The sequence below is a fragment of the Amycolatopsis samaneae genome (assembly GCF_039541975.1).
GTDB classification, from domain to species: domain Bacteria; phylum Actinomycetota; class Actinomycetes; order Mycobacteriales; family Pseudonocardiaceae; genus Amycolatopsis; species Amycolatopsis samaneae.
Genome location: NZ_BAABHG010000014.1, coordinates 1 through 113,397, shown reverse-complemented (window position 1 = coordinate 113,397; position 113,397 = coordinate 1). Strand labels below are relative to the sequence as shown.

At 71.1% G+C, this 113,397-nt stretch carries 107 protein-coding genes, 1 pseudogene and 1 riboswitch (1 of these 109 only partly in view); of the genes and pseudogenes, 64 read left to right on the top strand and 44 right to left on the bottom strand.

What is annotated here, in order from left to right:
• Nucleotides 1-311: the 5' portion of a CaiB/BaiF CoA transferase family protein gene (locus tag ABD987_RS32410; protein ID WP_345402791.1), read on the bottom strand. Its footprint begins 883 nt before the window's first position; the window shows 311 of its 1,194 coding nt (coding positions 1-311); the start codon lies at nucleotides 309-311; its stop codon lies off the left edge, out of view.
• A 115-nt stretch (nucleotides 312-426) separates the two neighbouring features.
• Between ABD987_RS32410 and ABD987_RS32405 the strand changes: the two genes are divergently transcribed.
• A complete protein-coding gene (locus tag ABD987_RS32405) occupies nucleotides 427-1,329 on the top strand; it encodes a LysR family transcriptional regulator (RefSeq protein ID WP_345402788.1) in 903 nt (300 codons plus the stop codon).
• 52 nt (nucleotides 1,330-1,381) lie between these two features.
• On the opposite strand, the gene ABD987_RS32400 is transcribed toward ABD987_RS32405, so the two are convergent.
• From ABD987_RS32400 to ABD987_RS32355, 10 genes are all read right to left on the bottom strand, one after another.
• Nucleotides 1,382-2,533, bottom strand: coding sequence for a hypothetical protein (locus tag ABD987_RS32400; RefSeq protein ID WP_345402785.1), 1,152 nt, complete (start codon nucleotides 2,531-2,533; stop codon nucleotides 1,382-1,384).
• Between the two features lie 164 nt (nucleotides 2,534-2,697).
• The gene (locus ABD987_RS32395; RefSeq protein ID WP_345402782.1) at nucleotides 2,698-3,750 is read right to left on the bottom strand and encodes a hypothetical protein; all 1,053 of its coding nucleotides are present in this window, start codon (nucleotides 3,748-3,750) and stop codon (nucleotides 2,698-2,700) included.
• Nucleotides 3,751-3,809: 59 nt separating this feature from the next.
• Complete coding sequence (locus ABD987_RS32390; RefSeq protein ID WP_345402779.1) at nucleotides 3,810-4,652, bottom strand: DUF3592 domain-containing protein; 843 nt, start codon at nucleotides 4,650-4,652, stop codon at nucleotides 3,810-3,812.
• A 9-nt stretch (nucleotides 4,653-4,661) separates the two neighbouring features.
• Nucleotides 4,662-5,189 (bottom strand): hypothetical protein, encoded by a 528-nt coding sequence (locus tag ABD987_RS32385; protein WP_345402776.1) that lies wholly within the window; start codon nucleotides 5,187-5,189, stop codon nucleotides 4,662-4,664.
• A 57-nt stretch (nucleotides 5,190-5,246) separates the two neighbouring features.
• Nucleotides 5,247-8,285 carry a hypothetical protein gene (locus tag ABD987_RS32380; RefSeq protein ID WP_345402773.1) on the bottom strand — a complete coding sequence of 1,013 codons (3,039 nt, stop codon included), beginning with the start codon at nucleotides 8,283-8,285 and terminating at the stop codon, nucleotides 5,247-5,249.
• A 1-nt stretch (nucleotide 8,286) separates the two neighbouring features.
• Complete coding sequence (locus tag ABD987_RS32375; RefSeq protein WP_345402770.1) at nucleotides 8,287-9,345, bottom strand: hypothetical protein; 1,059 nt, start codon at nucleotides 9,343-9,345, stop codon at nucleotides 8,287-8,289.
• Nucleotides 9,342-10,667, bottom strand: a complete 1,326-nt coding sequence (locus ABD987_RS32370; RefSeq protein ID WP_345402768.1) for a hypothetical protein — start codon at nucleotides 10,665-10,667, stop codon at nucleotides 9,342-9,344. Before ABD987_RS32370 ends, ABD987_RS32375 begins: the two co-directional genes overlap by 4 nt.
• Nucleotides 10,668-10,745: 78 nt before the next feature.
• Nucleotides 10,746-11,540 (bottom strand): NYN domain-containing protein, encoded by a 795-nt coding sequence (locus ABD987_RS32365; protein ID WP_345402766.1) that lies wholly within the window; start codon nucleotides 11,538-11,540, stop codon nucleotides 10,746-10,748.
• 148 nt (nucleotides 11,541-11,688) lie between these two features.
• A complete protein-coding gene (locus ABD987_RS32360; protein ID WP_345402763.1) occupies nucleotides 11,689-12,558 on the bottom strand; it encodes an alpha/beta fold hydrolase in 870 nt (289 codons plus the stop codon).
• The gene (locus ABD987_RS32355) at nucleotides 12,555-13,193 is read right to left on the bottom strand and encodes a TetR/AcrR family transcriptional regulator (RefSeq protein WP_345402760.1); all 639 of its coding nucleotides are present in this window, start codon (nucleotides 13,191-13,193) and stop codon (nucleotides 12,555-12,557) included. The genes ABD987_RS32360 and ABD987_RS32355 overlap by 4 nt, the downstream gene beginning before the upstream one ends.
• Before the next feature lie 352 nt (nucleotides 13,194-13,545).
• Here ABD987_RS32355 and ABD987_RS32350 point away from each other — a divergent pair, with 352 nt between their 5' ends.
• The 13 genes from ABD987_RS32350 to ABD987_RS32290 all read left to right on the top strand — a co-directional run bounded on the left by ABD987_RS32350 (nucleotide 13,546) and on the right by ABD987_RS32290 (nucleotide 30,386).
• Nucleotides 13,546-14,940, top strand: a complete 1,395-nt coding sequence (locus ABD987_RS32350) for an alanine racemase (protein ID WP_345402756.1) — start codon at nucleotides 13,546-13,548, stop codon at nucleotides 14,938-14,940.
• A gap of 29 nt (nucleotides 14,941-14,969) precedes the next feature.
• Complete coding sequence (locus ABD987_RS32345) at nucleotides 14,970-15,947, top strand: ornithine cyclodeaminase (RefSeq protein WP_345402753.1); 978 nt, start codon at nucleotides 14,970-14,972, stop codon at nucleotides 15,945-15,947.
• 22 nt (nucleotides 15,948-15,969) lie between these two features.
• Nucleotides 15,970-17,106: a histidinol-phosphate transaminase gene (hisC, locus tag ABD987_RS32340; RefSeq protein WP_345402750.1), complete on the top strand. Its 1,137-nt coding sequence runs from the start codon at nucleotides 15,970-15,972 to the stop codon at nucleotides 17,104-17,106.
• The gene (locus ABD987_RS32335) at nucleotides 17,103-18,173 is read left to right on the top strand and encodes a PLP-dependent cysteine synthase family protein (protein WP_345402747.1); all 1,071 of its coding nucleotides are present in this window, start codon (nucleotides 17,103-17,105) and stop codon (nucleotides 18,171-18,173) included. Before hisC ends, ABD987_RS32335 begins: the two co-directional genes overlap by 4 nt.
• Before the next feature lie 83 nt (nucleotides 18,174-18,256).
• The gene (locus ABD987_RS32330; RefSeq protein WP_345402744.1) at nucleotides 18,257-19,993 is read left to right on the top strand and encodes an ABC transporter ATP-binding protein; all 1,737 of its coding nucleotides are present in this window, start codon (nucleotides 18,257-18,259) and stop codon (nucleotides 19,991-19,993) included.
• On the top strand, nucleotides 19,990-21,810 hold the full coding sequence (locus ABD987_RS32325) for an ABC transporter ATP-binding protein (RefSeq protein WP_345402741.1): 1,821 nt from the start codon (nucleotides 19,990-19,992) through the stop codon (nucleotides 21,808-21,810). The genes ABD987_RS32330 and ABD987_RS32325 overlap by 4 nt, the downstream gene beginning before the upstream one ends.
• 73 nt (nucleotides 21,811-21,883) lie before the next feature.
• The gene (locus ABD987_RS32320; protein ID WP_345402738.1) at nucleotides 21,884-22,906 is read left to right on the top strand and encodes an ABC transporter substrate-binding protein; all 1,023 of its coding nucleotides are present in this window, start codon (nucleotides 21,884-21,886) and stop codon (nucleotides 22,904-22,906) included.
• Between the two features lie 19 nt (nucleotides 22,907-22,925).
• Nucleotides 22,926-24,017, top strand: a complete 1,092-nt coding sequence (locus tag ABD987_RS32315) for a FecCD family ABC transporter permease (RefSeq protein ID WP_345402735.1) — start codon at nucleotides 22,926-22,928, stop codon at nucleotides 24,015-24,017.
• The gene (locus tag ABD987_RS32310; RefSeq protein WP_345402732.1) at nucleotides 24,017-24,829 is read left to right on the top strand and encodes an ABC transporter ATP-binding protein; all 813 of its coding nucleotides are present in this window, start codon (nucleotides 24,017-24,019) and stop codon (nucleotides 24,827-24,829) included. The genes ABD987_RS32315 and ABD987_RS32310 overlap by 1 nt, the downstream gene beginning before the upstream one ends.
• A 572-nt stretch (nucleotides 24,830-25,401) precedes the next feature.
• Entirely contained in the window at nucleotides 25,402-26,934 is a 1,533-nt protein-coding gene (locus ABD987_RS32305) for a sugar transferase (protein WP_345402729.1), read from the top strand.
• Nucleotides 26,935-27,093: 159 nt separating this feature from the next.
• Nucleotides 27,094-27,708 (top strand): malonic semialdehyde reductase, encoded by a 615-nt coding sequence (locus ABD987_RS32300; RefSeq protein ID WP_345402726.1) that lies wholly within the window; start codon nucleotides 27,094-27,096, stop codon nucleotides 27,706-27,708.
• 117 nt (nucleotides 27,709-27,825) lie between these two features.
• Entirely contained in the window at nucleotides 27,826-29,853 is a 2,028-nt protein-coding gene (gene thrS, locus ABD987_RS32295) for a threonine--tRNA ligase (protein ID WP_345402723.1), read from the top strand.
• Nucleotides 29,850-30,386, top strand: a complete 537-nt coding sequence (locus ABD987_RS32290) for an HIT family protein (protein WP_345402720.1) — start codon at nucleotides 29,850-29,852, stop codon at nucleotides 30,384-30,386. Before thrS ends, ABD987_RS32290 begins: the two co-directional genes overlap by 4 nt.
• 122 nt (nucleotides 30,387-30,508) lie before the next feature.
• Here ABD987_RS32290 and ABD987_RS32285 read toward each other — a convergent pair whose 3' ends face one another.
• Entirely contained in the window at nucleotides 30,509-31,057 is a 549-nt protein-coding gene (locus ABD987_RS32285; RefSeq protein ID WP_345402717.1) for a YceI family protein, read from the bottom strand.
• A gap of 102 nt (nucleotides 31,058-31,159) precedes the next feature.
• Here ABD987_RS32285 and ABD987_RS32280 point away from each other — a divergent pair, with 102 nt between their 5' ends.
• The 6 genes from ABD987_RS32280 (at nucleotide 31,160) to ABD987_RS32255 (ending at nucleotide 35,619) form a co-directional block, all read left to right on the top strand.
• Nucleotides 31,160-31,690 carry a MarR family winged helix-turn-helix transcriptional regulator gene (locus tag ABD987_RS32280; protein ID WP_345402714.1) on the top strand — a complete coding sequence of 177 codons (531 nt, stop codon included), beginning with the start codon at nucleotides 31,160-31,162 and terminating at the stop codon, nucleotides 31,688-31,690.
• A 99-nt stretch (nucleotides 31,691-31,789) separates the two neighbouring features.
• Nucleotides 31,790-32,416 carry a phosphatidylinositol phosphate synthase gene (gene pgsA / locus ABD987_RS32275; protein ID WP_345402711.1) on the top strand — a complete coding sequence of 209 codons (627 nt, stop codon included), beginning with the start codon at nucleotides 31,790-31,792 and terminating at the stop codon, nucleotides 32,414-32,416.
• Nucleotides 32,413-33,321 (top strand): phosphatidylinositol mannoside acyltransferase, encoded by a 909-nt coding sequence (locus ABD987_RS32270; RefSeq protein WP_345402708.1) that lies wholly within the window; start codon nucleotides 32,413-32,415, stop codon nucleotides 33,319-33,321. The genes pgsA and ABD987_RS32270 overlap by 4 nt, the downstream gene beginning before the upstream one ends.
• A 25-nt stretch (nucleotides 33,322-33,346) precedes the next feature.
• Complete coding sequence (locus ABD987_RS32265; RefSeq protein WP_345403274.1) at nucleotides 33,347-34,492, top strand: glycosyltransferase family 4 protein; 1,146 nt, start codon at nucleotides 33,347-33,349, stop codon at nucleotides 34,490-34,492.
• A complete protein-coding gene (locus tag ABD987_RS32260; protein ID WP_345402705.1) occupies nucleotides 34,489-34,971 on the top strand; it encodes an NUDIX hydrolase in 483 nt (160 codons plus the stop codon). Before ABD987_RS32265 ends, ABD987_RS32260 begins: the two co-directional genes overlap by 4 nt.
• Before the next feature lie 135 nt (nucleotides 34,972-35,106).
• Nucleotides 35,107-35,619 (top strand): XdhC family protein, encoded by a 513-nt coding sequence (locus ABD987_RS32255; RefSeq protein ID WP_345402702.1) that lies wholly within the window; start codon nucleotides 35,107-35,109, stop codon nucleotides 35,617-35,619.
• Between the two features lie 7 nt (nucleotides 35,620-35,626).
• Here the strand turns inward: ABD987_RS32255 and ABD987_RS32250 are convergent, their stop codons facing one another.
• Nucleotides 35,627-37,735: an elongation factor G-like protein EF-G2 gene (locus ABD987_RS32250; RefSeq protein WP_345402699.1), complete on the bottom strand. Its 2,109-nt coding sequence runs from the start codon at nucleotides 37,733-37,735 to the stop codon at nucleotides 35,627-35,629.
• Nucleotides 37,736-37,962: 227 nt separating this feature from the next.
• Between ABD987_RS32250 and ABD987_RS32245 the strand changes: the two genes are divergently transcribed.
• Both ABD987_RS32245 and pdxS read left to right on the top strand, forming a co-directional pair.
• A complete protein-coding gene (locus tag ABD987_RS32245; RefSeq protein WP_345402696.1) occupies nucleotides 37,963-39,363 on the top strand; it encodes an FAD-binding oxidoreductase in 1,401 nt (466 codons plus the stop codon).
• Nucleotides 39,364-39,466: 103 nt separating this feature from the next.
• Entirely contained in the window at nucleotides 39,467-40,393 is a 927-nt protein-coding gene (pdxS, locus tag ABD987_RS32240; protein WP_345402693.1) for a pyridoxal 5'-phosphate synthase lyase subunit PdxS, read from the top strand.
• 75 nt (nucleotides 40,394-40,468) lie between these two features.
• Here pdxS and ABD987_RS32235 read toward each other — a convergent pair whose 3' ends face one another.
• Entirely contained in the window at nucleotides 40,469-42,682 is a 2,214-nt protein-coding gene (locus tag ABD987_RS32235) for a penicillin acylase family protein (protein WP_345402690.1), read from the bottom strand.
• Between the two features lie 49 nt (nucleotides 42,683-42,731).
• Entirely contained in the window at nucleotides 42,732-43,304 is a 573-nt protein-coding gene (locus tag ABD987_RS32230) for a helix-turn-helix domain-containing protein (protein ID WP_345402687.1), read from the bottom strand.
• 70 nt (nucleotides 43,305-43,374) lie between these two features.
• Here ABD987_RS32230 and ABD987_RS32225 point away from each other — a divergent pair, with 70 nt between their 5' ends.
• The 14 genes from ABD987_RS32225 to ABD987_RS32160 all read left to right on the top strand — a co-directional run bounded on the left by ABD987_RS32225 (nucleotide 43,375) and on the right by ABD987_RS32160 (nucleotide 56,795).
• The gene (locus ABD987_RS32225; protein WP_345402684.1) at nucleotides 43,375-44,082 is read left to right on the top strand and encodes an AzlC family ABC transporter permease; all 708 of its coding nucleotides are present in this window, start codon (nucleotides 43,375-43,377) and stop codon (nucleotides 44,080-44,082) included.
• Nucleotides 44,082-44,402, top strand: a complete 321-nt coding sequence (locus tag ABD987_RS32220; protein WP_345402682.1) for an AzlD domain-containing protein — start codon at nucleotides 44,082-44,084, stop codon at nucleotides 44,400-44,402. Before ABD987_RS32225 ends, ABD987_RS32220 begins: the two co-directional genes overlap by 1 nt.
• Before the next feature lie 63 nt (nucleotides 44,403-44,465).
• Complete coding sequence (gene pdxT / locus ABD987_RS32215; protein WP_345402680.1) at nucleotides 44,466-45,086, top strand: pyridoxal 5'-phosphate synthase glutaminase subunit PdxT; 621 nt, start codon at nucleotides 44,466-44,468, stop codon at nucleotides 45,084-45,086.
• A gap of 58 nt (nucleotides 45,087-45,144) precedes the next feature.
• Nucleotides 45,145-45,900: a YebC/PmpR family DNA-binding transcriptional regulator gene (locus ABD987_RS32210; RefSeq protein WP_345402677.1), complete on the top strand. Its 756-nt coding sequence runs from the start codon at nucleotides 45,145-45,147 to the stop codon at nucleotides 45,898-45,900.
• 168 nt (nucleotides 45,901-46,068) lie between these two features.
• Nucleotides 46,069-46,590 (top strand): DUF4262 domain-containing protein, encoded by a 522-nt coding sequence (locus ABD987_RS32205; RefSeq protein WP_345402674.1) that lies wholly within the window; start codon nucleotides 46,069-46,071, stop codon nucleotides 46,588-46,590.
• A 193-nt stretch (nucleotides 46,591-46,783) separates the two neighbouring features.
• Complete coding sequence (gene ruvC, locus ABD987_RS32200) at nucleotides 46,784-47,377, top strand: crossover junction endodeoxyribonuclease RuvC (RefSeq protein WP_345402671.1); 594 nt, start codon at nucleotides 46,784-46,786, stop codon at nucleotides 47,375-47,377.
• On the top strand, nucleotides 47,374-47,970 hold the full coding sequence (gene ruvA / locus ABD987_RS32195) for a Holliday junction branch migration protein RuvA (protein ID WP_345402668.1): 597 nt from the start codon (nucleotides 47,374-47,376) through the stop codon (nucleotides 47,968-47,970). The genes ruvC and ruvA overlap by 4 nt, the downstream gene beginning before the upstream one ends.
• A 6-nt stretch (nucleotides 47,971-47,976) precedes the next feature.
• Entirely contained in the window at nucleotides 47,977-49,053 is a 1,077-nt protein-coding gene (gene ruvB / locus ABD987_RS32190) for a Holliday junction branch migration DNA helicase RuvB (protein WP_345402665.1), read from the top strand.
• Nucleotides 49,054-49,186: 133 nt separating this feature from the next.
• Complete coding sequence (yajC, locus tag ABD987_RS32185) at nucleotides 49,187-49,597, top strand: preprotein translocase subunit YajC (RefSeq protein ID WP_345402662.1); 411 nt, start codon at nucleotides 49,187-49,189, stop codon at nucleotides 49,595-49,597.
• Between the two features lie 193 nt (nucleotides 49,598-49,790).
• Nucleotides 49,791-51,566: a protein translocase subunit SecD gene (gene secD, locus ABD987_RS32180; RefSeq protein ID WP_345402659.1), complete on the top strand. Its 1,776-nt coding sequence runs from the start codon at nucleotides 49,791-49,793 to the stop codon at nucleotides 51,564-51,566.
• A 1-nt stretch (nucleotide 51,567) separates the two neighbouring features.
• A complete protein-coding gene (gene secF, locus ABD987_RS32175) occupies nucleotides 51,568-52,809 on the top strand; it encodes a protein translocase subunit SecF (protein ID WP_345402656.1) in 1,242 nt (413 codons plus the stop codon).
• Nucleotides 52,810-52,823: 14 nt separating this feature from the next.
• Complete coding sequence (locus ABD987_RS32170; RefSeq protein WP_345402653.1) at nucleotides 52,824-53,342, top strand: adenine phosphoribosyltransferase; 519 nt, start codon at nucleotides 52,824-52,826, stop codon at nucleotides 53,340-53,342.
• Between the two features lie 201 nt (nucleotides 53,343-53,543).
• Complete coding sequence (locus ABD987_RS32165) at nucleotides 53,544-55,949, top strand: RelA/SpoT family protein (protein WP_345402650.1); 2,406 nt, start codon at nucleotides 53,544-53,546, stop codon at nucleotides 55,947-55,949.
• A gap of 66 nt (nucleotides 55,950-56,015) precedes the next feature.
• A complete protein-coding gene (locus ABD987_RS32160) occupies nucleotides 56,016-56,795 on the top strand; it encodes an enoyl-CoA hydratase-related protein (protein WP_345402647.1) in 780 nt (259 codons plus the stop codon).
• A 4-nt stretch (nucleotides 56,796-56,799) separates the two neighbouring features.
• Here the strand turns inward: ABD987_RS32160 and ABD987_RS32155 are convergent, their stop codons facing one another.
• Nucleotides 56,800-57,456, bottom strand: coding sequence for a hypothetical protein (locus tag ABD987_RS32155; protein ID WP_345402644.1), 657 nt, complete (start codon nucleotides 57,454-57,456; stop codon nucleotides 56,800-56,802).
• Nucleotides 57,457-57,601: 145 nt separating this feature from the next.
• Complete coding sequence (locus tag ABD987_RS32150; protein WP_345402641.1) at nucleotides 57,602-58,483, bottom strand: peptidylprolyl isomerase; 882 nt, start codon at nucleotides 58,481-58,483, stop codon at nucleotides 57,602-57,604.
• 189 nt (nucleotides 58,484-58,672) lie between these two features.
• On the opposite strand from ABD987_RS32150, the gene ABD987_RS32145 reads away from it, so the two are divergent.
• Nucleotides 58,673-59,263 carry an MBL fold metallo-hydrolase gene (locus ABD987_RS32145; RefSeq protein ID WP_345402638.1) on the top strand — a complete coding sequence of 197 codons (591 nt, stop codon included), beginning with the start codon at nucleotides 58,673-58,675 and terminating at the stop codon, nucleotides 59,261-59,263.
• Entirely contained in the window at nucleotides 59,260-59,928 is a 669-nt protein-coding gene (locus tag ABD987_RS32140; RefSeq protein WP_345402635.1) for a hypothetical protein, read from the top strand. The genes ABD987_RS32145 and ABD987_RS32140 overlap by 4 nt, the downstream gene beginning before the upstream one ends.
• On the opposite strand, the gene ABD987_RS32135 is transcribed toward ABD987_RS32140, so the two are convergent.
• A complete protein-coding gene (locus tag ABD987_RS32135; RefSeq protein ID WP_345402632.1) occupies nucleotides 59,900-61,522 on the bottom strand; it encodes a YibE/F family protein in 1,623 nt (540 codons plus the stop codon). The two genes, ABD987_RS32140 and ABD987_RS32135, sit on opposite strands and share 29 nt — an antisense overlap.
• 43 nt (nucleotides 61,523-61,565) lie before the next feature.
• Nucleotides 61,566-62,543 carry a GlxA family transcriptional regulator gene (locus ABD987_RS32130; protein ID WP_345402629.1) on the bottom strand — a complete coding sequence of 326 codons (978 nt, stop codon included), beginning with the start codon at nucleotides 62,541-62,543 and terminating at the stop codon, nucleotides 61,566-61,568.
• Nucleotides 62,544-62,642: 99 nt separating this feature from the next.
• On the opposite strand from ABD987_RS32130, the gene ABD987_RS32125 reads away from it, so the two are divergent.
• The 6 genes from ABD987_RS32125 to ABD987_RS32100 all read left to right on the top strand — a co-directional run bounded on the left by ABD987_RS32125 (nucleotide 62,643) and on the right by ABD987_RS32100 (nucleotide 69,415).
• On the top strand, nucleotides 62,643-63,347 hold the full coding sequence (locus ABD987_RS32125) for a DJ-1/PfpI family protein (RefSeq protein WP_345402626.1): 705 nt from the start codon (nucleotides 62,643-62,645) through the stop codon (nucleotides 63,345-63,347).
• Nucleotides 63,348-63,643: 296 nt separating this feature from the next.
• Nucleotides 63,644-66,526 (top strand): AfsR/SARP family transcriptional regulator, encoded by a 2,883-nt coding sequence (locus tag ABD987_RS32120; protein ID WP_345402624.1) that lies wholly within the window; start codon nucleotides 63,644-63,646, stop codon nucleotides 66,524-66,526.
• A gap of 99 nt (nucleotides 66,527-66,625) precedes the next feature.
• Nucleotides 66,626-67,114, top strand: a complete 489-nt coding sequence (locus tag ABD987_RS32115) for a hypothetical protein (RefSeq protein ID WP_345402621.1) — start codon at nucleotides 66,626-66,628, stop codon at nucleotides 67,112-67,114.
• Nucleotides 67,115-67,225: 111 nt separating this feature from the next.
• Entirely contained in the window at nucleotides 67,226-68,170 is a 945-nt protein-coding gene (gene ligD / locus ABD987_RS32110; protein ID WP_345403271.1) for a non-homologous end-joining DNA ligase, read from the top strand.
• Complete coding sequence (gene ligD, locus ABD987_RS32105; protein WP_345402618.1) at nucleotides 68,167-69,051, top strand: non-homologous end-joining DNA ligase; 885 nt, start codon at nucleotides 68,167-68,169, stop codon at nucleotides 69,049-69,051. Before ligD (ABD987_RS32110) ends, ligD (ABD987_RS32105) begins: the two co-directional genes overlap by 4 nt.
• 64 nt (nucleotides 69,052-69,115) lie before the next feature.
• The gene (locus tag ABD987_RS32100; RefSeq protein WP_345402615.1) at nucleotides 69,116-69,415 is read left to right on the top strand and encodes a hypothetical protein; all 300 of its coding nucleotides are present in this window, start codon (nucleotides 69,116-69,118) and stop codon (nucleotides 69,413-69,415) included.
• A 23-nt stretch (nucleotides 69,416-69,438) separates the two neighbouring features.
• Here ABD987_RS32100 and ABD987_RS32095 read toward each other — a convergent pair whose 3' ends face one another.
• From ABD987_RS32095 to ABD987_RS32080, 4 genes are all read right to left on the bottom strand, one after another.
• The gene (locus ABD987_RS32095; protein ID WP_345402612.1) at nucleotides 69,439-70,893 is read right to left on the bottom strand and encodes a DNA polymerase ligase N-terminal domain-containing protein; all 1,455 of its coding nucleotides are present in this window, start codon (nucleotides 70,891-70,893) and stop codon (nucleotides 69,439-69,441) included.
• A gap of 147 nt (nucleotides 70,894-71,040) precedes the next feature.
• Entirely contained in the window at nucleotides 71,041-73,056 is a 2,016-nt protein-coding gene (locus ABD987_RS32090; protein WP_345402609.1) for an ABC transporter ATP-binding protein, read from the bottom strand.
• The gene (locus ABD987_RS32085) at nucleotides 73,053-74,786 is read right to left on the bottom strand and encodes an ABC transporter ATP-binding protein (RefSeq protein ID WP_345402606.1); all 1,734 of its coding nucleotides are present in this window, start codon (nucleotides 74,784-74,786) and stop codon (nucleotides 73,053-73,055) included. Before ABD987_RS32085 ends, ABD987_RS32090 begins: the two co-directional genes overlap by 4 nt.
• Before the next feature lie 46 nt (nucleotides 74,787-74,832).
• Complete coding sequence (locus ABD987_RS32080) at nucleotides 74,833-75,498, bottom strand: TetR/AcrR family transcriptional regulator (RefSeq protein WP_345402603.1); 666 nt, start codon at nucleotides 75,496-75,498, stop codon at nucleotides 74,833-74,835.
• A gap of 203 nt (nucleotides 75,499-75,701) precedes the next feature.
• Here ABD987_RS32080 and ku point away from each other — a divergent pair, with 203 nt between their 5' ends.
• The 4 genes and pseudogenes from ku to ABD987_RS32060 form a co-directional block, all read left to right on the top strand.
• Nucleotides 75,702-76,601, top strand: a complete 900-nt coding sequence (gene ku / locus ABD987_RS32075) for a non-homologous end joining protein Ku (protein ID WP_345402600.1) — start codon at nucleotides 75,702-75,704, stop codon at nucleotides 76,599-76,601.
• Between the two features lie 227 nt (nucleotides 76,602-76,828).
• The gene (locus ABD987_RS32070; RefSeq protein WP_345403268.1) at nucleotides 76,829-77,071 is read left to right on the top strand and encodes a hypothetical protein; all 243 of its coding nucleotides are present in this window, start codon (nucleotides 76,829-76,831) and stop codon (nucleotides 77,069-77,071) included.
• Between the two features lie 298 nt (nucleotides 77,072-77,369).
• Nucleotides 77,370-77,711, top strand: a complete 342-nt coding sequence (gene cmtR / locus ABD987_RS32065) for a Cd(II)/Pb(II)-sensing metalloregulatory transcriptional regulator CmtR (protein WP_345402597.1) — start codon at nucleotides 77,370-77,372, stop codon at nucleotides 77,709-77,711.
• Nucleotides 77,711-77,974 (top strand): annotated as a pseudogene (locus ABD987_RS32060) (cobalt transporter); the annotation flags it as partial. The gene cmtR and the pseudogene ABD987_RS32060, both read left to right, overlap by 1 nt.
• Nucleotides 77,975-78,096: 122 nt before the next feature.
• On the opposite strand, the gene ahcY reads toward ABD987_RS32060, so the two are convergent.
• The 3 genes from ahcY to ABD987_RS32045 form a co-directional block, all read right to left on the bottom strand.
• Nucleotides 78,097-79,557 carry an adenosylhomocysteinase gene (gene ahcY, locus ABD987_RS32055; RefSeq protein ID WP_345402594.1) on the bottom strand — a complete coding sequence of 487 codons (1,461 nt, stop codon included), beginning with the start codon at nucleotides 79,555-79,557 and terminating at the stop codon, nucleotides 78,097-78,099.
• A 130-nt stretch (nucleotides 79,558-79,687) separates the two neighbouring features.
• Nucleotides 79,688-79,766: riboswitch (S-adenosyl-L-homocysteine riboswitch) on the bottom strand.
• Between the two features lie 30 nt (nucleotides 79,767-79,796).
• Nucleotides 79,797-80,546 carry a BPL-N domain-containing protein gene (locus tag ABD987_RS32050; RefSeq protein WP_345402590.1) on the bottom strand — a complete coding sequence of 250 codons (750 nt, stop codon included), beginning with the start codon at nucleotides 80,544-80,546 and terminating at the stop codon, nucleotides 79,797-79,799.
• A 92-nt stretch (nucleotides 80,547-80,638) separates the two neighbouring features.
• Nucleotides 80,639-81,535, bottom strand: coding sequence for an AurF N-oxygenase family protein (locus ABD987_RS32045; protein WP_345402587.1), 897 nt, complete (start codon nucleotides 81,533-81,535; stop codon nucleotides 80,639-80,641).
• An 84-nt stretch (nucleotides 81,536-81,619) separates the two neighbouring features.
• On the opposite strand from ABD987_RS32045, the gene ABD987_RS32040 reads away from it, so the two are divergent.
• A complete protein-coding gene (locus tag ABD987_RS32040) occupies nucleotides 81,620-82,339 on the top strand; it encodes a TetR/AcrR family transcriptional regulator (protein ID WP_345402584.1) in 720 nt (239 codons plus the stop codon).
• On the opposite strand, the gene ABD987_RS32035 is transcribed toward ABD987_RS32040, so the two are convergent.
• Entirely contained in the window at nucleotides 82,336-82,977 is a 642-nt protein-coding gene (locus ABD987_RS32035; RefSeq protein WP_345402581.1) for a TetR/AcrR family transcriptional regulator C-terminal domain-containing protein, read from the bottom strand. The two genes, ABD987_RS32040 and ABD987_RS32035, sit on opposite strands and share 4 nt — an antisense overlap.
• 67 nt (nucleotides 82,978-83,044) lie before the next feature.
• Between ABD987_RS32035 and ABD987_RS32030 the strand changes: the two genes are divergently transcribed.
• Nucleotides 83,045-84,019 carry a PDR/VanB family oxidoreductase gene (locus ABD987_RS32030; protein ID WP_345402578.1) on the top strand — a complete coding sequence of 325 codons (975 nt, stop codon included), beginning with the start codon at nucleotides 83,045-83,047 and terminating at the stop codon, nucleotides 84,017-84,019.
• 28 nt (nucleotides 84,020-84,047) lie between these two features.
• Nucleotides 84,048-84,734 carry an MSMEG_1061 family FMN-dependent PPOX-type flavoprotein gene (locus tag ABD987_RS32025; RefSeq protein WP_345402575.1) on the top strand — a complete coding sequence of 229 codons (687 nt, stop codon included), beginning with the start codon at nucleotides 84,048-84,050 and terminating at the stop codon, nucleotides 84,732-84,734.
• Between the two features lie 32 nt (nucleotides 84,735-84,766).
• Here the strand turns inward: ABD987_RS32025 and ABD987_RS32020 are convergent, their stop codons facing one another.
• Both ABD987_RS32020 and ABD987_RS32015 read right to left on the bottom strand, forming a co-directional pair.
• Nucleotides 84,767-85,804, bottom strand: coding sequence for a DNA polymerase IV (locus tag ABD987_RS32020; RefSeq protein ID WP_345402572.1), 1,038 nt, complete (start codon nucleotides 85,802-85,804; stop codon nucleotides 84,767-84,769).
• Nucleotides 85,805-85,851: 47 nt separating this feature from the next.
• Entirely contained in the window at nucleotides 85,852-86,112 is a 261-nt protein-coding gene (locus ABD987_RS32015) for a DUF3040 domain-containing protein (RefSeq protein ID WP_345402569.1), read from the bottom strand.
• A 175-nt stretch (nucleotides 86,113-86,287) separates the two neighbouring features.
• On the opposite strand from ABD987_RS32015, the gene ABD987_RS32010 reads away from it, so the two are divergent.
• On the top strand, nucleotides 86,288-86,962 hold the full coding sequence (locus tag ABD987_RS32010) for a DNA alkylation repair protein (RefSeq protein ID WP_345402566.1): 675 nt from the start codon (nucleotides 86,288-86,290) through the stop codon (nucleotides 86,960-86,962).
• A gap of 251 nt (nucleotides 86,963-87,213) precedes the next feature.
• Nucleotides 87,214-88,281 carry a uroporphyrinogen decarboxylase/cobalamine-independent methonine synthase family protein gene (locus ABD987_RS32005; RefSeq protein WP_345402563.1) on the top strand — a complete coding sequence of 356 codons (1,068 nt, stop codon included), beginning with the start codon at nucleotides 87,214-87,216 and terminating at the stop codon, nucleotides 88,279-88,281.
• Nucleotides 88,282-88,292: 11 nt separating this feature from the next.
• On the opposite strand, the gene ABD987_RS32000 is transcribed toward ABD987_RS32005, so the two are convergent.
• A complete protein-coding gene (locus ABD987_RS32000) occupies nucleotides 88,293-88,772 on the bottom strand; it encodes a MarR family winged helix-turn-helix transcriptional regulator (protein ID WP_345402560.1) in 480 nt (159 codons plus the stop codon).
• 54 nt (nucleotides 88,773-88,826) lie between these two features.
• Here ABD987_RS32000 and ABD987_RS31995 point away from each other — a divergent pair, with 54 nt between their 5' ends.
• On the top strand, nucleotides 88,827-89,447 hold the full coding sequence (locus ABD987_RS31995) for a GTP cyclohydrolase II (RefSeq protein ID WP_345402557.1): 621 nt from the start codon (nucleotides 88,827-88,829) through the stop codon (nucleotides 89,445-89,447).
• Nucleotide 89,448: 1 nt separating this feature from the next.
• Here the strand turns inward: ABD987_RS31995 and ABD987_RS31990 are convergent, their stop codons facing one another.
• Nucleotides 89,449-89,979, bottom strand: coding sequence for a MarR family winged helix-turn-helix transcriptional regulator (locus ABD987_RS31990; protein WP_345402554.1), 531 nt, complete (start codon nucleotides 89,977-89,979; stop codon nucleotides 89,449-89,451).
• A gap of 264 nt (nucleotides 89,980-90,243) precedes the next feature.
• Between ABD987_RS31990 and ABD987_RS31985 the strand changes: the two genes are divergently transcribed.
• The 6 genes from ABD987_RS31985 (at nucleotide 90,244) to ABD987_RS31960 (ending at nucleotide 97,358) form a co-directional block, all read left to right on the top strand.
• The gene (locus tag ABD987_RS31985) at nucleotides 90,244-91,206 is read left to right on the top strand and encodes an MBL fold metallo-hydrolase (RefSeq protein ID WP_345402551.1); all 963 of its coding nucleotides are present in this window, start codon (nucleotides 90,244-90,246) and stop codon (nucleotides 91,204-91,206) included.
• Between the two features lie 4 nt (nucleotides 91,207-91,210).
• Nucleotides 91,211-92,797 (top strand): FAD-dependent monooxygenase, encoded by a 1,587-nt coding sequence (locus tag ABD987_RS31980; RefSeq protein WP_345402548.1) that lies wholly within the window; start codon nucleotides 91,211-91,213, stop codon nucleotides 92,795-92,797.
• Nucleotides 92,798-92,910: 113 nt separating this feature from the next.
• Nucleotides 92,911-95,172 carry a xanthine dehydrogenase family protein molybdopterin-binding subunit gene (locus tag ABD987_RS31975; RefSeq protein ID WP_345402545.1) on the top strand — a complete coding sequence of 754 codons (2,262 nt, stop codon included), beginning with the start codon at nucleotides 92,911-92,913 and terminating at the stop codon, nucleotides 95,170-95,172.
• On the top strand, nucleotides 95,169-95,639 hold the full coding sequence (locus tag ABD987_RS31970; RefSeq protein ID WP_345402542.1) for a (2Fe-2S)-binding protein: 471 nt from the start codon (nucleotides 95,169-95,171) through the stop codon (nucleotides 95,637-95,639). Before ABD987_RS31975 ends, ABD987_RS31970 begins: the two co-directional genes overlap by 4 nt.
• Complete coding sequence (locus ABD987_RS31965) at nucleotides 95,636-96,451, top strand: FAD binding domain-containing protein (protein WP_345402539.1); 816 nt, start codon at nucleotides 95,636-95,638, stop codon at nucleotides 96,449-96,451. The genes ABD987_RS31970 and ABD987_RS31965 overlap by 4 nt, the downstream gene beginning before the upstream one ends.
• 214 nt (nucleotides 96,452-96,665) lie before the next feature.
• Nucleotides 96,666-97,358, top strand: coding sequence for a flavin reductase family protein (locus tag ABD987_RS31960; RefSeq protein ID WP_345402536.1), 693 nt, complete (start codon nucleotides 96,666-96,668; stop codon nucleotides 97,356-97,358).
• Here the strand turns inward: ABD987_RS31960 and ABD987_RS31955 are convergent.
• Nucleotides 97,355-98,287: a serine hydrolase gene (locus ABD987_RS31955; protein ID WP_345402533.1), complete on the bottom strand. Its 933-nt coding sequence runs from the start codon at nucleotides 98,285-98,287 to the stop codon at nucleotides 97,355-97,357. The genes ABD987_RS31960 and ABD987_RS31955 overlap by 4 nt on opposite strands.
• A gap of 178 nt (nucleotides 98,288-98,465) precedes the next feature.
• On the opposite strand from ABD987_RS31955, the gene ABD987_RS31950 reads away from it, so the two are divergent.
• Nucleotides 98,466-99,011 (top strand): GNAT family N-acetyltransferase, encoded by a 546-nt coding sequence (locus ABD987_RS31950; RefSeq protein ID WP_345402530.1) that lies wholly within the window; start codon nucleotides 98,466-98,468, stop codon nucleotides 99,009-99,011.
• Between the two features lie 99 nt (nucleotides 99,012-99,110).
• Nucleotides 99,111-100,394 carry an MFS transporter gene (locus tag ABD987_RS31945; RefSeq protein ID WP_345402527.1) on the top strand — a complete coding sequence of 428 codons (1,284 nt, stop codon included), beginning with the start codon at nucleotides 99,111-99,113 and terminating at the stop codon, nucleotides 100,392-100,394.
• Here the strand turns inward: ABD987_RS31945 and ABD987_RS31940 are convergent.
• Both ABD987_RS31940 and ABD987_RS31935 read right to left on the bottom strand, forming a co-directional pair.
• Nucleotides 100,381-101,592 (bottom strand): SGNH/GDSL hydrolase family protein, encoded by a 1,212-nt coding sequence (locus ABD987_RS31940; protein ID WP_345402524.1) that lies wholly within the window; start codon nucleotides 101,590-101,592, stop codon nucleotides 100,381-100,383. The genes ABD987_RS31945 and ABD987_RS31940 overlap by 14 nt on opposite strands.
• A gap of 320 nt (nucleotides 101,593-101,912) precedes the next feature.
• Complete coding sequence (locus ABD987_RS31935) at nucleotides 101,913-102,137, bottom strand: hypothetical protein (protein ID WP_345402521.1); 225 nt, start codon at nucleotides 102,135-102,137, stop codon at nucleotides 101,913-101,915.
• Nucleotides 102,138-102,335: 198 nt separating this feature from the next.
• Here ABD987_RS31935 and ABD987_RS31930 point away from each other — a divergent pair, with 198 nt between their 5' ends.
• Nucleotides 102,336-102,524, top strand: a complete 189-nt coding sequence (locus tag ABD987_RS31930) for a hypothetical protein (RefSeq protein ID WP_345402518.1) — start codon at nucleotides 102,336-102,338, stop codon at nucleotides 102,522-102,524.
• Between the two features lie 21 nt (nucleotides 102,525-102,545).
• Here ABD987_RS31930 and ABD987_RS31925 read toward each other — a convergent pair whose 3' ends face one another.
• From ABD987_RS31925 to ABD987_RS31880, 10 genes are all read right to left on the bottom strand, one after another.
• Nucleotides 102,546-103,640: an aminotransferase class V-fold PLP-dependent enzyme gene (locus ABD987_RS31925; RefSeq protein ID WP_345402515.1), complete on the bottom strand. Its 1,095-nt coding sequence runs from the start codon at nucleotides 103,638-103,640 to the stop codon at nucleotides 102,546-102,548.
• Nucleotides 103,641-103,716: 76 nt separating this feature from the next.
• Entirely contained in the window at nucleotides 103,717-104,577 is an 861-nt protein-coding gene (locus ABD987_RS31920) for an acetylxylan esterase (RefSeq protein ID WP_345402512.1), read from the bottom strand.
• A complete protein-coding gene (locus ABD987_RS31915) occupies nucleotides 104,574-105,527 on the bottom strand; it encodes an acetylxylan esterase (protein ID WP_345402509.1) in 954 nt (317 codons plus the stop codon). Before ABD987_RS31915 ends, ABD987_RS31920 begins: the two co-directional genes overlap by 4 nt.
• Before the next feature lie 4 nt (nucleotides 105,528-105,531).
• Nucleotides 105,532-106,623: an ABC transporter ATP-binding protein gene (locus ABD987_RS31910; RefSeq protein ID WP_345402506.1), complete on the bottom strand. Its 1,092-nt coding sequence runs from the start codon at nucleotides 106,621-106,623 to the stop codon at nucleotides 105,532-105,534.
• A 4-nt stretch (nucleotides 106,624-106,627) separates the two neighbouring features.
• On the bottom strand, nucleotides 106,628-107,512 hold the full coding sequence (locus ABD987_RS31905) for a carbohydrate ABC transporter permease (RefSeq protein WP_345402504.1): 885 nt from the start codon (nucleotides 107,510-107,512) through the stop codon (nucleotides 106,628-106,630).
• A complete protein-coding gene (locus ABD987_RS31900; RefSeq protein WP_345402501.1) occupies nucleotides 107,509-108,396 on the bottom strand; it encodes a carbohydrate ABC transporter permease in 888 nt (295 codons plus the stop codon). Before ABD987_RS31900 ends, ABD987_RS31905 begins: the two co-directional genes overlap by 4 nt.
• A gap of 8 nt (nucleotides 108,397-108,404) precedes the next feature.
• Nucleotides 108,405-109,703 (bottom strand): extracellular solute-binding protein, encoded by a 1,299-nt coding sequence (locus ABD987_RS31895; RefSeq protein ID WP_345402498.1) that lies wholly within the window; start codon nucleotides 109,701-109,703, stop codon nucleotides 108,405-108,407.
• A 106-nt stretch (nucleotides 109,704-109,809) separates the two neighbouring features.
• The gene (locus ABD987_RS31890; RefSeq protein WP_345402495.1) at nucleotides 109,810-111,132 is read right to left on the bottom strand and encodes a helix-turn-helix domain-containing protein; all 1,323 of its coding nucleotides are present in this window, start codon (nucleotides 111,130-111,132) and stop codon (nucleotides 109,810-109,812) included.
• Nucleotides 111,133-111,221: 89 nt separating this feature from the next.
• Nucleotides 111,222-111,605 carry a VOC family protein gene (locus tag ABD987_RS31885; protein WP_345402492.1) on the bottom strand — a complete coding sequence of 128 codons (384 nt, stop codon included), beginning with the start codon at nucleotides 111,603-111,605 and terminating at the stop codon, nucleotides 111,222-111,224.
• A 24-nt stretch (nucleotides 111,606-111,629) separates the two neighbouring features.
• A complete protein-coding gene (locus ABD987_RS31880) occupies nucleotides 111,630-111,986 on the bottom strand; it encodes a hypothetical protein (protein WP_345402490.1) in 357 nt (118 codons plus the stop codon).
• Between the two features lie 210 nt (nucleotides 111,987-112,196).
• Here ABD987_RS31880 and ABD987_RS31875 point away from each other — a divergent pair, with 210 nt between their 5' ends.
• Nucleotides 112,197-113,363, top strand: a complete 1,167-nt coding sequence (locus ABD987_RS31875) for an HNH endonuclease signature motif containing protein (RefSeq protein ID WP_345402487.1) — start codon at nucleotides 112,197-112,199, stop codon at nucleotides 113,361-113,363.
• The last annotated feature ends 34 nt before the right edge of the window (nucleotides 113,364-113,397 follow it).

The following is a 113,397-nucleotide window of genomic DNA, read 5'->3' as shown; positions in this document are numbered from 1 at the left end:
TGCGGGCGGATGTTGGTGATCAGTACGTCGGCGCCACGCAGCAGGGCCACCAGCGCGTCCCGTCCGTGCGGTGTCTTGAGGTCGAGGCAGACGCTGCGCTTGTTGCGGTTGAGGTTCAGCGCGAGGCCGCCCATCCCGGGATGACGACGCGGGGGGTACTGCCGCGTCATGTCGCCCTGCGGCGGCTCCACCTTGATCACGTCGGCGCCCAGATCACCGAGCTGCTGCGCGGCGTACGGCGCCATGATCACGCTCGCCAGCTCGATCACCCGCACGCCGGCCAAGGGACCCGGCCCGTGTTGTTCTCGCATCCTGTGTCTCCCCGGAACTCGTGTTCGTCCGTCCCTTCCAGGAAAGCTCCCAGGATTGATATCGTCCAATATCAATCTGTCGGCTCATTAATATGCATGAACGTATAGTGGCCGGGTGGACTTCACGCAGCGCATGTTGGAGCAGTTCGTCGTACTGGCCGAGGAAAAGCACTTCGGGCGGGCCGCGCGGCGGCTGTCGATGAGCCAGCCGCCGCTGAGCCAGGCGATCCAGCGGCTGGAGCGCGGGCTCGGTGTCGCGTTGCTGGAGCGGGGCACCCGCAGTGTGCGGCTCACCCCGGCGGGCGTGGCCTTCGCGCGCGACGCCGAGCAACTGCTCGACCTGCACGCCGCGGCCGCCGAACGTGCCCGGCGTACCGCGGCGGGGCTGGCGGGCGATCTGCGCGTCGGGTTCATCAACAGCCTCGGCTACGAGTACCTGCCGTCGCTCCTGCGCCGGATCGCCGAAGACATCCCGGGGTTACGCGCGCACCTGCGCCAGCAGTCCTCGGCCGTACTGGCCGGCCAGGTCCGTGGCCGGGCACTGGACCTGGCGTTCGTCCGCGCACCGCTCGAGAACACCGACGGGCTGCGGGTCCACCACGTCCTCACGGAGCGGCTGATGGCGGCGCTGCCTCGGGAACACCCGCTCGCGGAGCGGGCCACCGTCGCGCTGGGCGAGCTGGCCGAGCACCCCTTCGCCGGGGTGAGCCCCGGGGCGTTGCCCGGGCTGGCCGAGCAGGTCCGGCTCGCCTGCGACGAGGCGGGCTTCGTGCCGCGTTTCCACGGCTGTTCCGACGATCTGCTCGGTCTGCTCAGCTATGTGGCGTCAGGCGTGTGTGTCTGCCTCGTACCCGCGCAACTGCGCCGGCACACGATGCCGGGCATCCGGTTCGTCCCGCTGGGGGACCGATCGCGTTACCTGGAAACCACCATCGTCGCGATCCACCGGGCCGAGGAGGCCGACGCGGCGGTGCGCGGTGTGCTGGAGCTCGTCACGCGACGGCAGGCCGCGGAGTAGCCGGATCCTCGCCACCGTCCGCGTCGTCCTTTTCGCCCGGCAAGGTGGGCCGCTACGGGCGATGGGTGGGGCCGATCAGGAACGGGTGGCCGTGGTCGTCGATCACGGTGGTTCCCCGGCGGCCCTGGTAGGTCCAGTCCAGTTCGAGCCGCCATTCGATGTCGTGCCGCTCGGCGTGGGGCTCGACGATGAACAGGGCTGGGTCGAGGGGCGCGACGGTGAACGGGAAGTCGGTTACCCGCTTGGTCCGGAACAGGGTGCCGAGTCGTCGAATCATCGGCGGATCGCTGGGTTTCGGATGCTCCACCGGTCGCAGGCGAGGCGGTTCCTCCTCCAGCTGGGCGCGAAAGGCATGGGCGCCCAGGCCGCCCAGAACCCAGCCGACGGATCGGGTCCGCTCCGGGACCCGGCGCGAGAGCACAACGGGTCTGAGCCGGGTCAGCACCACCGCGCGGGCACCGGTCGCCTCGACCAGTACCTGGACCTTGGCTTCGCCGCTGAACGGGATCTGCCGGGGATGGTGATCGCCCACCACCGCGAACGTCTTGCCGACCGCCTCGATCGTGACGACGACGGGAGCCTCCCCCGGCCCGGGTTCCCGCGGTGTGGTGGACACATGGACTTCCCCGTGGATGGTTTCGGCCTGGATCACGGGCCCGTTGACCGTGCCGGACACGTCCTTGCCCACTGTCCACGCGGACCGCCTGACGAGACCGAGCTCGTCGAGCCGCCGCGCCAGGTGTTCGGCGTCGGGCCCGGCGAGCCGGGCGGCGCTCCCCATCGCCGTCAGCTGCCGTACCGCGAGAGCGAACAGGTTCCACAGCATGTCGGGCAGCTCGCCCTGAAAGACCAGTCGGTAGAAGCGAAGTGACTCGGCAGGTCCCACCTGCGTCTTGATCAACGTCCGAAGAGCGGGCTCGGACGAGGACGGGGTGAGCCGGTGTCGCGGTGGCACTCCGCTCAGCAGTGACCGGAGCCGCCCGTGCACGTCCTCCCCGTGCATCGGGATGAGCGCGGTCGGGAACGCCGCCTCCCGCAACAGCCCCGGTAGCGATCTGACCAGCGCGTCGCGCAGCAGGTCCAGATCGTCGGGACCCCGCACCAGCCGGACATCCGCATGGGCCAGGACCTCGGCCAACCAGTCCGCCAGGTGCGCGGCGAACGCGCGGTCGGCCTCGGGAGTAACGCCCTGTCCGGATCCCATTCGCGGCATTCTGCCAAAGTCAGCGCTCCGACGACGCCTGTATTCGCCCGCGGTGCCCACGCGGCCGGGAACGGGGCTACCAGTCGTTCCCGCGGGAGCGGTTCCCGCCGTTGCCGAACCCGCACCCGCCGAGCCCCGGTCGCCCGGACCGGTCCGCGAGCCGGTCACCCGCCGTCCGCGGCGAGGGAGGCGCTGCCCTGGGGGCCGGTCACGGTGACGCGGACGGCGAGCGTGGTGGGGAGCTGGACGATCGTGACCTGCCAGGTCGGCGGTGTGCCGACCTGGAGGGTGCTCAGCGCTTTCCTGACCAGGCCGGGAATGTCGTCGACACGCAGGGCGCGCAGATCGAACCGCGGGACCTGGGCACCGGTGGGAGCGAAGACGACCGTCAGCCGGCGTTCCTGGACGACGGCGGTGAGTGTCTGCGAAACGTCGGTGTTCGTGGCCAGCGAATCGATGGCATGGCGCAGCTCGCCCGCGTCGAGCAAGGATCGCCCTTGACCGACATCGATCGTCGCGGAGCCGGAGGAGGTCACCGTGGTGGAGGACGACGAGGTGGGCGGCTCCGGCGGCCGGGTGCCGGTTTCCGGGGCGAACAGCTGGGCGCGGAAGAGCACGGCGACGGTGGCCGCGCCGAGCAGCAGCCCGAGAACGGTGAGGACACCGGACGCGCAGCCCTCCGGCGGCTTTCGCACCATGGTGGATTCGGGAGCCGGCTCGATGACCGCTTCGGCCACCCGGCGCCGCCATTCCGGCGCCGGGTGGGACACGATCCGGGCCCGCCACGGCCGGTCCGGCGGGTAGTCGACCACCAGGACGTCGCCCTTCTGGTAGCTCGGGAGATCGACCAGGTTCACGTGGTGGGTCACCCGTACGCGGTATGCCGGTGCCCCGTCCGGTGCCACCGTGAGGACGAATTCGACGGGGAGATCGCCCGTTTCGGTGCCGCCCGCGCGCAGGCTTTCGACTTTCGCGAGCGCCACCAGGGGAACGATCGCCGCCTCACGGGCGCGCCGCGGCCTACCGCCGACGAAGCGGAGAAGGCCGTAGGCCGGCGGAAGTCCCAGCCCGGCCAGCACCAGGGGGACGCTTTCGATGAGGACACCGACGACGAGCGCGCTCAGTGACACTCCGATGACGCCGCCGTTCAGGAACCGGAGCGCGAGCGCGACCGGGCGGAGCCGGGTGGGAGCGACTGAGCCGTACGTGCCTGACATGGACCTGCTCCGGACTCTGGAAGGGTTTCTGCTGTCGTGGAAGGACCGCCGGGGTGGAACTAGCCGGGCGGCGCGTACCCGAACGGCCCGCCCGCCGGATCCGGTTCCACCAGGACCGCGTCCGGATCGTGGGGGTCGTAGCGGACCCGCACCGTCGAGCCCTGCGACGGTGCCCGGAACAGCGGCGTGACCATCGTGGTCGTGATCTCGCGCTCGCCGGTCTCGGTGGGAAACCGCACCCGCACCGCGAACCGCGGGTTCCCCATGACCCAGACGTTCGTGAACTCCACCTGCGTGAGGTGACCCGTCACCTGCCGCCCCAGTCGGCGCAGGCTCTGCGCGCGGTCGTCCGCCTCCGCCTCGCGGAGGAAGGTCCGGAGCAGCACCACGATCAGGACCAGCGCGGTCAGCCCGGCCACCGCGGGCACCAGGTACGGTTCGTAGTAGACGACCCAGTCCACATCGGACCATGGCTCGGCCTTGCCGCCGGGGAGGGGCAGCCGGTGTCCCACCGCCTCCGGCGGTGTCCACGACGGGATCGCCACGCCGCCGCCCAGCGCCACCCCGAGGGCCGCGGCCAGCGAGCTCGCCCGGAAGCCGACACCCATCCGGCCCAGTGACATGCCGCCGCCCCACAACATGGCGAAGCCGAGCGACGACGCCACCATGACCGACAGGCTGAAGAACAGCACGAGTGAAGCCGCCGGGCCCGCGCCGTCCCCCCACGCGTCGACGCGGTTCAGTGACATCAGCCGGAAACTGTCCAGTATTCCGAGAGCGCCCGACCAGCCCGCGGCCGCCCAGGCGAGCGTCGTGGGCACCCCGAGCAGCCACAGCCGCCTGCCCGTCCGGCGGGCCTCCCGGGGCTCCTCCGGCAGCGCGGAGGCGAACAAACCGAACACGGCGGCCGCCTAGTCGATCGGGCCGAACACGGCGACCTTCGCCGGATCGGCGGGGTCGACGCGGGCCTCGTGCCGGGTGCCGGGCGCGTACTGCTGGATCGTCGCCTGCGGTGTGATCAGCGGGGTGACAGTCCGGTAGGTGGTGCCCTCGGCGCGGGTGACCTCCAGTGTCGCGAGGTAGCGGGCCTGCCCGGCGACCGTCCGCCCGCTCGGCTCCAGCGCGCGGATCACCAGGGTGGCCCGCTCACCGGTGTCGTAGAGCCGTCGCAGCTCGGTGCCGTAGGCCTGCAGTTCCTGCTGCTGGCGCAGCTGTTCGTCCATGGGCAACGCCAGGAACGCCGCGGTGTCCGGATCGGCGGCGACGTTGCGGAACGCCTGCGCGGCCAGCTGCGGCGTCGGCAGCTGCGGGGTGATGTCGTGTCCCTGCGCGGCGGCGGCCTGCCGGAACTGCTCGGCGTGCTGCTGGAAGTCCCGCTCGCCCCGTTGCATGCCCTGCTGGGTGGCTTCGTTGATCTTGTCCCGGATCTTCTTGAACATCGGGTTCCGCCTTTCGCTGTGTCGCTGTGTCGTACACAGCTTCGCCCGCGGCGGCCGCTACCGAACCCAGGTTTGCCGGTCGTCGCGGGCGTCGAGGCAGGTCAGTGCCGCCCAGAAGACGGGGGAGCGCGCCGGTTCGGGGTGCTCGCGCCAGTGTGCGAGCCGGGTCCGCTGCCAGGCGCACAGCTCGGTGACCGGGTCGTCACCGGCCAGCGCCGTGTCGATGGCGATGACCAGTTCCGCCATCGGGTCCGCGCCGGGCACCGCGGCCGAGGTCGGCAGCGTCCATCCGGTCGCGACGACCAGTTCCGCTCCCGCCGCGACGGTCGCGAGCAGCACGCCGAAGGGTTCGGGCAGGCCGAAGTCGCTCGCGCTGGCACAGCCGATCAGCGCCACCCGCGCGGGCATGGTGTCCACTTCGGACAGTGCGAGGTCGGCGGCGGTGAACGGCCGGTGCGCCCCGATCGGCGCGGCCGTGCCGGGCAGCTCGGCCGCGCAGGACAGGTGCAGCGCGGTCTGCGCGCCGTGCTCGTCCCGGACGCGGCTGACGTGTCCCACGAACACCAGCCGCGAGCACGGCTGGGCCAGCAGCTCGGTGAGCAACCGGCGGTCGGTGTCGGTGCGGCGGACCAGCTCGAGCCCGTGGCCGGCGGCCGGGCGGACCGGGCCTTCGGCCAGCCGTGCGTCCAGGTGGCGGATCAACGGCGATGCCGTGCCCTGCTTGCCGAGCACGGATCCCAGCTCCCCGAAGGCACTCTGGCCGGGAATGCGCGGATCGAGCAGGTAACAGGGCGGACCGTCGGCGGCCGGTGGGCGGCGCGGGATCCCGGTGGGGGCGAGCAGCGAGACGTCGGCGACGTCGAGGACCCGGTCGTCCCCGTCGAAGCAGGTGGCCACGGCGTCGGTCTCGCCGGCGTCGAGTGCGTGGCCGGGGCGCCGGTCGGGCAGCGCCAGGAGGCCCCACGGCACCCCGGCGAGACTCGGCGACGGCTGCACCCGCAGCAGGGGCCGGCGTCCCGCCGCCGCGGCGCGGCGGAGCCGTCCGACGAGATCGGCGGGCAGGAGATTGAGGGCGAGGACACGGGCCAGACGTTGTTCGCCCTCGAAACTGCCGAAGGCGTCCTCACCCAGCGAGCGCCGGACCGCGTCGGTGACACTCTCGCCTTCGTGCGGCGTCGGGGAAGCGGCGTTCAGGAACTCGCGAGCCGTCGCGACCAGCGCGACGTCGATCGGGTGCGTGTGGACGGTGTCGAGGTCTTCGGTGGTCCGCCAGCTGAGGAAGGTGTGCCCGACGTCGGCGAAGCGCAGGAGGAAGGTTTCGCGGCCTGGCCGGGCGGCGGGCCAGGTCTCGACGGTTTCGTCGACATGCGGGGGCAGGTGATAGCGCTCGGCGGCGAGTTCGCGCCACCGGTCCAGTTCCATGGGCGAGGCGGGGGACCAGCGCAGGGCGGGTGGCGGGGCGAGCCGGAGGGGGAGTGCCGAGGTGACCGAACCCAGTGCGGCCAGGGGAAGCCGCTCGTCCCGTGCGGCCGGAACCGGGCCCAGGGCGGGCACCGTGCCGGTCAGGTCCAGTGAACGCTCTTCCGCACCGGTGTACGCCCCGACGGCACAGGCGCGCTCGATCAGTTCCGCCGCCGCCCCGGGCTTCCGCAGCCGGGCGAGCAAGGCCATGAGCAGTTCCGTGGCCGGGCCCGCGACGTCGCGGGCCCAGGCCGTGCGCGCCCGGGGTGAGGTGAACTCGAACCGGTAGTCCGCCGCCGCCAGCGCCACCGGGAACAGCAGGTCCAGGACCGCCGGGAGGTCTTCGCCGCGGGCGAAGCCGATCGTGGCCGCCACGAAGTCGGTGTGCAGACACGCTGGCCAGTCTCCCGAGGCCCGCGCCGATTCCCGTGCCTTGTTCGCGTGCTCCTCCGCCGTCGTCCAGCGGCCTTCCGCCGCGGCGCAGCGGGCCAGCGCCACCTCCAGCCGGCGCGCGCCCGGGGTGTCGCCGTTCGCCGTCCACAGTGTTCCGGCGTGCTCGAACTGGTCCCGTGCCTGCCGCACCTCGCCCGCGAGCAGCAGCAGCGTACCCAGCGCGTGGCTGGCCTCCGCGACGTCGCCGGTGACCCCCGCCGCGGCGAGTTCGTCCCTGGCCGTGACGATCGCCGCGATCGCGCCGGGGAGATCCCCGCCGAGCGCCCGGGTTTCCGCGAGCCCGATGGCGAACTTCGCCGCCGCCGGCCCCTCGTGCCCGGCGGTGAGCCGCAGCAGGTCCGCCGACGCGTCCGCCTCCTCGCCGCCCGCCTGGCGGACGCGGGCGCGTTCGGCCAGCGCCATCGCCCGCAGTGACGCCACCTGGTCACGGACCTCGCCGACGTCCGCGATGGCGGCCAGCTCCGTCAGGATCTCCTCGATCGCGTCGCGCGCACCGGCCGGGTCCCCGGCGGCCATCCGCACGCGTACCTCGAGGACGCGCAGTTCCAGCTCGTCGGCGCCGTACGGATCGAGCTGTTCGCGCGGGAACTGGCCGGGCCCGGCCTCCTTCCGGAGCGCCGCGCGGCGCCGCTGGCCCGCGATCAGCTCGCGTGCCCCGCCGAGGTCTCCCTCCTCAGTGGACAGTGAGATGAGCACGCGTTCCGCCACCTCACGGGAACCCTCGATCATCCGCAGCTCGGCGTACTGTCCGAAATGGACTATGGCGGCGGTGCTCACCCGGAAGACCCGGAGCACGGCTTCCGCGCACTGCCGCGCGTTGCCGAGGTCGCCCGCGGAATAGCAGACGGTCGCCAGATCGCTGACGGCGGCGAGTTCGAGGCTCGTGCGGTCGAGCCGCCGCGCGAGCTGCCGCATCCGCGCGTATTCCCGCTGCGCGCCGGTGACGTCCCGCGCCGCGGCGAGCCGTTTGGCCTCGGTCTGGACGGCGATGGCTTCGCTGAGCAGTTCGTCGTACTCGGCTTCGGTCAGCGAGCACGCGGGCAGTGCGCCGTAGGCCGCCGGGTCGAGGCCGAAATGCCTTGCGACGCAACGGCAGTTGTAGCCGTGCGAACTCGCCCCCGCCAGGTCCGGCGGCAGCGGCCGGTCCGGCGGCGTGAGCGGTGGCGGCAGTCCGGCGAGCACGTCAGAACTCCTCGTCGGCGTCTCTGGTCGCGGCCCGCTCGGCCAGGGTCCGGGCCGCCGGTGGCAGCGTCTCGCGCGCTCGCACGAGCGCGACCACCTCGGCGCGGTCCTCCGGGGTGGTCCCGGTGACGTCCGCGCTCGCCACACCCACGATGACACCGAGGGGGCCGGAAGGCGCCGCCGCGAGCCGGGCCGCGGCCTCGTCCAGCTCGGCCGCCCCGGTGAACCGTCCGTCGCCGGGATCCAGGGCGAGTTCGGCGAACGGCGTGCCGTCGTGGGTCGCGACGGCACGCAGGGACGCGTCACCGAGCGCCCCCGCGACCTCGACCTCGAGCCGGGCGGCGGCCGTGGTCGTGACGATCCGCCAGATCACCGTCTCCTCGGCGGCGTCGAGGACGCCCGGGGGCACCCGCGCCCAGTCGACGCTCGCGCGTCCTTCGGCCAGCACGCCCTCGCCGACCGCGGCGGGGCCGGAACCGGCGGCCAGCGCGTACGCGCCCTGCCCCGGGGCCACGGATTCGAGCCGCACCGCCAGTTCGGCCACGGCCTCGGCGCGGACGAGGTCGTCCTGGCCGTCGAACCAGGCCGAGAGCTGCCCGCACCGGCGCCGGACCTCCTCGGCGACCGGCCGCGCGGCGGCGAACAGGCCGGAGCCCGCCGCGAGGTCGAACAGTTCCGCCGGGGCGGCCTCGAAGCCGTCGAGCATCCCCTCGGCGACGTCCTCGACCGCGGCCGTCGCGAGGGCCGCCTCGAAGTCCAGCAGCGCCGGATCGAGCGAAGGGACTCCGAGCACCGGGCTGGCCGGCCACCAGCGCCGGGCCCACAGCAGGAGCGCGAGGGTGGCCAGCTCCGGCCGGGCCGGGACCTCGACGTGTCCTGCCCGGAGCGCGGTCACGCCGGCGTCGGCGCCGACGAGACGGGTCAGCCACGGTTCGGCCGCACCGGCGTCGCCGAGTTCGATCCGCATCGACGACACCGAGGCGGTGAGCAGATCGGCCAGCGCGAAGCGGACGAGGCCGCCGTCCGCGGCGATGACCGGGGTGTGCACCGGATGCGTCACGAGACGGCCTCCAGCCGCGGCGGACCGGCCACGAGCGCGCGCCGCACCTTCGTCCGCAGATCGAGCGAGGTCGAACGGACGACCCCGGTGAGCAGATCGCGGACCTCGGCCGCGGTGGCCGGGACCTCGCCAGTGACGTCGAAGCCGTGCAACCGGACCCACAGCCTGCCGAGGAACCGCTTGGCGAACTCGCGCAGTTCCCGCAGGATCTCGGCGTCCGGCCACGGGGTGAGCGGGGTGACACCGGCCAGCGCCCGGCGTGCGTGCAGCACGTATCCCTCCCGCGCGACCTGGGCGTTGAGCCGCCGCGCGAATTCGGGGACCTCGCCGGGCGCCGCGCCGTCGAGGGGGCGGAGCGCGGGCGCGAGGACGACACCGAGCACGAAACAGGTTGCCAGCACGGGAAGTCCGAGCCCGAATCCGGCGCTGGTGCGGCTGAGCTCGTCATCGACCAGGTCGGCGACGGGACCGCGGTCGGGGGCGGGCAGGCGGCGCAGCGTCGCGCGTACCCGCCGTTCGACGCTCCGTTCCAGAAGCTCGGTGCCGGTTTCGTCTCGCCGGCGCAGCGGGGGCACGGTGGTGCGTTCCCCGCGCTGAAGGCCGAGATCGGGCGTGGGCAGGCCGGACACGGCGCGGACGGCCATGGCGAGAACGGCGGCGCCCTCGGGCCGGCGCAGTCCGAGGCCGAAGGCGTGCCCGGCGCCGGAGCCGGCGAGTGCCTGCCAGGTCGCGTCGGTGAGGCCGTCGACGGCCGCACCGAGCAGCGCGACGAAGTCCTCCGAACCCGGTTCGGTGCCGGGCTCGTGGTGCCAGCGGCGGCGCAGTTCGGCGGTCAGCTCCGCGGTCACCCGGGGATCGGCCAGGTATCCGCGCAGCTGGTCGACGCCGGTCGCGCCCTCCTCGCCGTGCGTTTCGCGCAACGCGGCCGCGGCTCGCTCCGGCGCTTCGGGGCCGGGCATACCGAAGCCGGTCGCGAGTTCGTAGGCCAGGGGGAAACACACGTCCTGGACGTTTCCCGTCGTGATGCGCAGGGCCCGGCGCTGCCGCTTCAGGTGGGTGAACCAGGCCGCGGTGGCGCGCAGCCGGGCAGCGTCGGCCAGCAGCGACTCGGTCAGTTCCGTCGCGGCGGCCGGATCCAGCAGCGGGCGGCCCAGCCGGGGACGTGCCGCCGTGCGGATCACCAGCGGGTCGATGATCTTCTTCACCGTGCGGGTCAGCGGTCCGCCGTCGCCCGACGACAGGACCTCGACTCCCGGAATCCGCTGCCAGGCCTGCGCGAGAACGGCCGACCGCAACCGAGTCCGCCCCAGGCCCGTAGTCATCGTGCTCCCTCGCTCCGACTGCACCCTAGCCTGTCGCCGCGCCGGAAGGCGACGGTTCCCCGTGCCTGCTCTATCGGTTCACGGGGCCGCTTTGGCGTCGCGATCCGGTTTGCGGCGCCGGTCGCGCACGTAGATCGTCGCCGGCTTTCCCTCGCCGGGGATGCGGCGGTCGACGTCGAACAACGTGGTCGCGGTGATCAGGTCGCTGAGCTTGGAGTAGCCGTAGGTGCGGGAGTCGAAGTCCGGGCGCTGCTTGGTGATGATGCTGCCGACCGCGGACAGCGGGGCCCAGCCGTCGTCGTCGGACGCGGCTTCGGCGGCGTTGCGCAGCAGGGCGACCAGTGCCGCGTCGCCCTTGAGCTGCACGCTGGAGATGACCGCCTTCGACGGCAGAGCCGTCTCCGTCGCCGTCGCGGCGTTCTCGGCGTAGGTGAGGTTCTCGACGTAGATGAACTTGTCGCAGGCGGCGACGAAGGGCTTGGGTGTCTTACGTTCGCCGAAGCCGTACACGGTGAGCCCGGACTCGCGCAGCCGCGCCGCCAGGCGGGTGAAGTCGGAGTCGCTGGAGACGATGCAGAACCCGTCGAAGCGCTGGGAGTACAGGAGGTCCATCGCGTCGATGACCATCGCGGCGTCGGTGGCGTTCTTGCCGGTGGTGTACGCGAACTGCTGGATGGGCTGGATCGACTGGGCCAGCAGCTGGTCCTTCCACCCCTTCAGGCTGGTGCCGGTCCAGTCCCCGTAGGCCCGTTTGACGTGTGCGGTGCCGTACTTGGCCACCTCGGCGAGCAGGGCTTCGGTGATCGAGGGCTGCGCGTTGTCGGCGTCGATGAGCACCGCCAGCTTCGCGGTGTTGTCGCTGGTCGCGGCCATTCGCTACCTCCTTCGTCCCGGACGCCGGCCTGCCGGGCGGCTCGGGGCGACGATCTTCCGACCGCCGAAAGGTACCGGACACCGCGTGCCGCGGGCTTGAACCCGGCACCGGGTGTCCTCGCCGGGCGGGCACGAAGCCGGCGACGCGTCATCGGAGCACCCGCAGCAAGGGGGCCGGATCCTGGGCGAGGAACAGGTGCCCGGCACCGGCGACAGTCTCGAAAACGGAACCCGGGATCCTTTCGTGTGCCCGCCGGGCGACCTCGATCGGAACGTTCCCGTCGGCGCTTCCGTGCAGAAACACCGTGGGCACCGTGATCGATTCGAGCGGTTCCGGCAGTTCGCGGTCGTAGCGACGGAGGTCGGTCACGGCCGCCGCGGTGCCCTGTGTCCTGGCCTCGTGGCCGTCGAGGTCGGAGTTCTTCTTCGCGACCGGGTCGTTCATGACGGCCTGGTCGGCCACCGGCCACGCCGAAACGGAGTTCCGCCGGGCATGGGCGAAGACGCCGGTTCCGGCCAGCATGGCGCCCGCGAGCCCGGGTGCCCACCGTGCCGCCGCGTAGAGCGCGCTGACCAGGTGGATTCTCCGGCGCAGGGTCTTTCGGGGTGTGCCGGGGATCATCGCGCAGACGAGCACGAGTCGTTCCACGCGCGCGGGGAACCGCGCCGCCAGCGCGAGCGCGTAGCCGCCTCCGCCGGAGAAGCCGAGGAGCGTGGCCTTGTCGGCGCCCAGGTGATCGAGGATGGCCAGCGCGTCGTCGTCCCAGTCGTGAAATCCCGGGTCCGGCGACGCTGTTCCGGCCAGGGGTGAGGTTCGCCCGTACCCGGGCCGATCCGGGAATATCAGCCGCCAACCGGCCGCGGCGGCGGGCTCGTGCAGGGGGATCCCCTGGTAGCGGCTACCGGGCGTGCCGTGGGCGGCGATGGCGAACCGCCCGTTCGGGTCGCCGTACTCGCACCAGGTGATACGACGGCCGGCGGCGTCGAAGATCGCGTGGGTCTCGGGAAGGGCGCTCACGAGCGCGTCCCAGGGGCGCAGGTCGCACGAATTCCGCTCAACAGCAGGGAAATCCCCGTCTCGAAGCGCCGGTCGTAGTCGTGATGGTCGACGAAAACCGAGGCGGCGCGCCGCTCATCGGGCGTCGTCACCTCCTCGAAGGCACCGCGCCCGAGCCTGATCGAGACGTGGCCGGTGACGAAGTCGTGCAGCGTCGCGTATGCGTACACGGCTTCTTCCTCACCGTGCCCCGCGTCCCGCAGCGCACGGACTATCCGGTGCGCGACGTCATCGGCGCCCGGGGCTTCGAGGGCGCGTTGCCGGTGTGCTTCCAGTACCAGCGGATGACGCATCAGCAGGTCACGCAACGCACGGGCGAAGGTACGGCAGACCTCCTGCCAGCCCGTCGGCCAGTCGACGGCCTTGATGGCCTCACCCACCAGGGCCGCCACCAGGTCACGGCGCAGCGCGTCGATGCCGCCGGTGGTCCGGTGCACCGACATCGGCGAGGTTCCCAGCCGTTCGGCGACAGCACGCAACGACACCGCGTCGAGCCCGCCGTCGTCCGCGAGCTGTGCGGCGACCTCGAGGATCCGTGCTTCACTCGCCGCCTTCGGCCGTCCTGACCGTGTGCCGCGTCCCGGCTCGGGTGTCATGCCCCGACCGTATCGATACGCGTAACGAAATGCAACGGCGGCCCCTCTGGTTCCGCTGCTCGCCGATGTCGCGTGGTCGTCCCAGCTGACCGTCCTACTTGGACACGAGACCCTACTGGTAATGATAATCGTTGTCATTATAGGGTTGACCGCGGCGCGATCGGTGGATCGGTCGCGGCGGCCGGGATGAGCCTCGTGGTCCCGGTCCGGCCGGAGCGAGCGATGTCTTGGTGGGGGTGTGACCGTGGGGTCGACGACGGAGCTGGTCCCGGGCTCGCGATCGCGGATCCGGATGACTCCATCCGGACTATTGCAAACGATTATCAATTCCAGGTACAAAGGTCAGGTGCCCATGTCGAGCCAAGAGCAGGGGGCTCTGGTGTCCGGGGTCCGCCCCTTCGCGTTCACCGCCCTGCAACATCCCATCGTCACCACGCTCCTGGACCAGCACCGGGACCTGCTGGCCGACCTTCTGGACGGCCTGGGGTCACCACTGCACGTCGTGCTGCCGGAGATCTTCGAGGAGAACATCACCGGCCTCCGGCAGGCGTTCGCCGACGCGGGCGCCGAGGTCGACATCCTGTTCGCCGAGAAGGCGAACAAGGCCGCCTGCTACGTCTCCTCGGCCGCCGCCCTCGGCGCCGGAGCCGACGTCGCCAGCACCGCCGAACTGGTCAAGGCCCTGGCGGGCGGAGTGCCAGGGCACCGGATCGGTGTCTCCGGCCCGGAAAAGGACGACACCCTGCACGCGCTGGCCGTCCAGCACAACTGCGTCGTCGCCGTCGACTCCATCAGTGAACTCCGCAGGCTGGCCGCGACCGCGCGGCTCGCGCACCGGCGGGTGCGGGTGCTGTTGCGGTCCCGAGTGGACAGTCAACCGGGCAGCCGCTTCGGCATGGCCGACACCGAGCGCGACGCTGCCGTCGGCCTGTGCCTGGAACTCGCGGAACACGTGCGTTTCCAGGGTTTTTCCTTTCACCTGAACGGTTATTCCCCGGAGGAACGCGCGACCGCGGCGAACGAGATGATCGAGCACTGCCTCGAGGCCCGGCGGCGTGGCGCGCGGTCGGTCGACCTGGTCGACATCGGGGGCGGGCTGCCGATGCGCTACGTCGATCCGCCGCTCTGGGAGGAGTTCCTCCGGCAGAACGAGCCCGCCCACTACCACGGGACCAAGGCCTCCAGGGGTTTTTCCTTTTATCCGTACGGAGGGCCTCCGCCCGCCCAGGCGGCGCGCACGCTGATGGGGCACCCGGTGGACGGGGACGAGAGCCTGTCCGCGAAGGCGGCCCGCACCGGCATCCGTTTCCTCGCGGAGCCCGGCCGGTCCCTGTTGGACCAGGCCGGATTCACCGTGTACCGCGTGCAGCAGGTCGAGGACCGGCGGGACACCGACGGGTACGCGATCGTCACCGTCGCGGGCACCAGCCTCAGTCTCTGCGAGCAGTGGTTCAACACCGACTACCTCCCGGACCCCGTGCTGATCTCCGCCGAGCCCGCCGGCGACGAACCGTTCCCGGCGTGCGTCGCGGGTTCGACCTGTCTGGAAAACGACATGGTGACCTGGCGGAAGATCGGGTTCCCCCGGCCGGTACGGCCCGGCGACCAGCTGGTCTACCTCAACACCGCCGGCTACCACATGGACTTTCTCGAATCACGGTTCCACGACACCGCACTGCCGTTGAAAGCGGTTGTCCGGCTCGGCGACGACGGGGCGTCACCGCGCTGGCGACTGGACGGAATCTGACTCTGCTTCACCGAAGGGAGACGTATCGCATGACACAGACCTACGCCGCGCCAGGGGAGCTGTGGCTGTTGCCGCAGTCGCAGCAGGAAGGACTGGACTTCGACTACCGGCAGGTGCTCGAGGTCGTCGAGCGGGCCTACCTCGCAGTGCGGGAAAACGGATCGGACAGCCCGGTGAAGACGGTCATCGAGGACCCGGACGACCACTCGCTGAGCTATTCGATGGTGGCCAGGGACGCCGCCAGCGAGACCGTGTGCTTCAAGGCCGTCTACGAGTTCGATCCGGCCCGCGGCCGGGACAGTTACCGGTTCCACTCGTTCATCTTCATCGCCGACGACGCCACCGGGGCGCCGATCGCGCTGATGGACGTGGTGAAACTCGGACCGCTGCGGTCCTCGGCCACCAGCGCGCTGTTCGCCCGCGCGGCCTGCCCCGACGCCCGCACCGCCCTGGTCGTCGGCACCGGGGTCCAGGGGCAGATGGCCCTGCCGATGCTGGTCGCGGCGCTTCCGGAACTGGAGCGACTGCGGGTGTTCGGCACCTACCCCGAGGGTTTGCGCGCCGTGCAAGACAGTGTGGACGGTCGCGAGGTCGAGATCGTGGACGACCTCCGGAAGGCCGCGGGCGAGGCGGACATCCTCATCGGCGCCTCCGGTCTGTCCGTGACCGAGGTGGTCCAGCGCGACTGGGTGAAACCGGGATCGATCTCGGTGCTGCTCGGGTACGGCGTGCACGACGTGTTCCACGGCGCGGACTACCGGATCGCCACCAACATCACCCAGATGCACGTCACCTGCGGAAAACTGCGTGCCGAGGACGGCAGCCTGCCCCCGGTGGACGCCGAACTGCCGGACATCCTGCTCGGCCGGGCGCCGGCCCGGCGCGATCCCGGTGACGTGGTCTTCGCCTACAACAGCGGCATGGCGGTCACCGACGCCGCGCTGGGCCGCTACATCGCCGATCTGGCGCTCGCGGCCGGGCGCGGGGAAAGGGTCGGCTTCTGGTGAGCACCGGCACGATCGAGGCCTCATGAACCACGTCCTCGAACCAGCGACCTCCTTGGTGCGCCGCGAGGTGGCGGGCCTGCCCGCCTACGATCCCGGCGCCGACCCCGGCGAGGTGGCCGCCCTCAGCGGCGCCGCCCGCGTGATCAAGCTTTCCAACAACGAGAGCCCGTTCGGCGCCTCTCCCGCGGTCGCCGAAGCGGTCCGTCTGCGCTTGGCGGAAAGCGTTTCCCGTTATCCCGACCCCACCGGCAAGCGGCTGGCCGAGGCCATCGGAAGGAGCCTGACCGTGCCGGCCGGGCGCGTGGTGCTCGGCAACGGTTCGGAGAACATCCTGGAGCTGGTGTGCCAGGCCGTACTCGGCCCCGGCGACCTGGTGACCACCCAGGCGCCGGGGTTCAGCCTGCACGAGATCTTCCCGCGCGTGATGGGCGCCCGGGTCGAGAAGGTCCCGGTCACCGCCGGGTTCGGGTTCGACGCGGCCGCCTGGGGTGCCGCACTGGCCGCGGGGCCGAAGCTCGTTTTCCTCGCCAACCCGTGCAACCCCACCGGTGCGATCCTCGGCGTCGGCGAACTGGAACGCGTCGTGGCCGGCACCCCGAAGTCGGCCCTGCTGGTGCTCGACGAGGCGTACCGCGAATTCGCCCGTCCCGACCCGGAGTACCCCGACGGGCTGGCGGTGCTGCGCGGACAGGACCGGCCGTGGATCGTCTTGCGCACCTTTTCCAAGGCCTACGGGCTGGCGGGCCTCCGGGTGGGATTCGGCGTCGCCTCCGACACCGCGCTGGTCGAGGCGCTGGACCGGGTCCGCACTCCCTACAACGTCAACCAGCTCGCACAGGACGCCGCCATCGCCGCGCTGGGGGACCACGCACACCTGGCGGAAACGGTGCGCCGCACCGGTCTGGAGATCGCCAGGGTCGCGGATCGGTTGCGTGACAAGGGATTCCGCGTGGCGCCGTCCTCCGCCAACTTTCTGTTCATCGATACGGGCCACCGCGCCGACCGGGTGACCCGGGAGTTGCACCGCACCGGGATCATCGTCAAGGCGTGGCGAGAGCCCGGGTACGAGAACTTCATCCGAGCCTCCCTGTCGACCCCGGAAGACAACGATGTCTTCGTGCGGCGTCTGACGGAGATCTGCGCGAAGGGAAAACGATGATCAAGGACAGAGTGTCCGACCTGATCGGGCGGACACCCCTGCTCAGGCTGGCGGTGGCGGACGGGGCCGCCACCGTCCTGCTGAAGCTGGAGCAGTTCAATCCCACCGGCACCGCCAAGATCCGGATGGCCAGGAACATGGTGGACGAGGCCGAGAACCAGGGGTTGCTCCCGCCCGGCGGGTGGCTGGTCGAGGCGACCTCTGGCAACACCGGCCTCGGACTGGCGCTCATCGCCGCCGAACGTGGCTACCGGTTCACCGCCGTGGTGGACAACCACTCCAGTGTGGACAAACTGCGGGGAATGCTCGCCTACGGCGCCGAGTTGTTCAACATCGCCGGAGACGCGGAAGGACTGGCCACCGCCGAACGCTACGAGGCGGCTCGCAAGCTCGCGGCCGAACAGGGCGCGTACCTGACCGCGCAGGACAGCAATCCGGGGAATCCCAACGGCTACCGGCCACTCGCCCGCGAGTTGCACGACGACCTGGGCGAGGACATCCACTACCTGTACGGGGCGGTCGGCACCGGTGGATCGCTCTGCGGCGCCGGTCGCGCCCTGCGGGAGCGCATCCCGGACCTGAAGATCATCGGCGTCGAGCCGATGGGCTCGGTCAACTTCGGCGGGGAGGAGGCCCCCTATCACCAGTCGGGCACCGGAACGCCGGAGGTCTCGGAAATCTGCGAGGTCCTCGACCACGACCTGATCGACGAGGGGATCAAGGTCAGCGACGCGGAGGCCTTCGAGACCTGTCGTTACCTGGCAAGGAACTTCGGCGTTCTGATCGGCGGGTCGGCGGGCGGCGTGGTCTACAAGGCCTTGGAACGCGCGCAAAGCGTGGGGCCCGAGACCACGATCGTCGTGCTGGTGTGCGACGGCGGTGAACGTTATCTGGACACCGTGTTCAACGACGAATGGATGGCGGAAAACGGTTTGTCCGACGCGCGCGTCGTCGACCGGCTCGCCTCGATGTTGCGGCACGCCCCGGACGGCGGAATCGGGAAATCCACCGAAGAATCCCGTTTGTTCGCCGCGCTGCCTGCCTGTCAACCGAGTGCCAGGAGCTGAACACCATCGTTTCGGGCAAAACCTCCCACCCCGAAGAGCGTGCCGAGGTTTGTCCGTAGGCGATATTCTGTGGAGGTGCGGCCGTGTGGTCGACAATCAAGTTGTTCGTGAGCCCGCGTCCGCGGGCCTGGGTGGAGATGGCCGGCCTTGTCCTGCTGACGTTGCTGGTGACGGCGACGTATGTCGGTCAGGGCCTGGTGATCGCGGAACTGTTGTTCCGGGTGTTCTCCTCGGTCGATGCCGGTGCGCTGCTGGTGTCCTTGACCGTGATCGGCGTGTTGCAGCTGGCCAGGGTCCTGCTGGTCGTGGTGCGGGACTGGTGGGCGCCACGGGTGTCGGCGCGGGTGAAGGAGGCGGTGCGTGAAGGACTGACCCTGAAACTGATGGAGATCGGGCCCGGCCAGGCACAGCGGATGCGTACCGGTGATCTGCAGTCGACGCTGGTGGATTCGGTGGAACTGCTCGACCCGCTGCTGGGGCGGTTCGTCCCCACGGCGGCGGCGTCCGTGCTCGGGTCCTGTCTCGCTTCGGTGTACGTGATCGCGGTCGATCCGGTGGTGGGCCTCGTCGTGCTCGTGTGCGCGCTGCTGGCCCCGCTGTCCAAGTTGTTCGGGGAAAAGGCGATCCGGGAACGGGGAAGCCGCTGGATGGTGTCCTACCGGGGCATGTACTCCGAGAGCCTGGACGCCGTGCAGGGAATGGGGACGCTCAAGGCGTTCAATGCCAGTGGCAGGCGCGGCCGGGAGCTGATGGAGCGCGGTGAGCGGTTCTGCCGGGACTCCATCGGCCTGATGGTGGCGTGGTGCGGTACCTCGAGCGTCGCGGCGTTGATGGTGCCGATCGGCACGACGGCCGCGGTGGCACTGGGTTCCTGGCACGCGGCCACCGGCGTGGTGAGTGTCGCGGGACTGTTCACGATCCTGATGCTGACCCGCGAGACCTTCCGGCCCATGCAGGAGCTGGAGGCCGCCTATCACGCGGCGTACCACGCCATCCCGGCCGGCCAGGCGATCGCCGAGGTCCTGCGCCTGGAACCGCGGGTGCCCGACGCCGCGACCACGACACCCGTCCTGCGGCAGAATCCTCCCGGTCTGGAGTTCCGCGATCTCCGGTTCTGTTACCCGACCCGGAGTGTGCCCGCGCTGGACGGGTTCGGCCTGACCGTGGCGCCGGGGGAGCGGGTGGCCATCGTGGGCCGGTCCGGAGCGGGCAAGAGCACCCTGCTCGGGCTGCTGATGCGGTACTTCGACGTCGACGCGGGCTCCGTCCGTGTCGACGGCCGTGACATCCGCGAGTTCCCGCTGGCCGACCTGCGCTCGCTGGTCGGTGTCGTGGCACAGGACACGTACCTGTTCCACGGCACGGTCCGGGAGAACCTGCTGCTCGCGAAGCCAGGGGCGACCGACGAGGAGATCGGCCGCGCGGTGTCGGCCGCGCAGGCGTCCGGCTTCATCGCTCGGCTGCCCCAGGGCTTCGACACGGTGGTCGGGGAACGCGGCCTGAAACTGTCCGGCGGGGAGCGGCAGCGCATCGCGATCGCCCGCGCCCTGCTCAAGGACGCTCCCGTGCTCGTCCTCGACGAGCCGACGTCGAGCATCGACGCCGCCAACGAGGCGGAGATCACCCAGGCGCTCGGGGCGCTGACCCGCGGCCGGACGACGATCGTCATCGCGCACCGGCTGTCCACGGTGCGCGACGCCGACCGGATCGTGGTGATGGATTCCGGCCGGGTGGCCGAGTTCGGCAGCCACCCGGATCTGGTGGCGCGCAAGGGCCTCTACGCCGAACTCGTCGCGACCCAGACTGGAGTGCCGGCATGACCACCCCCACCCACGCCCACGGGCACGGCCACAGTCACGGCCACGGGATCGCGCCGGTGTCCGGCCGGTCGCTGGTCACCCGGCTGCGGAGCCTGATGCCGCTGCTGGGCGAGCACCGACGGCTGATCGTGGTGGCCTACCTGGCCGGCGTGCTGCACCAGCTGCTCCTGCTCACCTCGTCCGGGATCGGCGCGTACGTGGTGGCGCGGGCGGCCGGGGGCGCCTCGCTGGACCAGCTCACCGGCTGGCTGATCGCGCTCGGCTGCCTGATCGTGCCGCTGGTCGTCATGAGCGTCGCCGACAGCACCTCCGCCCATGTCGCCGCCTTCCGCGCGCTGGCCGACACCCGGGCCAAGGTGTTCGCGGCCTTCGAACGGCTCTCGCCCGGGTACATGCTCGAACGGCGGTCCGGCGACCTCGGCTCGGCCGCCGTCTCCGACGTGGAGCAGATCGAGCTGTTCTTCGCCCATACGCTCAGCCCGCTGGCCGTCGCGTCGACCGTTCCGGTGGCCACCACGGTCGCACTGTGCTGGTTCGACTGGAGGCTCGCCTGCGTTCTGGTGCCGGTCCTGCTGCTGCTCGCCTCGGTCCCGGCATGGTTGCGGCGCCAGGCCGAACTACACGGACACGAACTGCGCGACTCCCTCGGCCGGATGAGCGCCGACAGCACCGACACCTTCCAGGGCCTGCGCGAGCTGGTGAACTTCGGCGCGCACGCCCAGCGGCTCGGACTGCTGCGCGGGCAGGGCGCCCGGCTGGCCAAGGCGAAGTCCGGGCACGGACGACGCGGCGGCATCGAGTACGTCGCCACGGATACCATCGCCCTCCTGGGCATACTCGCGGTGCTCGTCCTCGGCGCGCGGCTCGTCATCGCGGGCGACCTCGACCGCTCCCTCTTCCCGGTCGCCGTCGTGCTCGCCGCGATGGCGATGCTGCCGGTGCTGAAGGTGACCGAGGTCGCGCGCGAGTTGTCCATGGTGGCGTCCTCGGCCGACCGCATCACCACGCTGCTCGACACGCCCGCCCCGGTCTCGGACCTGGTCAGCCGGGCACCGGCGGGCCCGGTCGTGCCGCACGTCCGCTTCGACGACGTGACCTTTTCCTATCGGGGCGACCAGCGGCCCGCCGTGCGCGAGGTCGGGTTCGAGATCCGTCCCGGCGAAACCGTCGCGCTGGTGGGCCGCTCCGGTGCGGGCAAGTCGACCTGCGCCAACCTGCTGCTGAGGTTCTGGGACGTCACCGCCGGATCGGTTTCCGTGGGCGGGCACGACGTCCGCGACTTCCCGCAGGAGGATCTGCGCCGCCTCATGACGCTGGTGCCGCAGGACACCTTCCTGTTCAACACCAGCCTGCGCGACAACATCCGGCTCGGCCGCGCCGACGCCTCCGACGACGAGGTCGAGGCCGCCGCGCGGGCCGCGCAGGCCCACGAGTTCATCGCCGCGCTGCCGGAGGGATACGACACCGTCGCGGGCGAACTCGGCGCGCTGATGTCCGGCGGGCAACGGCAACGGATCGCGATCGCCCGTGCCCTGCTGAAGGACGCGCCGATCCTCGTCATGGACGAGGCGGTGTCGAATCTCGACGCCGCCAGCGAGCAGGCGGTCGGCCAGGCGATGGAGGAAGCCCGGCACGGCCGCACCACGCTGGTCATCGCCCACCGGCTCTCCACCATCAGGACCGCCGACCGGATCGTCGTGATCGTCGACGGGCACGTCGCCGAAACCGGGACCCACGAAGAACTCCTCGCCGCGGGCGGCGCCTACGTCGAACTACTCGCCTCGCAACTCGAAGGATTCGTCGAACGGGCTTCCTGACCGGCGCGCGAGTTGATCTTTCGGCCGCCGAAAACCCTTCTACCACCAGGGACGGACTACCAATCTCGTGTTCATGAAAAAAACGATCAATATCATGTGTGTCGCCGTCGTGGCGGCGGCCTCGCTCGCGGGCTGCGCGGGCGGGCCCGCCGATCCCGGCGCGTCGAAGACGGCCACGGGTGCGGGCACCACGGCCTATCCGTTCACCCTGAAGAACTGCGGTACCGACGTGACCTACCAGGCCGCGCCACAGCGAGTCGTCACCCTGAACCAGACCGCCGCGGAGATTCTCATTCACCTGGGGGTGGGTGACCGGATCGTCGGATCGGGCTACGAGGTCTACCAGGTGCCGGACGAGATCGCGGGGCCGTACAAGAAGATCCCTATCCTGTCCGGGCGCGGGCAGGAGATCAAGCACGAGAAGCTGCTGGAGGCCCAGCCGGACTTCGTCTACAGCTCGTTCGGGAGTTTTTTCACCGCGGCGAGTGCCGGTGATCGGGCGGAACTGCACAAGCTGGGCGTGCCGACCTACCTGACCGAGTTCGACTGCACCGAGCACGTCAGCGTGCCGGGCGCGAACTTCCCGATGATGTACGAGGAGTACCGCAGGCTGGCGAAGATCTTCGACGTGCCGGCCGCGGGAGAGAAGCTGGCGGCCGAGCAGCAGGCCATGATCGACAAGGCACTCGCCGGCTACCGGAAGCGGGACAAGCCGCTGAAGGTGATGTGGTTCTACTCCACCTACTCGGGCACTCCGTGGGCCGCCGGTCCCGGCGGTCTGCCGCAGAACATCTCCGACCTCCTCGGGATCGAGAACATTTTCGCCGACGTGTCGACGAAAATGGCCGAGGTGAGCTGGGACACGGTCGCCGCCCGCGATCCCGACGTCATCATCCTGGCCGATCTGACCAGGGGCGAACCCAACGACACCGCGCGGGAAAAGATCGACCTGCTCAAGAAGGATCCCCTGACCAGCAAGCTCGGCGCGGTGACGGCCGATCGGTTCATCACCGTCCCCGGCGCCCAGATGGATCCCGGCTACGGCAGCGCGTATCTGGTTCCCGCGCTCGTCGAAGCCCTGAACAAGCTCCGATGAACGGCCTGTTGTCATGTCGATGAGTGCAAAGAGGACGGTCGGGCGCGCCGGGAACCCGGGCACCGGCGGCGAGAGCGCCCCGGCGCGTGCGCGGCGCGCCTCGACCGTGGCGCTGTTCATCGTGGCCGCGGCGGCGCTGCTGGTGTCGGTGGTCGCGGCGTCCCTGGTGGGGAGCGCGAACGTCGGCCCCCTCGACGTCGTCTCCACGATCCTGCGGCATGTCGGCCTGGGCGGGATCGCCCCCGCCCCGCCGCTGCCGAAGCTGCTGGACGCCCTGATCTGGGAGTCGCGCTTCCCGCGGGTGCTGCTGGCCGCCGCCGTCGGCACGGCGCTGGCGGTCTCCGGCGCGGTGCTGCAGGCGGTCACCAGGAACTCGCTGGCCGATCCCTACCTGCTCGGCGTGTCCTCCGGCGCCTCGACCGGCGCGGTGGCCGCCCTCCTGCTGGGAATCGGCGGAAGTGTTTCCCTCTCGACAGGGGCCTTCGCCGGGGGCCTGGTCTCCTTCGCCGTGCTGCTGGTCCTGCTCGGCGGGGGCCGGGTCGCGAGTCCCTCCCGGGTGGTGCTCACCGGCGTGCTCGTGTCCCAGTTCTTCGCCGCGGTCACCTCGGTCATCCTGATGGTCAGCGGGGACGCGAACTCCACCAGAGGCTTCACCTACTGGCTCCTGGGCACGCTTTCGGGCGCCCGGTGGGAGGGGGTGACCGTCACCGCGGTGGTCATCCTGGCCGGGGTGGTGGCCATCCAGTTCTTCGCGCCCGCCCTCGACGCCTTCACCTTCGGCTGGGACTCCGCCACCGCGCTGGGGATCAACGTCCTCGCCGCCCGCGTCTGGCTCATGGTGCTGACCTCGGTCGTCACGGCGGCGGCCGTGGCGGCCTCGGGCGCGATCGGGTTCATCGGGCTGCTCGTCCCCCACGTGGTCCGCGTCCTGGCGAACCCGATGCACCGATCCCTGCTCCCGCTGTCCGCGATCGCCGGCGCCGTCTTCCTCATCTGGGTGGACACGTTCGCGCGCACCGCGTTCTCGCCGCACGAGTTGCCCGCGGGCGTCATCACCGCGTTGCTCGGGGCACCGGCCTTCGCGCTGGTCCTCAAGCGTTTGGAGTCCTGATGGGACGGATCACCGCCACCGGTCTTTCCTGGTCGGTCAAGGGACACCGGCTGCTGGACGGCATCGACCTGACGGTCCACGACGGAAAGGTCGTCGGGCTTCTCGGCCCCAACGGCTCGGGCAAGTCCACCCTGCTGCGCCTGCTCGCCGGACTGCGCCGTCCCGACACCGGAACCGTCCGGTACGACGGCACCGGCCTGCGCGACCTCGGCCGCCGGGTGCTGGCCCGGCGCCTCGCCGTGGTCGAACAGGACGTGGTGGCCCACAACCACGTCACCGTCCGCCAGATCGTGGAACTCGGCCGCACCCCCTTCCGGGGCCGCTTCGACGCGCTGACCGAGCACGATCGGCGGATCGTCGACGCGGCGCTGGAACGGGTCGACATCGCCGACAAGGAGCACCGGAGCTGGCACACCCTTTCCGGCGGGGAGAAACAGCGGACCCAGCTCGCCCGCGCCCTCGCCCAGGAGCCCCGGGAGATCCTGCTCGACGAACCCACCAACCACCTCGACATCCGCCACCAGCTCGAACTCCTCGGCCTGCTGGGAGCACTGGAGATCACCTGCGTGGTCGCCCTGCACGACCTCAACCTCGCCGCCCGCTACTGCGACCACGTCGTCTTCCTCGACCACGGGCGGGTGGTCGCCGCGGGTGCCCCCGAGACCGTCTTGACCGCGGAGCTGATCGCGTCGGTCTACCACGTCGAGGCGCTCGTCGACCGCGAACCCGCCACGGGCTTCCTCCGCGTCACCTACCTGGCCGCCGCCTCGGAAAAGGCCACCACGCAAGCGATGCGGCCCGTATCCGGGTAAGCGTCCGCCGCCGCGGCGGAGTGCGCGGTCCAGACCACTGACCCGGAGTGTCCGGCGTCCCGGCGGTGTCCGGGCGTCGCCGCGTGACTCGGCCGATCGGGTGACGGTCTCCCGCGTGGCCGATCTGTGACGAAACGGTGCCGCCGTGACGGATTTCCGGGGAGTGTCACCGCGTGACCTGCGGCCGGTGCCCGCGCGCTCCGTTCCACTGTGGACGGCGGACGGTTTGATCGTCCACAATGGATGATCAACCGCCGGTTCCGCCGCCGGGTCGGTTACTCACTCGCAGTGTGTCCACGGCAAATTTTCTTGTTACTTTAGGTAATTATTGCCCGGGATACGTTTTACTCCGAGTCGTCATCATCCCGTAATGTTGTCGCCGTTCTTCGTGCGGCCGACCCCCGGGATCGGGCGGAAAAATCCTTGTAACGATGCGCCGAGAGGCGCCGATACCTTGGCGAGTGTCGCTCCGCTGGCGCCCGTACGAGGATGAGAAGCGATTACCTGGCGCAATCATCCTGCTTTACGCAGAGTGCTCGCAGAGACCCTATTCCCTGGTTTCGGGAGGTCTGATGGAAGAGTCGGCGCGGCCTTCGTCCTCGGTCAGGACTTCGCCGCCGCACGTCGACCTCCAGGCTGTTCCGCATCCGGCCGAGGAGTCGGCCGCCTCCCCCGAGGTGCTCGAACCCGGCACCGCGCCGCTGTCGAGAACGACGCCCGCGGCCTGGGAAAGACGGTACTGGGCCTGGGTCGTCGGCAGTGACGTTTTCGCGGTCGCGCTCGTGATCGCCGTGAGCGCGTACATCATCGATCGGGTCGCCCCGCACGACATGCACGCGTTCGGGACCGCGGCCGCCGTCCTGTTCTCACTGCCCGTCAGCCGCGCGTGGAGCCAGCGAGTGCTGGGCGAGGGCGCGGAGGAGTACCGGACGCTGGGCCGCGGTCTCATCCTCGCCGCGGTCGCCGTCGCCTTCGGCGGGCTGCTGTTCGGGGCGCTGGAAGTACAGGTATGGGTGTTCATCGTGGTGCCCGCGATCGCGCTCGTCGCGTTCCCGCAGCGGTACGTGCTGCGCCAGGTGCTGCACCGGCGCCGCCGCCACGGCCGCTGCCTGCTGCCGGTGATGGCCGCGGGGAGCGTGGACACCCTCGCCGACCTGATCGAGCGCACCCGCCGGGAGGCCCACGTCGGCTGGCGCGTCGAGGCGGTGTGCGCCTCGGGCGCGGGCGGCGCCCCGGAGCCGGGGGAAGTCGAAGGTGTCCCCGTGGTCGGCAAGCTCGACGAACTCGCCCGGCACGTCCGCCGCGGCGGCTACCGCGTCGTCGCGATCACCGCGGACCAGTACTGGAGCCCGCAGCGGCTGCAGCGGCTCGCGTGGGACCTGGAGGGGACCTCGGCCGAGATGGTCGTCGCGCCGGTGCTGATGGAGGTGGCCGGCCCCCGGCTCAACGTCTCCGGGGTGCTCGGCATGCCGTTGCTGCGGGTCACCGCGCCGAGTTTCACCGGCGGACGGCGGGTGGTGAAGGAGATCGTCGACCGCTGCGGTTCGGCTCTGCTGCTGACGCTGCTTTCCCCGCTGCTGCTGGTGATCGCGCTGGCGGTCAAGCTCGGCGACCGCGGCCCGGTGATCTACCGGCAGCGGCGGGTCGGCCGCGACGGCGCGACGTTCACCATGCTCAAGTTCCGCACCATGGTCACCGACGCCGACCGGATCCGCGCGACGCTGGAGGCGGGCAACGAGGGCGCCGGGCCGTTGTTCAAGATGCGCCGGGACCCGAGGGTGACCCGGGTGGGCGCGATCCTGCGGCGCTACTCCCTCGACGAACTGCCCCAGCTGGTCAACGTGCTGGCCGGGCGGATGTCCCTCGTCGGCCCGCGCCCGCCGCTGCCGGAGGAGACGGAGAAGTACGCGCCGGACGCGCGGCGCCGCCTGCTGGTGAAGCCGGGGCTCACCGGGCTCTGGCAGGTGAGCGGCCGCAGCGACCTCACCTGGGCCGAGAGCATCCGGCTGGACCTGCGGTACGTCGAGGACTGGTCCCTGGCGCTGGACCTGGTGATCCTCTGGAAGACCTTCCGCGCGGTGGTGTTCGGCCACGGGGCCTACTGACACCACGCTCCGGTTCCCTCGCACGGCCGCCGTTTCCCGACCGGGACGGCGGCCGTCGCCGTTTCCCGCTGTGATCCGCGACATATCGAACCGGGCGGGAAATAGTGAAACGCTCAACTAGGTTGGGCAGGGTAACCGGCAAGCGAAAGGAACGCCCTGATGACCACGACCGAGCCGACCGAGACCGCACTCCAGCTTCCCGCGGACGTCCAGGACCTCCTGTTCCGGGAGGCGCGCACGGCGAACAACTTCAGCGACGAGCAGGTCACCGACGAACAGGTCCGCGCGATCTACGAGCTCGTCAAGTGGGCTCCGACGTCTATGAACACCCAGCCGCTGCGGGCGCTCGTGATCCGGAGCGACGAGGCGAAGCGGCGCCTGCTGCCGCTGATGGCGGAGGGTAACCGCGCCAAGACCGAGGCCGCGCCGCTGACCGTCGTGCTGGCCGCGGACGTCGACTTCCACGAGAACCTGCCCGAGCTGTTCCCGCACTTCCCCGGCGCCAAGGACGTCTTCAGCGAGGAGCCCGGCCGGGTCGAGGTCGCCAAGCTGAACACCTCGCTGCAGATCGGGTACTTCATCATCGGCGTGCGCGCCGCCGGGCTCGCCGCGGGCCCGATGACCGGGTTCGACGCCGAGGGCGTGGACAAGGAGTTCTTCGCCGACCGGCCGTGGAAGTCCCTCGTCGTGGTGAACATCGGCAAGCCCGGGGAGAACCCCTGGTTCGACCGGCTGCCGCGACTGTCCTTCGACCAGGTCGTCGAGACGCTCTGAGCTGCGGGTTGTTCCGCTCGTAATGCGGATGAGGCCGGGTACCGGCGGCAGATAACATGACGGAGATGTCAACACCGGTGTTGGCATCTCCGCATCCGCATTCACGAGGAGCCGACCGTGTCCCAGCAGCCCCCAGTTTCCGTCGTACCCGCCCAGCGCGTGGTGGTACCGGCGGGCACTACGGCCGGGGCCGCGGTCCGTGAAGCGGGGCTGCCCACCAAGGGGCCGGACACGGTCGTCGTCGTCCGTGACGCCGAGGGCAAGCTCCGCGACCTGTCCTGGGCGCCGGAAGCCGACGCCGAGGTCGAGCCGGTCGCGGCGAGCAGCGAGGACGGCCGCAGCGTCATCCGGCACTCGGCCGCGCACGTGCTCGCCCAGGCGGTGCAGCAGCAGTTCCCGTCGGCGAAGCTCGGCATCGGCCCGCCGGTGAAGGACGGGTTCTACTACGACTTCGCCGTCGACACCCCGTTCACCCCGGAGGACCTGCAGGCGCTGGAAAAGCGCATGAAGCAGATCGTCAAGGGTGCCCAGCAGTTCTCCCGGCGCGTGTTCGACTCCGTGGACGAGGCGCGCAAGGAGCTCGCCGACGAGCCGTTCAAGCTCGAACTCGTCGACCTCAAGTCCGAAGTGGACACTTCGGAGGTGATGGAGGTCGGTGAGGGCGAGCTGACCATCTACGACAACCTCGACCCGCGGACCAAGGAGAAGGTCTGGGCCGACCTGTGCCGTGGTCCGCACGTGCCGACCACGAAGTTCATCCCGGCGTTCAAACTCACCAGGGTCGCCGCGGCCTACTGGCGGGGGAGCGAGAAGAACCCGCAGCTGCAACGGATCTACGGCACCGCGTGGGAGTCGGCCGAGGCGCAGGACGCCTATCTGGAGCGGCTCGCCGAGGCCGAACGGCGCGACCACCGCAAGCTCGGTGCCGAGCTTGACCTGTTCTCCTTCCCCGAGGAGATCGGCTCCGGGCTGCCGGTGTTCCACCCCAAGGGCGGCGTCATCCGCCGCGAGCTGGAGAACTACTCGCGCCGCCGCCACGAGGAGGCCGGCTACGAGTTCGTGAACACCCCGCACATCAGCAAGGGCGAGCTGTTCCACACCTCCGGCCACCTGCCCTACTACGCGGACACCATGTTCCCGCCGGTGCAGTTCGACGAGGAGAACTACTACCTCAAGGCCATGAACTGCCCGATGCACAACCTGATCTTCCGCTCGCGCGGGCGGTCGTACCGGGAACTTCCGTTGCGGCTGTTCGAGTTCGGCACCGTCTACCGCTACGAGAAGTCGGGCGTGGTGCACGGGCTGACCCGGGTGCGCGGGCTGACCATGGACGACTCGCACATCTACTGCACCAAGGAGCAGATGCCGGGCGAGCTGCGGTCGCTGCTGAAGTTCGTGCTGGACCTGCTGGCCGACTACGGGTTGTCGGACTTCTACCTGGAGCTGTCCACCCGCGGTGACTCGGACAAGTTCATCGGCGAGGACTGGGAGTGGGAGGAGGCCACCGAGACGCTGCGGCAGGCCGCGGTCGACTCGGGTCTCGAACTGGTCCCGGACCCGGGCGGCGCGGCGTTCTACGGCCCGAAGATCTCGGTGCAGGCCAAGGACGCGATCGGCCGCACCTGGCAGATGTCGACCATCCAGCTGGACTTCAACCAGAACAAGCGGTTCGAGCTGGAGTACACCGCGCCGGACGGTTCGCGGCAGCGGCCGGTGATGATCCACCGCGCGCTGTTCGGTTCGATCGAGCGGTTCTTCGGCGTGCTCACCGAGCACTACGCGGGCGCGTTCCCGGCCTGGCTCTCCCCGGTGCAGGTGGTCGGCATCCCGATCACCGCCGACCAGGTCGAGCATCTGCAGGGTGTGGAAAAAGCCCTGCGCGCCAAGGGAATCCGCGTGCAGACCGACGCGAGTGACGACCGGATGCAGAAGAAGATCCGGACGCACACCACGCAGAAGGTGCCGTTCATGCTGCTGGCCGGCGCGAAGGACGTGGAGGCGGGCGCGGTGTCGTTCCGGTTCCGCGACGGTACCCAGGTCAACGGCGTGCCGGTGGCCGACGCGATCGAGGCGATCGACGGCTGGATCGCCCGCCGCGAGAACGTGTCGCCCTCGGCCGAGGCGCTGGAGACGATCCTTCGGTGAGCGGGGTGGACGACCCCGATCTCGTCGCGCAGGACGGTGTCGGGGTCCCGGACGCGTTGCAGCGGCTGTGGACCCCGCACCGGCTCGCGTATGTCCAAAGTGGTGTGAAGGCCGACGAGGGCTGTCCTTTTTGCACACTGCCGGGCAAGGACGACGAGACGGCGCTGATCCTGGCGCGCGGGGAACTGGTGTACGCGGTGCTGAACCTGTACCCGTACAACCCCGGGCACCTCATGGTGGTGCCCTACCGGCACATCCCGGACTACACGGACCTGACCCCGGAGGAGACCCGCGAGTTCGCGGAGTTCACCCAGCACGCGATGCGCGTGGTGCGCGCGGTCTCCGCCGCGCACGGGTTCAACATCGGGATGAACCAGGGTGTCGTCGCCGGGGCCGGGATCGCCGCGCATCTGCACCAGCACGTGGTGCCGCGCTGGGGTGGCGACGCGAACTTCATGCCGGTGGTGGGGCACACGAAGGTGCTTCCGCAACTACTCGGCCAGACCCGGGATCTCCTCGCCGCCGCCTGGTAGTTCCCGGGGTCATGCGCCCCAATGTGGCGTTCGGTGCGCTGGACGCACCGAACGCCACATTGGGTGCGCTGGACGCACCCAATGCCACATTGGGGTTTTCTCGTTAGCGGTTGGGGGTGTGCTCAGGCTTCGAGGTAGGCCTGCAGCTCGATGTCGATCTTGACCTTCTCGGAGAGGAAGGCGTTGCCCTCCGGGCCGATGCCGAAGTCGCGGCGGTTGACCGTCGCGCTGGCGGACACGCCCAGCGTGGTCGCGTTGTTGTTCGCCGGGTTGACGCCGATGCCGTTGAACTCCGCCTGCAGCGTCACCGGGACGGTCTTGCCGCGCCAGGTCAGCTCGCCGTCGAGCAGGTAGTCGTCGCCGCCCTCGGCGCGGATCCCGGTCGAGGTGAAGGTGATGGTCGGGTGCTCGGCGACGTGGAAGAAGTCCTCCGCCTTGAGGTGCTCGTCGCGGCCGTCGACGCCACTGGCGACCGAGGCGGCGTCGATCTCGACGGTCACCGACGAGCCGAGGATGTCCTCGGCGGTCACGACGGTGCCGGTGAACGCGGTGAAGTTGCCGCGCGACTTCGCCAGCCCGAGGTGCTTGACGGTGTAGGCGATGTTCGAGTGGGCGGTGTCGATCGTCCACTTCGCGGCGACGTAGCCGGGGATCTCCGTGGTGGCGCTCATCAGTTCTCCTGGTGGTTTCGGGGTTACGCTCGTGTGGTTGAGCGCTCAACCGAAGTGTAGCGATATCTGGTTGAGTCCTCAACTAGAGGTACTATGGGTGCCATGTCCGAAACTCGATGGCTCACCGCGGGGGAGCAGCAGGTCTGGCGTGAGTTCGGCCAGGCGATCGCGATGCTCCAGGCGCACCTGGAAGGCCAGCTGCAGCACGATTCGGGCATGCCCTACACCTACTACGAGGTCCTGGTCGCGCTGTCGGAGGCCCCCGGTCGCCGGCTGCGGATGAGTGAACTGGCCGACAAGCGGCGTTCGTCACGCAGCAGGTTGTCCCACGCGGTGTCCCGGCTCGAAGCGAACGGCTGGGTGCGCCGTGAGTCCTGCCCGACCGACAAGCGCGGGGCGTGGGCGGTCCTGACCAAGGAGGGGTTCGCCGCGCTGGAGGAGGCGGCGCCCGGGCACGTCGGCGCGGTCCGCGAGAGTGTCTTCGACCCGCTGACCGAGGAGCAGGTGGCCACGCTGGGCGAGATCAGCGCCGCGATCCGGCGGCAGCTTTCGCCGCGCTGCGCCGCGGCCGCGGCGGCCGAGGAGGCCGCCGAGTACGCGGGCGAGGTCGTCGAACTGCCGAAATCCGGCTAGCCCCGGCGGGTCGGGGGACGGGTACGCGGGCGGCGCCGGGCGGTGTCGATAGGCTTTCCACGCCCACCCGAACCGGCAGCCAGGTGCAATCAGAGAACGATGCTCAACATCTTCGCGCGTACGTCCGTTTCCCGCGTCACCGATCCGATCGGCAGGGCGCTGGTCCGGGCCGGGCTGACCCCGAACGCCATGACGGTCGCGGGCACCGCCTGCGCGATGGTGTGCGCGCTGGTGTTCTTCCCCGGCGACATGCTGCTGTGGGGCACGTTCACGGTGTGGGGCTTCGCCATGCTGGACCTGCTCGACGGCGCGATGGCCAGGGCCCGCGGCTACGGGACCCCGTTCGGCGCGGTGCTGGACGCCACCTGCGACCGGCTGGTCGACGGGGCGCTCTTCGCCGCGATCGCCTGGTGGTGCTTCGTCCGCGCCGGGAACGAGCGCGCCGCGGCCGCGGCGCTGATCTGCCTCGTCCTCGCGCAGGTCATCTCCTACGTCAAGGCCCGCGCCGAGGCGTCCGGCCTCGAAGCCGACGGCGGGCTGGTCGAACGGGCGGAGCGGCTGATCATCGCACTGGTCGGCACCGGCCTGCAGGGGTTCGGCGTGCCGTACGCGGTCGAGGTGTCGCTGTGGCTGCTGGCCGTCCTGTCGGTGGTGACCCTCGTGCAACGGGCCGCCGCGGTGGCCGCCGCCGCGCGGGCGGCGGGGCCGGGAGGAGCGCGACCATGACGACGCTGTCCGAGCGGCTGAGTTCCTTCGGCTACACGGCGGCCTGGCGGCTGTCGGGCTGGATGCCGCGGTCGCTCGGGTCCGCGCTGTTCTCGCTCGGCGCGGATCTGGCGGTACGGCGCGACGGTGGCGGCGTCCGGCAGCTGCGGCGCAACCTCCAGCGCGTGGTGCCGCAGGCGGACGGCAAGGAACTCGACGAGCTGACCCGCCGGGCGATGCGGTCGTACGCGCGCTACTGGCTGGAGACGTTCCGGATGCCCTCGATGGACCCCAAGGAGATCGTCCGCGGGGTCTCCCTGACCGGGGCCGAGAACATCGACGCCGCGCTCGCCGAGGGCAACGGCGTGGTGCTGGCGCTGCCGCACACCGGGAACTGGGACGCCGCCGGGGTCTGGCTCGCCGACTACGGCGGCGGGTTCACCACGGTCGTCGAGCGGCTGAAACCCGAGTCGCTGTACCGGAGGTTCGTGGCCTTCCGCGAATCGCTCGGATTCGAGATCGTGCCGCTGTCGGGGGACAGTTCGAGCATGCGGGTGCTGCTCGCCCGGCTGCGCGAGAACAAGATCATCTGCCTGGTCGGGGACAGGGACCTCACCGGCAGCGGGATCCCGGTGTCGTTCTTCGGCGAGCGCGCGAGCCTGCCCGCCGGTCCGGCCCGGCTCGCCGCGACCACCGGGGCGGCACTGGTCCCGGTCGGCTGCTGGTTCACCGAGGACGGCTGGGAGGTACGGGTGCACCCGCGGATCCGGGTGACCAACCGGGCCGAGGTGCCGGCGGCGACCCAGGCGCTCGCGGACATCTTCGCCGCCGACATCGCGGCGCACCCGGCGGACTGGCACATGCTGCAGAAGTTCTGGCCCGCCGACTTCGAGGCCGGGCAGCTCAGCGTCAGCGAAGCGAGCTGACATGGACTCCCCGACGGCGCGCGTGCTGAACATCGGCATCGTGTGCCCCTACTCCTTCGACGTCCCGGGCGGGGTGCAGGGGCACGTGCTCGACCTGGCCAAGGCGCTGATCGCCAGGGGCCACCGGGTGTCGGTGCTCGCGCCCGCCGACGAGGACGCCGAGCTGCCGGACTTCGTCTGTCCCGCGGGGAAGGCGCTCGGCATCCCGTACAACGGATCGGTCGCGCGGCTGCAGTTCGGCCCGGTGTCCTACGCGCGGGTGCGGCGCTGGCTGCGGGAGAACGACTTCGACGTGCTGCACCTGCACGAACCCGCGGCCCCCAGCCTTTCCCTGCTGGCGCTGATGGTCGCCGACGGGCCGATCGTGGCCACCTTCCACACGGCGACCCCGCGTTCCCGCACCCTCGCCGCGTTCCAGCCGGTGCTGCGCCCGCTGCTGGAGAAGATCACCGCGCGGATCGCGGTGTCCGCGCTCGCCCGGCGGGTCCAGGTGGAGCACGCGGGCGGCGACGCGGTGGAGATCCCGAACGGCGTCGACGCCGGGTTCTTCGCGCGGGCCGCCCCGCTGGCGGGATACCCGAGGGCGGGCGGCACCGTCGGGTTCGTCGGCCGGTTCACCGAGCCGCGCAAGGGGATGGGCGTGCTGCTCGCGGCGTCGCGGATGCTGCTGGGCGAGTTCGAGGACCTGCGGCTGCTCGTGGTAGGCAGGGGCGACCCGGAGCAGCTGCGCCGCGAGGCGGGCCCCGAACTGGCGCCGCGTCTGGAACTGCTGGGCCAGGCCGACGATCTGACGAAGGCCCGCGCGCTGCGCAGCGTCGACGTCTACTGCGCGCCGAACACCGGTGGCGAGAGCTTCGGCATGATCCTCACCGAGGCGATGGCCGCCGGGACGCCGGTGCTCGCCAGCGGGCTCGACTCGTTCCGGCGGGTGCTCGACGACGGGAAGGCCGGGATGCTCGTCGAGACCGGTGACGCCGCGGCACTCGCCGACGGACTGCGGGAACTGCTCGGCGACCCGGCGCGCCGGGCCTCGCTCGCGGCGGCCGCGGGGGAGCGGGTCACGATGTACGACTGGCCGGTGGTCGTCACCCAGGTGCTGCGGGTCTACGAGACCGCGGTCGCGGCCGACCCGCGCCGGGTCGGCGCCCCGGACCGGGAGCCCGCGCGGTGAGCGTGCTGGGCTGGCTGCTGCCCGCGGTGGCGGCGATCGTCGTGCTGGGCGGGCTGTTCCTCCTCGCGACCGCGAACCGGCTCGACCGGCTGCACGTGCGCACCGACGCGGGCTGGGCGGCGCTCGACGCCGCGCTGGCCCGCCGGGCGGTGGTCGCCCGCGCGGCCGCCGCCGTCCTCGGCGAGGACGAGCTGCGTGCCGCGGCCGAACGGGCCGAGGCGGCCGCGCGGCCGGACCGGGAGGCCGAGGAGAACGAGCTGACGCTGCGGCTCGCGCGGGTCGGCCGGGACCGGCTGCCCGCCCCGCTGGCCGCGGAACTGACCGACGCCGAACACCGGGTCGTGATCGCCCGCCGCGTCCACAACGACGCCGTCCGCGACACCCTGACGTTGCGCCGCCGCCGGAAGGTCCGCTACTTCGGCCTCGCCGGCACGGCCCCCCTCCCCGAATACTTCGAAATCGCCGAACCCGACCTCTGATCACGCGAGATCTCCGTCTGATCACGCGAGAACGCGGGCTGATCACACGAGATCTCCGAAACGGGTCACGTGCGCGAACGGAGATTTCCCGTGTCTGGATGGAGATCTCACGTGATCGGGCGGAGACTGGGGCGCATGACTGGACCGGAGGCGTGTGAAGTCGCGCAGGGGAAGGCGGAGGCGGAGCGGGAAAAGCGGACGCTGGTCGCGGTGTTCGCTTCGCCGGTGGCGCGTCATCTGCTCGGGTACGCGCGCGACGTCGGGTACGACGTCGTGCTGTACGAACCCGACGCGGCGCGCGCGACCGACGTGCCGGACGGATTCGACATCCGTACGTCGATGCCCGAACTCGACGGCAGCGCCGACGTCGTCGTCACCGATCACCACCGGCCGGAGCTGGGTCCGGCGCTCCAGGCGGCGCTGGCCGGCCACGCCCGCTGGATCGGTGTGCTCGGCAATCCACGCCACCCCGGCCCGCACGTGGCCGCGCTGAAGACGCTCGGTGTGCACGACGCCGACATCGCGCGCGTGCACCGGCCGGTCGGGCTCAACATCGGGTCGCGAACCCCGCCGGAGATCGCGATCGCGACGATCGCCGGGCTGATCGCCGACCGGACCGGCCGCCCCGGCGGGTTCGCGTTCCCGTGATCGCGCGCTACCGGGCGGCGACCCCCTCCGGCATCGGCTCGAACCGGGCGTGGCGTCGGGTGAACGTCGCCGTGCCCGAGGTCATCGAGCGCAGGTCGATCGCGTAGCGCAGCAGTTCCGCCGCGGGCACCTCGGCCCTGACGAGCGTGCGGCCGCCCTGCCCGGACTCCGTCCCGAGCACCCGGCCACGCCGGGCCGAGAGATCGCCGAGCACCGTCCCGAGGTGGTCGTCCGGGACCTGGATGGCGACCTCTTCGAGGGGTTCGAGCAGTGTGACGTGCCCGGACGCGGCCGCTTCGCGCAGGGCGAGCGCGCCCGCGGTCTGGAACGCGGCGTCGGAGGAGTCGACGCTGTGCGCCTTGCCGTCGACGAGCGTCACCCGGACGTCGATCACCGGATGCCCGTCGACGAGCCCGCGTTGCAGCTGCGCGCGCACGCCCTTCTCCACGCTCGGGATGAACTGGTGCGGCACCGCGCCGCCGACCACCCGGTCGACGAACTCGAACCCGCCGCCCCTCGGCAGCGGTTCGACCTCGATGTCGCACACCGCGAACTGCCCGTGCCCGCCCGACTGCTTCACATGCCTGCCGTGGCCTTTGGCGGGTTTCGCGAACGTCGAGCGGAGGCTGATCTTCACCGGTTCGGTGTCGACCTCGGCGCCACCGGCCCGCAGCCGCGAGAGCACGACGTCGGCGTGTGCCTCGCCCATGCACCACAGCACCAGCTGGCCGGTCTCCGCGTTGCGGTCCAGCCGCAGCGTCGGGTCGCCCGCGACGAGCCGGGAAAGGTTGCGCGCCAAGGTGTCCTCGTCACTGCGGGTCTTCGCCACCACGGCGACCGGCAGCAGTGGTTCGGGCATCGTCCACGGCCGCATCAGCAGGGGCTCGTCGGGATACGACACGGTGTCGCCGGTTTCGGCCGAGCCGACCTTCGTCAGCGCGCAGAGGTCGCCCGCCACGCAGTACGGGACCTCGCGCAGGTTCGCGCCGAGCGGGGAGTAGAGGTGCGCGACACGTTCGTCGGCGTCGTGGTCCTCGTGGCCGCGTTCGGCGAGCCCGTGTCCGGAGACGTGCACCGGCCGTTCCGGGCGCAGCGTCCCGGAGAACACCCGCACCAGCGACACCCGGCCGACGTAGGAGTCGACCGCGGTCCGCACCACCTCGGCGGCCAGCGGACCGTCGGGGTCGGCCTTCAGATCGGTGTGCGGCGCGCCGTCGGGCGAGGTGACGTCGGGCGGCGCGTGCTCCAGCGGGGAGGGGAACGCGCGGACGATCCCGTCGAGGATCTCGGCCAGCCCGACGCCGGTCTGCGCGCACACCGGGATCACCGGGTGGAACGTGCCGCGCGCGACCGCGGTCTCCAGATCGGCGATGAGGGTGTCCTCGGCGATCTCCTCGCCGGCGAGGTACCGGTCCATCAGGGTTTCGTCCTCGCTCTCGGCGATGACGCCCTCGATCAGCTCGTTGCGCGCCTGCTCCATCCTGGCCAGGTCGGCGGGGTCGGGCTCGCCGACCCGGGGCGGGTGCCCCGCCGAGTAGTCGAAGTACCGCTGGGTGATCAGGCCGACGAGTCCGTCGCCCGCGGGCAGGTAGAGCGGGAGCACCCCCGCCCCGAACGCGGCCTGGCACGCGGCGATCTCGGCGGCCGGGTCGGCGCGGTGGTGGTCGAGCCGGGAGACGACGACCGCGCGGGGCATCCCGACGGCGGCGCACTCGTCCCACACCGCGATCGTGGCCGCGTCGACGCCCTCCGCGGCGCACACCACGAACAGGGCCGCGTCGGCCGCGCGGAGCCCGGCGCGCAGTTCCCCGACGAAGTCCGCGTAGCCCGGCGTGTCGATCAGGTTGATCTTGTACCCGTCGTGCAGCACCGGGGCCACCGACAACCCGACCGAACGCTGCTGGCGCACCGCCGCGGGATCGTGATCGCACACCGTGGTGCCCTCGACGACCGAACCGGCCCTCGACACGGTGCCGGACGCGGCGAGCAGGGCTTCGGTGAGCGTGGTCTTCCCGGAACCGGACGGCCCGACGAGCACGACGTTGCGGACCTTCGCGGGATCGTCCACAGCGACGGCGGCCCCGGAATCGGGGTTCCTGCTCTGCTTTTCGGCCATGACGGCCTCCTCACCGGACGGCTCTTCACTTGAGGTGTGTCCTCGATCACACACCCGCGACGCTGGTCGCGGCAAGGCGGGACGCCCGGGACCAGCCGAATGCCCACTTCGCCCGATATGCTGAGGGGCGCTCGTGAACCGTGGCGACGGGGCTCTCGGGGTTGGGGGAAGCGATGGCGCTCACCAGGCGAACCTTTCTCATCGCGGCAGGTGGGGTCCCGGCCGCGATGGTGACGAAGGACGGATGGCCGGGGCACGATCGCTGGGAACGGCTTCGCCGACGGTTGTCCGGCCCGTTGATCCGGCCCGGCGAGGCGGGGTACGACGTCGCCCGTCAGGGATTCATGACGCTCTACGACCGACGGCCCGCCGCGGTGGCGCGGTGCCTGCGCGTCGAGGACGTCCAGGCCTGTGTCGAGTTCGCCGCGGAGTGCGGGCTCCCGGTTTCCGCGCGCAGCGGCGGGCACGGCTACGTCGGATACTCCACTGTGGACAACGGGCTCGTGGTGGACCTGAGCCGGATGGACACGGTGCGGGTACGCGGGTACGGGCGGGCGGAGATCGGTGCCGGTGCCCGGCTGGGCCCGATCTACGCGACGCTCGGCCGCGCCGGGCGGCTGCTGCCCGGCGGGACCTGCGCGGCGGTCGGGATCGGCGGGCTCACGCTGGGCGGCGGGATCGGCGTCGTGGCAAGGAAATACGGGCTCACCTGTGATCACCTCGAATCGGCGCGGCTGGTCACCGCGGACGGACGGGCGCGCACCGTGTCCGCGGAGTCGGAACCCGATCTGCTGTGGGCGCTGCGCGGAGGCGGCGGCGGGAACTTCGGCATCGTCACCTCGTTCACCTTCGGCACGGCGCGGGCCCCGCGCCTGAGCACGTTCGAGCTGAAGTTCCCGCCCGCCTCGATGGCCACGCTGCTCGACATCTGGCCGCGGTGGCAGCACGGGATGCCGGACGAACTGTGGACGAACTGCGGGCTGCACGGCGACGGCCGGATCGTCACCGGTGGCTGTTTCGCCGGGCCGGTCGAGCGGCTCCGCCCGATGGTGGACGACCTGGTCCGCCGCATGGGCGCCGAACCGCTGGAGCGTACCGAGGCCGAGCGTGACTACCTGGCGACCATGACCTACTACGCCGGATGCGCCGATCTCGCCGGGTCCGCGTGCGCGCCGTCGTGGAACGGCGGGGGCGGGGCGATCGGGCGGGGTACCTACGTGGCGGCGTCGCGGATGCTGCGGCGGCCGTTCACCGATCCCGGCGAGGTCGCGCGGCTGCTGACCAGCGATCCTGCCCTCTACACGATCATCGACGGGTTCGGCGGGGCGATCGCGGAAGTGGGGCCGGGGGAGTCGGCGTTCGCGCACCGGGACGCGCTGGCGAGCATCCAGGTCCTGCGCGACGTGGCGCCGGGGCCCGGCGGGAAGGCCGCGGCGCGGCGCGCGGTGGGCCTGGTACGCGACGGCCTGGGGGAGGACGTCGGCACCACGGGGTACGTCAACTACCTCGACCCGGAGATGCCCGACTGGGCGAACGCCTACTACGGCCGGAGCCTGCCCCGGCTGCGCGCCCTCGCGCGCCGGTACGACCCGGACCGCGTCTTCGCCTTCCCACAGGGCCTGGACTGACCCGAAGTGGACTGGCCAGATAGTGGCCTACTGGCCTGCTTCGGCGGTCCACAATCGGCTTACGCTCGAGGGGTAACCGCAGCGTTCCCCGAAAGGTCCAGCCGTGTCTGAAGCTCAGTCCACCCCAGCCGTCCCGCCCGCAGTCCAGTCCGCGAAGGGGACCGCCAAGGTGAAGCGCGGGATGGCGGAGATGCTCAAGGGCGGCGTCATCATGGATGTCGTCACCGCCGAGCAGGCGAAGATCGCCGAGGACGCCGGCGCGGTCGCGGTGATGGCGCTCGAACGCGTGCCCGCGGACATCCGCGCACAGGGCGGCGTCGCGCGGATGAGCGACCCCGACCTGATCGACGGCATCATCGAAACGGTCTCGATCCCGGTCATGGCGAAGGCCAGGATCGGCCACTTCGTCGAGGCGCGGGTGCTCCAGTCGCTGGGCGTCGACTACATCGACGAGTCCGAGGTGCTCACCCCGGCGGACTACGCGAACCACATCGACAAGTGGGCGTTCACCGTGCCCTTCGTGTGCGGGGCGACGAACCTGGGCGAGGCCCTGCGCCGGATCACCGAGGGCGCGGCGATGATCCGTTCGAAGGGGGAGGCCGGCACCGGCGACGTCTCCAACGCGACGACGCACATGCGCCAGATCCGCGCGGAGATCCGGAAGCTGTCCTCGCTGCCCGAGGACGAGCTCTACGTCGCGGCCAAGGAGCTCCAGGCGCCGTACGAGCTGGTCAAGGAGGTCGCGGAGAAGGGCAAGCTGCCGGTGGTGCTGTTCACCGCGGGCGGGATCGCGACCCCGGCCGACGCGGCGATGATGATGCAGCTGGGCGCCGAGGGCGTGTTCGTCGGCTCCGGCATCTTCAAGTCGGGGAACCCGGCGCAGCGGGCCGAGGCGATCGTGAAGGCGACGACCTTCCACGACGACCCGGACGTCATCGCGAAGGTTTCGCGTGGCCTCGGTGAGGCGATGGTCGGCATCAACGTCGAGGACGTTCCCGAGCCGCACCGGCTCGCCGAGCGCGGCTGGTAAAACACTTCGGTCGATCGGGAGGCCCCGTGAACGTCTGTTCACGGGGCCTCTTCCGCGTGCTCGGCCCGGCCGGGTTCATTCGCCGGGGTGATAGCTCCGCTCGATGTGGCCGTCGAGGTCGCCGGGGTGGAAATAAACGGGCCGGAGGTTGCCGCTCGCGTAGCGTTCGACCTGGTCCGCGAAGTGCGGCGAGTCCGGATGTCCGCTCGCGCCTCCCTCCCGCACCGCTCTGGCACGCAGTTTCGGCCCGAATTCCACGACCGCCACGAAGGTGTTGCCGCTGGTGCCGTAGAAGCGCTTCGTCGTGCCACCGGACGGTTCCGGCTGCCGCTTCGCCCCGAACGAGGCGAGGGACCCCCACGTCCCGGAGGCGAACGGCACCGGGGTGCTCGGCTTCGCGTCGTCGAATCTCTGGTCGATCGCGTCGTCGAGGCGCTGAAAGCGGTTAATCTCTCCCCAGGGCACTCGCCAGCCGCCGAAATCGCGCGTGAGCCGTTCCACCGCCGTCTCGAGCGAGGCGAGCCGCTGCTCGTCGGTGTCGCGTGGCCCCTCGGCCCAGAACACGGCCAGCGAAGTCGCGGTCGAGTCCGTGCCCCAGCGATGGTCCCAGCCCCGCAGCAGTCCGATCGGTCCGGCGAGCTTCGCTTTCCGCGGGTCGTTCCCCGGCAGGTTGTGCCACGCCTCGACCAGGCGCGGGACGAGCCCGCTCACCGGCTCCCCGTCGCCCGCGTCAGGGGCGAAGGCCGGGAGGTGGGGATCGAAGGCGATGTCGCGCAGCACCTGGGGGGTGAACACGTGCCGCGTGGTCAGCAGCCGAGCGGCGTGCGGTCCGCGTTCGGTCTCACCGGCCTGGTCGAAATACCGCGGATAGTCGGTGGCTCGGGGGCTGTCCTGGCCGGCGCAGGTCCATGGCCAGTTGTTCGAGTTGAACACCCAGCCCTGCTCCGGATTCACCGCCTGCGGCAGGTCCTCCAGGCTGTGCAGTCCTTGCCAGTCGGTCGCCGGATCACTGCCGTCGACGGGCTTCGTGTAGTCGAAGCGATCGTCGCGGATCGGCATGAACTGCGGCATGAGGAAGGCGATGTCGCCCTTCGAGTCCGCGAAGATCGTGTTGTTGGAGCTGTTGGCCTTGAATTCCGCCACCCGGAGGTACTCCCGGTAGTCCCGGGCCTTGGTGCGCAGGTAGCTCTGCTGCAGCGCTTCGACGGGTTTGTTCATCAACGCGAACGCGATCCACTTGCCGTCCGCCTCGCCCACGATCGGGCCGTGATGCGTGGCGAAGGTGGTGAAGCGGCGTTGAGCCTGTCCGCCGTCCGGCGTGCGATAGCCCAAGGTGATCGTCTTCGTCGTCACCGGCCGCAGTTCGGTGCCGTACCGGTAGCGAAGGCGGCCGTCCGCCGCCCGCACGATCGTCTCGGCGAACTCGTCGACGTTGTCGGCGCCGGTCGAGGTGTGCATCCAGCCCGCGTTCGCGTTGAAGCCCTGGTAGAGGAAGAACTGTCCCCAGGTGGCCGCGCCGTAGGCGTTGAGCCCCTCGCCGCTGGTCACCTGTTGTTCCGAGCGGAAGTAGAAGGTGGTGTGCGGGTTGATCAGCAGCAGCGCGTGGCCGTCCCGCGTGCGGTCCGGCGCGATCGCGATGCCGTTCGAACCCGTGGGCTCGCGCGGCGGCACCGGCTCCTCGTCCCCGCGCGCGGCCGGTTGGCTGTCGTAGAAAGCCCGGAGCCGGGGGAGCGGCGCACGCGTGATGTCACCGCCGATGCTGCCTTCGGTGAAGCTCAGCGCCATCCACGGCTCGAACCGCGTGAGCACGAGCGGACGCACCTCGGGGTGCGTGGCGAGGTAGTAGTTCAGCCCGTCCGCCCAGGCCTCCGTCAGCCTGCGCAACCAGGCCGGGCACCGTGGATGGAGATCGCGCTTCAGTACCTGGGGATCGACGAACAGCCGCTGACGCAGGTCCTGCCAGATCGCGCTCTCGCCGTTCGCCTCGGCGAGCCGGCCGAGGCTGGTCAGATAGTTGGTCTCGATCCGGGCGAAGTCGTCCTCGGCCTGGGCGTACATCATCCCGAACACCGCGTCGGCATCGGTCCTGCCCTCGACGTGCGGGATTCCCCAGTCGTCGCGGGTGATCCTCACCCGCGCCGCCTGCCCGCGCCAGCGAGCGAGATCGGGCGGGGTCGGTGCCGGAATGGCGGCCGCGTGGCCGGGGGTCAGGCCCGCCGCGACGGCGGCGGCCGCCGCCCCGCCCAGGAACCGGCGCCGGTTCAGTCCTGCGTGCCGCGCGTCGTTCATGCGGTGGTCCACCTTCCTTGGGGGTCAGGAGACGACAGACGGGCGCACCTCAGTTGTATTCGGAGATCTCGACGGCGTAGGTGCCGGGCTCGAGGGCTTCGAAGATGTGCGGCACGTCGGCGGGATAGCAGATGTAGTCGCCCGGCAGCAGTTCGACCGGGTCGTCCAGGACGCCGACCCTGGCCCGCCCGGCGCACAGCACGGTGTGCTCGACGACGCCGGTCATGTGCGGGTCGGACCGGCGCGGCGAACCCGGCTCGGCGCGGACGAGGTACACGTCGCGGCGGGCCGCGGTCGGGCAGGCGCTGAGCAGGGTGCACGCGTAGTCGGCGTGTTCGGCGAACACCGTGGGCCCCTTGCCCGCCCGGATGACGCGGACACGCGGGCGGTCCGGTTCGACCAGCCGGGAGAACGGGACGTCGAGTGCCACCCCGAGCGCCCAGAGCGTCTCCACGCTGGGGTTCCCGGTGCCCGATTCGAGTTGCGAGAGCGTGGACTTGGCGAGCCCGGCGCGGCGGGCGACCTCGGTAAGGGACAGGCCGGCGCGGGTGCGTTCGCGGCGCAGCGACGCGGCGATCAGCTCCAGCGGTGCGCCGCCGTGGGGCGCGCTGTCCTGCGGCATGTGTGTTCGCTCCATCAGTCTTGCTGTTCGTCTTGACGAACAGCGGATCCGTTGTTCAGTATATGGTGCTATGCGTTCGATTTGGCGAACTCTCGATCGGGACCTCGCACGGGACATCGGGCTGGTCTGTCTCGCCGATTGTCTCGTGGGGGTCTCCTACGGCGCCATCGCGGTGAGCTCCGGCTTCCCGCTCTGGATGCCGATGCTGCTGTCCCTGCTCGTCTTCGCGGGCGCGTCCCAGTTCATGTTCGTCGGGATCGTGGCCTCCGGTGGCAATCCCCTGGCAGCGGTCGTCGCCGGACTGCTGGTCAACGCGCGGCACGTGCCGTTCGGCTTCGCCGTGGGCGACGCGCTGGGCACGCGCTGGACGGCCCGGATCGCGGGCAGTCACCTGATGATCGACGAGTCGGTCGCCTTCGCGCTCGCCCAGAAGGACGCGCACCGCAGGCGCGCGGCCTACTGGGCCTGCGGGATCGGGCTGTTCGTCTGCTGGAACCTCGGAGTGCTGGCGGGAGCGTTCGCCGGGACGGCGATCAGCGACACCGCCGTGTTCGGCCTGGACGCCGCGTTCCCCGCGGTCCTGCTCGCGCTGGTCCTGCCGTCGCTGAAGGACCGCGCGGCGCGGCTCCCGGTGCTTCTCGGCGTCGTGGTGGCCTTGGCGACGACGCCGTTCCTGCCCGCCGGGCTCCCGGTGCTGCTCGCGCTGGTCGGCGTGCTGGCCGGGCTCGCCGCGAAGGAGCCGGGCGAGCGGCGACGAGACCTGGCGGAGGCGCGCTGATGGACGGGATGGAACTGCTGGTCGCGACGGGGATCCTCGCCGCGGGTACCTTCGCCTTCCGGTTCGCCGGTCCGCTTCTGAAGACCAGGGTGAAGCTGTCACCGAGGGCCGAACGGCTGATGACACTGGCCGCGGTCGTCCTGCTCGCGGCGCTCGTGGCGACCAGCACGTTCGTGGAAGGACACGGGTTCGCCGGGTTCGCCCGCCCCGCCGGGGTACTGGTCGGGGGAGTCCTCGCCTGGCGGAAGGCGCCGTTCGTCGTCGTGGTGGTCGCGGCCGCGGCCACCGCCGCGCTGCTGCGGCTGGCCGGGGTGCCCTGACCTGCCGTTCGCGCCCGCCCGGAGGCCGCCTAAGCTGGTACGAAGGTCTTTTCGGGAGGTCGGGTGGCGATCACGTCCGGGGCGACGCCGAACATCGGCGTGCTCGCGCTGCAGGGCGACGTGCGGGAGCACGTCGCGATGCTCGAACACGCCGGGGCACGGGCCACGCCCGTCCGGCGCCCCGCCGAACTGTCCGTGGTGGACGGTCTGGTGCTCCCCGGCGGCGAGTCGACCACGATGTCGCGGCTGCTGGAGAGCTTCGAGCTGCTCGAACCGCTGCGGGAACGGATCGCCGCCGGGATGCCCGCGTTCGGCTCGTGCGCGGGGATGATCCTGCTCGCGCGCCAGGCGCTGGACGGGCGTCCCGACCAGCAGCAGCTCGGCGGCCTCGACGTCGTCGTGCGGCGCAACGCGTTCGGCAGGCAGGTCGACTCGTTCGAGGCCGACCTCGACTTCGCCGGGATCGCGGGGCCGCCGGTGCACGCGGTGTTCATCCGCGCCCCGTGGGTGGAAAAAGCGGGTGACGGTGTCGACGTGCTGGCCGAGGTCCCCGGAGAACCGGGCACGGTCGCTAGGATCGTCGCGGTTCGGCAGGGGGCGGTGCTGGCGACCGCGTTCCACCCGGAGGTCACCGGGGACGAACGGGTGCACCGGCTGTTCGTGGACCTCGTGCGAAAAGCCTGAGCAGGGACGCGGTGCCCACCGGAAGGCACCCGGCGGGCGCGACACAGATGGAGGAGAGATGAGCGGCCACTCCAAGTGGGCCACCACGAAGCACAAGAAGGCCAACCTCGACGCGAAGCGCGGCAAGCTCTTCGCGCGGTTGATCAAGAACATCGAGGTGGCCGCGCGGACCGGCACCGGTGGTGGTGACCCGGACGGCAACCCCACGCTCTACGACGCCATCCAGAAGGCGAAGAAGAACTCCGTCCCGCAGGACAACATCGAGCGCGCGCGCAAGCGCGGCGCGGGTGAAGAGGCTGGTGGTGCCGACTGGCAGACCATCACCTACGAGGGCTACGGCCCGAACGGCGTCGCGGTCCTGATCGAGTGCCTCACCGACAACAAGAACCGGGCCGCGATGGAGGTCCGCACCGCGCTGACCCGCAACAACGGTTCGCTCGCCGACCCCGGCTCGGTGTCCTACATGTTCAACCGCAAGGGCGTGGTGATCATGCCCAAGGGCGAGGCCACCGAGGACGACGTCCTGATGGCGGTGCTCGACGCGGGCGCCGAGGAGGTCAACGACCTCGACGAGAACTTCGAGATCGTCAGCGAGGCCACCGATCTCGTGCCGGTCCGGAAGGCGTTGCAGGAAAACAACTTCGAGTACGACTCGGCCGAACTGACCTTCCTGCCCTCGGTCAGCGTGCCGCTGGACGCCGACGGCGCGAAGAAGGTCTTCAAGCTGATCGACGCGCTCGAAGACTGCGACGACGTCCAGAACGTGTACGCCAACTTCGACGTTTCCGACGAGGTGCTGGCGGAGGTCGGTTGATGATGTGGGGCGCGGCCGGAACGTTTACGCACTGTGCCGCATTCCACGTCTCCGACGAGGTGCTCGCCGAAGTCGGCTGACGGTTTTTCCGTTGTGTAGCCGGAATCCTTGACAGGTTCGGAGATTTCCGGGCGTGTGCTCTGTCCGAGGACGCCGTCGTACGGCAGAATGTGCGCCGTGACGACACCAGCCCTCACCGCCGCGGACCAGGAACTGATCACGTGGATCGAGTCCCAGGCGAAGGAGAGAGGCAACGCCGTCATCGCGGTTCCCAGTGACGACAAGGGTTCCGGCTACTGCTTCACCGCGTGCGCGTGGGCGCTCCACAACGTTCCCGAGGCCGTCGTGGTCGGGTTGCCGGAGCAGATGGCGCCCGTGCTCCTCGACGCCTATGTGGACCGTTCGGCCGCCGGGGAGATCTTCGAGGTCGGCAAGACCTACGAGGACTTCTTCGAGGGCGTCCCGGTGGTGTTCGAGCGCGTCGCCAAGGGCCACTACCCGGAGTACTTCGGGAGCGCGTTCCTCGTCTACCCCGACGGCGACTTCCCGGCGCTGCAACTGATCGTCGCGACCCCGGAGGGGCACTTCCCCTGGCACTCCGACGCTCCGGAGGGCTTCGCCGAATGGCAGCCGGTGCTGACCGAGAGCGGCGTGCCGGAGAGCTGGCGCCCCGGCGTCGACGGGCCCTGATCCGACGTGGACGAGCGCCCCAATGTGGCATTGGGTGCGCTCAACGCACCGAACGCCACATTGGGTGCGTGGAACGCGCCGAATGCCACATTGGGTGCATGACCCCGCGACGAGCCCGGCATGTCCTGCGGGGCCGAGGCCACGGTGGCGGGTAGCCTTCACCTCGAACTGATGTTCGTCGAGGAGGAGACGCGTGCGCGTGCTCGGGGTCGACCCCGGTCTGACCAGATGCGGTCTCGGTGTGGTCGACGGCGGCAAGGGCCGCGCGGTCCGCTGCGTCGCCGTCGGTGTCGTGCGCACACCCGCCGATGCCGAACTGTCCCGGCGGCTGCTCGGGATCTCCGACGAGGTGGAGAGCTGGCTGGACAAGTACCGGCCTGCCGCGGTCGCGGTCGAGCGCGTGTTCGCCCAGCACAACGTGCGCACCGCGATGGGCACCGCGCAGGCGGGCGGGGTGGTCGCGCTCGCGGCGGCGCGCCGGAACCTGCCGGTCGTGTTCCACACGCCGAGCGAGGTCAAGGCCGCGGTCACCGGGTCGGGCCGCGCGGACAAGGCGCAGGTCACCGGTATGGTGATGCGCCTGCTCAACCTCGAGGTCAAACCGCACCCCGCGGACGCCGCGGACGCGCTCGCGCTGGCGATCTGCCATCTGTGGCGGGAGCCGATGCGGCAGCGGCTCGCCGAGGCCGAGGCACGCGCGGCGGAGATCGCCCGCGTGCACAAGGCACGGCTCGCCGCGGCGGCCAAGAACACCGGCCCGAAGAAGAACACAGGAGTGGCGCGATGATCTCGTCGGTACGCGGCGAAGTGCTTTCCGTCGGTCTGGACCACGTCGTGGTCGAGGTCGGCGGTGTCGGCTTCGCCGTGCAGGCGACCCCGTCCACCCTCGCGACGCTGCGGCGTGGCGAGGAGACCCGGCTGCACACCGCGCTCGTCGTCCGCGAGGACTCGCTGACCCTGTTCGGGTTCGCCGACGCCGACGCGCGCGAGCTGTTCTGGCTGCTGCAGACGGTGTCCGGGATCGGGCCTCGGCTCGCGCTGGCCACCCTCGCGGTACTCGAACCGGACAAGCTGCGCGCCGCGCTGGTCGAGGGCAACATCACCGTGCTCACGCAGGTGCCCGGGATCGGCCGCAAGGGCGCCGAGCGGCTCAGCCTGGAACTGCGGGACAAGGTCACCGCCCTCGGCGGGAGCGACGAGGTGCCCGCCGTGACGGCACCCGGCGCGCTGCGCGTGGAGGTCGTGGAAGCGTTGGCGGGCCTCGGTTTCCCGGCGAAGCAGGCCGAGCAGGCGGTGGACAGGGTGCTCGCCGCCGGCGACGGGCACACGACCTCGACGGTGCTGCGCTCGGCGCTGGGCCTGCTCGGGCGTAAGCGGTAGCGGCCCGTGGAGTACGACGCGGTGACCGAGTACGAGCCGGACGACGAGACGCTGTCCGCGCTGCCACAGACGGGGGAGCGGGACCTCGAAACCACGCTGCGCCCGCGCAAGCTGGAGGAGTTCGTCGGCCAGCCACGGGTCCGTGAACAGCTGGAACTGGTGCTGGAGAGCGCGCGACGGCGGGGCGTCCCGCCGGACCACGTGCTGCTGTCCGGCCCGCCCGGCCTCGGCAAGACGAGCATGGCGATGATCGTCGCGGCCGAGCTCGGCGCCGCCATCCGGATCACCTCCGGCCCGGCGCTGGAACGCGCGGGCGACCTCGCCGCGATGCTGTCCAACCTCGCGCCCGGCGACGTGCTGTTCATCGACGAGATCCACCGCATCGCGCGGCCCGCCGAGGAGATGCTCTACCTGGCGATGGAGGACTTCCGGGTCGACGTCGTCGTCGGCAAGGGACCGGGCGCCACCAGCATCCCGCTGGAGATCGCGCCGTTCACGCTGGTCGGCGCCACCACCCGGTCCGGCTCGCTGACCGGGCCGCTGCGCGACCGCTTCGGGTTCACCGGGCAGATGGAGTTCTACTCCGACACCGAGCTGGAACTGGTGGTGCGCCGGGCCGCGACGATCCTGGACATTCCCATCGACCGGGACGCCTGCGCCGAGATCGCCCGGCGTTCCCGTGGCACGCCCCGGATCGCGAACCGGCTGCTCCGCCGTGTCCGCGACTACGCCGAGGTACGGGCCGACGGCGAGGCCACCCGTGCGGTGGCACGCGCGGCGCTGGCCGTCTACGACGTCGACGAGCTGGGGCTCGACCGGCTGGACCGGGCCGTGCTGTCCGCGCTGACGCGGTCGTTCGGTGGCGGACCGGTCGGTATTTCGACCCTCGCGGTCGCGGTCGGTGAAGAGGCGACAACGGTCGAAGAGGTGTGTGAGCCCTATCTCGTACGCGCCGGTATGCTCGCCCGGACGCCCCGCGGCCGGGTCGCTACCCCGGCGGCGTGGGAGCACCTCGGCCTGGTGCCGCCCGCTGATCCCGGACGGCCCGAACAGGGCGGCCCGTCCCTGTTCGACCAGGACTGACGAGACGTCGAACCGGGTACCTACAGGCAGTGGGTGCTGGCGTTCTCGCCGGCACCTGGCACACTCGAAGAAGAGCACATCCCGCCAAAACGGACGTATCGGCGAACAAGCGGCGTCCGCCGAATGGAGAGTCATGAACCAGTTACTGCTGCCGTTGCTGCTGATGCTTGTCGTGGCGGTGCCACTCATCATGGGCACGCGCAAGCAGAAGAAGCAGGCCGCGGCGCAGAAGGATCTCCAGGACAGCCTGGGCCCCGGCGACCGGGTGATGACCACCTCGGGCCTGTACGGCACCGTGGCCGACGCGAGCGGCGACACCACGATCGACATCGAGATCGCCCCCGGCGTCGTCACCACGTGGCTGCGGCTGGCGGTGCGCGAGAAGGTCGAGCCCGTCGTCGAGGACGGCACCGCGGACTCGGCGGAGACCGAGATCGTCGAGGCCCCGGCCGAGGCCGACACCAAGGCCGAGGCCAAGGACGAGCCGGTCGAGGCGGCGTCGACCGCGCAGGTCGCGCCCCCGCTGGAGCACGGGAAGAAGTAGCTTCCCCGGGCGGCCCACATCCCGACGAAAGTCGGTGTGTGGGTCAACGCCAGGCTCACGCAGCACCGAGTAAGGTCTCGGTGCTGCGTGCGTGCCGTTGTGGCCATGCCCGTGGCCGGGCGGCAGCAGGCCGACCGTACGTCGCCTGACCGAAACCGATGGGGAACACCCAGTCCGAGGAGACCGAAGCACAGTGGCAGCATCGGCCGGGCATCTCCGCCCGGGACGCTATCTCGCCTTCTTCGCCCTGATCGTGGTGGCGCTGTACGCCCTGGTGTTCTTCACCGGGGGCGGCAAGCCCACGCCGAAGCTCGGCATCGATCTGCAGGGCGGTACCCGGGTCACGCTCACCGCGCGCACGCCGGACGGCGGCACCCCGACGCGGGAGTCGCTCAACCAGGCGCGCCAGATCATCGAGAACCGGGTCAACGGGATCGGTGTCGGCGGCACCGAGGTGGTCCTCGACGGCAACAACGTCGTCATCACGGTCCCCGGTGAGCAGGGCGACGAGGCGAAGAACCTGGGCCGGACGGCGAAACTGGGCTTCCGCAAGGTCGTCACGTCCCAGCCGGTGGCGCCGCAGCCGGGCCAGCCCGGACAGCCTGGTCAGCCCGGGCAGCCGGGGCAGCCGCCCGCGACGGGGGCGCCCTCCTCGAACGCGACTCCGCCGCCCGCTTCGAGCGGCGCGCCGAGCAGCAAGCCCGGTGGTGGCGGCGCGCCCGGCGCGGAGCCCGCGCAGCAGCAGAGCACGGCGCCCGCCCCGCCGCCGTCCGGCGGTCCGGCGACCGAGGAGGACGCGGCGAAGGAGATCCAGCAGGCGAAGGCGATCCGGCAGAACCCGGCGCTGGTCCCGGCCCCGGACAAGGCGAGCGACCCGGCCGCGCAGGCCGCGCAGAAGGCCGCGGCGGAGAAGGCGTTCGCGTCGCTGCACTGTGTTCCGAACGGCAAGGACCCGCTGGTCGGCAACGACGACCCGAAGCTTCCACTGGTCGCCTGCGGTGACAAGGACACGAACAAGTACCTGCTGGAGCCGGAGTTCCTGCCCGGCACCGAGATCTCGAACGCGAACTCCGGCTACGACCAGCAGCGCGGCCAGTGGGTCGTCGACCTGTCCTTCAAGAGCGAGGGCGGCAAGATCTGGGGCGACTTCACCTCGAAGAACGTCAACCAGCAGGCCGCGTTCGTGCTCGACACCAACGTCGTGTCGGCGCCGACCATCCAGGGCGCGATCCTCGGCGGCAACACCCAGATCACCGGCAAGTTCAGCCAGACCGAGGCGAAGCAGTTGGCCGACATCCTCAAGTACGGCTCGCTGCCGCTGTCGTTCGCCTCCTCGGACGCGACGACCGTGTCGGCGACGCTCGGCCTCGCCTCGCTGGAGGCCGGCCTGATCGCGGGCGGCATCGGCCTGCTCGTGGTGTTCGTCTACTGCCTGTTCTACTACCGGCTGCTCGGCATCCTGACGATCCTCTCGCTGGGCCTGTCCGGGTTACTGGTCTACGCGGTACTTGTGCTGCTCGGTCGCTGGATCGGCTACACCCTCGACCTCGCTGGCGTCGCCGGCCTGATCATCGCCATCGGGATCACGGCGGACTCGTTCGTCATCTACTTCGAACGATTGAAGGATGAGATCCGGGAAGGCCGGACGTTCCGGTCGGCGGTGCCGAGAGGCTGGGTCCGCGCGCGCCGCACGATCTTGGCGTCCGACGCCGTGAGCTTCCTGGCGGCGGCCATCCTGTACATCATCGCGGTCGGCGACGTGCAGGGCTTCGCGTTCACCCTCGGTATGTCCACGGTGCTCGACCTCGTGGTGGTCTACCTGGTCACGCATCCGCTGGTCGCGCTGGTGTCGACCTCGAAATCGAAGTTCCTGTCCAACCCGAAGCACCTCGGCCTCGGGGCCGTGCAGCAGCTGGGTTCGCAGCGCAAGTCGACCCGTGTCGGCCGCGCGCACGTGAAGGAGGCCTGACGTGGGGGTTGACGAGCTGGGTACGGACGCCGAGGCGGCCAAGCCCGCGCCTGCCAAGAAGGAGAGCTTCTTCCACCGGCTCCACGTCGGTACCGGTGCGCTGGACGTCGTCGGCGTGCGCAAGCGCTGGTACATCTTCTTCGCCGCGCTGGTGCTGGTGAGCATCGGGTCGATGGTGTTCCGCGGCTTCAACGCCGGCATCGAGTTCGAGGGCGGGACGCAGATCCAGCTGCCCGCGCACGGCACGCACGGACCCATCACCGAGGACCAGGTGAAGCGCAGCTTCGCCGACGCGCTCGGGACCGCGGCCGCGGAGACGCAGAAGGTCGGCACGGGCGCCGCGACGACCATCCAGATCCGCTCCGAGACGCTGGACGCCGGTCAGGTGGCCAAGGTCAAGGAGACGATCGCCAAGGAACTCGGCCCGATCGGCAGCAACGGCAAGGCCGACGTGCAGGCGATCAGCGACAGCGCGGTGAGCGCGTCGTGGGGCGACGAGATCTCGCAGCAGGCGCTGATCGCGCTCGGGGTGTTCCTCGTCGCGGTCACGATCTTCCTGGCGGTCTACTTCGACCTGCGGATGGCCACCGCGGCGCTGATCTCGCTGCTGCACGACATCGTGGTCACCGCGGGTGTGTACTCGCTGGTCGGCTTCGAGGTCACCCCGGCGACCGTGATCGGCCTGCTGACCATTCTCGGGTTCTCGCTGTACGACACGGTGGTGGTGTTCGACAAGGTCCGGGAGAACACCCGCGGCCTGCTCGGGCTGACCAGGCGCACCTACGCCGAGGCGGCCAACCTGGCGCTGAACCAGACCCTGATGCGGTCGATCAACACCGCGGTCATCGCGATGCTGCCGATCCTCGGCCTGCTCATCGTCGGCTACGTCCTGCTCGGCTCGGGCACGCTCCAGGACCTCGCGCTGGTGCAGCTGACCGGCACCATCGTCGGTGTGCTGTCCTCGGTCGCGCTGGCCACCCCGCTGCTCGTCGACTTCAAGATGCGGGAGCCCAGGTACCGGCAGCAGGCCGCCCGGGTCGAGGCGCGCCGCAAGAACCAGGCACGCAAGGCCGCCGCGCAGGCGGAGGGCGACTTCGACCCCAACGACGAGGAAGCGCTCGAGGCGGAGCTGCGCAAGGAGAAGGCGTACGCGGCCGCGGCGAGCGTGCCGGCTCGGCATCCGAAGCAGGCCCAGCGCAAGGGCAGGCCCTCCGGTAAGCCGTCGGGCAAGCGGAAGCACTGAGCGGGCCACGACGGATGGAGCTGGCACAGGCACTCGGCCGGATCGCCGAGGTGCCGGACTTTCCCGAGCCGGGCGTCCTGTTCCGCGATCTCAGCCCGCTGTTCGCCGACGCCGCGGCGTTCGCGGCGGTGACCGACGCGCTGGCCGGCACGGTCGACCCCGGGGTCGACCTGCTGGCCGGCGTCGAGGCGCGGGGATTCCTGCTCGCCGCGGCCGTCGGGTACGCCCGTGGCCTCGGCGTGGCACTGGTCCGCAAGCCCGGCAAGCTGCCGAGCGTCGCGGGCCGGGTGGACTACGCGCTGGAGTACGGTACCGCGAGCGTCGAGCTGCCGACCGGGATCGTGCGTCCCGGCCAGCGCGTCGCGGTGCTGGACGACGTGCTCGCGACCGGCGGCACGGTGGCCGCGACCTGCAAGCTGCTGGAGGACGCGGGCGCGGTCGTCGCCGGGATCTCGGTGGTCGTCGAGCTCGCCGGGCTGGGCGGTCGTGCCCTGGTGCCCGGCCGCGAGGTCCGCGCGCTCGAAACCTGCTGACCCGGGTCCCGCACCGCGCGGTCGTGCGCCCCAATGTGGCATTGGGTGCGTTGGACGCACCCAATGTGGCGTTCGGTGCGTTGGACGCACCGAACGCCACATTCGGGCGCTTGGGGCCCCGTGGTGGGCGCCGGAGGGGATCCCGGAGCGTAAGCGGTTACCCTTGGTGTTTCCAGGCCGCACGAGCAGCAGGAGGTGCGGGTGAGCCAAGAGCTCGACGCCGCGGTGGCAGCCAAGGCCGCGTCCGGGAAAGCCGTGTCTTCGAAGGGCACGGCCTCGAAGAACGCGGCCGCCAAGGACGGCGCCGAGCCACGGGGCGCGCAGGGGGGCCAGCCGAAGCAGAACGGCGCGGCACCCACCCCGTCGGCCACCCGGCGCGTGCGCGCGCGACTGGCCCGCCGGATCACCGCACAGCGCGCCGCGCCGGTCAAGCAGGTGCTCGAACCCCTCGCGGTCATTCACCGCGAGCTGCACCCGAACGCCGATCTGGCGCAGCTGCAGCACGCCTACGACGTCGCGGAGGAACTGCACCGGGACCAGCGGCGCAAGTCGGGCGACCCGTACATCACCCACCCCCTCGCCGTCGCGACCATCCTGGCCGAGCTGGGCATGGACACCACCACGCTGGTGGCCGCGCTGCTGCACGACACCGTCGAGGACACCGGGTACTCGCTGGAGGCGCTCAAGGCCGACTTCGGCGAGAAGGTCGGCGAACTCGTCGACGGCGTCACCAAGCTGGACAAGGTCAAGCTCGGCACCGCGGCCGAGGCCGAGACCATCCGCAAGATGGTCATCGCCATGGCCCGCGACCCCCGGGTGCTCGTCATCAAGCTGGCCGACCGGCTGCACAACATGCGCACGATGCGGTTCCTGCCGCCGGAGAAGCAGGCCCGCAAGGCCCGCGAGACGCTGGAAGTGCTGGCGCCGCTGGCCCACCGGCTCGGCATGGCCACGGTGAAGTGGGAGCTGGAGGACCTCGCCTTCGCCATCCTGCAGCCGAAGAAGTACGACGAGATCGTCCGGCTGGTCGCCGACCGGGCGCCCTCGCGCGACATCTACCTGCGCTCGGTGATCACCGAGCTGACCCAGAACCTCGTCGACGCGCGGATCACCGCGAAGGTCGAGGGCCGCCCCAAGCACTACTACTCGATCCACCAGAAGATGATCGTGCGCGGCCGCGATCTCGACGACATCCACGACCTGGTCGGGGTGCGCATCCTCGTCGAGGACGTCCGCGACTGCTACGCCGCGATGGGCGTGGTGCACGCGCTGTGGCAGCCGGTGCCCGGCCGGTTCAAGGACTACATCGCGCAGCCGAGGTTCGGTGTCTACCAGTCGCTGCACACCACGGTGATCGGCCCGGACGGCAAACCCCTCGAGGTACAGATCCGCACCTACGAGATGCACCGCACCGCCGAGTACGGCATCGCCGCGCACTGGCGGTACAAGGAAACCAAGGGCACGCACAACGGCAACGCGATGGACGTCGACGAGATGGCGTGGATGCGCCAGCTCCTCGACTGGCAGCGGGAGGCCGCCGACCCCGGCGACTTCCTCGAATCGCTGCGCTACGAGCTGGCCTCGCGCGAGATCTTCGTGTTCACGCCGAAGGGCGACGTGATCACGCTGCCGGTCGACTCGACGCCGGTCGACTTCGCCTACGCGGTGCACACCGAGGTCGGGCACCGCTGCATCGGCGCGCGGGTCAACGGCAGGCTCGTCGCGCTGGAACGCAAGCTGGAGAACGGTGAGGTCGTCGAGATCTTCACCTCGAAGGCGGAGAGCGCGGGCCCGAGCCGGGACTGGCTCCAGTTCGCGGGCTCGCCGAAGGCGCGGGCCAAGATCCGGCAGTGGTTCGCCAAGGAGCGTCGCGACGAGGCGATCGAGGCGGGCAAGGAATCCATCACCAAGGAGGTCCGCAAGGTCGGGCTGCCGATCCAGCGGCTGGTGTCGGCCGAGTCGATGGGCGCGGTGGCCACCGAGCTGCACCACCCGGACATCAGCTCGCTGTACGCGGCCGTGGGTGAGGGCCACACCAGCGCCAAGCACGTCGTGCAGCGCCTGGTCGCGCTGATCGGCGGTGTCGACGAGGCCGAGGACGAACTCGCCGAACGCGCGACGCCGTCCACGGTCACCCGGCGCCGCGGATCCAACGACGTCGGTGTCGTGGTCAAGGGCGCCAGCGACATCTGGACGAAGCTCGCGCGCTGCTGCACCCCGGTGCCGGGCGACGAGATCCTGGGCTTCGTCACGCGCGGCGGCGGTGTCAGCGTGCACCGGACCGACTGCACCAACGCCGACGACCTGCGGGCGCAGCCGGAGCGGCTGGTCGAGGTCGAATGGGCGCCGTCGGCGTCCTCGGTGTTCCTCGTCGCGATCCAGGTCGAGGCGCTGGACCGGCACCGGCTGCTCTCGGACATCACCAAGGTGCTGGCCGACGAGAAGGTCAACATCCTGTCGGCCTCGGTCACCACCTCCCGGGACCGGGTCGCGGTGAGCCGGTTCTCGTTCGAGATGGGCGACCCGAAGCATCTCGGGCACGTGCTCAAGGTCGTGCGCGGTGTGGAGGGCGTGTACGACGTCTATCGCGTGACCTCGGCGTCGTAGCCGGGGCGCCGGGGGACATTGCTCACAGCCGGTGATCCCCCGCGACGACCCGGTTAGGGTGCTTTCATGACCGACGGTTTCGAGTTCACGCGCGACGGCGAGGTCGCGCGGTTGACGTTCACCCGGCCGGCGAAGATGAACGCGATCACCTACGGCATGTGGTCGGCGATCCCGGAGGTCGTGGCCGAGGTCGAGGCGGACCCGGCGCTGAAGGTGCTCGTGCTCGCGGGCGCGGGGGAGCACTTCTCGGCGGGCGCGGACATCAGCGAGTTCGGGGAGCTGCGGACGACGGCCGAAGGGGCGGCCACCTACGACAAGGCGGTCGAGGGCGCGGTGGCCGCGCTGACGGCCCTGCGAAAGCCGTCGATCGCGATGATCCAGGGCAACTGCATCGGCGGTGGCTGCCAGGTTTCGGTGGCCTGTGACTTCCGGTTCGCCGCCGAGGGTTCCCGGTTCGGGATCACCCCGGCGAAGCTCGGGATCGTCTACCACTTCGACTCGACCCGTCAGCTGGTTTCGCTCGTCGGGCCGGCGCACGCGAAGTACTTCCTGCTGTCCGGGGAACTGATCGACGCCACCCGCGCGCGGGAGATCGGGCTGCTGAACGAGGTCTTCCCGGCGGACGGACTGGAGGCTTCGACGCTGCGGTTCGCCGGGACGCTGTGCTCGCGTTCGCAGGCCTCGGTGCGCGGGATGAACCGGATCATCGAGAAAATCGTTGCGGGGCAACAGGAATCCGACGCCGAGGTGGAGGAGATCCGGCTCGCCGCGCTGCACGGCGAGGACTACGCGGAGGGGGTCGCGGCCTTCCTGGACCGGCGGCCCCCGCGCTTCACGTACCGGTAGGCGATCAGTTTTCCAGGTAGGGCGAGAAATGCCCGGCCACGACGTCGGTGACGGCGTCGGGGTCCAGCGCGCCGTCGACCTCGATCACCCGGACGCCGTGCCGGCGCGCCGAACGGACGGCGTCGGCGGCGACCAGCCGGTCCCGCGCGACGCGGTTCCGTTGCGCGAGCACCGGATCGCTGACCCGCGTGGCGAGTGCGGACGCGCGCGGCAGCTGGCGGATCTGGTGCTGGCGGAACAGCTCGGTCGGCACCAGCACCACCATGCGGCCGGGGGAGTCCACCAGCGGGGCCACGAGTTCGGGCCGCAGTCCCCAGCCTTCGGCGATGATGGGGCGCGCCGAATCGAGCGCCCGCAGGTCGTCGAGCGCCCATTCGAACCGCTGCGGGAAACCGGCGAGGGTTTCGTGGGTCATGCGCTCGGGGGTGGTGTTCACCCAGACGGCCTCCGGGTCCGGGTCGGCGGCCGTCTGGTGCAGCCGGAACCGGTACGCGACGCGGCGATCGAGGTGACCGCGGGCGTCGTGGTAGTCGTAGTGATAAGCGGTGAGGCCGTAGCGTGTCGCCAGCAACCGGGCCACCGTCGACTTGCCCGACCACTGCGCGCCGCCGATCCAGAGTGCCTTGCTCAGCGTTCCGAACGGATCCGACGTCATCGTCATCAGACGACTATTGCCCGGTCCAGGGCCGAAAACCAGTCTTGTGTTCCGGACTGTCATCGGTTCGTCGCACCGCGTGGGTGCGTCGAACCGACGACGGCCCCGGCGCGTGCGCGCCGGGGCCGTCGGCCGGTGATCGGTGTTCCGCTCAGTTCGCGACGCTGACGCCGGTGAACTTCACCTGGAGCGCGGGAAGGCCGGTGCCGTCCGGGCTGCTGGCCTGCGACTCCGGCGTGATCCCGGCGCGGGCGACCTTGTCGAGCACCTTGAGACCTTCGTCGGAGATGCTGCCGAAGACCGTGTAGTCCGGTTGGAGCTGCGCGTCGCCGTAGACCATGAAGAACTGGCTGCCGCCCGAGTTCGGCTCGCGGGTCTTGGCCATCGCGAGCACGCCGCGGCCGTAGGTCAGCTGCGGGAAGTTCTCGTCCGGGATCGTGTACCCGGGGCCGCCCTGCCCGTCGTTCTGCGGGTCGCCCTTCGCGCCGGGGTCGCCGCACTGCAGCATCTGCAGGCCACTCGTGCCGAGGCGGTGGCACATCGTGTCGGTGTAGAAGTTCTGCTTGGCGAGGCTGAGGAAGCTGTTGACCGTGCACGGCGCGAGGTCACGGTCCAGCTTGACCGGGATGTCGCCCGCGGTGCTCTTCAGCGTCACGTCGACCGTGCCGGTCGAGGGGACGTTCTTGCCGTCGGGCACGGTCGCTTTCTTCGGCGTCTTGCCCTTGGCGTCCGCCTTGTAGTCACAGCTGACCGGGTTCGCCAGCGGCGTCGGCCGCTTCGGCATCGCCGCGCGCTGGGTCGGGATCTGGATGGGCGGTGTGGGCGCGGCGGAGCTCGACGGCGGGTTCGCCGCGTCGTTGCTGCTCCCGCTGCTGTTCACGATCCACACCACGGCACCCGCCACGATGAGGACGACACCGCCGACCACCCCGACGCCCACGATCTTCCGGCGCTTCGCCCGCTCCGCACGGCGTACGAGCTGTCGCTCGAGTTTGCGCTTCGCAGCTTCGCGGCGCTGCTGGTTGGTCGCCACCGGAGGCCCTCCAGGTTTCCGCTCGGTGTCACACGTATGGGTCACCCGCCGCCTCGACGGCGCGAAGCCGCCGCAGTGGGTAGCGGCAGTGTATGGGCACAGCCTGTGAGGCCGGTGTACAGGGGCGGCTAGTCTTCTCCTGATCGTGAGCGGCGTCGCCCGGACGCCGGTGGGGACAGGAGGCGTTTCGTGCTCGTAGTCGGGTTCGGGACCGGCCCGCTGCAGGCGAACTGCTACCTGCTCGCCGGTGCCGCCGGCGGGGACTGCGTGCTCGTCGACCCGGGCCAGGAGGCGGCCGGGCGCGTGGCCGACGCGCTGGCCGAGCACCGGCTGACGCCGGTCGCGATGCTCGCGACGCACGGCCACGCCGACCACGTCGGCTCCGCCGCGGACCTGACGGCCGCGTACGGGATCCCGCTGCGGCTGCATCCCGCCGACGCGGAGGGCCACGACGGTGAGAGCGTGCCGTTGACGGAAGGCACACACGCCTTCGCCGGGCTGGACATCACGGTCGGCCACGCGCCCGGTCACACGGCCGGGTCGGTGGTACTCGGGCTCGCCACCCCCGAGGGCGGCAGGCTCGTGCTGACCGGGGACACCCTGTTCGCCGGATCGGTCGGGCGGACCGACGGAACCGGCGCCGAACTGGAGAAATCGTTGCGCACCTTGCTGTTGCCCCTGCCCGACGAAACCGTGGTGCTGCCCGGCCACGGCCCGGCGACGACGATCGGCCGGGAGCGCGCGGCCAATCCGTTCCTGAGCGCGACGGGCGTGGCATGAGCGACGAGAACGAGCACCCGGCGGCGGAACCTGCCGCGCCGGAACGGCTGCCGCTCTTTCACGACGAGACGCGGGCCCGACGCCGTCGCGGCTGTTCCGGTCTGGTCGGGGTGGTGCTCGTCGCCGCCGCGTTCGGCGGGATCGCGGGCCTGATCGGTGGCCGGATCACCGGGCTCGTCGTCGCCGGGGTGATCGCGCTGCCGCTGGTGTACCTGATGGCGTACAACCTGCGCCGCCGCGTCTGGCTCGAAGGCACCACGCTGCTGGTGCGCACGTGGGGCGTCCGGCGCGTGGACCTGGTCGGAGCGGAGCGGCTCGACCTGGTGATCGGCGACGTCCGCGGGACCAGGACGGTGAGCCTGCTCGTCAACGCGGGACAGCGCGGCAAGGTCGCGAAGGTGGACCTGGCGGTGTTCTCCGGCGCGGGCGGGCGGGAGCTGGGCGTGCTCCAGCTGCGCAGGCTCGCGAACGCGCTGCTGAACAACACCGAGGCGAACGGGCTCGTCTTCTCCGAGCTGCTGGTCGCCGAGCTCAGGTCGGAGGCCCGGGGCGACGCGGTCGCCGACCGCCCGCTCTACCGGCTGGCTTCCGCGGCGCCCTCCGGGAAGTACGTGCAGCGGTTCACCATGGAGGCGGTCAGCCGGTTCGTGGCGACTCTGGACTGACCGGCCGTTCGTCCTTCGGGGCCGGCTCGCGTCGCCGGGGTGACCGCGCGGGAACACCGAGCTGCCCGGCCGGTTCCCGCGACGCGATGAGCGCGGCCAGCAGCGTCGTGACCGGCACGGCCGCGACGATCCCGACGCTGCCGGCGAGGGTCCGGATGATCTCCGCGGCGATGTTCTCGCTCCCCAGCAGCGCGCCGAGCCCGACACCGGAGAGGGACGCGGTCAGCAGCACCGGCAGCGCGGCCCCGGCGTAGGCCATGACCAGGGTGTTGACCGCGGAACCGACGTGGTCGCGGCCGATCCGCAGTCCGGACCGGTACAGCTCGCGCCAGCTCAGCGCGGGGTTGGCGCGCCGCAGCTCCCAGACCGCGCTGGTCTGGGTGACGGTGACGTCGTCGAGCACGCCGAGCGCGCCGATGACGACGCCGGCGAGCAGCAGGCCGCGCGCGTCGATGCCGTGCCCGAGGGAGCCGATCAGGCTCGCGGTGTCCTCGTCGAGCCCGGTCAGCGACGCGGCGGCGGAGAAGATCGCCGAAAGGACACCGATCAGCGCGAGGCTGACGAGCGTGCCGAGCACCGCGGCCGAGGTTCTCGCGGACAGCCCGTGGGTCAGGTAGAGCGCGATGAACATGATCGCGCCCGCGCCCGCGATCGCCACCAGCAACGGGTTCTCCCCGGCCAGGATCGCGGGCAGGATGAACACCGCGATCACCACGAAACTCAGCACCAGCGCGCCGAGCGCCGCCAGCCCCTGCCAGCGGCCGAGCACGAGGACCGCGACGGCGAACAGCGCGGCCAGCACGAGCAGCGGTGTCCCGCGCTGGAAGTCGACGATCTGGAACGAGGCCGGATCGGCGACGTCGCCGCCGTTGTAGGCGAGGACGATGTCGTCGCCGGCGGCGAACCGGGGTGTGCTGGGCTCGATCGGGACGGTCAGCCGCAGCGTCCTGCCCGCGCCGGGACCGTCGGTCATCTTCAGCTCGGCGGTGAGGCACGGCTTGCCGTCGGCGGGGGGCTGGGTGCCGACCTGGACCTGACCCTGGGCGAGACACGGGCCGGAGACGGTCCCGGCGATCGACGCCTTCACCGGCGCCCCCTGCTGGACGACGCTCTTGGGCGCGGCCTTTCCCCACGGGTAGAGCACGATCATGCCCACGACGGTCGCCAGCGCGAGCGGGGTCAGCAGCCAGATCAGCAGCAGGCGGACGCGGCGGGACGCCGGGGCGGCGGGGCCGTGCCCGTGGCTGTGACCGTGCCCGTGGCTGTGACCGTGCCCGTGGCTGTGACCGTGCCCGTGGCCGACCGCGGGCTCGGCGGTGGACTTGGTGGTGGGCTTGGCCTCGGGCTTGGGGGTGGCCTTCGGCGCGGGCCGGGCGGGCGGCTTCCGGCGCGGCGCGGCGGCGCGGGCACGGGGTGTCTCGCCGGTGTCCGTGGCGTCCGCGCGACGGCGCGCGCCCTCGGGCGGCGTGCGGCGGGCCGGGTTCCCGGCGGCACGGGACGTTCCGGGCGCGCGCCGGGGTGCCGAAGGGGACGGATCGTCCGAGACCCGGCGAATCGGGCCCGTGTCGTCCTCGGAATTGTCTCGGCGCTCCACGAGGCACATCCTGCACAGCGCGCCCCGGGAGGCGGCAGCGGGGTCAGGCGGGCGACTGGCGGAGGTGGACGCGGCGGTAGGCCGAGGGCGGGGTGTCGAAGTGGTCGAGGAACGCCTGGCGCAGCGTCTCGGTCGAACCGAATCCGCAGCGGCGGGCGATCGCGGTGAGCGGGAGTTCGGTGCAGGAGAGCAGCCGGGCCGCCTGCTCGGTGCGTACCGTGCGCACGTACCGGCTCGGCGAGGTGCCCAGATGCGCGTCGAAGAGCCGGGCCAGCTGGCGGGCGCTGATGCCCGCGCGCTGGGCCAGCGCGACGGTGCCCAGATCCTCGGCGAGGTGCTCGCCGATGTAGGCGGTCAGGTCGCGGACCTGGCGGTGCTCGGGCGGCGGCCCGGACAGGAACATGCTGACCTGGGCCTGGTTTCCCGGCCGTTGCAGGTAGGTGACGAGCGCGCGGGCGGTTTCGCGGGCCAGGCTCGGCCCGTTGTCCTCTTCGACGAACGACAGGGTGAGGTCGAGCCCGCTGGTGACCCCGGCCGAGGTGTAGACGTTGCCATGGCGGACATACAGCGGCACCGGGTCGACCGTCACCTGGGGGAAGCGTTCGGCGAGCCGGTTCGCGTAGCCCCAGTGGGTGGTGGCGCGGCGCCCGTTGAGCAGCCCGGCCGCGGCGAGCACGGTGGATCCGGTGCAGACCGAGGCGATCCGGCGGCTGTGCCGGGACAGCCGCCGGAGGTGCCCGAGGATCCGCGCGTCCCCTGCCGCGTCCTCGTGCCCGAAACCGCCGGAGACGATCAGCGTGTCGAGCTCGCCGGTGACCTGGTCGAGCCGGGACTGGGCGCGCAGTGTGAGCCCGCACGAGGCCTCGACGTCCCGACCGTCCACAGTGGCCAGACAGATCTCGTACCCCGGCCGCGCGCCGAGCCGGTTCGCGGCGTGGAGCACGTCGGCGGGGCAGGCGATGTCGAGGAGTTCGGCGTCCGGATAACCGATGATCACGACACGTCTGGGTGAACCCGGCATACTCCGCACGGTAACAGCCGGAGCTGGCGGTCAGACATGGTTCGCAGGATTCCGGACATCCTCCCGGCACGCGGCGCGGGCCGCTGCCACGGTGGCGGCATGACCGACGAACAGAGGACCTTCGCCTTCGTGGTGTACCCCGGGTTCACCGTGCTCGACCTGGTCGGCCCGCTCCAGGTGCTCTCGGCGCTGGCGAACACGGACCAGCGCTACCGGGTGGTGGTCGTGGGGGAGACGCTCGACGGGCTCGGCACGGACACGCCCCTGGGGGTCTCGCCGAGTCACACCTTCGCCGACGTGCCCGCGCCGTACGCGCTGCTCGTGCCGGGTGGCGGCGTGCCGACGATGCGCGCGCTGTCGCACGAGCCGCTGCTGGCCTACCTGCGTTCCGCCGCGGCGGGTGCCGAACTGGTGACCTCGGTGTGCACCGGTTCGCTGCTGCTCGGGGCGGCGGGGCTGCTTGAGGGCAGGCCGGCGACGACGCACTGGATGTTCCGCGATGTGCTGCGCGCGTTCGGCGCCGAGCCGGTGGCGCGGCGGTGGGTCGAGGACGGCCCGGTCATCACGGCGGCGGGCGTGTCGGCGGGGATCGACCTCGCGCTGCACATCGTCGAACGGCTCGCGGGCACCGAGGCGGCCAGGAACGTCCAGTTCGGCGTCGAGTACGACCCGCAGCCGCCGCTCGGGCCGCTGGACTGGTCGAATCCGCCCTTCGGCCCGCTCAGGCCGCTCCGTGAGCAGGTGCTGGGGGAGGGCCTCGCGGACAATCCGGAGCTGCTGGAGAAGCTGCTCGCCCACGCCTAGATCCCCGTGGCCGAACGCCCGAATGTGGCATTGGGTGCTCCGCTCCTTGCCCCCACCGCCACCCTCAACGGAGACGCTCCGCGTCCAGGCCCTGATTCCACGCAGCGAATGTGGCGTTCGGTGCGTTGGACGCACCGAACGCCACATTGGGGCGCTTGAGGGGCCCGGCCCACCGAACGGAGGCGGCCAACCGGGTGAGGTCCGCGCGAGCGGGACCGCGGCACCCGCCCGGCGGCTAGATTCGCCCCTGTTTGTGCGATGCGATCGCACGTGACCGGACGCAGGTGGGGGCGTCAGTGCGGTTCCAGATCCTCGGCCCGTTGGCGGCTTCCGTGCCGCTCCCGTCCGCGCCCCAGCCCCGCAGGCTGCTGGCGGTGCTGCTGGCCCGGCCGAACGAGTTCGTCTCCCGCGACACCCTCGTCGACGAGCTGTGGCCGTCCGGCGCGCCGTCGAGCGCGGCCGCGGTCGTGCAGGTGACGGTGTCCAAGCTGCGCAAGACGGTCTCGCCGGGGCAGCCGGTCGACGGTGCCGGGCAGCGGCTGCGGTCCGGCCCGCGCGGGTACGCGCTCACCCTCGCCGACGGCGAACTCGACGCCGACGAGTTCCGCGTGCTGGCGGACGCGGCGGCCACCGCGGGGGACCGGGTGGAGCGGCGGCGGTTGTTCGAGCGGGCGCTGGCCTGCTGGCGGGGCGGGGCACTGGCCGACGTCGCCGGTGGGCCGCTGGTCGAGGCGCACAAACTGTGGCTGGAGGACCGGCGCCGGTCCGTGCTGCTCCAGCTGGTCGAGCTGGAGCTGGCCGACGGGGACGGGGCGGCGGTCGTGGCGCGGCTGGAGCCGGTGCTGGCCGCGCGGCCCGCCGACGAACGGGTCGCCGCGCGGCTGGCCTGCGCGCTCGGCGCGCTGGGCAGGCGGGACGCGGCGCTGGAGGTCCTGCGACGGGCCCGGCGCGCGGTGTGGGACGAGGCGGGGGTGCACCCCGGAGACGAGCTGCGGTCGGTGTACCGCCGGATCGCGGGCACCGAGTGGACCGCGGGCGGCGTGCCCGCGCAGCTGCCCCCGGACCTCCCGGACTTCGTGGGCCGGACGGCGGAACTGGCGGCGCTGGAGAGGGCGTTGCGCGGGCGGGCGCCGGTCGTCGTGCACGGCCCGGCGGGATCGGGGAAGAGCGCGCTCGCGGTGCGGGCGGCCTGGCGGGCGCGCGAGCGGTTCCCCGACGGCCAGCTCGTGGCCACCCTCCGCGGGGTGACCGGTGATCCGGTGCGGGTGCTCACCGGATTCCTCCGCGCGCTCGGCGCCGCCCCGGCCGAACTGCCCGCCGACTTCGCCGGGCTGGTGGCCACGTGGCGGGGGATGACCGCGGACCGGCGGCTGCTCGTGCTGCTGGAGGACGTCACCGCCGAGCGCCGGATCCGCCCGCTGCTGCCCGCCGGGCCCGGGTGCGCCACCGTGATCACCTCCCGGCGGGCCCTGCCCGCGCTGGCCGGGGCACGGGCGTTCGCCGTGCCCGAGATGTCCACAGTGGACGCCGAGGAGCTGTTCGGGGCGATCGCGGGCCGGGACCGGCGGCGGGCCGAACCAGCCGCGGTCGCGGAGGTGCTGCGGCGGTGCGCCGGTCTCGCCCTCGCCGTGCGGATCGCCGCGGCGCGGCTCGTCGGCAGGCCGCGGCTGCGGGTCGCCGAGCTGGCCGCCCGCCTCGCCGACGAACGCCGCGGGCTCGACGAACTCGTCGTGGGTGACCTCAGCGTCCGGGCGGCCGTGGAGTCGGCGCTGGGCGAGCGGACCGCCGCCGAACGGGACGCGCTGGCCCGGCTCGCCGCGTTCGGCGGCCCGGTCCAGGACTGGTGCGCGGCCGCGCTGCTGGGGCGCCCGCTGCCGGAGGTCAGGGACCTGCTCGACACCCTCGCCGACGGGCACCTGCTGAGCCAGGGCCCGGCGCACCGCGTGCCCGGTTTCGTCCGGCTGGTCCTGCTGACCGGGCATCCCCGGCCCCGGCTCGACCCGGTGCGGCTGCGGCGTGCGCTGGACGAGATCCTCGCCAGGACGCGCGGCGCCGGGCCCGGCCCGGACACCGAGCAGCTCGCCGCCGCCGTGCGCCTCGCGTCCCGCCACGGCTGGCCGGAGCTGACCGGGCGGCTCGCCGACGCGTGCGCCGCGCGGGCGGAGACGCCGTGGCTCGGCCGTTCCGCGTGGGCGGTCTCGGTGCGCGGCCTCGTGGCGGCCCGGCGCCGGGGAGACCACCGTGCCGAGGCGGGGAGGCTGTTCACCCTCGGCTCCGTGTACGCGCAGGGCGGGCGCTGGCGGCAGGCCCGCACCTACTACGGCATGGCCGAGTCCCGGTTCCGCGCGCTCGGCGACCGGGAACAGACCGGGGCGGTGCTGAGCGCGCTCGCCGACATCGACGTCGACACCGGCCGCGCGGAGGCGGCCGCCGACGGGCTGCGTGAGGCGCTCGACCTGTTCCGCGACTGCGCGGCGCATCGGCGGCAGGCGGTCACGGCCGCCCAGCTCGGCTCGCTGCTGGAAGATCTCGGCGACGTGCGCCGCGCGGTCGAGAGCTTCGAGGCGAGCCTGCTGCTCGCGCGGCACAGCGGCGACGAACGCGCGCTGGACCAGGTGACCAAGCGCTACGCCGACGTCCTGCGCCGTCGCGGGCACCCGGACCGGGCCGCGGACCTGCTCGGCGAGGCGCTCGGCGGAGCGGTCCGGACCGGGCAGCGGCACTGGGAGGCCCACGTCCTGCGGAGCATGGGGGACCTGCACACCGAGGCGGGGCAGTGGCGTGCCGGGGAGCGATGCCTGACGCGGTCGTTGACGTTGTTCGACCACATCGGACACCGGCACGCGGCCGCCTACACCCACCGCAGCCTCGCCGAGGCCAGGAGACGGGCCGGGGACCACGCCGGGACGCGAGCGCACCTGCGGGCCGCGATGGACGTCTTCCGCGACGTCGGCGACCGGCGGGGCGCCGGGTACGCCCTGATCAGCCTCGGCCGGTCCCACGCCGAGACCGGCGCCGCGGCCGACGCCCAGCGTGTCCTGCACCGCGCGGCGGACCTCTTCGCGCTCCTGGGTTTCCCGCTGTGGGAGCTACGGGCCCTGCGCGAGCTGAACGCCGTCGCCCGCGACTCGCCCGCGTCCGCGCGGGCTCGTGAAGTCCTGACGAGAATCCCGTCCTGACGGGCCCGCCGGGGCACCGGGGACCGCGGGCGTTTGGCGAAGTTATGGCGTGACCGTTTTGGCTGCCGTTGTCGGACCATTCCCCGAGGAAGGCACGTCATGCGGCTCTCACCCATGCTGCCCCGAGCGGCCTTCGGGCTGACCGTGGCGGCCGCGGCGATGCTGTTCGCCACGATCGGCACGGCGTCGGCGGCCACGAAACTGACCCAGGCGCAGGCGGCGGCGAAACTGAACGCGGCGGGTGTCACCCACTCGTCGAGCGGCAACTGCACCACCCGGACCAACGCTAAGTGCACCTCCTACGAGCAGATCAACGCAGGCACCGTCGACGGCGTGCTCACGCTCAAGCGCGCGAGCGGCTGCGGCGTCAACATCACCGGCGGCACCGAGGTCGGCCACGCCGCGGGCACCTACAGTCACTACAACGGCTACAAGGTGGACCTGTCGCACAACAGCTGTCTCGACGGCTACGTCAAACGGAGCTTCACCTACATCGGCAAGCGCGGCGACGGCTATCCGCAGTGGAAGGCGGCCTCCGGCAACCTCTACTGCGACGAGGGAAACCACTGGGACATCACCTACTTCTAGCGCGCCGGGCCGGGCGCTGTCCGGATGAGGGCACCGGACAGCGCCCGGCCCGGTGGATCTTCATCCGGCGCGGGCGCGGTGGCGCCGGGTACCCTGCTGGCTGTGACGGACCTGGCCCGGCCGGGATGGCGGGAACCCATGCTGGCCACCCTCACCGAGCGGCGTTTCTCGGACCCGGACTGGGTCTTCGAGCGCAAGCTCGACGGCGTGCGCGCGCTCTGCGTGCGCGACGGCGGCGAGGTCCGGCTGTGGTCCCGCGCGCGCAAGCCGATGGACGGGGCCTACCCCGAGATCGCGGACGCGCTGGCCGAGCGCGGAGGCGAGCGGTTCGTCGTGGACGGTGAGATCGTCGCGTTCGACGGTCACCGCACGAGCTTCGCCGCGTTGCAGCCGCGGATGCACCTCGCCGATCCCGCGCGGGCCCGGCGCAGCGGCGTCAAGGTGTACTTCTACGCGTTCGATCTGCTGCACTTCGGCGGCATCGACGCGGACGGCCTGCCGTTGCGCCAGCGCAAGCGGCTGCTGCGCGACGCGTTCGACTTCGGCGATCCGCTGCGGTACGCGGCGCACCGCAACGGCGACGGCGAGCGGTTCTACGCCGAGGCCTGCGCCAAGGGCTGGGAGGGTGTCATCGCCAAACGCGCCGACGCGCCCTACACACCCGGCCGGACGGCGGACTGGCTGAAGTTCAAGTGCGTTCGCGAGCAGGAGTTCGTGGTCGGCGGGTTCACCGATCCCCAGGGGACGAGGTCCGGGTTCGGCGCGTTGCTGCTGGGGTATCACGACAACGGGGCGCTGCGGTACGCGGGCAAGGTCGGCACCGGCTTCGACGAGGAGACGCTGCGCGCACTGCTCGACCGGCTGACCCCGCTGGAGCAGCGGGCCTCGCCGTTCGACGGTGTGGTACGCGAACGCGGCAGTCACTGGGTGCGTCCGGAACTGGTGATCCAGGCCGGATTCGCCGAATGGACGCCGGAGGGCAAGCTCCGGCACGCGCGGTTCGCCGGGATCCGCGACGACAAGGCGGCGGCCGACGTGGTGCGGGAGGGCCGGTGAACCCGGACGAGGTGCGGACGTCCAATCCGGACAAGGTCTTCTACCCCGAGCAGGGCCTGACCAAGGGCGACGTCGTCGCGCACTACCGCACCGTCGCCGAGGTGATGGTCCCGCACCTGCGCGGCCGGCCGCTGACACTGCGCCGCTATCCGCACGGCATCCACGGGGAGACCTGGTTCCAGAAGGAGGCCGGCTCGTACTTCCCGGACTGGCTGCGGGTCGAGCCGATCCCGCAACGGGATTCGGCCACCGTGCGGCACGTGATCTGCGACGACGCCGCGTCGCTGGTGTACCTGGCCAACCAGGCCGCGGTGGAGTACCACATCTGGACGTCCACAGTGGACGCGCTGGAGAAGCCGGACCTGGTCGTGATCGACATCGACCCGCCCGAGGACACCGACGTCCGCGACCTGCGGGACGTCGCGAGGCTGATCCGGCAGGTGTACACCGCCGTCGGGCTCACCGCGTACCTGCAGGCCACCGGCGGCCGGGGTTTCCACGTCGTGGCGCCGGTCGAACCGACCGCGAGCCACGCCGTCGTACGGCGGGTGGCGGCGAAGGCCGCGGAGCTGCTGGTGCGTGTCGATCCCGAGCGGCTGACGGTGGCCCAGCGCCGGGACCGGCGCGGCGGCCGGATCTTCCTCGACACCAACCGCAACGGCTACGCGCAGACGTTCATCGCGCCCTACTCGCTGCGCGCGCGGCCCGCCGCCGGGGTCGCCACCCCGCTCGGCTGGCACGAACTGGGCAAGGCCGAGCCGGACGGCTGGACGCCGGAGCGGATCAAACGGCGCCTGGCCCGCAAGGCCGATCCCTGGCATGACCTCGCCGAGCACGCGGCATCGGCGGAGCAGGCCCTGGAACAGCTCAAGCAGTACTGAATCCGCGCCGCGCCGTGCGAAAAAGGGATGGCGTGCCGAATCTCGGGCAGGCCATGATTTCCGCATGGGCGAGACAGGCGGTTGGATCCGTGAGGAGAACCTGGCCAAGGTGATGGCGTACCTCGCCGGGCTGGTGGACTACGACTGGGACGATTTCGACGCCGACGCACTGGACGCCGGGATCCCGCCGACCGACGCGGATCTGCCGACGGACACATGGTTCGAGTATCCGGTCGTAGGTATGCCGGCTCTCAGCCTCCGGATCGCCCGCGAACAGGGAGCGGGACTCCTCAGCATGTACATCACCGGTGATTTCGACTCTGTGCTCGCGGCCCGTTTCGAGACACTGCTTGATCTCCACTGACCTGCGGTGTATCGGACGGGTGCTCAGTCGGGTTCGACGTCCTCGGGCGCGGCGTCTTCGAGCAGGCCGCGCCAGCGGGGCGCGGCCAGGCAGCCGCCCGAGGTCCACTCGCGGTAGACCACCTCGCCGACGAGCACCGGGCGCACCCAGTGCGCGTTCTCGGCCTGCCGAGCCGGCACCTCGTGGAACGGCGAAGTCTTGCGGGACAGGCGGTTCAGCCTGCGGGACAGCGTCTCCAGCTCCGCGCCGGAGAAGCCGACACCGACGTTCCCGACGTAGCGCAGCGCGTCGGCCTCGGGCACACCGAGCAGCAGCGAGCCGAAGGTCCCGCTGCGGCGCCCGCCCCCGGGCCGCCAGCCACCGAGCACGACTCGCTGCACGTGCGGGTCGGCGATGGTGAGCCAGTCGCCGGTGCTGCGGCCGGGCCGGTACGGGCTGTCCGCGCGCTTGGCGAGGATCCCGGCGAGGCCGTGCTCGTGGCAGGCGCGCGCGACGGCGCCGCCGTCGCCGAGGTAGTGCTGGGGCACCTGCCAGAACGGGCCGGTCAGGCCGAGGCCGCCGAGCAGTTCCCGGCGTTCGGTGTAGGGCAGGTCGAGACAGGAGCGACCGTCCACATGCAACAGATCGTAGGCGAGGAAGAAGGCGGGGTAACGGTCTTTGAGCCGTTTCGCCGCGGCCGGATCGGCCTGGCTGCGGTGCCGGAGGCCCTCCGCGCTCGGCCTGCCGTCGTCGAACGCCACGATCTCGCCGTCCAGCAGCGCCTCGGTGGAACCCAGCTGCTCGCCGAGCCCGCGCAGCTCCGGATAGCGGGCGGTGACGTCCGCGCCGGACTCGTCGTACGCGGTGACCCGGCCGCCGGTCACCCGCAGCATCGTGCGCTGTCCGGACCAGGCGAACTCGTAGGCCCAGTCGGTGTCCTCGGCCACCGTCGGGAGACGGCCCGGCTTCGCGGCCATCGGCGCGAGGAACCTCGGCGTCTCCGCGCGGCCGGGTTCGGCCGGGTCCAGTCGTTTGAGCACCCAGTCCCGTTCGGACTCCGGATCGTGCCGGTTGACGAAGACGTACTTGCCGCGTGCCTTCGCGCCATGGAAGACGACTTCCACCTTGTGGTCGTTCCAGTGCAGCGTCTCGTACCGCCCGCGGTCCCAGATGGTCATCCGCCCGCCGCCGTACTCGCCGGCCGGGATCTCGCCCTCGAAATCGGCGTACTCCATCGGGTGATCCTCGGTGTGCACCGCGAGCCGGGTGACCTCCGGCGACATCGGCAGGCCCTTCGGGACCGCCCACGACACGAGCACACCACCGCGCTCCAGCCTGACGTCCCAGTGCAGCCTGCGCGCGTGGTGCTCCTGGATCACGAACAGGTCGCCGGTACCGGGATCGACCCGCTCGGGCCACGGTTCACGGGTGCGCCGGGGATCGCGCTTGCGCCGGTACTCGCCGAGTTGTTCCGCCATCTCCGGCCGTGGCACCCCCATCCCCGTTCGTTGTTTCCAGCGTATCCCTTCGGCCCTGCAACAAAACCTCCGTACGGGGGTCGGGCTTTCGGAGAGGCCCGAAGCGCCGTCAAGGCCATCTTGCGGGCGTCGGACGCCCGCAAGATGGCCTTGACGGCAGGCCCGCTCTCAGTCCGCTTCGGCCAGTGCCTCGGCGAACTGGGCGGCGTAGAGGCGAGCGTAGGCACCGCCGGCGCGCAGCAGGGTTTCGTGGTCGCCCTGTTCCACGATCCGGCCCGACTCCATCACCAGGATGACGTCGGCGTCCCGGATCGTGGACAGCCGGTGCGCGATGACGAAGCTCGTGCGGCCCTCCCGCAGCGAGTTCATCGCCCGCTGGATGAGCACCTCGGTGCGGGTGTCGACCGAACTCGTCGCCTCGTCGAGGATGAGGATCGCCGGCTTCGCCAGGAACGCCCGCGCCACCGTGATGAGCTGCTTCTCACCCGCGCTGACGCTGCCGCCCTCGTCGTCGACCACCGTGTCGTAGCCCTCGGGCAGGGTCCGCACGAACCGGTCGACGTGCGTCGCCTTGGCGGCCTCGACGATCTCCTCACGGGTCGGGTTGTCGGCGCCGTAGGCGATGTTCTCCGCGATCGTGCCGCCGAACAGCCACGCGTCCTGCAGCACCATGCCGGTCTTGTCGCGCAGTTCCTCCCGGTCCATCTCCGCGATGTCCACGCCGTCGAGGGTGATCCGGCCGCTGTCGATTTCGTAGAACCGCATGAGCAGGTTGACCAGCGTGGTCTTGCCCGCGCCGGTCGGGCCGACGATCGCGACGGTATGCCCGGGTTCGACGCTCAGCGAGAGGTTCTCGATGAGGGGGGTGTCCGCCAGGTACCGGAAGGAGACGTCCTGGAACTCGACCCTGCCCCGCACGAGGCCCGGCCGCGCCGGCTCGGCGGGTTCCGGTTCCTGCTCCTCGGCGTCCAGCAGCGCGAACACCCGTTCCGCCGAGGCGACCCCGGACTGCAGCAGGTTCGCCATGCTCGCGATCTGCGTGACCGGCTGGCTGAACTGCCGCGAGTACTGGACGAACGCCTGCACGTCCCCGAGCGACAGGCCACCCGAGGCGACCCGCAGCGCGCCGATCACCGCCACCAGCACGTAGTTCAGGTTGCCGATGAACATCATCGCGGGCTGGATCGTCCCGGAGATGAACTGCGCCTTGAAACTCGAGGCGAACAGCGAGTCGTTGTGCTCGACGAAAGTCCGCTGCGCCTGCTCGCGGCGGCCGAACACCTTCACCAGCGAATGCCCGGTGTACATCTCCTCGATGTGCGCGTTGAGGCGCCCGGTGGTGGCCCACTGCTGGATGAACTGGGGCTGGGCCCGCTTCCCGATCTTCGTCGCCACGTACACCGACGCCGGAACGGTCAGCAGCGCGACCACCGCGAGCAGCGGCGAAATGAGGAACATCATCACCAGCACGCCGAGCACCGTCAGCACCGAAGTCACGATCTGCGCGAGCGTCTGCTGCAGCGACTGCGCGAGGTTGTCGATGTCGTTGGTGACGCGGCTGAGCACCTCGCCCCTCGGCTGGCGGTCGAAGTACTTCAACGGCAGCCGCGCGAACTTGTGTTCCACCTGCTCGCGCAGGTCGAACACCGCGCGCTGCACCAGCGTCGTGGTCAGGCGCGCCTGGACCAGCGAGAAGAACGACGCGATGACGAACAGGCCCAGCACGATCAGCAGGACCTGGCCGACCTTGGTGAAGTCGATGCCCATACCGGGCACCAGGTCGACGCCGCCGAGCATGTCGGCCCGGGTGGTCTCGCCCCTGGCACGCAGCCCGGCGATCACGGCCTCCTTGCTCTGCCCGGGGGACATGCCCTGGCCCAGTACCCCGGCGAAGATCAGGTCGGTGGCCCTGCCGAGCACCTTCGGCCCGATCACGGTCATCGCGACGCTCAGCACGCCGAACGCGAGGACCCCGAGCAGCGCCGTGCGCTGCGGCTGCAGCAGGCGCAGCAGCCGGGCCAGGGAACCGCGGAAGTCCAGCGCCTTCTCCGGCGGCATGCCACCGGACATGAATCTGCCCGGCCCGCTCTGGCTGGGCCCGGTCCCCGGCGCGCTCCCGTGCCTGCGCGCGGCGGCCGGCCGCTCGCCCGCGTCGGTGGTCTCCGTGGAGTCGGTGGTGCTCACGCCGCCTCCTGTTCCGTCAGCTGCGAAAGCACGATCTCGCGATAGGTTTCGTTGCTGTCCATGAGTTCGTGGTGGGTTCCGGTGCCGACGACCCGGCCCTCGTCGAGCACGACGATGCGGTCCGCGCTCCGGATCGTGCTGACCCGCTGCGCGACGATGACGACGGTGGCGTCCGCGGTCTCGGCGGCCAGCGCCCGGCGCAGCGCGGCGTCGGTGGCGTAGTCGAGCGCCGAGAACGAGTCGTCGAAGAGGTAGATCTCGGGCTTGTGCACCAGCATCCTGGCGATCGCCAGCCGCTGGCGCTGACCGCCGGAGACGTTGGTGCCGCCCTGGGCGATCGGGGTGTCCAGTCCTTCCGGCTTCTGCTCGACGAAGTCCTTGGCCTGCGCCACTTCCAGCGCGTGCCAGAGCTGTTCGTCGGTCGCGTCCGGATCGCCGTACCGCAGGTTGCTCGCGATCGTGCCCGCGAACAGGTACGGCTTCTGCGGGACGAGCCCCACCACCGACGAGAGCACCGCCGGATCGAGGTCGCGGACGTCGACGCCGTCGACCTTCACCGTGCCCGAGGTGGCGTCCATCAGCCGGGGGATCAGGTTCAGCAGCGTCGTCTTCCCGGTACCGGTGCTGCCGATCACCGCGGTCGTCTCACCGGGACGGCCGATCAGCGTGATGTCGCTCAGCACCGGCTTCTCCGCGCCGGGGTAGCGGAACCCGACGCCGGTCAGTTCCAGGTGGCCGTGCACGGCACCGGGCCTGATCGGCGTCGGCGGCACGAGCACGCTCGGCTCGGTGTCGAGCACCTCGGTGATCCGCTCCGCGCTGACCTCCGCGCGCGGCACCAGCATGAACATGAAGGTGGCCATGATGACCGCCGTCAGGATCTGCATCAGGTAGGACAGGAACGCGGTCAGCGCGCCGACTCCCATGTGCCCCGAGTCGATGCGCAGCCCGCCGAACCACAGCACGGCGACGCTGGAAACGTTCATCACCAGCATCACGATCGGGAAGATGAGCGCCATGAGCCTGCCGACCCGCAGCGACACGGCGAGCAGATCGGCGTTGGCCCTGCCGAAGCGCTCGCGCTCGTGGGTGTCGCGGACGAACGCGCGGATCACCCGCACGCCCATGATCTGCTCGCGCAGAACCTGGTTGATCCGGTCCAGCCGCTCCTGCATGAGCCGGAAGGCGGGGCGCATCTTCGCCACGATGATGGTCACCGCGATACCCAGCACCGGGACGATGACCAGCAGCAGCGAGGACAGCGGGAGGTCCTGGTTGAGCGCCATGATGATGCCGCCGACGCACATGATCGGCGCGGACGCCATCAGGGTCAGCGTCATCAGCGCCAGCATCTGCACCTGCTGGACGTCGTTGGTGGTGCGGGTGATCAGCGACGGCGTGCCGAAGTGGCCGACCTCGCGGGCGGAGAAGTCCTGCACGCGGTGGAAGACTGCGGACCGGATGTCGCGGCCGAGCGCCATCGCGGTGCGCGCGCCGAAGTAGACCGCGCCCAGCGAGCACGCGATCTGCGCGAGCGAGACCAGCAGCATCACGCCGCCGACACCCAGGATGTAGCCGATGTCCCCGTGGACAACGCCCTTGTCGATGATGTCGGCGTTGAGCGTGGGCAGATAGAGCCCGGCCAGTGTCTGGATGAGCTGAAGCAGCACGACCAGCCACAGCGCGCCCCGGTACGGGCGCATGTGACGGCGCAGGAGCTTGATCAGCACAACGGTGACTCCCCCCAATGGTGGTGTTCTTGTCGTTCGGGTCGTTCTACGAGGGTGGTGCGGTGGTGGCTTCCCGATCGGTGGTGGGACGACCGGAGCCGGTGGTGAGCGTGGGAAAACCCGCGGCCAGTTCCCGGAGCAGCCGGGTCAGCGTCGGCAGGAACACCTGGTGGTCGGAGGTGAACCATTCGACGAAGGCGAGCCGGACCGCGCTTTCCACCGCCCCGGCCATCAGCCGCGCGTAGAGCACGTCCTCGTCGCCGGCTTCGGCCCGTTCGATGATGGCCTCGGCGAGGAGGCGTTCGACCGTGTGGTGTGCCTTGAGGAACTCTCCCCGCAGGGCGGCGTGCCCCATCAGCGCGCGGACCCGGGAAACATAGGCCCGATCGGGCTCACCGTCACGCGAATATTGCTCGAGCACCGCGCCGGTGACGGCCTCCCACAGCGACTCGCCCGTGGGACGGGCCAGCAGCGCGTCGCGGACCCGGTGCTGGCGTTCGACGACGAACTCGCAGACCGCCTCCTCCTTGCAGGAGAAGTAGTTGTTGAAGGTGCGCGGGGAGACGCCCACCTCGGCCGCGATGTCCTCGACCTTCACCTGGTCCAGGCCCCGTTCCACGGTCAGGCGCAGCGCCGCCTCGCTCAGCGCGCGGCGGGCCGCCTGTTTCTTGCGTTCACGCAGACCGGGCCGCGTCGGGGATTCGGGTGGCACGAGACGAGCGTAGTCAAAAGTTGCGTGGCGCGCAAAAATCTGCGCGACACGCACGAATCGGGCAGGCTTTCGGGTGACCCCTCGGGCGCGGACCGCACGGCGGGAGAAGGCGCCGCGGGTGGTGAGACTGTCGCGGGTGGGCGTTTCGGGTTACGGTTGTTACGTAGCGTGAGTACGGGTTCGGCGATCGGCGGAGGTGCGGCATGCGGGCGATGTGGAAGGGCTCCGTGTCGTTCGGGCTGGTCAGCATCCCGATCCAGCTGTACGCGGCTACCGAGAACAAGAACGTCTCCCTGCGGCAGGTGCACGAGGCCGACGGCGGGCGGATCCAGTACAAGCGGTTCTGCACGGTGGACGGGCAGGAGGTGCCCTACGCGGAGATCGCCAAGGGCTACGAGCTGCCCGACGGCGAGATGGTGGTGCTCACCGACGCCGAGATGGCCGAGCTGCCCCTGCCCACCCAGCGCATGATCGACGTGCTCGAGTTCGTGCCGATGGAGTCCATCGACCCGATCCAGTTCGACAAGACCTACTACCTGGAACCGCAGAAGAACGCGGTCAAGCCCTACGTCGTGCTGCGGGACGCGCTGCAGAAGGCGAGCCACGTGGCGATCGCGAAGGTCGCCGTCCGGCAGCGGGAGAGCCTCGCCGTGCTCCGCGTGCACGACGACGTCCTGGTGATGACCACGATGCTGTGGCCGGACGAGGTCCGCGTCCCGGACTTCCCGTTCCTGCACGAGGATCTCCCGCAGGTGCGCGCGCAGGAGATCACCATGGCGGGCTCGCTCATCGATTCGCTGTCGGAACCGGTGTTCGAGGCGGAGAAGTACTCGGACAGCTACCGCGAAGCGCTCGAATCGATGATCGAGGCGAAGGCCGCGGGGAACGAGACCGCGAAACCCGGTCCGGTCGCGGCGAAGGCCGACGTGGTCGACCTGATGTCCGCCCTGCAGGCGAGTGTGAACGCGGCGAAGAAGTCCCGGAAGCCCGCCACCACGCGCAAACCCGCCGCGCGCAAGGCGTCGGGCAAGGGTGACGCGGAGCCGAAGGCCGCGAAGAAGCCCGCGACGCCGCGCGCCCGGCGGTCGCCCAAGAGCGCCTGAGTACCGGGTTCCGGCGAGGAATCCCGAAGGCGCGGCGCTGACCTGGGTGTTCACCGGGAGTGCCGGACCGGTCACCACGACACGCCGCGGGTATGCCAGACTCTGGCCTCCCCGGGTGGTACCAAGGATCCGTCGGATCGGACGGGACACCACGGGTGGCGCGCGGGCGCGGCCCGGCGCGCATCGGCGCGGGTGTCCCCGTGAGACGAGAAAGGCGGAACGGCATCATGGACTGCGCGGCCTGCACCGCCAGGATCGACCACTGTCACGGCACTTTGGTCGTGCACCCGGACGGCGGCTTCGCCGACTGCACGGACGAGGCCTGTCACGACGACGATCGCGTACGCCACGCCCTGATCGTCGACTGCCAGACGATCGACGCGGCCTGTGGCTGTGTCCTCGACGACGGCACCCTCGACCGGGACGCACCCGGACGGCGCGCGGAAGTCGCGCTGCAGCAAGCTTCCTGAGTCTTCCGGCGCCGAGGGCGGAGTGTCCCTTGTGGTCCTTCGAGACCGAATTCCTTACCCGATCGTGTACTGTGCCGGTCGTTTCTCCTTCGCCTGCGGTCGCGGTCGAATGACTTCGTGGCAACGGTTACGTGCCGCGCACGGGGCGGCCTGCTGGTGGCTGGATGAGCAAAGCCGCGTGTACACCGCCTCGGCGATGTGCTACCACTAACGGGGTCCTTCGGCTCTCCCTCCCCCTCGGGGCCGGAGGACCCTTTTCTTTGTTCGACCGGTCAGCCGCTGCTGTATTGTTCAGTCCATGGTGACCTGGGAGACCAGTGAGGCCGCGCTGACCCGCGTCGGCCGCGCACTGGCCGATCCGACCCGGTGCCGCATTCTCGCCGCGCTGCTGGACGGGCCCCGCTATCCCGGTGGGCTGGCCGCCGAACTGGGGCTGGGGCGGTCGAACGTCTCGAACCACCTGTCCTGCCTGCGCGGCTGCGGGCTCGTGGTGGCGAGCTACGAGGGCCGTTCGGTGCGGTACGAGCTCGCCGACCCGCATCTGGCCCGCGCGCTCCGCGAACTCGTCCAGGTGGTGCTCGCGGTCGAGCCCGGCGACGACTGTGCCGCGGAGGACCGCGTCGTGGGGAGCGGGGCGTGATACCGGCGCCGGCCGGGGGCTGCCGGGACGGCTGCTGCGCGGGAGAACCACCCGGGATCGCGGCGGACCGCAGGGCGGTGCTGGTCCGCCGTATCCGCCTGCTCGTGGCGGCGACGATCGGCTACAACGTGGTCGAGGCGGTCGTCGCGCTGATCGCCGGATCGCGGGTGTTGCCGCTGCTCTCGGCCGCGCAACGACGTGCCGGGCGCGAGCTCGGTTCGGCCAGCGCGGTCGCCGATGCCCGCCAGACCCTGCTCTGCACCTAACCCGGCGGTCCGTGAATGCCACATGGAGGGACTCAGAGTCCTTCAATGTGGCATTCACGGACCTCGCCTCCGGGCCGTGGGGATTTCCGTTGCCGCGCACCGGAAATCCCCGCTCCGGCTCAGTACCGGTAGTGCTCCAGCTTGTACGGGCCCTCGACGTCGACGCCGATGTAGTCGGCCTGCTCCTTGGTGAGCTTGGTCAGCCGCACGCCGAGCGCGTCCAGGTGCAGCCGCGCGACCTTCTCGTCGAGCTGCTTCGGCAGCCGGTGCACCTCGGTGGCGTACTGGCCCGGCTTGCCGAACAGCTCGATCTGCGCGATCGCCTGGTTGGTGAAGGAGTTCGACATCACGAACGACGGGTGACCGGTGGCGTTGCCGAGGTTCATCAGCCTGCCTTCGGACAGCACGATGATCGCGTGGCCGTCGGAGAACCGCCACTCGTGCACCTGCGGCTTGATCTCCGTCTTGGTGATGCCGGGGATCTTCGCCAGCCCCGCCATGTCGATCTCGTTGTCGAAGTGCCCGACGTTGGCGACGATCGCGTTGTGCTTCATCCTGGCCAGCTGGTCGGCCATGATGATGTTGAAGTTGCCGGTGGTGGTGATGAAGATGTCACCGCGTTCGAGGACGTCGTCCAGCTCGACGACGTCGAGGCCGTCCATGGACGCCTGGAGCGCGCAGATCGGGTCGATCTCGGTGACCGCGACGCGCGCGCCCTGGCCGCGCAGCGCCTCCACCGCGCCCTTGCCGACGTCGCCGTACCCGCAGACGACGACCTGCTTGCCGCCGATCATCACGTCGGTGGCGCGGTTGAGGCCGTCGACGAGCGAGTGCCGGATCCCGTACTTGTTGTCGAACTTGGACTTCGTGACCGAGTCGTTGACGTTCATCGCGGGGAACAGCAGCTCGCCGTCGCGCGCCAGCTTGTAGAGCCGCTTGACGCCGTTGGTGGTTTCCTCGGTGACACCGCGGATGTCGGTGGCCATGCGGGTGAACCGCTGCCCGTCGGCGGCCAGGCTCTCGGCCAGCGTGCGGAGGATGATCCGGTACTCCTCGGGCTCGTCGTCGGCCGCCAGGGGGACCGCGCCCGCCGCCTCGAACTCGACTCCCTTGTGGACCAGCAGGGTCGCGTCGCCGCCGTCGTCGAGGATCATGTTCGGCGTTTTCCCGCCGGGGAAACGGAAAAGCTGGTCGGTGCACCACCAGTACTCGTCGAGGGTCTCGCCCTTCCATGCGAACACCGACGTCCCTTGTGGACGCTCGACGGTGCCCTCCGGCCCGACGACGACGGCCGCGGCGGCCTCGTCCTGGGTGGAGAAGATGTTGCACGAAACCCACCGGACCTCGGCTCCGAGCGCCACCAGCGTCTCGATCAGCACGGCGGTCTGCACGGTCATGTGCAGCGAGCCCGCGACGCGGGCGCCCTTGAGCGGCTGCGCGGCGGCGTACTCCGCGCGGATGGCCATCAGGCCGGGCATTTCGTGCTCGGCGAGCCGCAGCTGGATCCGGCCGGCCTCGGCCAGCCCCAGGTCCGCGACGGCGAAGTCGATTCCGTTGATCTCCCGCAGTTTCTCGCTCATCTCTCGCTCTCTTCTCGGCCGGAATCCGGGCAGGACGGAACAGGGCATCTCCGCGCAGGTGCGGAAACGCCCGCTCAGGAGGCGGGGTCAGTGTTTTCGCGATCCGGAACGCACGAAGGGCACCTCCTGAGTACAGGAGGCGCCCTTGGGAGTGGTCTTCGCGGGCCGAGCGTGGCGGAAAGGATTCCGTCGCAGCGCCTCTCGGCCCCGCCCCAGCGTGGCAAAGCCGCGGGGGAGTGTCAAGCGAGTGTCGTCTCCACGAGATCGCGGCCGAGATCGTCCTGTCCGCCGTCCGGCATCGCGAGCCGCGCGGAGCGGTACCAGCCGGCGTCGGCCTCGGGGTGGGGCCCGACGACGCCGACCCGCCCCTTCCCGTAGGCCACGACGACGGCCGCGGGCGCCCCGGTGTCGTAGGTGGCGAGCACGTTCGCGCCGGAACCGGGGCGCAGCCGGAACTCCGGGCCGTCCTGGAAGTACAGCGTCCGGTCCCGGCCGCGCCAGGAGACGGTCACCACGGTGTCCTTGGTGGTGCGCACGCTGGCCGCGCGGGAGGCGATGTACTGGTCGGTGTCGCCGGGCAGCAGGCCGAACCCTGGCGTGGCCCCGGCGAGGTAGCCGCCGAGGCAGAAGCCGACGTAGCGGCCGCCGGCGGAGACCCAGCCGCGGATGTCCTCGGCGTAGCGGCGCATCTGCCGCCAGCCGTCGTCGAGAGTGCCGCCGCCCGGCTGGGCGTAGAGCACCGCCTTGCCGAGCGAGGCCGCGGTCAGCGATGTCGCCTCGTCCGGCCCGCAGTACTCGACCCGCAACGGGGTGGTGGTGGCCCGCAGCAGCGCGGCGACGGCCTCGGCACAGCCGTCGCAGGCGGCCGGGCCGCGGTAGACGAGCGCGAGCGGCCGGTCGGCGGGCGCGAAGGCGGTGGCGCCCGCCCAGCCGAGCCCGCCCGCGACCACGGCGGCACCGGCGCCGATCAGCAGGGTCCGTCTTCGCACGGTCACCTCCACAGGGGACAGCCAAGGCTAACCCGCTGATGGTGAACCCGGGGTGTGCCGCGGCGGCTCCGGGACTCGCCCGATCGGGCGGCTCAGAGCAGGTGCGCGGCGCGCCAGATCCGTTCGGAGCGCCCGCCGACGAGGTCCGCGTCGCGCAGGAACGGCACGATCTTCTCGGCCATCCACCGCCGGGTTTCGTGGAAGTGCGGGTTGGCGAGCGCGGCGGCCCGTCCTTCGCGGGGGTCGATCCCGACGCTGCGGTAGACGCGCGGGTCGACGAGGGAGTCGACGACGCCGTAGGAGACCAGTGCGGTGCGGGCGCGGTGCCAGCGCAGGCCCGCCGGTGACAGCCGGGGCACGGTCCGCAGCACCTCCTCCTTCGCGAACCGGACGTGCCGGGCCTCCTCCACGACGTGGATCCGGTTCACCGCGCGGATCAGCGGCTGGATGCCGTCATCGTCCATCATGGACCGTTGCAGCCGGTCGGTGGTCTCCTCGGCCACCAGGACCGCCGCGAACATCGAGGGCCCGGCGGCGGTGGCGGCGAAGACCTTGCCGAGCCTGCGCACGATCGACGGGACGCCGTAGCGGGGGACACCGAGCCGTTCGGCCGTGCGGGCGAACATCACCGAATGCCGGGTCTCGTCGCCGATCTCGGTCAGCGTGTACTGCGCGTGCTCGGTGCGGGCGTCGAGGTCGTAGACGTAGCGGGCGAGCAACTGCATCAGCACGATCTCGAACCACAGCCCGACGCTCATGATGCTGGCGATCTCGTGCTTGGACAGCTCGACGCGCTGTTCGGGGGTGAGTCCCTCCCACAACGGCGTGCCGTAGAGCGAAACCCGCTTCAGCGGCATGAACGCCTTGCCGTCGGCGAGCGGGGCGTCCCAGTCGATGTCGACGTACGGGTCGTACGAGTTCTTCGCCGAGCTCTTCAGCAGGCGTGCGGCGGTGACATCCCGATCCTGGGGCTGGATCTCGACGGCCATGGCGATCTCCAAGTAAGGGGTACGCGACGTACTAGGTACCTTCGCAGCGTACACCGGTCCGCGTCCGGTGAGTAGGCTTGTCCCATGGCAGTGCCCGCCGCGAAGCCCACCCCGGGTCCCGTTCCGAAGTCCGCCGCGCACAAGGTCGACGGCCGGGCGGCCCGCTGGGCGGGACAGCAGGAACGGCGGCGGGCGGAGTTCGTCGAGGCGGCGCTGGCGGCGATCGCCGAGCACGGGCCCGGCGTGTCGACCGAGCAGATCGCCGAACGCGCCGGCGTCGCGCGCACGCGGCTGTACCGGCACTTCGCCGACGCGTCCGACCTCCAGCGCGCGATCGCCCGGCGCGCCGCGGAACTGGTGACCGCGGAACTGGCGCCGCTGTGGCGGCCGCAGGGCTCGCCGCGCGAGATGATCTCCGCCGCGATCGGCACCCACCTGCACTGGCTCACCGAGCACGCCCAGCTGCACCGCTACCTGCTGCGGACGGTCCGCAGCAGCGGGGAAACCGGCGCGCTGCCCGACATCCGTTCGGCGATCGCGCTGCACCTGAGCAGGCTGTTCGCCGGGTACCTCGCCGCGTTCGGGCTCGACACCGCCCCGGCCGACACCGTGGCGTTCGGCCTGGTCGGCTACGTCGAGTCCGCCACCACCCGCTGGCTCGACCACCCCGGCGAACTGACCAGGGCCGAGTTGTCCGCGCAACTGTCCGGCACGATCTGGGCGATGCTCGACCACACGCTGCGCTCCCGGGGCGTGGAACTCGACCCGGAGCAGCCGCTGCCGCTGCCCGACGGGATGGACTAACCGGCCGCGCCGAGTTCCGCGCGCAGCCCGGCGAGCAGCACGCGCAGCCCGAACTCGAAGCGCGCCTCGAAGTCGAGGAACCGGCCGGCCGTCGTGGCGGTGAGGCGAGGGTAGGCCGCGAGGTCCAGCGCCGCGGTGAGGGTCCCGGTTGCGGTGCCGCTCGCACCCTGCTGTTCGAGTGTCTCGCCGAGGATGAAGCTGAAGATCGTGGTGAGTGCCCAGAGCGCGGTTTCCCCGGGGAAGCCCGCGGCTTCGAACATCGCCAGTGTCCGGTCGGCGACGGTCATCGTGTGCCGCTTCGTCACGTAGCTGCCGCCGACGATGCGGGCTCCGTCCCGCTGCGCCAGCAGGGCCCCGCGGAGTTCCCGCGCGAGCGCCGTGGCGCTCTCCGCCCAGTCGTCGCCGTCGAAACGGAGCCGCCCGGACAGATCGGCCATGATCGTTTCGGCCATCTCGTCGAGCAGGGCCTGTTTGCCGTCGAACAGGCGGTAGATCGTCGGGAGCTGTACGCCGAGGCCCGTGGCCAGCTTGCGCATCGTCAGCGACTCCAGCCCGTCGGCGCCGACCAGTGCGAGCGCGGCACGCGCCACCGTCTCCGCTCGTACCGGTGTCCTGGCTCCCGCTTCCTTCGTTGACATGTTAACGATGATATCACTACATTGAATTCTACAGGTGATAACGTTGTTAACATCCTTTGGAGTGGTCATGACGAGTGTGGCTCCGGTGCGTACGGGCACCGGGAAGGCCGAGCTTCCGATGGTGGTGCGTCAGCTGCGCTGGGAGGCCGCCGGCGTGGTCTCGGTCGAGTTGTCCGCCGCGGACGGACGCGAACTGCCGCCCTGGCGCCCCGGCGCCCACCTCGAACTCGTGCTGCCCACCGGGATTTCCCGGCAGTACTCGCTGTGCGGCTCGCCCGAGGACCGATCGGCCTACCGCATCGGGGTGCTGCGCGAGCGCAACAGCCGGGGCGGTTCGGAGTACGTGCACGCGTTCCTCCGCCCCGGCCAGCCGGTGCGGGTACGCGGTCCGCTGGACAACTTCGGCTTCGGCCCCGCCAGGGCCTACCTGTTCGTGGCGGGCGGGATCGGGATCACCCCGATCCTGCCGATGGTGCGGGACGCCGAACGTCGTGGCGTGCCCTGGCAGCTCGTGTACGGCGGCCGGGCGGCGGAGTCGATGGCGTTCCTCGGCGAACTGCGGGCGTACGGGGACCGGGTGCGGCTCTACCCGGCGGATCGTGGCGGCCGGATTCCGCTGGCGGAGTGGCTCGGTGCGCCGCGGCCCGGCACCGAGATCTACGTGTGCGGCCCCGAACGCCTGCTCGCCGCGGTCGAGGAGGGCGCCGCGCACTGGGGTCCCGGTGCCGTGCACGCGGAACGGTTCAAGGCCCGCGCCAAGCCCGCCCGGCCGAACACCGAGATCGAGGTGGTGTGCGCCCGGTCGGACCGGACGGTGACCGTGCCCGCCGACCGGAGCGTTCTCAGCGCGCTCGAAGAGGAAGGACTGCCGGTGACCGGATCCTGTCGGGAGGGCATCTGTGGCACGTGCGAAACCCGGGTGATCGAGGGCGTCCCCGACCACCGCGACGACATCCTCTCCGGCGAGGACCGTACCTCCGGCAAGGTGATGTATCCCTGCGTGTCCCGCGCGCTCGGCACCCGGCTGGTCCTCGACGTCTGAAATCCGCGAAGCGACAAGGAGAATCCCCATGAGCGTCGACATCGACACCGCCCCCGCCCGGACGGCGGCCGACGACTACCGGCCCATCGACCTGGCCAGGGTGCGGGAGATCATCGGCCACCCGGTTCCGTTCATCGCGGACAAGAAACAGTCCTACATCGGCGAGTTCGCCGCCCGGTTCATCGCGCACAGCACGTTCTTCGTCCTCGCCAGTTCCGACGAGGCCGGGCACCTGGACACCAGCCCGAAGGGCGATCCGCCGGGGGCGGTGCGGGTGCTGGACCCGTGGACGCTGGCCATCCCGGACCGGCCGGGCAACAAGTCCGCGGACACCTTCGAGAACCTCGCCCGCAACCCCGGCGTCGGCATGGTGTTCCTCGTGCCGGGGCTGCGCGAAACCGTGCGTGTCAACGGGGACGCGTTCGTCACCGACGATCCGGAACTGCTGGAGCGGCTCGGCGCCGACGGCAAACCCGCCGTACTGGCCACGATCGTGCGAGTGCGTGAGGTGTTCGGCCAGTGCGGCAAGGCGGTGATCCGCGCGAAGCTGTGGGAGGGCGACGAACGCCACCTCGCCGAGGCGGTCACGCTGGGTGGCACCTTCAGCGGCCTGCACGTCGCGGAGAACGCCGGGAAGATGGCCCGCGTCCTCGGCGACCACGTGGGTGGCCTGGACGGAATGCTCGAGCACGCCTACCGGACCGAGCTGTACTGACTATCCCGCTCCCACCACCTCGCGGCGGCCGGTCAGTCGGCCACGACGGGGAATTCGGCGCGGACACCCAGCAGCCGCACGGGTTTCGTCAGCTCGAACATCGCCAGTACCGTCCGTGCCGCGCGTTCGAGCTCGGCGGCGTCGGTGGTCGGCTCGGGCAGCGTGACGCTGTGCGTGTGAGTCAGGAACGGCGCGAAACGCACCTTCACCGCGACCCGTGCGGCCGGCCGGCCCTCCTCGGACACGTCCTCGGCGACGCGCCGGGCCAGCGTGGCGACCTCGGCGGCCACCGCGGCCGGGTCGGTCAGGTTCCGCTGGAACGTGGTCTCCCGGCTGCGGGACCTGGCCACCCACGGCGTCGCGGTGACCTCGGCGTCCCCGATCCCGCCGCCGAGCAGCCGGTACCACGGGCCGAGCCGCGGCCCGAACCGCGCGGCGAGGTCGTCGGGCGACGCCCCGGCGAGGTCCAGCACCGTGTGCACACCCGCCTCCGCGAGCTTCTTCGCGGTCTTGCGGCCGATGCCCCAGAGCGCGTCGGTCGGGCGATCCGCCATCACCTCCCACCAGTTCTCCCGCGTGAGCCGGAAGATCCCGGCGGGCTTGCCGAACCCGGTGGCGAGCTTGGCGCGCAGCTTGTTGTCGCCGATCCCGACCGAACAGGACAGCCCGGTCCGCTCGGCGACGGCCGCGCGGACCTCGGTCGCGAGGGCCCCGGGATCGTCGGTGACCGCGCCGAGGAACGCCTCGTCCCAGCCGAGCACCTCGACCACCACCGGGAACTCCCGCAGCACCGCCATCACCCGCGCGGACACCTCGTCGTACGCCGGGGCGTCGGTCGGCAGGAAAACCGCGTCGGGACACCGTTTCGCGGCGGTCCGCAGCGGCATTCCGGACTGGACACCGAACTCCCGCGCCTCGTACGACGCGGTCGCCACCACCGCCCGCGCGGTCACGTCCCCGGTGCCGCCGACGACCACCGGACGGCCGCGCAGCTCCGGATGACGCGCGATCTCGACCGCGGCGATGAACTGGTCGAGGTCCACGTGCAGGACCCAGTCGGTGGCGGACACGCCTCCAGTGTGCGGGAGCGTCCCCGGTGGGCGCACCCGGAGCCGGGTCAGGGATGACGGCGGACGAGGAAGGCGCACACCGCCCCGGCCGCGGCGGGAATCCCGTACCAGACCAGCGTGACGGACGAGGTCAGCGCGCCCGCCACCGGCAGCGCGACCGCCGCGGCGCCCAGCACGATCGCCATCGCCGTCAGCCACCGCGACACCGGCGGCTTCGCCGACCGCAGCAGTTCGGCCAGCTCCGGATCGGTCATCTCGAACCAGCGCTCGATCCTGTCTAGCTCATCGCGATCGTGACGGCTGAGCATCGCGTGACCTCCTTCGGCGCCGAACCGGCGGTCACCGGGGAGGTACCCAGCGCGCGCCCGCGATAACCGTATAACGGCATATTCACCCGGTCGTTCCACTGTGGAGACGCCGGTCGCCCGCTTCGTCGCGTTTGCTCGTAGCCTGAGACCGACACGGAAGAGGAGGGGAACCAGGGTGACCGAGACGACGGTGGCCGAGGTGCTGGCCGAGCTGGCCGCGCTCGAAGACCCGAGGATCCGCGAGGTCAACGAGAGGCACGGGGACGACCACGGGGTCAATCTCGGCAAGCTGCGCGCGATCGCGAAACGGCTGAAGACACGGCAGGAACTCGCGCGCGGGCTCTGGGAGACGGGCGACTCCGCGGCGCGGTTGCTGGCGACGCTGATCTGCCGTCCGAAGGCGTTCGAGCGCGACGATCTGGACGCCATGGTGCGCGAGGCGCGCGTTCCCAAGGTGCACGACTGGCTCCTGAACCACGTGGTGAAAAAGAGCCCGCACGCCGAAGAGCTGCGCCTGGCCTGGCTCGCCGACGCGGATCCGGTGGTCGCGAGCGCCGGCTGGGCACTGACCGCGACCCGCGTGGCGAAGAATGCCGAAGGGCTCGACCTCGCGGCGCTGCTCGACGTCGTCGAGGCGGAGCTGAAGGACGCGCCGGATCGCCTGCAGTGGGCGATGAACACCTGCCTCGCCCAGATCGGGATCGAGCACGCCGGGTACCGCGCCCGCGCGATCGCCATCGGCGAGCGCCTGAGGGTGCTCGAGGACTATCCGACCCCGCCGAACTGCACCTCCCCGTTCGCGCCGGTGTGGATCGCCGAGATGGTGCGGCGACGGGAACACGGCACGTAGGAGGATGCGCGGCCGGGCAAGTACCCGGCCGGGTGCGAACGGACGTACCGGTCGCGCGCCCGGATTCCGCCGAACGTGCGATCGTGGTGCGCGAAACGCGGAAAACCCCTGCGTGCGCGGTAGCTTGTGGCTACCGACGACCGGCTGTGGCCAGGCAACGGGGCGGCCGGTGGGGGAGCCGGGCCGGTTCTCCTCCGCGTGCCGCGCCGGGACGGGTCCGGCCGGTCCTCCCACGCAGAGACGGAGGAACGTTGACCATTCCCACCGAGCCGATCGGCAGTATTCCCCGCCCCGCCTACCTCCTGGCCGGGCTCGGCGACTTCGCCGAGGGGAGGATCGACGCGGAAGCGCTTGCCGCACTGGAGGCCAGGGCACTGGCCGAGACGATCAGCCGCTTCGAGGAGACCGGGTCGCCGGTGCTCACCGACGGCGAGCAGGGCAAGCAGAGTTTCGCGACCTATCCGCTGGCCGGCTCGGATTCGCTGGCGCCGGACGGCGTCGTCATTCCCTTCGCCGACGGCCACACCCGTCAGTTGCCGAAGCTGACGGCGGGCCCGTTCCGCTACCAGCGCTACGCCGACGAATACCTGACCCGCGCGAAGAAGGCGACCGAAAAGCCGGTGAAGCAGGCGGTCATCGCGGCCTCGGCGATCGGGCTGGTCTACCCGCCGGACGGGATCGAGGGCTACAGCCAGGAACAGTTCCTCGCCGACCTGGTGGACGAGGCGGCCGCTGACATCCGGCGCAGTCTCGACGCGGGCGCGGACAGCGTCCAGATCGACTTCACCGAAGGCCGCCTCTCGCTGAAGTTGGACCCGTCGGGCGGGCTGCTGCGGTCGTTCGTGGAGCTGAACAACCGGGTCCTCGACCGGTTCACCGACGAGGAACGGCAGAAGATCGGCGTGCACACCTGTCCCGGCGGGGACCAGGATTCGGTGCACAGCCTGGACGTCGACTACGCGGACCTGCTGCCGACGCTGTTCCAGCTGAAGACCGGGCGGGTCTACGTCCAGTTGGCCAGCGAGCCGGACCCGGACCGCGTGCTCGCGATCATCGCCGACTCGCTGCGGCCGGACCAGCGGGTGTTCGTCGGGGTCGTCGACCCGATCGACCCCGTGGTCGAAACCGCCGAGCAGGTCAGGGACCGGGTGCTCACCGCGGCCCGCCATCTCCCGCCGGACCGGCTCGGCACCTGCGACGACTGCGGCTTCTCGCCCTTCGCCGACGACACGTCGACGTCGCGGGACATCGCCTTCGCGAAGATCGCGGCCAGGGTCGAGGGCACTCGGCTCGCCGCGGAGGCTCTCGGCCTCAGCTGAGCCGCTGGCGGCTACGCCGGGGGACCGACCGGTTCCCCGGCGTTGTCCAGATGCGCGCACAGGGCCTGGATTCCCTTGCGCAGCCCGGAAAACTGCTCCTCGGTCAGCCCGTCCACGAACTCGGCGCGCACCAGCGCGGAATACCCCTCGGCGGCCGCCCGCAGCGCCGCCCGGCCGCGGTCGGTCAGGAACGCGAGCACCCCGCGGTCGTCCCCGGCGCAGGACCGGCGGTCGACCAGCCCGGCCTCGGCCAGCCGCGCGACCTGGTAGGTCAGCCCGCTCTTGGAGGTCAGCGCCGCGCCGGCCAGCTCGGTCATCCGGAGGCAGCCGCCCGCCGCGGCGAGCCGCGCGAGCACCTCGTACTGGGCGTGGGAAAGCCCGGCGTCGTCCTTGAGTCGCTGTTCGACGCGCCGGGTGAGCAGCGTGCTCGCCGCGAGGAAGCCGCGCCAGGTCTCCAGCTCGCGTTCGGTGAGGTCGCGCACGTTTCCCATGGCGTCGATCCTAACCTTGTTGTTCGAATTTGAACAAAGCTGTAGGGTTCGATCATGAGTGCTGACAACGTTGCCGGGATCCGTACCCGGGTGCGGATCCCGCTTCGTCTCGACGGCATCGAGGTCGAAAGCGAAGCCGTCACCTTCCACGGGCTCGTCGACGGTGCGGAGCACTTGGCGTTCGCCTTGGGCGCACCGGGGGACGTCCCGTTGGTGCGGGTCCATTCCGAGTGCCTGACCGGCGACGTGTTCGGGTCGGCGCGGTGCGATTGCGGCCCGCAGTTGCGCGAGGCCGTCGCGCGGATCTCGGCCGAGGGCGGGTATCTGCTCTACCTCCGCCAGGAGGGGCGGGGTATCGGCCTCTACAACAAACTCGACGCGTACGCGTTGCAGGACGAGGGGCTCGACACCTACGCCGCGAACACGGCGCTGGGCCTGCCCGAGGACGCCCGCGACTACACCGTGGCGGCGCAGATGCTGACCGCGCTGGGGGTGGCGCGCGTGGATCTCCTGTCGAACAACCCGGACAAGGCGGCCCAGCTGTCCTCGGCCGGGATCGCGGTGCGCGAGCGCGTGCCGACCGGGGTGTTCGCGACCGAGAGCAACGTCCACTACCTGCGCGCGAAGGTCGAGCGGTCCGGTCACAGCCTGGTCCTGCCCGGTCTGGCCAGCTGACTCAGGACCGCCGTTTCGCCGCGGCGGCCGCGTCACCGGTGGTCAGTTTCTCCAGCAGTCCGATGAGGACAGTCTGTTCCCGTTCGGTCAACGAGGACGCCCAGGCCCGTTCGCGGGCGTTGTGGTCCTGATAGGCGCCGACGACGGCGTCGTGCCCGGCGCCGGTGAGGCTCAGCTGCACGGCGCGCCGGTCGTGCTCGGCCGGGGTCCGCGTGACCAGCTCGTCCCGCTCCAGGGTGTTGACCAGCGCGGACACCGCGGCCCGGCTCATCCCGGAAAGCCGGGCGACGTGCCGGGCCTCCAGTGGCCCCGCCAGCCACAGCACGAACAGCACCCGGAAGCCCGCCCAGCTCCAGCCGCGCGGGCGGTGCACGGTGGACTCCCAGTCGTAGACGAGCGCGCTCGCCAGCCGGTGCAGGGTGAGTCCGAGACGCATCGCGGTGGGGTCGATCGCGGGCAGCTCACCGTGGGTCTTCTCGATCGCGTAGTCCACGAACGAGAGGTAGTCGAGCTCGGCCGGTTCCTCGTGCATCCGTTCAGGTTAGGCCGTGTCTCCTGATCCTCGATCGATGGGATTCGTGATCAGAATGGTTCCTGGCAAGGCGGAGGGAAGCCCTCGTACTGGATCGTACTTGGGCTTTCCGACAACGCAGCCAGGGGCCATTCTGGCGCGAATCCCGCGATCACGGGATCGGGAGACACGGCCTCGGCCAAGGGGGTTCCCCTCGGCGGGCGAGCGGGCTAACCTGGCCCCGAGGATGATCAAACCTTTGACTAATGCGACGGAGTGGTCGGCATGACGAAGAAGGCCTTCGCCTCCTCGGCGGACCTCGGCGAGAAGCAGCAGACGCTGGAGGTGCTCGCCGAAGGCGTCTACGCGCTCACGGCCGAAGGGGATCCCAACATCGGGGCGATCGAGGGCGAGGACTTCCTCGTCTGCTTCGAGGCCCTCGCGACACCGGTCGCCGCGGCGGAATGGCTCGCGAAACTGCGTGAGCACACCGACAAACCGGTGCGGTACCTCGTGCTTTCGCACTACCACGCCGTTCGCGTGCTCGGCGCCTCCGCGTTCGACGCCGAGGTGATCGTCGCGCACGAGAACACCCGCGCGCTGGTCGCCGAACGCGGCAAAGAGGACTGGGCGAGCGAGTTCGGCCGGATGCCGAGGCTGGCCAAGGGCGCGGACTCCGTCCCCGGCCTCACCTGGCCGACGCTGACCTTCTCCGACCGGCTCACCATCGACCTCGGCGGCGACCGGGGCGACCTCGTGCTCCAGTACTGCGGGCGCGGGCACACCGAGGGCGACATCGTCGCCTGGCTGCCCCGGCAGAAGATTCTGTACGCGGGCGATCTCGTCGAGGCCGAGGCCGCGCTGTACACCGGGGACGCGTTCCACCGCGACTGGTCTTCGTCCACTTTGGACAGGGTGGCCGCGTTCGGCGCCGAGACGCTGATCGGCGGACGGGGCGGGGTGAGCCGGGGCCGTGCCGCGGTGGACGCGGCGATCGCGCAGACACGGAACTTCCTGGCCGTGATGATCCACGAGGTCGGCGCGGTCCAGGAACGCGGTGGAACACTGAAGGAAGCCTTCGAACGCACCCGCGCGGCGCTCGTGGACGGCTACGGACATTGGCCGATTTTCGAGCACTGCCTGCCTTTCGACGTCTCACGGCTGTGGGACGAGCTCTCCGGGATCGAGCGGCCGGTGGTGTGGACGGCCGAGCGGGACCGGGAGGTCTGGGACCAGCTGCAGGACTAGGGCCATGGACACCGTGAACGCGCGCGTGGCGGTGCTGGGCAACGGGCCGGTCGGGCAGACGGCCGCGCTGCTGCTGGCCGCCCGGGGGATTCCGGTGGTGCTGCTGGACCGGCGGCCCGCCCGCGATCCGGTCGGTTCGAAGGCGATCTGCCAGCAGCGCGACGTCCTCGACATCTGGGCCGCGGTGGGCGCGGGCGCGGCCGTCGCGGGGGAGGGCGTCACCTGGACCACCGCCCGGACCTTCTACCGCGACAAGGAGTTGTTCTCCTACCGGCTGCCCGCCGCCGGCACGCGGCTCCCGCCGTTCGTCAACCTGTCGCAGTCCCGCACCGAACAGATCCTCGACGAGCGGATCGCCGCGCAGCCGCTCGTCGACGTGCGGTGGGGGCATCGGGTCACCGGCATCGAACAGTCGGCGGACGGCGTGGGAATCCGTTGCCAGACAGCGGAAGGCGAGTGCCGGATCGACGCGGACCACGCGGTGGCGTGCGCCGGTGCGCGCGGTGACGACATCCGCCGGATGCTCGGCGTCGGGTTCGCCGGGCAGTCCTTCGACGATCTGTTCCTGATCTGCGACATCCGCGCCGAACTCGACGGCTGGGCCGCCGAACGGCGCTTCTACTTCGACCCGCCGTGGAACCCGGGACGCCAGGTGCTCATCCACCCGTGTCCCGGCGGGCGATTCCGCATCGACTGGCAGGTGCCGGGCGACTACGACCTCGCCGCCGAGGAGACCGGCGGCGGGCTGGACGCCCGGGTCCGCGCGATCATCGGCGAGCGGCCCTACGAGATCGTCTGGAAGTCGGTCTACCGTTTCCACGCGCGGGTCGCCGACCGGATGCGGGTCGGCCGCGTCCTGCTCGCCGGGGACTGCGCGCACCTGGTGTCCCCGTTCGGCGCGCGCGGGCTCAACTCCGGGGTCGCGGACGCGGAGAACGCGGCCTGGAAGCTCGCCCACGTGCTGCGCGGCTGGGCCGGGCCGGAACTGCTGGAGAGCTATCACGACGAGCGGCACGCGGCGGCGCTGGAAAACCTCGCGGTCACCAGCGCCACGATGGACTTCCTGGTCCCGCGCACGCCGGAGCACCGGGCGCGGCGCCTCGACGTGCTGGAGCGGGCCACCCGCGATCCGGCCGCGCACGCCGCGGTCGACTCCGGGCGGCTGGCCGAGCCGTTCTGGTACGTCGGGTCCCCGCTGACCACCCCCGACCCGGCCCGGCCCTTCGCCGGCCGCCCGTCGCGGGGGACACTCCCCGCCCCGGCGCCGGGCGTGCTGGTCCCGGACGTGCCGCTGGCGGGCGAACGGCTGCGGGACCTCGCGCGGACGGGGTTCCTGGTCCTCACCCCGCCGGGGGCGGACCTCGGGACGGCGGTCGCGGCGGTCGCGCCCTGTCCGGTCCGGGTGCTCCCGTTCGACGCGGACAGCGCGGCGGCGCTCGGCGCCCGCCCCGGCGAGAGCTGGCTGCTCCGGCCGGACGCGCACGTCGCCGCGGTCGCGAGGTCGGCGGGCGACCTCCGCGCGGCGCTCCGTCGCGCGCTCGGTTCGATGTCCACTTCGGACAGTGCGTTCCGCCGAACGGCGGATGTATAACGGGCTATATGCCCGCTCGCGTGACCGGCGGGGCGGGTTTCCGCCGTGCCGGGCTGACGGGACACCGCCGGACAGGGCATGATCGGCGGGGACAGCCGTGAGCGGGAGGCCAGATGAGCATTGTCGGCACCAGGGTGGTCCGCGTCGAGGACCGGAAGCTGATCACCACGGGCGGCGCCTACGTGGACGATCTGCGGGAGGAAGCGCTTTCCGGAGCCGTGCACGCGGTGTTCGTGCGCAGCCCGATCGCGCACGCGCGGATCGAGGGCATCGACGTGTCGGCGGCGCTGGACGCGCCGGGTGTGGTCGCGGTGTACACCGCCGCGGACCTCGACCTCGCGCCGCGCGCCGCGAATCCGGTGGGGGAGCCGTGGCTCGCCTCGGACGTCGTCCGGTACGTCGGTGAGCCGGTCGCGCTCGTGCTGACCGAGCAGCGGTACCAGCTGGCGGACGCCGCCGAGCTGGTGGACATCGACTACGACCCGCTGGACGCGGTGGCGGGCATCGACGCGGCGTTGTCCGGGGAGACGGTGCTTTTCCCGGAACTCGACGGGAACGTCGTGCAGACCCACGGCGGTCCCTTCGACGAGAAGACGTTCGAGGACTGCGAGGTCGTGGTCACCGAGACCGTGCTCAACCAGCGGGTCGCGGCCGCGCCGCTGGAGGTGCGCGGCGCGTCCTGCGCCTGGGGCGAGGACGGCAGGCTGACGGTCTGGCTGTCCACGCAGAACGCGCAGATCGGGCGGTCACAAATCGCGGCGGGCCTCGGTGTCGGCGAGGAGTCGGTCCGGGTGATCGCGCCGGACGTCGGCGGCGGGTTCGGCGCGAAGATCGGCGCCGACCCCGAGGCGGTCGTCCTCGGCTGGGCGGCGCGCCGGGCCGGGCGCCCGGTCCGGTGGACGGAGTCGCGCAGCGAGAACCTCACCGCGATGACGCACGGCCGCGCGCAGCGGAACACCGTCACCATCGGCGGGAAGCGGGACGGCACGGTGCTCGCGTACCGGCTCGACGTCGTCCAGGACGCGGGCGCCTACCCGCGCGCGCTGTTCCTGCCGACGCTGACGGAGATGATGGCGCCGGGCGTCTACCGGTTCCCGAAGGTGGAGACGGCCAGCCGCGCGGTGGTCACCACGACCACGCCCATCGCGGCCTATCGCGGGGCGGGGCGCCCCGAGGCGACGGCGGCCGTCGAGCGCGCGATGGACCTGTTCGCCGCGGAGATCGGGATGGACCCGGCCGAGGTGCGGCGGATCAACTTCATCCGGCCGGAGGAGTTCCCGTACACCACGGCGACCGGCGCCTCCTACGACACCGGCGAGTACGCCAAGGCACTCGACGGCGTCCTCGAAGCGGGCGGTTACGCGGAGCTGCGCGCCGAGCAGGAACGGCGGCGGGCCGAGGGCGACGTCGTCGCGCTGGGGCTCGGGATCGCCGCGTACGTCGAAATCACCGGCGGGGACGCGGGCGGCGAGAGCGGCCGCGTCGAGATCGAGCGCGACGGTTCGGTGACCGCCTACACCGGGAGTTCGCCGCACGGCCAGGGACTGGCGACGTCGCTGGCGATGCTGCTGTCAGACCGGCTCGGAGTGCCGATCGAGAAGATCACCGTGAAGCACGGTGACACCGACGAGGTGCCCAAGGCCGTCGGGACGTTCGGCTCGCGTTCGCTGCAGCTGGGCGGTTCGGCGATCCGGCAGGCGGCCGACGAGGTGATCGCGCACGCCAGGGAACTCGCCGCCGAACTGCTGGAGGCGGGCGCGGACGACATCGAACTCGACGCCGAGCGCGGGGTGTGGCAGGTCCGCGGCGCCCCGTCGAGCACGGTGCTCAGCTGGGCGCGGCTCGCCGAGGCGGCGGGGGACACCGGGCTGTCGGCCGACGTCTGGTTCGCCGACGGCAAGCCGACGTTCCCGTTCGGCGCGCACCTCGCGGTGGTCGAGGTGGACACCGAGACCGGGAAGGTCGTGCTGCGGCGGATCATCGCGGCCGACGACGCGGGCCCGGTGGTGAACCCGCTGACCTTCCAGGGACAGCGGCACGGCGGGCTGGGCCAGGGCGCCGCGCAGGCGTTGCTGGAGATCATGAACTACGACGACGACGGCAACCCGACGACGGCGACACTGGCCGACTACTCGTTCATCACCGCGACCGAGCTGCCGGACTTCGAGCTGGTGGACATGGCGACCCCCACCACCCGGAACCTGCTGGGGGTCAAGGGAATCGGCGAGGCGGCGACCATCGGCTCGACACCCGCGGTGCACAACGCCGTCGTGGACGCGCTGGCGCCGTTCGGGATCCGGCACCTGGACATGCCCGCGACCCCGATGCGGGTCTGGGCGGCCTTGGACGAGGCGAGGAAGGCGGAGAAGAAGTGAAGGTCGGCATCGAGGTCAACGGCCGCGAGGTGGCCGAGGAGGTGGAGGACCGCACGCTGCTCGTGCACTTCCTGCGCGACACGGCGGGCCTCACCGGCACCAACATCGGCTGCGACACGACCTCCTGCGGCGCGTGCACGGTGCTGCTCGACGGCGAGTCGGTGAAGTCCTGCACGGTGCTCGCCGCGCAGGCCGACGGGCACGCGGTCACCACGGTCGAGGGCCTGGCCGACCCGGGCGGCGAGCTGCACCCGGTGCAGCGGGCGTTCCGCGAGCAGCACGGGCTCCAGTGCGGGTTCTGCACACCGGGGATGATCATGGCGTCGGTGTCGCTGCTGGAGCACAATCCGAAGCCGACGCGGGACGAGGTCCGCACGGGCCTCGAAGGCAACCTCTGCCGCTGCACCGGATATCACAACATCGTCAACGCGGTGATCGAGGCGTCCGGGCAGGAGGTGGACCGGTGATCCCCGCCGCGTTCGCCTACCACCGCGCGTCCACTGTGGACGAAGCGCTGGCACTGCTGTCCGAGCACGGCGAGGAGGCGAAGGTCCTCGCGGGCGGGCATTCCCTGCTGCCGCTGATGAAACTCCGGTTCGCCGCGCCCGAGATCGTGGTCGACATCGCGCCGCTGGACGAGCTGCGGTACGTGCGGCTCGAGGGCGACGAGCTCGCGATCGGGGCGCTGACGCGGTATCACGACCTGCACCACGACCCGGTGCTCGCCGAGCACGCGCCGCTGCTGGCGCACGTGGCGGGCTCGGTCGGGGACCAGCAGGTCCGGCACCGCGGGACGCTCGGCGGATCACTCGCGCACGCCGACTCCGCGGCGGACCTGCCCGCGGCGGTGCTGGCCGCCGACGGCGTGCTGGTGGCACGCGGGCCCTCGGGGGAGCGGCGGATCCCGGCCGCGGAGTTCTTCGTCGGCCCGTTCACCACGCCGCTGGAGCCGGACGAACTGCTGACCGAGATCCGGCTGCCGCGCCAGACCGGGATCGGCTGGGGCTTCGAGAAGTTCACCCGCCGCGCGATCGACTGGGCCATCGTCGGGGTCGCGGTGGCGGGGAAGGCGGTCGCGCTGGTCAACATGGCCGGGACGCCGATCCGCGCGCACGCGACCGAGGAGGCGCTGGCGGCCGGTGCCACGGCGGCCGACGCCGCCGCCCTCGCCGCCGAGGGCACCTCGCCCCCGGACGAGGCGCACGCGAGCGCCGAGTACCGGCGTCACCTCGCTCGCGTCCTCACCGCGCGAGCCCTGCGCCAGGCCGGGATCGCCTAGCCCGAACGCCCCAATGTGGCATTGGGTGCGTTGGACGCAGCGAATGTGGCGTTCGGTGCGTGGAATCGGGGCTGGACGCGGAGCGTCTCCGTTGAGGGTGGTGGTGGGGGCAAGGAGCGGAGCAGCGAACGCCACATTGGGGCGCATAGCCCCGGTGATCGTGACGTCCGATTGCTGCCAGCCGACGGCGGCACCGGACAGCAGACTTGCCGGGGTGAACGTCAATTCCGCTCCGCACACCCCGATCGAACCCGGCATCCTCTACTTCGGCACGCCGGTCGTGCTGATCTCGACCCGCAACGAGGACGGCTCCGCGAACCTGGCCCCGATGTCCTCGGTGTTCTGGCTCGGCTGGCGCGCGATGCTCGGCCTCGGCGCCGGTTCGCAGACGACCCGGAACCTGCTGCGTACCGGCGAATGCGTGCTGAACCTGCCCTCGGACGCGCTGGCGGGCGCCGTGGACCGGCTCGCGCTGACCACCGGCTCCGATCCGGTGCCCCCGCGCAAGGTGGAGCGCGGCTACCGCCACGTCGCGGACAAGTTCGGCAGGGCAGGGCTGACCCCGGTCCCGGCCGAGACGGTCGCGGCGCCGCGCGTCGCGGAATGTCCGGTGGTGATGGAGACCGTCGTCGAAGGCGTGCACCCGATCGCCGAGGACGACGAGGCGCAGCGGGGCGGGATCGTCGCGATCGAGGTCCGGGTCCAGCGGGTCGGCGTGCACGAGGACGTCCGGATGGCGGGCACGGCCGACCGTGTCGACCCGGACGCCTGGCGGCCGCTGATCATGAGCTTCCAGGAGCTGTACGGGCTCGGGCCCCGGCTGCGGCCTTCGGCGCTCGCGACGATCCCCGAGCGGCTTTACCGCGGCCCGGACATCGAGCGCGCGCGGGAGGTGACCGCGAACTAGCCCGCCACGGTGAACACCGGGGCCGCGGCCGCGATCCCGGCCGTCACGGCGGCGCGGGCGGTCGCGTCGGCGGTGCCCGCGGGCTGCTCGGTCAGCAGGGCCACGACGTAGCGCCCGTCGACGATCCCGGTCGTGTTGAGCACGAGCGAGGAGTCCAGGATCATCCAGCCCTGCTTGACCAGCCAGCTAGATCCGGGCAGCCCGTCCGGGATCCCGAAGTACTGCGGGTATCCGTCGTCGGCGGTCGCGCGGGCACCGGCCAGCGCGGTCAGCACCGGCTGGGCGACGTCGCGCGGGACGCTGTCTTCGAGGTAGTCGTAGACACGGACGACGTCGTCGGGGCTCATCCGGGCCATGCCCCACTGCCCGGGGTCCTCGGCCGGGGTGGTGGCGGTGAGCCCGATCAGCTCCGCCATCCGCGTGACGATGTCGCTGCCGCCGTCGTCCTCCCACAGCTGCGAAGCGACGGCGTCGTCGCTCCCGGCGAGCATGCTGGTCAGGTCCGCGGCGGTGGCGGCGTCCGGGACGTGCCAGCCGCCGGTGTGCACCACGTCGAGGGCGATGAGCAGCTTCACCACCGAAGCGGTGTAGTACGCCTGGTCGGCGCCCGAGGCGGCCAGCGTCCGGCCGGTGTCGCGGTCACGGATCACGAACCCGGCCTGGGCGCCGGGCGAGGCGGCCTTCACCGCGTCCGTGATCGCGGCCGCCATCTCGTCCGGGCCGGGCGGGGGAGCGGCCGGTGTGGTGGTGGCGGGGGTGCTGGACGCCGACGTGGTGTGCGGCGCCGGGGAGGTCGACGCGACCGGGGAGGGCGTGGGTGGTGGCGGGTCCGCGAGCGGGTGCGCGCCCGCGGTGACGAACAGGCCCGAGGTGAGGACCAGCCCCGAGATGCCAGCCCCGGCCAGTGTCCAGCGGATCCGTCTGCTCATGTCCGGGTAACGCCGGGAGGCCGCCGCAGAACGCCGGAATCGGCCTGTAGGTTCCCTGTGTCTTGCTGTGTTTTCGCTGTGGGAGACCCGGTCCCGGAGGTCTACAAAGGACTCCGTGACCCGGCCCTCGCCGCCGCTTCGGCTCGACAGCGGGCGGGCGGGGGTTGAAACTGGTCCGATGACCGCTGGCCAGATCATCGGTGACCGCGTCCGCCTCCGGCCCGCCGGCGCCGCGGACGCTGTCCGGTTCGAGGAGATCCTGTCGCGTCCCGAGGTCGCCCGCTGGTGGGCCGACGCCGAGGAGCCGGTCGCCGAGCAGGTGAAGTACCTGATCGATCCGGAGGAGGACACGAGCACGTTCGCGATCGAGCACGAGGACGCCACGGTCGGGGTCGTGCTCGCGTTCGAGAAGACCGATCCGCGGTACCGGCACGCCGGGATCGACATCGCGCTGGACCCGGACTGGCAGCACCGCGGCCTCGGCGCCGACGCGATCCGGGCGCTCGCGCGGCACCTGTTCACCGAACGCGGCCACCACCGGCTGGTGATCGACCCCGACGCGGAGAACGAGCAGGCGATCCGGCTGTACCGGTCGCTGGGCTTCCGCGCGGTCGGCACGATGCGCGACTACGAACGGGGCAGCGACGGCACCTGGCACGACGCGCTGCTGATGGACCTGCTGGCCGACGACCTGGCCGGCGCGGGACCCGACGTTCGTCGGTAACCGTCCGCCACTCACCCGATCGGGTCGACCGGGGCGATCCGCCGTGTCATCATGTCGCACGGCCGACGAGGTGATCGGCGGGACGCTGGGGGTGGCACGGTGGTGGAACTGCGGACGGAACCCGGGCAACTGCGGCGGGTGGCGGTGGCGAGCGCCATCGGCACGACCATCGAGTGGTACGACTACTTCATCTACAGCACCGCGGCCGCGCTCGTGTTCGGCCGTCAGTTCTTCAGCCCGCTCTCACCCGCGTCCGGCACCCTCGCCGCCTTCGCGACTCTCGGCGTCGGGTTCCTCGCGCGCCCGGTCGGCGGCATCGTGTGGGGCCACTTCGGGGACCGGATCGGCCGCAAGGCGATGCTGGTGGCGTCATTGGTGCTGATGGGCGTCGCGACCGTCGGCGTCGGCCTGCTGCCCACCTACGACAAGATCGGCGTGGCGGCCCCGATCCTGCTGCTGCTCCTGCGGTTGCTGCAGGGGCTGTCCGCGGGCGGTGAATGGGGCGGCGCCGCGCTGATGGCGGTGGAACACGCGCCGGAGGGACGTCGCGGGCGGTACGGCTCGTTCGCCCAGATCGGCGTCCCCGCCGGGCTCATCCTGGCGCAGCTGGTGTTCTTCGTGCTCGACGGGCTGCTGACCAAGGCCCAGTTCGAAAGCTGGGGCTGGCGGCTGCCGTTCCTGTTCAGCATCGTGCTGGTCGCGGCCGGGCTGGTGATCCGGCTGCGGATCGAGGAGTCCCCGGTGTTCGCCGCGCTGCGGGACGACCGCTCCCGCAGCGCCAAGCCGATGCTCGACGTCCTGCGCGAGCGCCCCAAGGAACTGCTGATCGCCTCGGGCAGCTTCGTCGCCAACACCGCGATCGGGTATGTATTCCTCGCCTATCTGCTGTCCTACGGCACCTCGGTGCTGAAGGTCAGCCGTACCACGATGCTCGTGGTGGTGATCGTCGGCAGCGTGACCTGGCTGGTGAGCATCGTCGGCTCGGCGATCTGGTCCGACCGGGTGGGGCGCCGCCCGGTGTACCTGCTGGGTTCGGTGCTGCTGGTGGTGTGGTCGATCCCGTTCTTCCTGCTCGTGGACACCCGCGCGGCGTGGCTGCTCATCGTCGCGGTCGTGGTGCTGAACCTCGGCCTCGGCCTCACCTACGGGCCGCAGGCGGCGTTGTACGCGGAGCTGTTCGAACCCCGCTACCGCTACAGTGGCGCGTCGTTCTCCTACGCGGTCGGCGCGGTGCTCGGCGGCGGGTTCGCGCCGCTGATCGCCACCGCCCTGCAGGACGCCACCAAGACCTCGTTGTCGGTGTCGCTGTACATGGTCGCGGTGGGGCTGATCAGCCTGGTGGCGGTGCTCGCCCTGCCGCGCCGGCCGGCTACAACCGCCTGAGGTCGACGGCGGCCGCCATCGCCCGGTACCCGGCGTCGCCGGGGTGCAGGTGGTCGCCGGAGTCGTAGGCGGGCAGCATCCGCAGCGGGTCGGCCGGATCGCGGACCGCGGCGTCGAAGTCGACGACGCCGTCGAACGCCCCGCCGGTGCGGACGAAGGCGTTCACCGCCTGCCGGGTCCGCTCCAGGGTCTCGTCGTAGACGCGCCAGCCCTTGAACGGTGTCAGGGTGGCTCCGAGGACGCGGATCCCGTGGGCCTTCGCCTGGGTGATGAGCTGGCGGTAGGCGGAGATGATCCGGGCCGGGTCGGTCTGGTGCGGGTCCTGCTGGATGTCGTTGATGCCTTCGAGCACGATCAGCGTCCGGACGCCGCCGAGCCCGAGCACGTCGTGGTCGAAGCGGGCCAGCGCGTTGCGGCCCGCGCCGGAACCGGGCACGTCGAGCAGCAGCCGGTTCGCGCTGATGCCCGCGTTCAGCACCCCGAGCGGGCGGTTCGCCGCGCGCAGCCGGTCGCCGAGGTAGTCCGGCCAGCGGTGGTTCGCCCCGGTCCGTGAGCCCGCGCCGTCGGTGATCGAGTCACCGAGTGTCACGACGGAGCCGAGTCCGCCGCCACGCACCTCCACGCCGGTGACGTAGTGCCACACCGTGGTGCGTTCGGTGAACGAAGCGCCGGACTCTTCGGTGGTGCGGTCGCCGGCCCTGGTGAAGAACGAAGTCTGCTGCGCGAGCGGGTGATAGGTCACCGGCCCGGACTTCTCCGGCACGAACGTGGTGACGAGCAGGTCCGCGTCGGCGGGGACCCGCAGCGGCGCCGGGTCGCTGAGCACGTCGGCGCCGGCCGGGACGACCACTGTCGGCGCGCCGCCGAAGGTCAGCGTCCGCACCGACCCCGGTGCCGCACGCGGACTGTCCGAAGTGGACGCGAGGGCGATGGTCACGTGCCCGAGGGTCAGCGGCGCGGTGCCGAAGAGGTTCGACAGCCGCACCCGCGCCCCGGACCCGCCGACACTGGTGTGGACCACGTTGCGAATGGAGTAGTCCGGGTAACCGTCCGGCGTGCCGGGCACACCCGCCGCGGGCGCCGCGGACCAGGTACCCACCCAGCCGTCCGGCGTCGGCGCCGGGTGCGCGTCGCTCGCCGCCGTGAGCGTGCCGAAGGTGAGTACCACCGCCGCGGTCAACCCCAGTAGCCGTCGCATGGTCAAACAGTGCGCCGGGGTGCGCGGGCCGGGCGACCGCTGTTCAGGTGACGGGGTTCCGGTGGGCGGGAGCGGGCCCGTCCGCACCGACTCCGGGCGGGCCCGCCGGACCGGCCGGGGCCACGGGTGGCCGGTCCTGGGGGCCGGACCGGCGCGGGCATGGAGGCGGGCCCGGGCGGTCCCTTCGAGCGACCCCCGAGGGCCGCGGGAGGCCCTCGACCCGGAACACGGCTCCCGGGCCCGCGGGGTTCATCGCGATCTCCGCTTCGCCGCCGGTGACCGAACGCGAACCGTGTTCGAGAATTTCGGTATCGACGAAGCTATCGTTTCTTGGTGACCCCGTAATGCGCGATTCCCTCGATCGCGGTTTTGGCGATCTGCAGATAGTTGGCGATTATCGACGAAAGGTAGCTCTGGTTTCGCAGATTTCCGCTTTCGTTGAACCCGTGCGCGTGATGGTGATCTTCGTGAATGTCCAGGACCTGCGTCTCGGAGGAGTTGTCAGCCCGCCTGACGGTGACGTGGTACTCGTAGAAGGTCGGCATGGGTTCCTCTCTGGGGTGGTGCCAGGGGTAGCCTCTCCGGTTTTTCGCCGGTGAGTCGGCTCCAGCCCAAAAAGTGTTACGTCCTCGGCCGTGAACGTTTGGCACGATCCATTTCAGTGCGCACCCGGTCGACCTCCAGTGGCCGGAGTCGCGTCAGCAGGCCTGGGAGGTAAGGTTGTCGTCGAGGGGGGCGTCGTCGTGGCCAAGCGCCGTTACGTGGCACGCGGAGTGCCGGGCGGTTACCGGATCTGGGACAACAGGTCCCGCAGGTGGTGGGGTGACCACTACGAGCTGTGCCCGGATGACCTCCTCGACGAACTGAATGGGGCGGCGGACCCTGCGAAGATCACCGCACTGCTGAAGCGTTATCGGGCGCTGAAGCGGTAAGCGCCGAAACCGCCGGCCACTTCAGCGCGCGCCCAGCAGGGAGCGCAGCGCGTAGAGCACCAGGACGTCCTCACCGGGTTCGAGGGTCTGCGGGTTGAGCGCGATCGCGTCGCCGACCACGTTCACCGCGATCCGGGGATCGTTGTCCCACAACGCCTTCACCAGCGTATCCGTGGTCCAGCCGGTGGTGGCGCCGACGCGGACGAGCGCGCGCCCGTGCGGCTGCCCGGCCTCGCTCGGATAGCCGCGTTCGACCCGTACCCCCGGCAGGCCGCCGAGGCCCTCCACCCAGCGCGTCACCGATTTCTCGTACTCCGCCAGCAACGCGGGCTCGTCCAGCGCCAGTGACCACTCGACCGCGGCCAGCAGCCCGAGCAGTTCCTCCTTCCCGACCTTCATGCCCCGGCCGACGCCGTGTCCCGGCGACGCGTGCGCCCGGCAGCCCTCGACCACGGCGGTGCTCCCGAGCACCAGCCCGCTCGACTGCGGACCGCGCAGCCCCTTACCGCCGCTGACCAGTACGGCGTCGGCGCCGAGCCCGACGGTGAAGTCCCAGAGCGAGGAAACCGGTGGGACCTGGGCGGCGGCGTCGACCAGCACGGGCACCCCGCGCTCCTTCGCGATTCCGATCACCTCGGACAGTGCGGGCGCGCCGTCGGCGTAGTGCGCGCCCGCGAACCAGAGCACGCACGCCGTGCCGGGGCCGATCGCCTCGGCCATCGAGGCGGGATCGGCGCCGAACTCGGCGATCCCGGTCCCGAGCAGCCGCGCGTTGTAGTCGTACGGGTTGCGGTGGCCACGGAACATCGCGACCCCGGCCCGCGCCGGGAATGATTCCACAGTGGACGGTTCGGGGCCGGTGACGCAGGACGCCACGGCCAGGGTGATCCCGGCGGCGGCGCCGGAGGTGACGTACCCGGCGGTGTTCCCGGTCAGCTCGGCCAGCCGGGCGCCGACACGCCGCTGGAGTTCCGGCATGTCGACGAATTCACCCGCCGCCTCGGCCATCGCGACCACCGCCGGGGGAGCGAGCCGGGATCCGCCGAGCCGGGTCAGCGTGGCGGCCGCGTTGATCACCGGGCGCAGGCCCAGCCGCCGGTACCGCTCGGCCCTCATGCGATCGCCTCGCTCCGCGATACAGTGTCGAATCCTTTGTGGCGCATGATATCCATGGTTCGTTCGCGACCTTCGCTCACGAGACGAACCGCGCCTTCGGCTCGACGCCGAGCCTGCCCGCGAGCCAGGCGTCGAGGGCGCGCGTGTCGATGGCGTCCTCGTCGGTCCGCTGGTAGGTGTCCAGCTGTTCGCCGAGTGCGCCGAGCAACTCGTCGGTCCACGGTCGCGGCGGCACGCCGGGCAGGGCGACCAGCGTGGGCGCCGTGATCGCGGCCGCGTGCCGGGCGGGCTCGAAGTACGCGAGCGTGCCGAGGACCCGCTCCTCGTCGCCGGGGTGCCGCCGGAGGTGGTCGTTGAGTTCTTCGAGCGGGTACTCACCGGTGGTGTGCCGCAGCCGCATCGCGTTGTGCAGCAACGGCCCGGTCACCTGGACGGCGGTGAAGCCGGGCCGCCGGGCGGCGGTGAGCAGGGCGAGGTCGTCGCCGACCACGCCGGCGCGCTCGCGGTCCCGTTCGGGGCGGCCCAGCAGGAACTCGGCGCCGCGCAGGCAGTCGGCCACGACGGCCCGGTACACGTAGGTCGCGGGATCGGTGACGCCGAGGGCGAACAGCCCGGGATACGCCGCGGCGAACGGCTCGTCGGCCCGCCGCTGCCCCCGGTGCATGAGCGTGAAAACGACGTACCGCAGCCGCTCGACGTGGTGCGGCGGGTTGTTCACGCTCCCGTGCCGGGGAAGCTCCAGCAGTCCCGGGAACGGGCCGGGACCGGCGGGAACGCTGAAATAGCCGAAGAGCCGGTGGCCGCCGAGGCCGGTCAGGCGTACCTCGTAGCCCGAATAGTCCTCTGTGGACCGTGCGGGCACCGGTGTCAGCGTGGGCCGGGCGGGTACGGCGGCGAGTTCCGCGTCCAGTGCCGCCCAGTAGTCGTCGAAGGTCACGCGATCGCTCCGCTCGGCTCGAGGAATCCGTCCAGGAACTTCTCCACCTCGGGCACCGCCCAGCGCAGTCCGGCGTGGTGGGCGCACCGTTCGTAGGTGAGCAGTGTCTTCGGCTCCGGGAGCAGGCGGTACACCGAGAAGCCGGTCTCGGGCGGGCAGACGTCGTCCTCCATGCCCAGGTAGACGAGGATCGGCGCGCGGACGTCGGCCGCGAAGTTGAGACCGTCGAAATAGGACACCGTCTCGGTGATCTTCGCTTCGTGGCCGGGATCGAGCCGCAGGTACTCGGTGATCTCCTCGTAGGGGTACGAACGTGTCAGGCGGGTCGCGGCCATGATCCCGCACAGGTACGGCGCCCCGGCGACGACGCAGCGCACGCGCTCGGGCCGCAGCGCGGCGGAGATGATCCCGAGCCCGCCGCCCTGGCTCGATCCCCAGACCCCGATCCGCTCCGCGTCGACGCCGGGCAGGCCGGCCACGACGTCGAGCGCGCGGACGACGTCGACGTAGAACCCGCGGTAGGTATAGGCGAACCGGTCGGTGATGTGGTCGACGAGCAGGCCGGGAAAGCCGGGGTCGACCACCGCGTTCGCGCGCAGTTTTCCGCGCGGCGCCAGGTCGATGGCGACGTAGCCGCGCTCGGCCCACGACTTCATCACCGCAGGTTCGGAGATGTAGCCCGGGATGTGCAGCACCACCGGGTACCCGCCGGGCGGCGCGGGCGCGGCGGGCGCGGTGTACCAGGACGTCACCCGGACACCGCCGAAGCTGGTGTAGCTCAGCTCGCCGACCGTGACCCGGTCGGTGGACAGCCCGGGACGGTGGATCAGCTCGGGAGCCGGGTCGACGGCTTCGGCGGCACGCAGCGTTTCGGCCCAGAACTCGGCGAAGTCGGCCGGTTTCCCGACGGTGATCGCGGCGGTCTCCGGTTTCCTTGACGAGGACGTCAACGCTTCACCTTTCCGTGTGAGCGGGTGCGTAGAGCGCGACGCCGCTTTCGGCGTCGAACAGGTGGAGCCGGTCCGATCGGAACACGACCGACACCGGATCGTCGGGCGAGGCGCGGAACGGCGCGGGGACGCGGGCCTTGACCAGCGTGCCGACGTCGACCGTGACGAGCACGTCCGCGCCGAGCGGTTCGGCGACGAAGACCTTCCCACAGCGGCCCTCGCCGTCCGGCCCGCCGAGCCGGAGGTCCTCGGGCCGGACACCGAGCACCACGTCGCGATAGGCGACCTTCGCCGCCTCGGCCGGGAGTTCCTGCTCCCACGCGGGACCACGGAACAGCCGCCGCCCGTCCTCGTCGACGATCCGGCCGGGCACGAAGTTCATCGCCGGGCTGCCCATGAAGGACGCCACGAACATGTTCGCCGGACGGTGGTAGATCTCCTCGGGCCGGGCACACTGCTGCAACTCGCCCTCGTGGAGCACCGCGATCCGGTCGGACATCGTCATCGCCTCGACCTGGTCGTGGGTGACGTAGACGAACGTCCTGGCGAGGTCGGCGTGCAGTCGTTTCAGCTCGGCCCGCATGTCGACGCGCAACTGGGCGTCCAGATTGGACAGTGGCTCGTCCAGCAGGTACGCGCCGGCGTCGCGGATGATGGCCCGGCCCAGCGCCACCCGCTGGCGCTGCCCGCCGGAGAGTTCCTTCGGCTTGCGCGCGAGCAGCTTTTCGATACCGAGCGCTCGCGCGGTTTCGGTGACGCGCCGGGCGATCTCGTCCCGGGGCACGCGCATCATCCGCAGCGCGAACCCGATGTTCTGCGCCACCGTCTTGTGCGGGTAGAGCGCGTAGCTCTGGAACACCATGGCGACGTCACGCTTGTTGGCCGGCAGGTAACCGACCGGCTCGTCGTCGAAGAAGACCTCGCCCGCGGTGGCCCTTTCCAGCCCGCAGATCATCCGCAGCGTCGTCGACTTCCCGCAGCCGGACGGGCCGACGAGCGTGAGGAACTCGCGGTCGGCCACGTCCAGGTCCAGCCCGGCCACCGCGACGGCGTCGCCGTAGGCCTTGCGCAGTCCCGCCAGTCTCACATGTGCCACGGCGTCACCCCTTCACCGAACCGGCCGCCATGCCCTGCACGAGCAGCCGCTGGAAGATCAGGACCAGGAGCAGGGGCGGGAGCACGGCCAGCACGCCCGCCGCGGCCATCAGCGTGAACTGCGTGTTCATGTCGGTGGCGAAGTTCGCCGCGACGACGGGCATCGTCTTCGCCGCCTTCGTCGAGGTCATGAACAGGGCGAACATGAACTCGTTCCACGCCGTCATGAACGAGAACACCGCGGCGGCCACCAGCCCCGGCGCGGCCACCGGCAGGAAGACCGTCCACAGGGTACGGAACCAGCCGCAGCGGTCGACCCGCGCCGCGTCCTCCAGTTCCCTCGGCACCGCGCGGAAGAAGTCCTTGAGGACCCAGATCGTCACGGGCAGGGAAAAGGTCAGGTAGCTCAGGATCAGCGCGCCATAGGTGTCGAGCAGATCGAGCGAGCGCATCATCAGGTAGAAGGGGATGATGATCGCCACGCTGGGGACCATGCGCGTCAGCAGATAGCCGATCAGCAGCAGCTTGGCTCCCCGGAACCTCAGCCGGGAGAAGGCGTACGCGGCGGGCACCGACAGCAGCAGGTTCAGCGCGGCGGTGGCGATCGCGACGACGAGGCTGTTGCCCAGCGCGAACGGCGTCTCCTCGATGGCCCGGCCGCCGACCAGCGCCTCGCCCGCGTTCGGCTTGAGGAAGCTCAGGTAGTTCTCCAGCGTCGGCTTCGCGGGAATCCACTGTGGAGGGACGGCGATCGCGTCGACCTCGTGCATGAAGCTCATCGCGAAGATCCAGTAGAACGGCATGAGCAGGTAGAGCGCGAAGCACGCGGCGAGCGCGTACACGACGATCTTCTTCCACGGCAACCGGTACCGCAGGGGGACGGTGCTCACAGTTCGAAACTCCCCTTCCGGTAGAGCGCGGCGACGTAGCCGAGGGAGACCAGGAGCGTGATGAGCGTGATCACCCAGGCGTACGCGCTGCCGAGGCCGAAGTCGGTGTAGGTGAGCGCGGTGCGGATGTTGAGCACGGCGATGACGTCGGTCGCGTCACCGGGGCCGCCCCCGGTGAGCACGTAGATCGTGTCGAACGCCTTGAACGCGTTCATCGTCTCCAGGATCAGCACGATCAGCAGCGGATGCAGCAACCACGGCAGCGTCACCTGGCGGAACCGCTGGACCACGCCCGCCCTGTCCACCGTCGCCGCGTCGTAGAGGTCCTTCGGGATCGTCGCGAGCCCCGCGAGCAGCAGGATCACCGCGAACGGCAGCGTGTTCCACACCTGTGCGAACGCGGTCAGGAAGAACGCGCCGGTGGGCGAGGACAGCCACGCCTGGTAGTGGTCGACGACGCCGAGCTGGGTGAGCAGTCCGTTCAGGACACCGGTCTTGGCGTCGAAGATCGTCCGCCACATCAGCCCGTTGACCACACCCGGCATCGCCCACGGCAGCAGGGCGAGGCTGCGCAGCACGCCGCGGCCGAGAAAGGTTTCGTTGAGCACCAGCGCGAGGACCGTCGCCAGCACCACGGTCATCGAGACCACCAGCAGCACGAACAACGCGGTGGTGCGCAACGACGCCAGGAACGCCGGATCGTGCCAGAGCGAGAGGTAGTTGTCGAGGCCGATGAACCGGGTCGCCTTGGGGCGCTTGAGGTTCTGCCGATGGAGGCTGACCCAGAAGGAGTACCCGATGGGATAGGCGACCAGTGCCGCCAGTACGACGATCGCCGGGCCGTTGAGCAGGCACGCGCGGCGCGTTTCGGTCAGTTTCGGCATTCCGGCTCCTACTCGTAGCGCTTCGCGAGGGAGCGGGCGGCCTCGTCGAGGCTCGCCGAGGCCGCGGCCGGGGTGGTGCCGCCGACCAGTACCTGCTGGGTGGCGCGCTGTAGTTCCTGCTCGAACTCGGGGTACCAGGGCACGGCGGTGACCGAACGGGCCCTGGCGATCCGGGCGAGCCCCGCGTACGTCTCCGGGTCGGCGAACCTCCGCAGGACCGCGGTGATCTCCGGATCGCCGGCGAGGTCACGGTAGGCGAAGCCGAGACCGCGCTGGACGAACCAGAACCTGGCCGTGTAGGGCTGCCCGGCGGCGTCGAGCCCGCCGAGGTACTTGAGCAGCCGGACCGCCCTGTCCCTGACCTCGGTGCGGGCGCCGAGGCAGTAGAGCCGGGTGCTGCTGACCGTGCCCCGCGTGCGGCCGTCGAGGCTGGGCGGCGGGGCGAGCCGGATCTTCCCGGCGGTCCTGGACTTCGCGGGGTCGTTGTAGTTCCGCAGGGCGTAGCGGGAGGTGATGACGTAGGCGTACCGGCCGGCCATGACGGCGTTGTCCATCGGCACCGGAAGCAGTTGCAGGCAGGCGGGGTCGAGTACCCCGGACCGGCGGCTGACGCGCTCCAGCCATTCGAAGACGCCGGTGAGCGCCGAACCGGACGTGCTCATCACCGGCCGCAGCCGCTCGTCGAAGAGGTCGGTGTCGTTGGCGTACACGAGTGCCCACAACCAGAACCCGGTGGTGTCCGACAGCTGGGCGGCGACCCCGATGGGGAACTCGAGGATGCCCGCCCGTTTGATCCGCACCGCCTGCGCCTCGAGTTCGTCGAGCGTCTTCGGCGGTGCGGAAATGCCCGCGCGGGAAAGGATTTCCGCGTTGTACACCAGGGCCTGCATGTCGGTGTAGTAGGGCAGCCCGTAGCGCTTTCCCTGGTACGTCATGGCCGCGGCGGTGGACGGGTAGATCGCGTCGTAGATCCGGTCCACACCGTCGATGCCGTCCAGCGGCTGAAGGTATTCGGCGTCCACCGACCCGGCCAGTGAATCGTCGTACATGTAGAGCACGTCCGGCCCGCCGCCCCCGAGGAACTCGGCGGTGATCTTCCGGATGAACTGCGCGCTGGTGATCGGCGTGTAGGCCACCCCGACATCGGGGTTCAGCTCGGTGAACCGGGCGACGTTCCGCTGGACCAGCTGTGCTTCGTAGTCCCAGCCCTCCAGCCGGACCCGGCCGTCGTGCGCGGCGCGCCCGCAGGCGGCGAGGGGGAGGGCGGCACCGAGGGCGGCGGTCTTCAGGAAGCTGCGGCGATCCATCGGCCTCCGTCCCAGCGACCCAGGTTCGGAAATGGAGCGTTTTGGGGATTGAAGCAGCATGACCGCCGTGGACGGCGCGGGTCAATGGCTCGCGGCCGATCCGTATTTATGTATCCAGGTTCGTTGACACCACGGGGGATTCCTGCTTCAGCGCACGTTCGATGCCGAGCCGGAACAGCGTGGCGGGCCTGCCCTTCCGGTGCGTCTGCGCGCTGCCCTCCGGCGTCACGAGCCCGCCCGCGAGCAGCGTGCGCAACAGCCGTCGGCCGCTCGGATCGGTGATGCCGAGCGCGTTGGCGAGTTCCGAGGGGGAGAGCGTCCGGCCGTGCTGGGCACGTTCCACCGACACCAGGCGGGACAACGTGGCCGCGCTGAGGCCGACCCGCCGGGCCAGCCGCTCCAGCCGGGCACCGTGGTCGCGGTAGGTGAACTCGGCGGGCCTGCCTTCGGCGCCCATCGGCCCGATGACCACGCCGGTGTCCTGGACGAGATAGCCGGACGGGCGTTGTTCGGCCTCGGCCCGCGCGGCGGCGCGTTCGGCGAGCATGACGCAGGCGCGGGCCGAACCGCCGACACCGAATCCGGCGGCGACCCGCACCCCGAGCTTCTCCTCGGCTTCGCCGAGCACGGGAACGGTCAGCCACTGGTGTGTCATCCGGTCGAACAACGCCTGGTGCGCGAGCACGATCACCCCGCGCCTGCCCCGGTTCTCGATCCAGGCGTCGGCGAACTCCGGCGTGTTCAGCAACAGGTTCATCAGGCCGACCCTGGCGCGGTCGAGGTCGCGCTCGGGCGCGGCGACGAGGAAGACCCCGGCGGCGAAGCGGAACCCGGCGGCCCGCCGCGATTGCAGGCGCAGCACGAGATCGTGCAGTTCGGCGCGCACCGTCGAGGGCACGGTGAGACTCTGCACCACCGGGAGCTTGCCCCGCAGCCGGTGCGCGACCTCGGCCCGCGCGCTGATCACGAAACCGCCGCGGCGGACCGTGCGCAGGTGGTGCTCGACGATCTCGGCGGCGGGCTGCCCGGCGCGGTAGGGCAGCGCCACGACCTGCCGTGCCCGGAGCCCGAGCGCGGTGCCGACCTCGATGACCGCGTCCTCGGCGAAGGTGTCGACGCTGACTGTGCCGGGACGGTGCTTCCGCGCCAGCGCGGTGGCGAAGGCGAGGGAAAGGGACAGCGCCGGCGGCCGGACGATCGCGACCGGGAGGTCGTCGGGGAGCAGCCGGCGGCAGGCGTCGTGGGGGAGCAGCCCCATGAGCAGCCCGTCGAGCCGGTCTTCGTCGAGCAGCTTCGCCGCGGCCGCGGGAATGTCGTCGTCGTGCGGGTAGACCGCCCATCTGAGGGTGACCCCGGTGACCGTCCGCGCGGCCTCCTCGAACACCGGGACGCTCTTGGCGTGCAGCACCACCCCGACGGTCACGGTCATCGCGTCACCACTCCCGAGCACCCGTTCGCTTGCCGTGGCTCAGCGTGACCGCCGGATCGGCGATGGTCAACTCCGGCGCCCGGCCGGGATCACCCGCGCTGTTCGGCGACCAGCCAGCACAGGCAGAACGGATGACCGGCCGGGTCGGTGTAGACCTGGAAGTCGTCCCCGGAGGTGTTACCAGCGGCCGCTTTCAGCACCGTGGCCCCAAGCGCCGTGACGTGCTCCTGCGCTTCGGTGAAGTCCTCGACCCAGAGATCGAGGTGCACCTGCTGCCTGACCGGGCCCCGCGGCCATTCCGGTGGCACATGGTCGGGCGCGAACTGCACGCCGATCCGCGGCGCCCCGTCCACCAGCACCATGTGCCAGTCGCCGTCCTCGTCCACCTCCCCGCCGAGGAGTCCTGCCCAGAACCGGCTCTCCGCGGCGAGTTCCGCCGCGTCGAAGGTGACGACCTGGTGTTTGATCCGCATCATCCCAGTCTGCCAGCCGGGCCCCTACCGGTCGGGAAGGTAGACATCGTCGGACTGTGGGTCATACACGGCGAGCTCGTTGCGGGAGGCCAGGTCGAGAACCGTCTCGATGGCGGTCGTGCCGACAGGTCCGGACCCCACACGCATGATCACGTGGTCGATCCCGACCTCCAGCGGCGTCGACATCCACGGCGACTCGGACCGCGCCGCTTCAGATCCGCTGTCCGGGAAAACGGCGCGTAGCTGCTCGTAGAACAGCGTGATCCGCTCGTCGATCTCGCCCTCGGCGTGCTCCGCGGCGGTACAGGACTCGAACATCTGGTGGGCTGAGCTGAGGTCAGCCGGGGCGCTCATGGCGAGCACCGCAAGATCGAAACTCACCGGTCCATTATTCACTGTCGGCTCAGTCGAGGGTGGTGGCCGTGGCCGCGAAGCCAGGCGATGGATCGTTCGAGGACCCGGCGGTGTCGCCGAGTTGCTCGCTGGACTCGACATGCTCTGAGAAACCCTTATACAGCAACGAAATCCAGACTTGGAAGGTTCACCCGATCGATAGCACATGTGTTCGATCAGGCGGCGTAGGGTGGAGGTATGGCAGTTCAGTGCGGTACCTCCGCATCGCGCACCGAGTGGTGGCGCGAGGATGCCGACTGCCTGCTGTCCGAACTCGTCCGCACCGAACGGCAGCAGCGGCGTTTGGCGGCCCGGCAAGGAGAAATCCTGGCAGAGCTGGAACGCCGCGGAGTCCGGGAAGTCACCGGATACGGCAGTCTCGCGCGATTGTTGTGTGAAACCCTGCACCTTCCGTTCTCCGAAGCGAAAACGCGAGCGGCACGGGCGGTGGCGTTGAACGGCACCCGCGATCTCACCACCGGCGAGCAACCCCCGATCGCGCCCGCGACCGCGCTCGCGGCGGTGGAGGGTGCGGTCGGGGCGGCACAGATCGACAAGATCCTCAGTGTTCTCGGGAAACTCCCGACAACACTGCCAGCGGGCGAGCGGGAGCAGGCGGAGAAGATCCTCGCCGAGCTGGCCCGCGCGGCCGGGCCCCGGGAGATCGACAAAGCCGGAGCCCGACTGCTCGCCCAACTCGACCCGGACGGGCCGGAGCCGAAGAACCCGGACCCGAAACCCTTCCGACCCGAGTTCTCCATCACCCCACACCGCGACGGCGGACACCAGATCAAAGCCCACGTCGACGACGAAACCTCCGCACGCCTCCAGGCAATGCTCAATCCGTTAGCGAAACCCCGGCCCGCCACCGAAACCGAAGGCCGCGACACCCGCTCACCCTGGGAACGACGCGGGCACGCCTTCTCCGAACTCGTCCGCATGTGGGCCGAACATCCCGACCTACCCACCCAAGCCGGAGAATCTACTCACATCGTGGTCACGGTGGGGCTGGAGGAACTGCGCACCGGGATCGGGCAGGCCACCCTCGCCCCGTCGGGCGAGATCACCGCCGCCCAAGCCCGACGCCTGGCCTGCGACGCCAAAATCATCCCCATGGTCCTCGGCACCCACAGCGAACCCCTTGATGTGGGCCGGGCGCAGCGACTCGCAACACCGGCGATACGCCGCGCCCTCATCCACCGCGACCGCGGATGTGCGTTCCCGGGCTGTGAAGCACCCGCCTCCCAATGCACCGCGCACCACATCGTCTACGTGCGCCATGAGGCGCGTGAGTATCCGAGTGGAGGTGAAAGGCCTCTGACGCTGAATTGTCACAGCAGTTCGGTGAAGCTGAGGGCAGCCTGATTCACGGGAATGGGTGGATCGAGGTGGCAAGCGG

Coding starts and splice junctions, on each gene's coding strand:
- ABD987_RS32400 (WP_345402785.1), bottom strand. CDS start 2,533: ATGGGATCCGGACAGGGCGTTACTCCCGAGGCCGACCGCGCGTTCGCC.
- ABD987_RS32395 (WP_345402782.1), bottom strand. CDS start 3,750: ATGTCAGGCACGTACGGCTCAGTCGCTCCCACCCGGCTCCGCCCGGTC.
- ABD987_RS32385 (WP_345402776.1), bottom strand. CDS start 5,189: ATGTTCAAGAAGATCCGGGACAAGATCAACGAAGCCACCCAGCAGGGC.
- ABD987_RS32370 (WP_345402768.1), bottom strand. CDS start 10,667: ATGACTACGGGCCTGGGGCGGACTCGGTTGCGGTCGGCCGTTCTCGCG.
- ABD987_RS32365 (WP_345402766.1), bottom strand. CDS start 11,540: ATGGCCGCGACCAGCGACAACACCGCGAAGCTGGCGGTGCTCATCGAC.
- ABD987_RS32355 (WP_345402760.1), bottom strand. CDS start 13,193: ATGACACCCGAGCCGGGACGCGGCACACGGTCAGGACGGCCGAAGGCG.
- ABD987_RS32350 (WP_345402756.1), top strand. CDS start 13,546: ATGTCGAGCCAAGAGCAGGGGGCTCTGGTGTCCGGGGTCCGCCCCTTC.
- ABD987_RS32345 (WP_345402753.1), top strand. CDS start 14,970: ATGACACAGACCTACGCCGCGCCAGGGGAGCTGTGGCTGTTGCCGCAG.
- hisC (WP_345402750.1), top strand. CDS start 15,970: ATGAACCACGTCCTCGAACCAGCGACCTCCTTGGTGCGCCGCGAGGTG.
- ABD987_RS32335 (WP_345402747.1), top strand. CDS start 17,103: ATGATCAAGGACAGAGTGTCCGACCTGATCGGGCGGACACCCCTGCTC.
- ABD987_RS32325 (WP_345402741.1), top strand. CDS start 19,990: ATGACCACCCCCACCCACGCCCACGGGCACGGCCACAGTCACGGCCAC.
- ABD987_RS32320 (WP_345402738.1), top strand. CDS start 21,884: ATGAAAAAAACGATCAATATCATGTGTGTCGCCGTCGTGGCGGCGGCC.
- ABD987_RS32315 (WP_345402735.1), top strand. CDS start 22,926: ATGAGTGCAAAGAGGACGGTCGGGCGCGCCGGGAACCCGGGCACCGGC.
- ABD987_RS32310 (WP_345402732.1), top strand. CDS start 24,017: ATGGGACGGATCACCGCCACCGGTCTTTCCTGGTCGGTCAAGGGACAC.
- ABD987_RS32305 (WP_345402729.1), top strand. CDS start 25,402: ATGGAAGAGTCGGCGCGGCCTTCGTCCTCGGTCAGGACTTCGCCGCCG.
- ABD987_RS32300 (WP_345402726.1), top strand. CDS start 27,094: ATGACCACGACCGAGCCGACCGAGACCGCACTCCAGCTTCCCGCGGAC.
- ABD987_RS32285 (WP_345402717.1), bottom strand. CDS start 31,057: ATGAGCGCCACCACGGAGATCCCCGGCTACGTCGCCGCGAAGTGGACG.
- ABD987_RS32280 (WP_345402714.1), top strand. CDS start 31,160: ATGTCCGAAACTCGATGGCTCACCGCGGGGGAGCAGCAGGTCTGGCGT.
- pgsA (WP_345402711.1), top strand. CDS start 31,790: ATGCTCAACATCTTCGCGCGTACGTCCGTTTCCCGCGTCACCGATCCG.
- ABD987_RS32270 (WP_345402708.1), top strand. CDS start 32,413: ATGACGACGCTGTCCGAGCGGCTGAGTTCCTTCGGCTACACGGCGGCC.
- ABD987_RS32255 (WP_345402702.1), top strand. CDS start 35,107: ATGACTGGACCGGAGGCGTGTGAAGTCGCGCAGGGGAAGGCGGAGGCG.
- ABD987_RS32250 (WP_345402699.1), bottom strand. CDS start 37,735: ATGGCCGAAAAGCAGAGCAGGAACCCCGATTCCGGGGCCGCCGTCGCT.
- ABD987_RS32245 (WP_345402696.1), top strand. CDS start 37,963: ATGGTGACGAAGGACGGATGGCCGGGGCACGATCGCTGGGAACGGCTT.
- ABD987_RS32235 (WP_345402690.1), bottom strand. CDS start 42,682: ATGAACGACGCGCGGCACGCAGGACTGAACCGGCGCCGGTTCCTGGGC.
- ABD987_RS32230 (WP_345402687.1), bottom strand. CDS start 43,304: ATGCCGCAGGACAGCGCGCCCCACGGCGGCGCACCGCTGGAGCTGATC.
- ABD987_RS32225 (WP_345402684.1), top strand. CDS start 43,375: ATGCGTTCGATTTGGCGAACTCTCGATCGGGACCTCGCACGGGACATC.
- ABD987_RS32220 (WP_345402682.1), top strand. CDS start 44,082: ATGGACGGGATGGAACTGCTGGTCGCGACGGGGATCCTCGCCGCGGGT.
- ABD987_RS32210 (WP_345402677.1), top strand. CDS start 45,145: ATGAGCGGCCACTCCAAGTGGGCCACCACGAAGCACAAGAAGGCCAAC.
- ABD987_RS32205 (WP_345402674.1), top strand. CDS start 46,069: ATGTGCGCCGTGACGACACCAGCCCTCACCGCCGCGGACCAGGAACTG.
- ruvA (WP_345402668.1), top strand. CDS start 47,374: ATGATCTCGTCGGTACGCGGCGAAGTGCTTTCCGTCGGTCTGGACCAC.
- yajC (WP_345402662.1), top strand. CDS start 49,187: ATGAACCAGTTACTGCTGCCGTTGCTGCTGATGCTTGTCGTGGCGGTG.
- ABD987_RS32170 (WP_345402653.1), top strand. CDS start 52,824: ATGGAGCTGGCACAGGCACTCGGCCGGATCGCCGAGGTGCCGGACTTT.
- ABD987_RS32160 (WP_345402647.1), top strand. CDS start 56,016: ATGACCGACGGTTTCGAGTTCACGCGCGACGGCGAGGTCGCGCGGTTG.
- ABD987_RS32155 (WP_345402644.1), bottom strand. CDS start 57,456: ATGACGATGACGTCGGATCCGTTCGGAACGCTGAGCAAGGCACTCTGG.
- ABD987_RS32140 (WP_345402635.1), top strand. CDS start 59,260: ATGAGCGACGAGAACGAGCACCCGGCGGCGGAACCTGCCGCGCCGGAA.
- ABD987_RS32130 (WP_345402629.1), bottom strand. CDS start 62,543: ATGCCGGGTTCACCCAGACGTGTCGTGATCATCGGTTATCCGGACGCC.
- ABD987_RS32125 (WP_345402626.1), top strand. CDS start 62,643: ATGACCGACGAACAGAGGACCTTCGCCTTCGTGGTGTACCCCGGGTTC.
- ABD987_RS32115 (WP_345402621.1), top strand. CDS start 66,626: ATGCGGCTCTCACCCATGCTGCCCCGAGCGGCCTTCGGGCTGACCGTG.
- ABD987_RS32100 (WP_345402615.1), top strand. CDS start 69,116: ATGGGCGAGACAGGCGGTTGGATCCGTGAGGAGAACCTGGCCAAGGTG.
- ABD987_RS32095 (WP_345402612.1), bottom strand. CDS start 70,893: ATGGGGGTGCCACGGCCGGAGATGGCGGAACAACTCGGCGAGTACCGG.
- ku (WP_345402600.1), top strand. CDS start 75,702: ATGCGGGCGATGTGGAAGGGCTCCGTGTCGTTCGGGCTGGTCAGCATC.
- ABD987_RS32070 (WP_345403268.1), top strand. CDS start 76,829: ATGGACTGCGCGGCCTGCACCGCCAGGATCGACCACTGTCACGGCACT.
- cmtR (WP_345402597.1), top strand. CDS start 77,370: ATGGTGACCTGGGAGACCAGTGAGGCCGCGCTGACCCGCGTCGGCCGC.
- ahcY (WP_345402594.1), bottom strand. CDS start 79,557: ATGAGCGAGAAACTGCGGGAGATCAACGGAATCGACTTCGCCGTCGCG.
- ABD987_RS32045 (WP_345402587.1), bottom strand. CDS start 81,535: ATGGCCGTCGAGATCCAGCCCCAGGATCGGGATGTCACCGCCGCACGC.
- ABD987_RS32040 (WP_345402584.1), top strand. CDS start 81,620: ATGGCAGTGCCCGCCGCGAAGCCCACCCCGGGTCCCGTTCCGAAGTCC.
- ABD987_RS32035 (WP_345402581.1), bottom strand. CDS start 82,977: ATGTCAACGAAGGAAGCGGGAGCCAGGACACCGGTACGAGCGGAGACG.
- ABD987_RS32030 (WP_345402578.1), top strand. CDS start 83,045: ATGACGAGTGTGGCTCCGGTGCGTACGGGCACCGGGAAGGCCGAGCTT.
- ABD987_RS32025 (WP_345402575.1), top strand. CDS start 84,048: ATGAGCGTCGACATCGACACCGCCCCCGCCCGGACGGCGGCCGACGAC.
- ABD987_RS32015 (WP_345402569.1), bottom strand. CDS start 86,112: ATGCTCAGCCGTCACGATCGCGATGAGCTAGACAGGATCGAGCGCTGG.
- ABD987_RS32000 (WP_345402560.1), bottom strand. CDS start 88,772: ATGGGAAACGTGCGCGACCTCACCGAACGCGAGCTGGAGACCTGGCGC.
- ABD987_RS31995 (WP_345402557.1), top strand. CDS start 88,827: ATGAGTGCTGACAACGTTGCCGGGATCCGTACCCGGGTGCGGATCCCG.
- ABD987_RS31990 (WP_345402554.1), bottom strand. CDS start 89,979: ATGCACGAGGAACCGGCCGAGCTCGACTACCTCTCGTTCGTGGACTAC.
- ABD987_RS31985 (WP_345402551.1), top strand. CDS start 90,244: ATGACGAAGAAGGCCTTCGCCTCCTCGGCGGACCTCGGCGAGAAGCAG.
- ABD987_RS31980 (WP_345402548.1), top strand. CDS start 91,211: ATGGACACCGTGAACGCGCGCGTGGCGGTGCTGGGCAACGGGCCGGTC.
- ABD987_RS31975 (WP_345402545.1), top strand. CDS start 92,911: ATGAGCATTGTCGGCACCAGGGTGGTCCGCGTCGAGGACCGGAAGCTG.
- ABD987_RS31955 (WP_345402533.1), bottom strand. CDS start 98,287: ATGAGCAGACGGATCCGCTGGACACTGGCCGGGGCTGGCATCTCGGGG.
- ABD987_RS31950 (WP_345402530.1), top strand. CDS start 98,466: ATGACCGCTGGCCAGATCATCGGTGACCGCGTCCGCCTCCGGCCCGCC.
- ABD987_RS31940 (WP_345402524.1), bottom strand. CDS start 101,592: ATGCGACGGCTACTGGGGTTGACCGCGGCGGTGGTACTCACCTTCGGC.
- ABD987_RS31935 (WP_345402521.1), bottom strand. CDS start 102,137: ATGCCGACCTTCTACGAGTACCACGTCACCGTCAGGCGGGCTGACAAC.
- ABD987_RS31925 (WP_345402515.1), bottom strand. CDS start 103,640: ATGAGGGCCGAGCGGTACCGGCGGCTGGGCCTGCGCCCGGTGATCAAC.
- ABD987_RS31900 (WP_345402501.1), bottom strand. CDS start 108,396: ATGCCGAAACTGACCGAAACGCGCCGCGCGTGCCTGCTCAACGGCCCG.
- ABD987_RS31895 (WP_345402498.1), bottom strand. CDS start 109,703: ATGGATCGCCGCAGCTTCCTGAAGACCGCCGCCCTCGGTGCCGCCCTC.
- ABD987_RS31890 (WP_345402495.1), bottom strand. CDS start 111,132: ATGACCGTGACCGTCGGGGTGGTGCTGCACGCCAAGAGCGTCCCGGTG.
- ABD987_RS31885 (WP_345402492.1), bottom strand. CDS start 111,605: ATGCGGATCAAACACCAGGTCGTCACCTTCGACGCGGCGGAACTCGCC.
- ABD987_RS31875 (WP_345402487.1), top strand. CDS start 112,197: ATGGCAGTTCAGTGCGGTACCTCCGCATCGCGCACCGAGTGGTGGCGC.